The sequence below is a fragment of the Novosphingobium sp. BL-S-32 genome, from assembly GCF_056857055.1.
Genome location: NZ_CM166477.1, coordinates 460172 through 547500, shown reverse-complemented (window position 1 = coordinate 547500; position 87329 = coordinate 460172). Strand labels below are relative to the sequence as shown.

Genomic DNA, 87329 nt, shown 5'->3' with positions numbered 1-87329 from the left:
CGACGCGCAAGCTCGACCCGCCGCAGCGCTACGATATCCACGCCGTCAGTCTGGAGGCCCGCCCCCCTTCGCGACTGGCGCTCGATTTCCTCGATCATCTGCGGACGGTGCTCCAGAGCCATAAGTAAGGGTTATGGATCGGGCCCGGCTCGATATGCGCGGGTGGCGGCCCGCCGTGCTAGTCGCTGGCTCGTCCACTACGGAGCGAGTTTCATGATCCCCGGCCCCTTCCTTCTCTATATCGGCGACAAGCGTAATCCCCTCGACGTGAAGACCTCGCGCGGGCTCGCGACGTTCCGCCGCGCGGACTGCATTGGCGAACTGCGCGATGCCGACTCCCCGGTCTCGCTCGGCCTGCCGCGCATGGATGTGCGCGAGGCGGCGGCGAAAGGCGCGCGATCGCTGGTGCTCGGCATCGCCACCAGCGGCGGGCGAATGGAGGAGGCGATGATCCCGCAGATACTCGCCGCGCTCGATGCCGGGCTCGACGTGGTTTCGGGCCTTCACCAGCATCTCGCCAGCGAGCCGCGCATTCGCGAGCGGGCCGAGACGCTGGGCCGCCAGCTGATCGATGTGCGCGCCGCCCCCGCGAACCTCAAGGTCGGCACCGGCGCGCCGCGCGCCGGGCGCAGGATTCTGACCGTCGGCACTGATTGCGCTGTCGGCAAGATGTACACATCCATCCACCTCGCCGATGCCCTCAATGCACGGGGCGTGTCCGCGCGGTTCCGCGCCACCGGGCAGACCGGCGTGCTGATCGCGGGCGAAGGCGTGGTGATCGACAGCGTGATTGCCGACTTCATCTCGGGGGCCGCCGAAGCGCTCTCTCCTGCGCGGGAAGACGATGTCTGGGACGTGATCGAGGGGCAGGGATCTCTGTTCAACCCCTCCTTCGCGGGTGTCTCGCTTGGCCTGCTGCACGGCGCGCAGCCGCAGGCGCTGGTCATGTGCCACGACCCGGCCCGCCCGCATATGCGCGGATTGCTGCACATGCGGGTGCCGGACATCGCCGCCTGTATCGAGGAAAACCTGCGCTGCGCCCGGCTGACCAGCCCCCATGCGGAGTTCGTGGGCGTATCGATCAACGGTTCCGGCCTTGAGCCTGCCGCAGCCCGCGACCTGATCGCGCGGATCGAGAGCGAACTCGGCCTGCCCTGCGTCGATCCGGTGGCGACCGGCATGGATGCGGTGGTCGACCGCCTGCTCGCGCGCTTCCCTGCGGCATGAGCCGCCGCCTCTCCGTCGGGATCGCGCATCACCGCCTCGCGCGGCCTTTCGCCATCGCGCGGGGCACGCGCGAGGCGATAGATCTGGCGCGCGTGACGGTGGAGCAGGACGGATGGATCGGCCAGGGCGAAGGCGCGCCCAATGCCCGCTACGGCGAGTTCGCGCCCGCCGTGGCCGCACAGATCGAGGCGATGGCCCCGCTCATCGCCGATGGCATCGGCCGCGAGGAACTGCTGACGGCAATGCCTCCCGGCGCCGCCCGCAATGCCATCGACTGCGCGCTCTGGGATCTTGAGGCGAAGCTCTCCGGCGTTCCCGTGGCCGCGCATTTCGGGCCGCAGCCCGAGGCGCTCGTCACGGCCGTCACAGTCGGCATCGCCTCGCCGCGCGCCATGGCAGAGCGGGCGCGGGACATCGCCCTCGCCCACGGCGTGCAAGATCCGCCGCTGCTGCTCAAGCTCAAGCTGGACGCGCATGACGTGGCCACGCGTGTTGCCGCTGTACGCGAAGCGGCACCGGGCGCGACGCTGATCGCCGATGCCAACGAGAGCTGGGACATGGCCCTGCTCGAACGCGTCCTGCCCGCACTGGCCGCCGCGCGCATCGCTTTGCTCGAACAACCTCTCCCCGCCGGTGCCGATGCCGCGCTGGAGGGCCTGCGCTCGCCCGTGCCGATATCGGCCGACGAATCCGTGCATGTCGCCGCCGACATCGCGGAGATCGCCGCGCGCTATTCCCATGTGACCATCAAGCTCGACAAGGCGGGCGGCCTGACCGGCGCGCTGGCATTGGCCGCGGCAGCGCGGGAGGCGGGCATGGAGGTGATGACCGGCTGCATGCTCTGCTCCTCGCTCTCGGTCGCCGCCGCATGGCCGCTCGCGGCGCAGAGCCGCTTCGTCGATCTCGACGGGCCGCTCTGGCTGGCGGAGGACATTCCGGGCGGCTGCCGGGCGGAGAACGGCCTGCTGCGCGCGCCGCACGGCTTGAAATGGGGCATCCGCTAATCCCCAATTCCCGCAAAAAACCATCGAACTGACCCGCGCGCAAAGGTATAAACGCGCTCGGGCGGCAAAGCGAATCGCGGGCGCGCCTCCCTGAAAACGATACGATCAGTATTGATGGCAGGACAGCGGGCAAACGGGGCTTCCATGACACGCCTTCATGAGCATGTCATGCGGTGGTCATCTTGCCGCGAACCTGCCTTCGGGTCCGATTTTCGGGCCGAGAGGGGGACAATATGGCCACCAATCAGGACATGCCCGCGGCCCGGCCGCTCAAGATCTTCGCGCTGGACCCGCAATTCACCACCTTTCCCGGCAACCGGACCTCGATAGAGGTCGATTTCGAACCGCTCGGCCCCGGTCCGGAAGGCGACCGGGTAGTCGTGGTGGACTACGACGGCGGCAACGACTGCACGTATCTGCCCTGCAATCTCGAAGAGCCCTCGGTGTTGATGCAGGGCGGGATCGCCCATTCCGAGTCCAATCCGCAGTTCCACCAGCAGATGGTCTATGCCGTGGCGATGCGGACGGTGCGCGCGTTCGACAAGGCGCTCGGCCGCCGTCTCAAGCTCTATCGCGACAAGTCCCACCCCAAGCTGCGGCTGATCCCCCATGCCTTCGTCGGCGCCAATGCCTTCTATGACCCCGCACTGCATGCCGTGCTCTTCGGCTATTTCCGCGCCGATCCTCAGGATCCCGGGGCGAACCTGCCCAATCAGGTGATCTTCACCTGTCTATCGCACGACATCATCGTCCATGAAGTGACGCACGCACTGATCAACCGCCTGCGCCCGCACTTTCTGGAAGCGACCAATCCCGACCTCCTCGCCTTTCACGAAGGCTTTGCCGACCTTGTGGCGCTGTTCCAGCACTTCACTTATCCGGTCACGCTGCGCGCGCTGGTGCGGCAGGCGCGGGGCGATGTCGGCACAGGGTCGATCCTCAACGAGATCGCCGTCCAGTTCGGGCAGGCCACGCGCACCGGCAATGCCCTGCGATCGGCCATGCGGTCGCCCGATATCAAGCTCTCGCCCGATATCGCCGAGCCCCATGCGCGCGGCGGCATCCTGCTGGCCGCCGTGTTCGATGCCTTCAAGGCCGCCTATATCGATGCGACCGGACCGCTGATCCGGCTGGCGACCGGCGGCTCCGGCATCCTGCCCGCGGGCGAGCTGCACCCCGAACTGATCGACGAACTGTCCAAGGCCGCCTCGCGCATTGCCGACGAGACGCTGACGATGATCGTACGCGCCTTCGACTACACGCCGCCGATGGACATGACCTTCGGGGACTTCCTCCGCGCAACGGTCACCTCGCACGCCGTCGTCGCCCCGGACGACCGGCTCGGCCTGCGCGCTGCCCTGATCGAGGCGTTCCGCGCCCGCGCAATCTACCCCGAAGGCGTGCTCTCGCTCTCCGAAGGCTCGGTAACATGGCCCGAGGCCGATCCTGCGATGACCCGGATCGACCTGACCGACGCGCTGGACTGGTTCCATTACGACGCGGTCTATTCCAGCCTCGATCCCATGCGCCGCAGGCGTTCGCTGAATCAGGAAGACGATTCCGAGCACGAGCGAGACACCCGCTATGACGAATTGCAGGCCAACGCGGCCAAGGCGATCCACCGATATGCAGACAGCGCCAAGGTGCGCGCCGAACTGGGCCTGCACCCCACGCTGACAGTCTCGGTGCGCAGCTTTCACCGCGTCGCGCGGGTCAGCCAGGACGGGCGGATTCTCAACGAGATCGTGTTCCGGCTCGAACAGCAGGACAACGACGCTGCCGGGGATCCCCGCTTCGGCGGCCTCCCGCTGCGCGGCGGCTGCACCGTGATAGCCAGCGCCGATGGCCGCATCCGCTACGTCATCGGCAAACAGCTGCCGATGCCGCTGCAGCCGGGAGCGGCGGGAACGCCGGTGGCGCCGGACAAGGGCGCGCTGCGCATCGAGGCGGTGGCCGCCTTCGTCCAGCAGTGCGACCTGGCCGATCCGATGAGCACCTATCGCGATCCGCGCGGGGTGGCCGATCGCATGATCGCCCGCGCCAGCCTGCGCGCGCTGCATGGGGGAGGATGCTGATGCCGGATATCACCATCTCGATGTTCAACGTCGGCTTCGGCGACTGCTTTCTGGTAGAGATCCCCTTCCCCGAGAAAATGTGCCGCATCCTCTTCGACTGCGGCCGCCACAAGGGCGGGGCGGACGAGAACCAGAAGCTTGCCGAACGGGTGATCGCGGCCGCCGGCGACAGCGACGGCAGCGCCCGGATCGACCTCGTCGTCGGCACGCACCGGCACAAGGACCATGTCAGCGGTTTTGCCGCCACCGGCTGGGACAAAGTGCAGGTCGCCGAAGTCTGGATGCCGTGGACCGAGAACCCGCAAGACCCCGCCGCGCGCGGCATGGTCGAGCGGCAAGTGCGCAGCGCCGCACTCGCCCAGATGGCGCTGGCGCCCGCGCTGGCCGCTGCGCCCGGCGGTTCCGCGCAGGCATTGGCCGGGGCGGACGCTATGCTGTCCCTCGCGCTCAGCAATGAGGCGGCGATGGACACGCTCTATTCCGGGTTCGCCGGAAAGCCGGTTCGCCGCTACCTGCCCGATGCCGACGCGCCGCAAGTGCCGCTCGGCCTCGCCGGTTTTCCGGGGCTGCGATTCCACATCATGGGCCCCTCGCGTGATGCGGCGGCGCTGGCAGTGATGGACCCGCCGCGGGCCGAGACGTTCCGGCACCTCGCGATGGCGCAGGATGCGGCCGGAAGCGGCCAACTCTCGCCCTTCCCCGCGCGCTGCCGGATCGATCCCGAAGCGCTGTCACCGCGCCAGCGCCAGATGCTCACCGCCCGCCTTTCCGCCGCCGACATGGCGACGATCCGGGGCATGTCCGACGGGGTGGATCTCGTTGGCCTCGCGGCCGAGATCGATGCGGCGATCAACAACACCAGCCTTGTCATCCTGATCGAAGTGGGCGCCGCGCGGCTGCTGTTCTGCGCCGATGCGCAGTGGGGTAACTGGAAATCGATCCTGGCCGATCCGCACTGGTGCGACCTGATCCGCGAGACGACTTTCCTGAAGGTGGGCCACCACGCCAGCCACAATGCCTCGCCGGTGACACTGATCGACACACTGCTGCCGAAGAGCATTCCGGCGATGGTTTCGGTGGATCCCAAGGCCTATTCGAACGTGCCCTATCAGGGACTGGTCGACGAGATGGAAGGCCCGCGCGCGATGAACGTGGTGCGCAGCGACCGGCCCGCGCAGGCCCAGGGCGTCGTCAGGGCGGACGCGGATGTGATCGTGATGAAAGTGCCGTTCTAGGCGGAGCCGATTGCTGCGCAACGGCGATGGACGACGCGCGAGGACCTTCGCGCGCTGCATCGCTGCGTTTCAGAGATTCAGTCCGGAAGCCACCTTTCCGGAACCACCGCCGAATACGCCATTACCCGTTTGCCATGGCGATCCCGACAGTTGCCATGTGTTTAGCTGTCCTGCCCCGGCTTCCAACCGCTCTCGGTCAGGACGGCCTTTGGATCTTTCAGGTCCAATAGCGTGCGGAGCGCTGCGCGCTTGTCCTTGGCTTTGGTGTAATACGCTTTGGCAATTCGATAGCCTTCCCAATATCCGAGATCGCCCGGATGGTCGGGAGTGCCAACACCATTATACAGCCAATCCGATATGTCGGCTTTATCGGCATCGGCCATAAATCTGGCGTCTATTTCCTTCACATGCCCCTGCGTCCATTTTTGCAGATGCACGTTGCCTACTTGACCGGAAATTAGCTCACCGACGAGTTCGGCAACGCCCTCGATAAGAGACTGCCTTAAGACTGTGGTCGGAGCGTTGTCATCGTCAAGCTCCGGGGCTTGCTGAACATGCCCGTATTCGTGCGAGATCAGATGGAAAAGGCGTTCCGACAGGTCAGGTTGCAACCAGGATGATCTGCACACGACCTCAAGGCCAATCAACACGCCCGCCTTTCCGGTAGTCCCTCCACTATTATTCCCTCCGACCAGGATCGTCACGGGCGGGAAAGTCGCCTGAGGATCGAGATCGGAAAGCTTCCGGAAGGCCACTTCCAACTTGCGGGTAACCGTTGGCAGAACATCCATGCACGTTCGCGCCTGATCGTAGATGGAGCGATTTTGTTGGATGGTCTGTGCGAGCGACGTGCCGGAGATGATCCGATGGGGCACGAACTGGCGAACACCATCGCTTCCCGCGTCGATGTAATCCTGCTGCAGTACGCTGCTGCTCGGCGTGCCATTGGCCGCATCATATAGCTTGTAGAACAGCGCTACGTCGCTGGTCCGTATCTGGCCCAAGTCGCTTGCGTCGGCCGGAAAGATAACGGCACCGATTGCCGCGATGCTCACCATCGCATAGGCCAACTTTTTCCGCAACTTACGCCCCCTTCGCTCCGCCTCCCGCAGTCTATGCGCTGCAAGCGCCGCTTGCCAGTGGTCTCGCATTAAAACCTGCTTATCGGAAAGCGCGCAAGACAGGTCGTAGACAGCAAGCCCGGCCCGCGCCTAATCCACATATAGAGGGATGGCAGTTCTGCCTGAATCGGGATGCTGCGCGCTTCATATATAGTCGCCGCCACCTTCCACTCTGCCCAATTGTCTTCCAACCCGCTCAGGCTGAGCTTGTCGAAGCCCCCGGAGGCGCAGCGCGAGGTTCACATCCTTCGACAGGCTCAGGATGAGCGGGGGTAGGAGGGGAACGGCGGCGATTAAACCGCCGCCTGACCATCGGCACGCATTACCCGCAGAAACGGGGCATTCGTTCACACCCTAAGGCGCGGGTTGCGAAAGCTTCACTGCCCCATCGGGCAACGCGTAACCGGGGATCTCCCAAGCCACATCATGCACCACCGGCGCAGGCGGCAGGCTGCGGCGGCGGAACAGGTTCATCCGCCATTCCCAGCGCTTGCGGTCGAAATTCCAGTGCTTTTTCGGCACGAACTCCGCCAGCGCCCAGAACCACGGGTGCATGCCGTAATGGACTTTGGCATTGGGACTTTCAGGCGCATAGAGACCGCCGTCCTTGCCAAGAACTTGCGCCAGCCGGTCCGGATCGAGCAGCAGACCCGCCTTCTCCGCTTCCTGCGCCATCCACTCCAGCGGGTACTTGGAAATCCCGCTCTCGGCCTCGGGCCAGCCGCCGCCGACATCACAGTGGGTGCCGGGAAACCAGACCTCGCGAATGTCGCGCCGGGGATCGGCGGCAAACCAGTTGACCCGAAAGAACCCCCTCCGCTCGTCGAGCGCCTTGGCATGGCGGACGATGGCAACATCGGGATTGGCGCGGGTGTAGGGAATGGTGAGCGGGCTGCCGATCCAGCCGACCGAATTGACGGTGTCCCACACCCCCAGAAAATGAACCGGGCAATCGCGCGCCGAAATCGTGCCCTTGAAATCGGAAGCGAGCTGTTCGCAGGCCTGATAGTCGGCACCCGGTTTCGCCCTGGCCATGGTCCAGAGCATCTTCACCGCATAGGGGACCAAGGGGTCGTTTCCGCGCATGGCAAGGCCATAGCAATGGAGCATCGCGGCCACGACGCGCGCGGTATAGGCGCCGCGGCTGAACCCGAAGATGTAGACTTGGTCTCCGGGCCGATAGGTGTCGGCAAGGTAGCGGTAGGTGTCGGCAATGTCGTCCTGCAAACCATAGCCGAAAGCGAGCCCGGCAAGCTCACCCAGCCAGCGTCCGGTGCGGGTTCCGATCCCGGTCGGCGCACGGGTGCCGATGCCGGGGTGGTAATAGACGGCCTGTCTTTCCTCGTCCTTCACCAGTGCGTGAAAGAGTTTGATGACGCTGGTACGGTCACGGGAGAACTGGTTCGAGGTACCGTCGCAGCAAACGACGATATTACGTCCGGAGAATTCTTGGCCCGTATCCTCCGGCATCTCGATCATCCCCCGGAACACCGAACTAGCGGCGGCGTAATGTCGGGCCGATCATGCCTCTATTCTTGCGCTAACGCCAGCACGTAGAACCGCGTGTCCACCGCCATTCTCGGGAAACTTTCAGGAAGTTCCTGCGGCTCCACGCGGTGAAAGCCATGCCGCTCGTAGAAGCGATGCGCGGCAAGGAACTTGTCGGTCGTGCCAAGAAAGACCTCGCGGATTCCGGCCGCTCGCGAGACCTCCAGCAACCGTGCCAGCAATGCGTTCGCGGTGCCGAATTCCCGGCCGCGATAGGCGGCGGAGACGAACATCTTGCGCAGCGCGCCCTGCCCTGCGCCAATGTCCTTCATGGCGATGGTGCCGACGATCCGCCCTTCGTGCTCGGCCACCAGAAATTCGCCCGCGCCGGTTTGATACCAGGCCGGAATCGCGCGCAAATCGGGCTGATCGTCGGCGGAAATGGCGATGCCGAATTCCTCCCGCTGGATGGGGAGGATCACATCGATAACGCCCTGTTCGTCCGAAGGAACGAAGGGGCGGATCAGAACAGGGCTCATGCGTACGGGATTAGAGAGCGGGCCGAGACGGGACAAGCCCCGCCCGCTCGCATCACGGCTCAAGGCGCGGGATCGGCCTTTGTGGCGGCGTCTTCAGCCGAGACCCAGCCGTCGTGGTTGGTGTCGTGGTGCAGGAACATGCCCCAGCCGGTCGCAGCGAATTCGGCCGACGTTATGCCGCCGCTGTGGTCGCTGTCGAGAACGCCGAAGCGCACATCGGCCTGCCGCAGCTGCCGCACACGCTCTTCCTCGCGCGAGGCTGCCGGTTCCGTCAGCAGCTCCTTTTCAAGGCGCTCGCGATAGTCGCCAACATATTCGTCGTGCGAGAGCACGCCGTCGTGATTGCGGTCCATTCGCTCGAATTCGGCGTCACGGCCGCGCTGGAACTCGTCCTTGCTGACTTTGCCGTCGCCGTCGAGATCCTGCTCGCGGATGAAAGTCGCAAGATCATGCGACGCCGCATGGGCGGTGCCGATGGCGGCCAGCGAGGCGGCGGCGGCAAGGGCAATTCGGATCGTCTTGATGGTCATGGTCGGTCTCATTCGCTTACGGAATAGGTCAGGGCGTACGTGTAGCTGCGGGCGGGCTCCCCGGCTGTCGCGGCGACGCGGTGGCGCGTCATTGCGTGGTAGAGACCCGGTCGCGGCGCGGTGACGTGGAAGATCCCCTGCGCGTCGCTGGTCATCAGCGGCAGGCGGACATTCTCGACTTCGCCGGGCCGCGCCTCCTCAACCTCGACATCGGCATTGGCGAGCGGCTTGCCGTCGAACAGGATCTGGAATTCGGCCGGTTTTCCGGCGTGGATGGCGTCGGGGTGCGTTACGGCGCGGTATTCTATGCCCTTGCCGGTGGGCGCGAGCGCAGTCTGGGTCGGCGTGCCCCGGCTGACATAGGCCTCGGCCTTGGTCACGCTCTGCATGTCGACCGGCATGACGCCGGGTGGGAGCGGACGGCGCGGATCGATGAATTCCCATTGGCCGTCGATCAAAGCCGCCTTGGAAACGCGGCCCTGCCGCTCGCCGCTGCTGATCCGGTACGTCCCGTCGGCAGGCGTCGGCACTTCGAGCACGGCAAGGTCGCGCAGCATCACCGGCTTGAGCGGGGAGGCCGTACCGTCGGGTGCGACGACCTGAAAGCCGTCCGATTGCATGGCGATGGCGGGTACGAAGACGTGCTCGCTGAACGCGGCCTCTACCGTCACGTGGTCCTGCCCGTCGATCGTGAAGCCATTGGGCAAAAGGTAAGGCGAATGCGCGAGCGCCGATGTCGCGGCGAGACTGGCGCAGAGACCGGCTGACAGCGTGATGGCCGGCCGGAATCGGGTCAAAAGAGTCATGAGATTCATCCCCTCGAAAGCGAGTGCGCGGCTCGTCTCACATTCTCTATTGCGAATCAATAGCATTAAGGTAGATGGGCGGTTAAGGGCACTTTGGGGGCGCCTGGGGAACACTCAAAACCACGAACGGCGGAGAACCTCCTCCCTTTGCTCGCCCTTCACTCTCTTATTGCTATTGCGTCGCATTTGTGAAAAGGAATGAACGGATGAACATGGGTCTGCTGACAGGAACGAGCAGGGCAAGCATCGCTGCCCAAATCGGCACCGGCATCGGCTGCAAGATCGGCTGGGCCGCAGCCCTCACGCTCGCACTTCCGGGCACCCCGGTCTGGGCTCAATCGGCCGACCAATCAGCCTCGACAGACAGCGCGGTTCCGCTCGGCAGCTTCCCGGTCAGGGCAAAGGCCGAGGATACCGACGCCGAAAGCAGCGCGGCCGGCAAGCCCCGCGTCCTTACCACCACCACAACCGCAGAAACCCTGCGCGACCGCATGGTCGATAGCCTCACGGACTTTTCGCGGCGGGTGGATGCCGGTGTAAACTTCAACCCCCGCAACATGTCGATCAACATCCGGGGCCTAGATTCCAACCGCGTGCTGACGACCATCGACGGCATCCGCACCCCGTGGCTCGATGACGGCGCGCGCGGCGTGCAAGGCGGCGTCGCCTCGTTCGACTTCAACTCGCTCAGCGCCATCGACGTGGTGCGAAGCGCGGATTCCAGCTTCTTCGGCACCGGCGCACTTTCCGGCACGCTGGCGCTGCGCACGCTGGATCCCGAGGACCTGCTGACCGACGGCAAGGCCATGGCCGGCCTTTCGAAAGTTACGTACGACAGCGCCAGCGACAGCGTGTTCCTCAATCAGGCCGCCGCCGTGCGCAGCGGCGATACGCTGATGCTGATCCAGGGCGGCTACCAGAACGGCAACGAGACGAAGAACCAGGGCGATACCGGCGGCACCGGCACCGCGCGCACCGAGCCCAATCCCGCCAGCTACGACCAGCTCAACCTGCTGGTGAAAGTCCACCAGTACCTGCTCGGCGGCCACCGCCTTGGCCTGACCGGCGAAATCTTCTCGCGCGATTACGACGAGAACACGCTGACCAGCGTCGGCTCGACCTATTCCAGCTTCCGGACCGACAATACGACCAAGCGCAAGCGCATTTCGGGCAATTACGACTATCAGGGCGATGGCGGCGCTATCCGCGAAGCGCACCTCACCGCATATTGGCAGCGCAGCAATCTCCAGACCTATACGGCGGGCGATCGCCTGACCGCACCCAAGGGCCTCTATACCCGCGACAGCGACCTGCAGGTGGAGATGTTCGGCCTGAACGGTTCGATCACCGGAGACTTCACGACCGGCCCGCTCTCCCACGCAATCACCGTGGCGGGCGAAGCCTATCGCACCAATACCAGCCAATACGCCGCCGGGCAGGACAACTGCACGCCCGCGATCTACTCCTGCTCGTTCCTTCACGTGAACCAGTCCGACATGCCCGACGTGCGCGGCACCGACATCGGCCTTGTCCTGCAGGACCGCATCGGCTTCGGCACGAACGCGTGGCTGCATGTCACTCCGGGCATTCGCTACGACAACTATCGCCGTTCGCCGCAGGACACGCCGTCTTATACCGAGAACGCCGCGTTCGAGGGGCTTCCCGCCAAGTCGTCCGACACGCATTGGTCGCCCAAGGTGCTGGTCGAGGCCGAAGTGCTGTCAAAACTCACGCTCTATGGCCAGTGGGCGCAGGCCTTCCGCGCGCCTTCGGCAACCGAGCTTTATCTGACTTATGGCGGCACCGGCAGCTACGTCAGCATCGGCAATCCCGATCTCAAGCCCGAGACCAGCAAGGGCTACGAATTCGGCATGCGCTTCGGCGACGACAAGCGCGGCTTGCGCGTGGCCTACTACCACAACGCCTACCGCAACTTCATCGACACGGTCACGACGACCGCCGCCGAGGCCGGCCTGTCCGGCAGCTATCCCTTCGGCGTGTTCAAGTACATGAACCTCGACCGCGTGCGGATCTACGGCATCGAGGCGAGCGGAAACTGGGAGTTTTCGAAAAACTGGCGGACCTGGGCCTCGCTCGCTTACGCCGACGGCAAGAACACTGCGGACGACTATCACCTGAACTCGATCCCGCCGCTGCGCGCCATTCTGGGCGTGGGCTATTCGCACGGCAACTTCGGCGCGGACCTCTCCGGCACGGCGGCAGCATCGCGGAACAAGGTCGAGAATCCCGCCTCCGATCTCAACAAGACGCCGAGCTACGGCATCATCGATGCCAGCGCATGGATCCGTCCATCCTTCGCAGAGGGCTTGCGTATTCAGGTCGGTGTCTACAACCTGCTCGACAAGACCTACTACAACGCGCTCGACCTGCCCGACAGCGGCAGCCTTTCGAAGCTGTTCTATTCGCAGCCCGGCCGCACCTTCAAGGCGACCGCCCTGATCTCGTTCTGAAAGGAACGCCGCAGACCATGAACACCACTACGGACAACTCGCTGGCGCCCAGCCTCGTACAATCGCTCCGGGCCGGGACGCGCGAGATGCATGAACGCCTGGACAAGGCAATCATGGCCGCCGACCCGTTCGCCAGCCTGCCGGGTTATGCCCGCTTCGCCGAGCTGCAGTACCTGTTCCACCGCGACATCGCGGCGCTCTATGCCCACGAGGCCTTGCAGTACATTCTGCCGGGCCTTGCCGAGCGGCAGCGCCTCGGCCTGATCGCGGCGGATCTGGCCGACCTTGGCAAGGCATTGCCCGCCGACGATACGCCGCCAGCCTTCACGGCGGGCGAGCCGGTCGATGTCCCGACCGCGCTCGGCTGGCTCTATGTCGCCGAAGGGTCGAACATGGGCGCGGCGCTGCTGCGCAAGGAGGCGGCCAAGCTTGGCCTCTCCGACGATCACGGCGCGCGCCATCTCGCGCCGGCGGCGGAAGGGCCTGCCGCGCACTGGCGGGCCTTCACGGCAGGGCTCGACGCCGCCCGGCTCGGCCCGAACGAGGAAGCCCGAGCGGTTGCGGGGGCGAAAGCGGCTTTCGATCGCGTGCGTTCGCTGGCCGATGCCCGCCTCGCCTGAGGACGGCAGCGGCACCGAGGACCTGCTCCGCCGGGGCCGGGCCGCGCGCATGAGCTGGCTGGTGCTGGGCCTCGTGCTGGTCGGCATCGGCGTGGTGGGGATCTTCGTCCCGCTGCTGCCGACCACGGACTTCATGATCCTGGCGCTGCCGTGCTTTGCCCGGTCGTCGCCGCGGCTGGAGGCTTGGCTGCTCAATCATCCCCGCTTCGGCCCCGGGCTGCGTGCCTGGCGGGCGGAGCGGGCGATCCCGCGTCATGCCAAGATCGCCTCGTGGATTGGCATGACGATTGGTTTTGTCTCATTCTGCCTGCTGGCGCGGCCGGGGCCATTCGTGGCGCTGCCGGTCGCCGCAGTCCTGCTCGCCTGCGCCATCTGGGTGGGGCGGCGGCGCGAGCCGAGCGGGGACAGCGCTTAAACCTCGGGCGACGTCGGCGATCTCGGATGCGCTCAATGTCGAGGGATGAGTTCCCGGTTTCAAACCTCGTCGCCCCCGCGCAGGCGGGGGCCCCGCTTCTTTACGACCTCTCGTCCTGCACAGCGAAAGCGGGATCCCCGCCTTCGCGGGGATGACGGGTTGAAGTTGGTGGACTTCGCTTTCCAATCAGGACGAGATCCGCTCCGCATGAAGCACATAGCGCCAAGGCCCATGCCGCACGGCGTCGAAGGGATAGCAGGTCACCAGATCCAGCCGCTCGCCCGCGCCTGCATCGGGCACGGCATAGCGATCCCACCGCACCACGTCGGCCCCGGTCACCCGGTAGCGACGCTCCAGTCCCTCGCGGGTCTGCACGGTGATGAGATCGCCCTTGTGAACATCGCGCAGGAAGCGAAAGTGCGTGTCGCGATGGGCAGCGACCACGGCGGTTCCCTCCTGCCCGAAGGCCGCGCCGCCCGGGAGCAGGGTGGGTCCGAAAGCCATGGCCTGCCCCGATCCGCTGTCGAGCACCACCCGCGCCGCGCCAAGGCGAGGTACTGAAAGCCGGGCGAGCGGGGTCATGTCCGCCCAGGCCCAGGGCCGCTGCGGCGCGTGCGTGGCAAGGCTGCGCTCGAAAGCCCGCTCCAGCAGGACTTGCGCGGCCATGGCCTTGGCGGGAACGTAAAGCCCCCGCCCAGTCTCCGCCACGCCTGCAAGGCACAGTCCGGCCAGCAGCAGGAAGAGGAGCCCGCGCCCGCGCGCAGCCTCCTTCATACGCGCGAGCTCGATCATGCCGCCCTCCGGCGCAGCAGGAGAGCAATCCCGGCAAGGCCTGCCAGCAGCAGCGCCAGCCCCTGGCCCACCATGCCGACGAAGCCGGTGGCGGTCTGCGGCAGGTCGAGCGCCTGGGCCTGCATGGCGGAAAGATCATCCGAACCCACCCGCGACTGCAAGGCATCGTGCCCGAACAGCGTGTCGAAATCCCAGCCTGCCGGCAGATTGATCGGCAATTCCTCACGCGTCAGCCGCGCACCGGCTGGCCGCGATGGCGTCTCATCCACGGCGACAAGGCTGGTGCGGCTGGTGACCAGCCCGCTTTCCATGCCGATCCGCTCGACTTCGGCATCGGCCTGCGCGTCTTCCATCTGGCCGAGCGCGCGATCCGCCTCGATGTCGGTGATGCGGCGGTGTGCCCAGAGCTTTTCGATCGCGGGACTGGGCAGCGCACTGGCGAGATCGACGCGCCGCTCCCAGCGCTTGCCGCCGATCGTGCCGCTCACTGTCAGCGCGCCGGCAAGATGCCCGGTCCGGCCGACAAGGACCAGCGGCCGCCCGGCATAGACATCGGGAAGGCGCGAAGGCGTGAGATCCAGCGTCCCTCCCTCGACCCGCACCGACAGGTCGCGCATGGCCGGATGGCTGAGCACGTCGATCAGCGGCATCATCTTCGCGGCCACCTCGGCCGGAGTGCCGACATGGGTGTAGACGCCGCCGCCGATGGTCGACATCCGCTCCATCAGATAGTCGTTCGGCGCCGAGCCGATACCGACCATGAAGACATGACTGCGCCCGCCGTCGGCACCGATTGCAGCCATCATCTCGCGTTCGTTGGAGATCTCGCCATCGGTGAGGAACACGATCTGGCGCAGCGCATCGGCCTCGCCGCCAGTTCCCGCATCCTCCAGCGCGGCCTTCAGCGCGGGCAGCATCTCGGTGCCGCCGCGTGCCTCCAGCGAGTCCGCGAAACGCTTGGCCAGCGCCACCTGATCGGGCGTGGCGGCCACGCTGTGGTCGAACAGGCGGGTCATGGTATCGTCGAAGCGGATCACGTTGAAGTGGTCCTGCGGGCGCAGCGTGCCGAGCGCGTGGATCAGGCTGGCCTTGGCCTCGTCCATCGAATCGCCGCCCATCGAGCCGCTGTTGTCGATCACGAAGACCATCTCGCGTGGGGGCGTGGGCAAGTTGGAAAGGTCGGCCGGCGGCGTGACCGAGGCCATCACGAAGTCGCCCTTGTCGGTGTGCTGGGCGAAAAGCCCCAGCGTCGGATCGGCCGAGGCCGAGCGCCATTCCAGCACGAAGTCGCGGTCAGCGGGAACGCTTTCGGCAAGACGGACGGTGCGGTCGTCCAGCGGGCCGGTGATATTCACCTTGTGATAGCGGCTGATGAGGTTGGCGACATCGAAGCCGGGAGCAAGGCGTACCGAGATCGACGTGGGATTGAGCCCCGAACCCACCTTCGGATCGAGCACCGGCGCAGCGGTCACGGCATTGGCATCCTCCACGGCGGGCGCCGAAGTCAGCGTGTGCGGCGGCGTGTAGCGCGGGCCGGCCACCAGCGGCAGGCGCAGCGAGAAGGTGCCGTTCGCCTGCGTGACCGGGGCCTGATATTCGATGGCGATCAGCACGGTCTCGCCGGGGCCGACATTGGCGACCATTGTAGTGAACATGTTGGGCCGCTGCTGCTCGACAAGACCGGCCTTGCGGCCGCTGGCCTTGGCCGCCTCGTACGTCTCACGCGCCTTCTCGCGCGGCTGGACATGGCCGACGATCACGCGCTGGCCGACAACCATCTTCAGCGAGTCCACCGCCCCGTCCTGCGGCAGCGGATAGAGGTAATGCGCCTCCATCCACTTGCCCGACGTGTTGCGGAAGGCCTGCGTCACGCGCACGCGGGCCACTTGGCCAGTCACCGTCACGTCCATGTCGGTGCCGAGGCGGACGGCTGGCAAGCTCTCGGCAATGCCCTGCCCGCGCAGCATCAGCGTGCCGGCAGCGGGCCCGTCGTCGGTCGCCGCGTCCTCGGCTTCGTCGGCGGCAAGGGCGGCGGTTGACTGGACCGCGACGGCAACCGGTGCGCCCAGCGCCAGCACGACGGCAGGGATCAGCGCGCCCCGAAAGGCGAGAGGGCGGAAAGCGGGTGATTGCGGCATGACAGGCTCCTTGGATGTTCGGGAGCCCTCCCTCTATGCGCATGGCGGTGCGCACAGCCACGAGCACTATTGGCCGGTTCCAGCCGCACGCGTGCGCAGATTGCCCCTGTTGATGCAGCCATTGACGGAATGTGCGCATTTGTGCGGAAATAGGTGGACATGACGATACCCCAGACCGACTTGCCGGATTCCGCCCCGATCGCTCCCGAAAGCGCAGAGGCCGCGCGCCTCGTCCGCGAGGAGATCGCGCGGCGGCGCATGTCGCGCCAGGCGCTGGCCGACATGGCGCGGATCAGCCTCTCGACGCTGGAAAAGGCACTGGCCGGCAAGCGCCCTTTCACGCTGGCGACGCTGCTGCGGATCGAGGAAGCGCTGGGCGTGAACTTGCGCCCCGGCGCTGTCGCGGGCACGCCTGCACCACTGCCTAGCGCCGGAGATGTCGCCCCCGAAGCATTGGGGGCCTATGCCCGCTCGGCCGTGGCCTGGCTGGAAGGCCGCTACCTCACCTTGCGCCCCAGCTTCGGCACGCCGGGCAGCCTGTTCGCCTATCTGACGACAATCCGGTGGGACAGCGCCAAGGCCTGCCTCGCTTTCGCCGAATCCGGCCGGTCAGACGCGCGTTTCGAGCAGGCGGGGCAAGTCTCGATGCCCAACCTTTCCGGCCATATCTACCTCGTGACCAACGAGCAGGGGCAATATCGCCTTGCCATCCTCTCGCGCCCGACCATCGATGGTGGGCTGTTCGGCATTCTCACCACGCTGGAAGTGGGCAAGGGCTCGCAGCTCGTTCCCGCCGCCGCGCCGCTCGCCCTGCGCAAGCTGGTCGAGGGTGAGGAGGTGGCGCTGGGGCTGGTAACGCCCGAGATGCCGCACTTCGCGCCTTATCGCGAGATGCTCGGCCGCGCGACTGACGACGACTACGCGCGGGTACACATGCCCGGCTGACTTAGCGTTTCGGCAGGTGGAGCAGCGCCACCGTCAGCCACGCACCCACTGTCAGATGCGCCCACCAGGCAACGAGGCCATAGCCGCCGCCAAACCCAGCCATGTCAACGGCAAGCGCCGCCGCCAGCAGGGTCCATCCGGCCCACCGGGCGGTAAAGGCGTGGCTCTTCGCGAGCGTTCGCCCGGAAAGGTCGCGCTGGTGGCGCGGCATGGACACTGCCAGCGCCCAGAAACCGGCCAGCGCGAGCAGGATGCCCAGAACGTGGGTCATGCCCGCACTGCCTTTTCCCTGCCCACCGCCCGGCCGGACGACGCCTTGCGTTGGCGTGCCGCAAGCCTCGTAGCCGCCAGCGCGAAGGCAGCCGCAAGCGACAGCATGACCATATCGAAAGCCACGAACAGCCAGTCCCCCCTCATCAGACTGACAGGCAGCCCCCGGCTGGTGGTGAAGGCGTTGACCAGCGGTACCGCCGAGAAAAGCAGCGCCGCCAGTCTGAGCGCCTCAAGCCATGCCCGCGCAGCCGGGCGCACCAGCGCCCAGATCAGCACGCCCAGCCAGACGAGGAACATCGTGTGGATCTCCCAGTCCGCGCGCGCCGCCATCCCCGTGGGCAACAGGCGGTTGGCGAGGAAGTAAGAGGGAATGGCGCAGCCCAGCCCGGCAATCGTCGCAATGTTGAGTTTTTCCACGAGGCGGAAGCCGAAATGCGGGCGCTCCGGATCGGGCAGGCGCTGGCGGCGCTTGACGGTCCAGAGCACAAGCCCGGTGCCGACCATCGCGGTTCCGGCAAGGCCGCTCAGGAAATAGAGCCAGCGCAGCGCAATCTGCGCGAAGCGTCCCGAATGGAGGCCGATCATCACGCTCTCGGTCTTGAGCGCGGCGCCCTGCGGCAGGCTGCCGCCGGTCTGGCGGCCGCTGGGGCCATCGAAGACCATGACTTCGCCGCGTGAACCCATCGCCTCGCCCGGCCCGCGCGTCAGCGCGATCGTCGCGGTCGCATCGCCCGGATTGTTGATCCGCACCACGCCAACCTCACGCCCGCCCCACTGCGCCGATGCCTTGCGCATCAGCGGCGCAAGGTCGGCAAGGGGCACGTTCCTGCCGCTGCGTTCGGCTGCGGGTGGGTCGCCGAAAACCGCGGACTGGAATGTGTCGGGCGAGGCGTAGTTCGCCAAAATGCCCCACGGCATGTACATCGCCGCCAGCGTCACCAGCCCGGTAAAGGTAATCATCAGGTGGAACGGCAACGCCAGCACGGCGGTCACGTTGTGCGCGTCCAGCCACGATCGCTGCCCCTTGCCGAAGCGCAGCATGAAGAAGTCGACGAAGATCTTCTTGTGCGTGATCACGCCCGAGAGGATCGCCACCAGCATGAACATCGCCGCGATGCCCACTAGATAGCGGGCCCAGAGGACCGGCAGGTAATGCAGGTCGAAATGGAAGCGATAGAGGAAGTAGCCGCCGTTGGTCTGGCGCACAGTCACTTCCCGGCCGCTTTCATCGAGTACGGCCTCGGTCTGGCCACTGGTGCCGGTGCCTGGGTACCAGAAGGCCTGCGTGGTGGCACTGCGCCCGTTGGGAAGCGTGAGAAACCAGAAGCTCGCGTCTGGCGCGGTGCGCTGGAGGAAGCGGACCGCGCCTTGCGCCGATGCCACTGGATCGGCCGTGCCGGTCACTTCGGGCTGCATCCAGCGGGTGATCTCGTCCTGGAAATAGGCCGAAGTACCCGTGGCGAACATCGCAAACAGCAGCCAGCCCAGCACCAGCCCCGTCCAGGTGTGCACGAGCGCCATCGATTGCCGCAGGCTCTCCTTCACAGGCGGCCCCCCGTTGTCAAAGAAAACCAGAGGTAACCGGCCATGACCGCGCCCGAAACGAGCATCCACAACCACAGCCGCGCCACCAAACGCATGCCGAACGCCGCCAGCGCCAGCACCGCGAAGATCGCGAACGACAGCAGCGTGGCCGCCATGCTCGCTTCGGGCGCGGAGACCGCAAGACCATGCGCCAACGCGCGGGCAACGCAGGCCGCCGCCAGCGAAGACAGCGCATAATTGGCCGGAACCGCCGCCAGCAGTCTTGCCGCGAGATTGCCTTTGCCGATGCCTTTACGGACCTTGCCCGCGCGCGTGTTCATGACGGCTCCGAAAGTGCGCCTTGGCCGCGTTATTGCGAACCATTCGCATTTCTGGAGCTGCTAACAGAGTCCCAACTTGCGAGTCAATCGCATTAGATGCAAAATCGAGGGGATCTGTACCGCGAGCCTGATGCGTTGCTCATCGTCATCGCGTTTTGGATCGGCCTGCGCGTGCGATCCCGGCGCTTGCCCGGGGCCCGACACTTGCGGGCGGACACGGCGACGGCTAGGAGCCTGTCTGTCCGCCGCAGCCCCCGACCGGGGCGACGGTGAACACTATTATCGCGCCGGTGCCCCGCAAGGGGCTTAAAATGGGAACACGGTACGAGTGGCCTGCCACTCCAATCCGGGGCTGTCCCTGCAACTGTAAGCGGCGAGCGCGATGCACATTCGCGGCGGGGCAAAGCCTCTGCCCGCAGCCACTGGGCCGGACGCTAAGTCATGCGAGGCCTGGGAAGGCGGTGCATCGTGCCGTGACCCGCAAGCCAGGAGACCTGCCGGGGTCGATGTCGCTCTTGCCCGGGTCCAGGGATTGGCCAAGGCACGGTAACTCTCCGTCTGAGCGACGTGATGCATGCGGCCGGGGCCGCAGCGGCATGCCACGTCGGGCGCTCGCGCGCCTGCCCGACGCCCGTGTGTCCGCGTCGTCCGCAAGAGACGGCCCGCCCCGCCGCTTCCGAGTTACCGGCGCGCGGGAGACGATACATGAGCAAAATTCCCACCACCGTCATCACCGGCTTTCTGGGCGCCGGCAAGACCACGCTGATCCGCCACCTGCTGCAGAACGCCAAGGGCCGCCGCCTTGCGCTGATCATCAACGAGTTCGGCGATGTCGGCGTGGACGGCGAACTGGTGAAGGGCTGCAATGACGAGGCCTGCCCGGAAGACGACATCGTCGAACTGGCCAATGGCTGCATCTGCTGCACCGTCGCCGACGATTTCCTGCCGACGATGCAGAAGCTGCTCGACCGCGAGAACAAGCCCGATCACATCATCATCGAGACCAGCGGCCTTGCCCTGCCCAAGCCGCTGGTAAAGGCCTTCCAGTGGCCCGACATCCGCACCCGCGCCACGGTTGACGGCGTGGTCGCGCTGATCGACGCCGATGCCGTCGCGGCCGGCCGCTTCGCCACCGACGAGGCGGCGCTGGCGGCAGCACGCGCGGCCGACCCGATGCTGGACCACGAAAGCCCGCTGGAAGAACTGTTCGAGGAACAGCTGGGCTGCGCCGACATGGTCGTGCTCAACAAGACCGACCTCGTCGACGCCGATGCCCTCGCCCATGTCGAGACGCTGGTGCTGGCCGAGACGCGCCCCGGCGTGAAGATCGTGCGTGCCGATCACGGCGCGGTCGACATCGCCGCGCTGCTGGGCATCACCGCCGCTGCCGAGGACGATCTCGATTCCCGTCCCTCGCACATCGATGGGCTGGACGAGGATCACGACCATGACGACTTCGACAGCTTCGTCGTTTCCGGCAGCGATGTGGTCGATCTCGACGCTCTTCTCGCCCGTCTGAAGGACCTGATCGCAGAGCACGACGTGCTGCGCGTGAAGGGCATGGTCGCGGTTTCGGGCAAGCCGAGCCGCCTTGTGGTGCAGGCCGTGGGCCCGCGCATCCAGCACTTCTACGACCGTGCGTGGCTGCCGCAGGACGTGCGCCGCACCCAGCTTGTCATCATCGGCCAGAAGGGGCTGGACCGCGCCGCCATCGAGGCTGGGCTTGCGCATGTTCTCGGCACGGTAGCGGCTTGAGGTTCTCCCTCATGCCCACCTTCGCCGCCCCCCCCTACCCTCGTCATTACGGACCCGCGAAGCGGGTGAAGCAATCCAGAGTCGCGCAGAGCCGCACTGGATTGCTTCGCTACGCTCGCAATGACGAGTCAGAGTTCTGTCGCAGTTGCGGGGGGAACGCCTGATGCACCTTCTGTCCGCCACGCCGGGGACGATCTCGGGCGGCGAGGAGGCGATCGACCTCGACCAGTCTCCCGGCGACATGGTGATCCTCACCGTGGCGGACAGCGAACTCGCCTGCTTCGCGGGCGCGGCGGCGCGAATGCTGGAGGGTTCTCCCAGCATTCGCCTTGCCAATCTGCTGCAACTGCGCCACCCCTATTCGATCGACCTCTATGTCGAAAAGGTGATCGCCAAGGCCAGGTTCGTCTGCGTGATCCTTCTCGGCGGAAAGAGCTACTGGGGCTACGGCATCGACGAGATCGCCCGCGTCGCGCGCGAGAACGGCATTGCCTTCGCCGCCATTGCCGATGGGCGCGAGGCAGACCCGGCGCTCGACCGCGCCTCCACCCTGCCCGCCGAATTGCGCGAGCGGATGCGCGATTATCTGCGGCAGGGCGGCATGGCCAATGCCCTCTCGTTCCTGCGCACCGCCGCCCGGACCATCGACCATGACGCGGGCGAGCCGGATGATCCGGTGCCGGTAGCCGACGCCGGGCTCTACCTTGCGGGCACCGAGCGCGCTGGGCTTGCCGACGTGCAGGCAGGCTGGGCCCAAGGCCGCCCGCTCGCGCTGCTGGTGTTCTACCGCGCGCTGATGATCGCGGGCACGCTCGATGCCGTGGACGCCATGATCGCGGCGCTGCGGGAGCGCGGCTTCAACGTCGCTGCCGTTCACGTTCGCGCCCTGCGAGAGCCTTTCGCGGTGGACTGGCTGAGCGGATTGCTAGGCGAGATCGCGCCCGATGTGATCGTCAATGCCACCAGCTTCGCCTCGTCCTCGGCAGGCGACGATCGCAAGCCGGGCATTCTCGAAAAGGCGGACTGCCCGATCCTGCAAGTCGCCTTCGCGGGCGTGGAGGAAAGCGAATGGCAGGGCTCCGCGCGCGGTCTGGGCCCGCGCGATCTCGCCATGAACGTCGCGCTGCCGGAGGTGGACGGGCGCGTTTTCACCCGCGCGGTCGCTTTCAAGGCAGCGGAGCGATTTGACGAAGTGACCCAATGCGGCATCGTCGTCCCGCGCGTGGCGCCGGACCGAGTGGCGTTCGTCGCCGATCTTGCCGCGAACTGGGCGGGCCTGCGCCGCACGGCGGCTGCCAAGCGCCGCGTCGCGCTGGTCCTGGCGAACTATCCCAACCGCGACGGGCGGATCGGCAACGGCGTCGGCCTCGATACCCCCGCCAGCACCGCTGCGATCATCGCCGCTCTGGCCGAGACGGGCTATGACACCGGCGACGCGCCCAAGAACGGCGCCGCGCTGATGCGCGTGATGACCGGCGGCGTGACCAACGACCTGACATCGCTGGACCGTCCCGGCGAAGTCTCGCTGCCGCTTTCGGCCTACGAAGCCGCTTTCGCAGCGGTGCCCGAAAGCGCGCGCAAGGCCATGTCCGAACGCTGGGGAGAGCCTTCGGCCGATCCCTTCGTGCGGGATGGCGCGTTCCGCCTGCCGGTGCACCGCTTCGGCAATCTCGCCGTCGCCGTGCAGCCCGCGCGCGGCTACAACATCGATCCCAAAGCCAGCTATCACGATCCGGCCCTGCCGCCGCCGCACGCCTACCTCGCCTTCCACGTTTGGCTGGCGCAGGAATTCGGCGCGCAGGCGGTGGTCCATGTCGGCAAGCACGGCAATCTGGAGTGGTTGCCCGGCAAGGCCATCTCGCTCTCGCGCGAGTGCTTCCCGGAAATATGCGCCGGGCCGCTGCCGCAACTCTATCCCTTCATCGTCAATGATCCCGGCGAAGGCACGCAAGCCAAGCGCCGCATCGGCGCAGTGGTCGTAGATCACCTCACCCCGCCGCTGACCCGCGCCGAGACTTACGGTCCGCTCAAGCAGCTTGAGGCGCTGGTGGACGAATATTACCTCGCCGCCGGAATGGACCCGCGCCGTCTCGACCGGCTGCGTCGGGACATTCTCGATCTCGCGCGCAGCCACGGCCTCGACCGCGATGCCGGGGCCAGCGGCGACGATGACGACGCGCTTTCGGCCATCGACAACTACTTGTGCGAACTGAAGGAATTGCAGATCCGCGATGGTCTGCATGTCTTCACCCAGTCGCCCGAGGGCCGCTTGCGGCGCGACCTTCTGGTGGCGCTGGCACGCACCCCGCGTGGGTATGACCATGCCGGACAAGCCTCACTCCTGCGGGCGATGGCGGAGGACTTCGGTCTGGACTTCGACCCGCTCGACTGCAGGATGGGAGACCATTGGAATGGCGCCCGGCCGGAAGCGCTCGGGACGGTATCCGAAGAGCCATGGCGCACGCATGGCGACACCGTCGAACGGCTCGAACTGCTGGCAGCGGAATGGGTCAGCGAAACTATCCAAGCTCCGCTCATCCTGAGCTTGTCGAAGGACCACATCGCAGCGCCAGCATCCTTCGACAAGCTCAGGATGAGCGGAGCGGGGGACAGGACGCTGGCCGTCCTCGATGCCATCCGCACCGACCTAGCCCCCCGCATCGATCTGTGCGGCCCACGTGAGGCCGAAGCCTTGCTGGCCGGCCTCGATGGCCGTTTCGTGCTGCCCGGCCCCTCCGGCGCGCCCACGCGCGGGCGGCCGGACGTGCTCCCCACTGGCCGCAACTTCTACTCGGTCGACACCCGCGCCGTGCCCACTGCCGTCGCCTGGGAACTCGGCCGCAAGTCCGCCGATCTGCTTGTAGAGGACTACCTCCAGCGCGAGGGCGAATACCCGCAGGCCATGGCCCTCTCCGCATGGGGCACCGCCAACATGCGCACGGGCGGCGACGATATCGCCCAGGCCCTCGCGCTGATGGGCGTACGCCCGCGCTGGGACTGGACTTCGGGCCGCGTGGTCGGCTTCGAGGTGATGACCGTGGCCGAACTCGGACGCCCGCGCGTGGACGTAACCTTGCGCGTCTCCGGCTTCTTCCGCGACGCCTTTCCCGAGCAGATCGACCTGATCGACAGCGCCGCGCGCGCCGTCATGGCGCTCGACGAACCGCTGGGCGACAACCCCGCCGCCGAACGCCACCGCGCCGAAACCGCCAAATTGGTCGAAGATGGCGAGGCCGAAACGCAGGCCACCCGCCGCACCGGTGCGCGCGTGTTCGGATCGAAACCGGGTGCCTACGGCGCCGGGCTTCAGGCGATGATCGACGAGAAGATCTGGCAAGAGCGTGGCGATCTCGCCGATGTCTATCTCGACTGGGGCAGCTACGCTTATGGCGGCGGGGTGGAAGGCGATGCCGAGCGCGGCCTTTTCGCCGCCCGCCTCGCCTCGGTCGATGCCGTGGTCCAGAACCAGGACAACCGCGAGCATGACCTGCTCGACAGCGACGATTACTACCAGTTCGAAGGCGGCATCGCCGCCGCTGTCGAGCATCTGAAAGGCCGCGCGCCGATCAGCTATCACAACGACCACAGCCGCCCGGAACGCCCGGTCGTCCGCACACTGGAGGACGAGATCGGCCGCATCGTACGCGGGCGCGTCACCAATCCCAAGTGGATCGCCGGCGTCATGCGCCACGGCTACAAGGGCGCGTTCGAAATCGCCGCCTCGGTCGATTACCTCTTCGCCTTCGCCGCCACCACCCACGCGGTGAAGGACCACCACTTCGACGCCGTCCACGCCGCCTTCATCGAGGACGAGGCGGTGCGTGATTTCATGGCCGAGGCCAACCCCGCCGCCTTGCGCGAAACCGCCGCCCGCCTTGCCGAAGCGCTGGAGCGCGGCCTCTGGAAACCCCGATCGAACAGCGCGGGCCTGACGCTCGCGGCCCTCTCAGGAGCATGACCATGGTGCAGCGTACCGACGAACAGCACGCCGAGAAAATGAAGAAGAAGCAGGCCGCGCATGACAAGATCATGGCCGGAAAGACGGTCGAAAAGGGCCTGCTGATCGTCCACACCGGCAAGGGCAAGGGCAAGACCACCGCCGCGCTCGGCATGGTGGTGCGCATGATCGGTCACGGCAAGAAAGTGGGCGTCGTCCAGTTCGTGAAAGGCGCGATGACCACCGGCGAAAAGGTCGTCTTCGATGCCTTCCCGGACAATGTCGAATTCAAGCCGATGGGCGAAGGCTTCACCTGGAACACGCAGGACCGCGCCCGCGACATCGAACTTTCGCGCGAGGCGTGGAACGAGGTGAAGCGCATGATCGCCGATCCCGCCTATGACATGGTGCTCGCCGACGAACTCAACATCGTGCTACGCTACGACTACCTGCCGCTCGACGAAGTGCTGGAAGTGCTGACATCGCGCGGGGAGATGAAGCACGTCGTCGTCACCGGCCGCAATGCGCCCGAGGCGCTGGTCGAGGCGGCGGACCTAGCGACGGAGATGACGCTGGTGAAGCATCCGTTCCGCTCCGGCGTGAAGGCGCAGGCCGGCATCGAATTCTGACGATGCCGTCTCCGCCCGCCCCTGACTTCAGCCCGGAATTCACAAGCGAACTGGCCGAACTGCTGGCGTGGCGGCGCGATGTGCGTCATTTCCGCAAGGAGCCGATTGGCGAGGAGCGCGTGGCCGAACTGCTAGCGGTGGCGCAGCTTGCGCCCTCGGTCGGCAATTCGCAGCCCTGGCGCTTTGTGCGGGTTCGCTCGGCCGCCTTGCGCGAGACGCTCGCGGGCCATGCCGATACCGAAAAGGCAGCGGCCGCTGCCGCCATGCCCGATGCTGAACGCCGGTCGAAATATGCCGCGCTGAAGCTTCACGGCATCCGCGAGGCACCCGAAGTGATTGCGGTATTCTGCGATGACGCGACGACGACGGGCTTCGGCCTTGGCGCCGCGACCATGCCGGAAACTCGTGCCTATTCGGTGGTTCTTGCGATCCACACGCTATGGCTTGCCGCCCGGGCACGTGGGCTAGGGCTGGGCTGGGTGTCGATCGTCGAGCCCGGCTTCGTTACCGACCTGCTCGACGTTCCGGCGAGTTGGCGCTTCATCGCGCTGCTCTGCTTGGGCCATCCTCTCGAACCGGATGTCATCCCCGAACTGGAACGACGCGGCTGGCAGGCTCGCCTCGACAGGAGCAGCCACGTCAGTGAGCGTTGAGCCGGGGCTTGTTCACTTGCGCTGCCAGCAAGCGCGCGGCCTTGACGTAGGCCGGGCCGCCGCAGACTGTCCAGGCCTGCGGAATGGCCACGCGCGGGATGTTCGCGAGAATGGGGTGGTGCATCATCTCGGTGCCCTTGTCGGTCACGGTCTGCGTGGCGCTGTCCACCACGATGAAGTCCGGCCGCGCCATGGCCATTTCCTCAAGGCTCACCTGCGAGAGCACCGGCTTGCCCAGCTTTCCAGCAAGATTGACCAGGCCGACGCGCGTCATCAGGTCATCGACCAGCGTGCCGGTTCCGGTGAGGTATCCGCTCCGCTGGTAATAGGCCGCGACCTTGTGGCCCGGCATGCGCGGCAGCCCGGCAAGATCGGCGTTCATCCGCGCGATCAGCGCCTCTCCGCGCTCGGGATGGCCGACCGCACGGGCGACATCGCGGATCGAGCCGAGGATTTCGTCGTAGTCACGCGCCGCCTTAAGGTCGAGCGCGGGATAGTGCCGTCCCTTCAGCACCGTGATCGAGGGATTGCGCCGCGCGGGCATGCCCACCACGAGATCTGGATCGGCCGCGATCACTTCCTCGGCCGAACCGCCGAACACCGGCAGTCCCTTCGCCTGACTGGCCACCGCCGACATCTGCGCATCGGTGGCATAGCGCGTCAGCCCGGCGATCTGGTCGCGATCGGCCAGCGCGACCAGCAACTGGTCCGCGCAAAGGTTGAGCGAGACGATCCGATGGGGCCGCACGGCGGTACGCTCGGCCCCCGCACTCACACCGGCTCCGGGCAAGGCCGCAATCATCATGCACGCGGCAAGCCGCAGGCGAAGGTGGATTTTTCCGAGAGCCATGCCATGGCTCCTTACCAACACGTACCCGGGACACAAGCGTGGCGGGGCGCCGATCCGATGCGAGGTATTCGTGCAATCTCTCAGTACATCATCACCCTCAATCCAGCGGGCGCGCCACCGTGCCCTGATCCCGCTGCTGGGCCTCGCCGTGGCGTTCGTCGCCCTCGGCTCGATGAGCCTTGGCCCGGTCTCGCTCGGCCTCGGGCGGATCGTGGGCGCGCTGGCCGGGCATGACGATCCGGTCGCCCGGGCGATCCTTCTCCAACTGCGCCTGCCGCGCACGCTGATCGGGCTCATGGTCGGCGCGATGCTGGGCCTGTCCGGCGCCGTGCTTCAAGGCTACCTGCGCAATCCGCTGGCCGAGCCATCGGTACTCGGCGCCTCCAATGCCTCGGCGCTGGGCGCGGTGATCGCGCTCTATTTCGGCCTTTCCGAATGGCACCCGGCACTATTGCCGCTGATGGCCATCCTGTCCGGACTGCTTGCCATTGCCCTGCTCTTCGCTCTCGCCGGACGCTCGGAAAGCCCGCTCAGCCTGATCCTTGCCGGCATTGCCGTCTCGACACTGGCGGGCGCGGGGATCAGCCTTGCGCTCAACCTCTCGCCCAATCCTTTCGCGGCGATGGAGATCATGTCCTGGCTGCTGGGTTCGATCGAGAACCGGGCGATGCAGCATGTCTGGATCGCACTGCCCTGCATCGTTGTCGGGGCCACGCTGCTGCTGATCGATCCGCGCGCGCTCGACGCGCTCTCGCTGGGTGAGGACGGCGCCCGGTCGCTCGGCGTCGACTTGCGCCGCACGCGCCGCCGGCTGATGCTGGGCGTGGCGATCGGCGTCGGCGGCGCGGTTGCCGTCTCGGGCGCCATCGGCTTCGTCGGGCTGATCGTGCCGCACCTGATCCGCCCGCTGACGGACCGCAGCCCGTCCGCACTGCTGGTCCCGTCGCTGCTGGGCGGCGCAGTGCTGCTGACCGGCGCGGACATCCTCGTCCGCCTGATCCCCACCGATGCCGAACTCAAGCTGGGCGTGGTGACCGCTTTCCTGGGCGTTCCCGTCTTCCTCTTCCACCTGCTCCGGGAGCGCCGCCTGTGGTGACGATTTCGACCGAGAACCTCTCCGTCCGGCTGGGCCGGCGGGATGTACTGCACGGGATCAGCGCCCGTTTCGAGCCCGGCACGCTGATCGGCGTGATCGGCCCCAATGGCGCGGGCAAGTCCACGCTGGTTCGCGCGCTGGTGGGCCTGATCGACCCGCATGAGGGCACGGTCACGCTGGACGGCCAGGATCTTGCACAATTGCCCGCCCGCGACCGTGCCCGCCGCGTGGCCTACCTGCCGCAGGGGCAGACGCTCCACTGGCCGCTGACGGTGGAGCGGCTGGTCGCGCTGGGCCGCCTGCCGCATCTGGGGCCGATCTCGCGCATCGCGCAGGAGGATCAGGCCGCCATCGAAGAGGCCATGGCCCGCGCGGACGTTACCCATCTGGCCGAACGGGTCGCCACCGAACTTTCGGGCGGCGAGCGGGCCCGGGCACTGCTCGCCCGCGCGCTGGCGGTAGGGGCCAAGGCGCTGGTGGTGGACGAGCCGCTGGCCTCGCTGGACCCCGGCCATCAGATCGACGTGATGGAAATGCTGGTGCGCGAAGCGCAGGGCGGGGCGATGGTGCTAGCCGTGCTGCACGACCTCAATCTCGCCGCGCGGCACTGCGACCGGCTCTTGGTAATCGATAACGGCCGGCTGGTCGCTGACGGGCCGCCTGCCGAAGTCCTGACCGAGGAAACCCTGCGGACCGTCTACGGTGTGACCGGTTACAGCCGCATGCTGGACGATGTACCGCTGGTCGTGCCGCTCACACGCTGGCGCGGATAGGTCAGGAGGCCCTGTGGCGGCGCAGGGCGCGATCCGCGATCAGCCCGATCGCTGCCATAGTGCCGCCGGTCAGTCCGGCGGTGCCGATCGCGACGATGACAGGCTGCGCCATGTTGGCGAAGGGCTGCGCGCGCTGGTTCAAGGTTTCGATCATCCGGGTCACGCCGCTGCTCCTGCAAGGATTGCCGGTCGCTTCGGAAAAGCCGCGGACCGGCGGTGTGAGAGCGTGAATGCGCCTTTTCCGATCTTCGGAAAACCACGATAATCCTGCGCCAAACGTTCGATATTTCCGAACAGTCAGGGCAGGCGCAAATCCGCTTCCAGAAAATCGAGGAAGGCCCGGATGCGCGAAGCCAGCCGTTGATGGCCGACATAGAGCGCATGGATATCCTCGTGATCGCCGGGGTTGTAGTCTTCAAGAACCTCCACCAGTCGCCCGGCGGCAAGATCGGCGGCGACATGGAAGCGGCCGAGCCGGGCGATGCCGCCGCCCGCCACCGCCATCAGCCGCACGACTTCGCCCGAGTTGCCGAGAAAAGCCCCCTCGACCGGACGCTGGACCAGCGCGCCGTCGATTCGGAACGGCCAGGTGTCCATCGCCCGGCGAAAGCTGAATTGCAGGCAGGTATGACGGGCGAGATCGCGCGGATGCGCGGGCGTGCCGCGCTCGGAAAGGTACGCCGGGCTCGCCACGAGCGCCATCCCGCTGCGCCCCAGCTTCTTGGCCTTGAGCCCGGTATCGCGCAGCGGACCAATGCGGATGGCGATGTCCGCGCGCGCTTCCACAAGGTCCACGAGTTCGTCGGCGAGGGCCAGATTCACGCGCACGGCGGGATGCCGCATGAGGAACCGGGGAAGGATCGGCAGCAGACACTGGGTGCCGAACGGCACCGAACTGTTCACCCGCAAGGGCCCGCGCGGCACGTCCGACTCACCGCCGAACCCCCGCTCCACCTCGTCCACTTCGGCAATGAGCCCGGCGACGCGGGCACGGTAGATCTCTCCCTCTGCCGTCAGCGACAGCGCGCGCGTGGTGCGGGCGATAAGCTGCACGCCGAGCCGCGCTTCCAGCCGGGCAAGCGCGCGGCTGACCGCAGAGGGCGTCAGCCGCAGCGCTCTGGCCGCTCCGGCAAGGCTGCCGCTCTGCGATACCGCAAGGAAGATCTGCATTTCCCCGAAGCGGTTGTCCATCGATCCGTGAATCCAATGCAATTCTGAGATGCCAAGTCTCTATCTAATCAATAAACGCCGGCCCGCCTATCTTCGAGTTTCCTAACCCCTCTCCCCCCAAAGGAAATTTCGCATGGATCTGAAACTCGCCGGAAAGAGCGCTCTCGTCACCGGTTCCACCGCCGGGATCGGCCTTGCCATTGCCGAGCGACTGGCCGCCGAAGGCGTCGATGTCGTCATCTCGGGCCGTAACCAGCAGAAGCTGGACGCCGCCGCCGCGCAAGTCGCCGCAAGCAGCGCGAATGGCGGCAAGGTCCGCTCGGTGCTGGCCGATCCGGCTACCGCAGAAGGTGCCGAAGCACTGATCGCCGCCGCGCCCGAGGTCGACATCCTCGTCAACAATCTCGGCATTTACGAGGCCAAGCCCTTCACCGAGATTACCGATGCCGACTGGCACCACTTCTTCGAAGTCAATGTCGTCAGCGGCGCACGCCTTGCCCGTCACTACTTCCCCAAGATGCTCGCCAAGAACTGGGGCCGGGTGATCTTCATCGCCAGCGAAAGCGCGCTCGTGATCCCGGGCGAGATGATCCACTACGGCATGACCAAGACCGCCCAGCTCGCCATCGCGCGCGGCCTCGCCGAGCAGACGCGCGGGACCGGCGTCACCGTCAACTCGGTCATGCCCGGACCCACGCGCTCGGAAGGGATCGTCGAGTTCATCCGCTCGGTGGTCGATAACAAGGACGCGCCCGAGGCCGAGCGCGAGGCCGAATTCTTCACCAAGATGCGCCCGCTCTCGCTGATCCGCCGCCTGATCGAAGCCGACGAGATCGCTGCGCAAGTGGCGCTGCTGGCCAGCCCGCTCGGCGCGATCACCAATGGCGCGGCCATTCGCGTCGAAGGTGGTATCGTCCCCACCATCGCCTGACCCGACGCCCGCCCGGCGCGCCCAGTCGCGCGCCGGGCACACGTTGCCGAAAGCGCAAACATCCATAACTTCAAGGCGTTTGTGTTTGGTCGCGGCGGCCGATATCCTCCTGCCCGTATGAAATGGCGCGACAGGGGATTGCCAATGACCGATCGTCTTGCCGCGCGCCGGATACTTGCCAGGTGCCTTCCCGGCGCGGTCCTGTTGATGCCGCTCTCGGCCCATGCCGAGGAGCCCGTGGAAACGCTGATCGGCAGCGTGTCGGAGGCCGAGGCCGACGGCACGGTGCCTGTCGAACTGCGCTTCCTCAATCCCGGCGCTGCTCCGGTCACCGTGGCACTTCCCGACCGGGTCGCCGCGAATATCGAAAGCGCCGGGCGGCAGAATACTGTCTGGCTGGAACGCGCACCCGGCACCCCGGCATCGCTGAGCCTTCCCCCCGGCGGCTTCGCGAAAGCGCGCTATCGGCTGGCGGCAGGCACCTTTGCCGATGGCGCCCTGCTATCGATCCCGCAGTGGCGGACGGCCGAAGTCGCCTTGCACAGCCCTGCCGACGTCAGAATGGCTGAGGCATCGCCGCCACCCTCCCCGCATACCGCCTCCCTTCCGCCTGCTCCGACACCCGCAGCGCCCGCCGATCGCAGTTACGGAAACGCCTTCATCGACAACCTTGGCCCTTACGAGCCGATCTACGCGGTTTTCGGCCCCGGCACCGATACCGAGGCGCGCCTTCAGATCAGTTTCGATTACCACCTGTTCGGCTCGCACGAGCGCAAGGACCTGCCCACCTCGTGGCGCGGCGGGCTTCACTTCACGTACACCCAGCGCATGTTCTGGGATTTGCGCGCGCAATCGATGCCGTTCCACAATATCGATTACCAGCCTGAACTCATCTACGTCTCCCCCGCCAAGGTGCTGGACAATGGCATGTCGCTGGCGTTGCAGGGCGGGCTTCGGCACGAATCCAACGGCCGCGACGGCGAGGATTCGCGCAGCGTGAATACCTTCTACGTGGCCCCCATGGCCGCCATCCCGCTGGGCGGCGACTGGCGGCTGCTGGTGGCACCGAAGCTCGCCTTCTATCTGGGCGACACGTCCGACAATCCCGACATCATCCGTTATCGCGGCCATACCGGGCTGTTCCTGCAAATCGGCGATCCGGACGGACTGCGGATCGCGACGAACACGCGCTTCAATTTCGGGTCCGGCAAGGGGGCGATCAATACCGAGGTCTCCTACCCTCTACCCCGGTTGCTGGGCGGCGGGCCGGACTTCTACCTCTTCGCACAGGCTTTCGCGGGCTATGGCGAGAACCTGCTCGATTACAACAAGTCGATCACGCGCCTGCGCGTAGGCTTCGCGTTGGTCCGATAGTGCCGGGGAGAGAGGCACTTGCCTGTTGCCGCTTCCGAAATATAGTATACGATACTAGCCGTAACATACCCCAAGGCCATCCCGCCAGCCTCCATTGATTCCCCTCGGCCGCCGCTCCCACGCGGGCGGCCGCGCGGCCTCGGCACGAACGGGATGGGCCCCGTAGAAGCCGAGGATCGCGCCCGATGAACTCCCCCGCCCGTCGCCCCCGTCTCGCGGCCCTGCTGCTGGCGTGCACCGCCACGCTGCTTCCGGCAATGGCCATGGCCGCACCGAGCGAGGCGGAAATCGCGCGCTCGGTCGCGCTGCGGGAAGACTGGCAATATCTGACGCGCGAGATCGCCTGGCCCGCGACATGGACGCCGGATGGCAGCGCCTTCTCCTATCGCAAGACCGTCGAAGGCGGTTTCGCATTCGAAACGTTCGACGTTCATACGCAGGCCAAGTCCGCCGCGTTCGACCAGCAGCGGCTCGCCAAGGCGCTCGGCGATGCGATGGGCAAGCCCGTCCAGCCGCTGCGCCTGCCGTTCGAGCAGTTCTCCTATGCGGGCAACCGCGAGACCATCGCGTTCGAAATCGACTACGCGGGCTGGCACTGCACGCTCACCGACTATCGCTGCGAGGCCGAGAAAGACCCGCGCCGCCCGCGCGGTTTCGGGGTGGTGCGCGATCTTTCGGTGCCCGCCGACAACCACCCGCGCCTCTCGCCCGATGGCAAGTGGGAAGCCGTAGTGGAGGACAACAACCTTGTCGTGCGTCCTGCTGGTTCGAAAGATCTGACCCGCCTCAGCAGCGACGGGACGGAGGGCAATTTCTACGATCCCGAGACTATCGAATGGTCCCCCGACAGCCGCCACGTGATGATCTACCGCGTGCGCCCCGGCTTCGCGCGCCACGTCCTGCGCGTGGAAGCCGCCCCCGATGGCCAGCTTCAGCCCGCGCTGCGCAGCCAGCTCTACCCCAAGCCGGGCGACGCGGTCGATCAGGAGCAGCCGGTGCTGTTCGACGTGGCAACGCGGCGGCAGACGGTGGTCGATCCCACCCTGTTCCCCAATCCCTACCAGCTTTCCGAGGCTCGCTGGCGCGCCGATAGCAAGAGCGTGGAATTCGACTACGACAAGCGCGGTTTCGGGCAGGCGCGGATTATCGCCGTCGATGCCGAGACCGGCGCTGCCCATGCCGCCGTTACCGAAGATGCCAAGACCTTCTTTTATGCCGACCGCCGCTTCGCGCATGACGTGAACGGGCTTGGGGGCGAAATCGTCTGGGCATCCGAACGCGACGGCTGGAACCACCTCTACCTGATGGACGGCAAGACCGGGAAGGTGAAGAACCGCATCACCACCGGCGCCTGGGTCGTGCGCGAGGTCGTCAAGGTGGACGACAAGAAGCGCCAGATCTGGTTCGCCGCCAGCGGCATCAACGCGGGCGAAGACCCCTATTTCCGCCACTACTACCGCATCGATTTCGACGGCCGTAACCTGACGCCGCTCACCCCCGAGCGCGCCGATCACACCGCCCGTTTCTCGCCCGACATGCAGTTCTATGTCGATACGTATTCGCGCGTGGACGTGCCCACCGTCAGCGAACTCCACCGCGCCAGCGACGGCACCGTGGTGGCAACGATCACCAAGGGCGATATCAGCCGGCTTACTGCTGCCGGTTTCCACGCCCCCGAAGTGTTCACGGCGAAGGCCCGCGACGGCAAGAGCGATATCTGGGGCCTTGTCGTGCGCCCGCACGACTACGATCCGGCCAAGAAGTACCCGGTGATCGAGAACATCTACGCCGGTCCGCATGACAGTTTCGTGCCCAAGACCTTCTGGCCCTTCGGCTATCACTCGGGCGGCGACAAGGTAATCGGCATGCAGGCGCTGGCCGACCTTGGCTTCATCGTCGTGCAGATCGACGGCATGGGCACGGCCAACCGTTCCAAGGCATTTCAGGACGTGGCCTGGAAGAACCTGCAGGATTCCGGCTTCCCGGATCGCATCCTGTGGCACAAGGCCATGGCCGCCAAGGATCCGTCCTACGACATCAGCCGCGTCGGCATCTACGGCGCCTCGGCGGGCGGGCAATCGACGCTCAATGCGCTGCTGTTCCACGGCGATTTCTACAAAGCCGGCGTCGCCATGGCGGGCTGCTACGACAATCGCATGGACAAGATCAGCTGGAACGAACAGTGGCTCGGCTGGCCGGTCGACAAGAGCTATGCCGATGCCTCGGGCGTGGACAACGCCGCAAAGCTTCAGGGCAAGCTGTTCCTGATCGTGGGCGAGCAGGACAGCAACGTCGATCCTGCCTCCACCATGCAGGTGGTGAACGCGCTGGTGAACGCGAACAAGGATTTCGACCTCCTTGTCGTGCCCGGCGGCGAGCACACCGTGGGCCGCTCGACCGGACCGATCGACTACGTGACGCGCCGCCTTTCCACGTTCTTCGTCCGCAGCCTTCAGGGTCAGTGATCATGCGATATCTTCTTCAGGGCTGCGCCATCGGCAGCCTCGCGCTTGGCCTTTCACTGGCTCCAGCCCACGCCGACACGGCACCGCCGGAATGGGAGCAGCCCGAAGTCATCCGCCAGGGCGCGGAGCCCATGCACACGACTTTCGATGGCTTCGAAACCCGCGCCGGCGCGCTTTCGCGTGACGTGAGCAAGTCGCGCTATCACCTCTCGCTCGATGGCGACTGGAAGTTTCACCTCTCGCCCAATCCCGAGGCGCGCCCCGCCGACTTCTACAAGCCCGGCTTCGATGTGAGCGGGTGGGAGACGATGAAGGTCCCCGGCATCCTTCAGGCCGAAGGGCATGGTCGCCCGGTCTTCGTCGGCAGCGGCTACCCGTTCCCGCGCAACCAGCCGTGGATCGAGCACGACCTCAACGAAGTCGGCTCCTATCGCCGTGAGTTCACGGTTCCGGCCAATTGGTCAGGGCGCAAGCTGCTGCTGACGGTCGGCGCGGCGGGCGCGGCCTATTACATCTGGGTCAACGGCCAGCGCGTCGGCTATTCGGAGGATTCCAAGCTTCCCGCCGAATTCGACGTGACGCGCTATGCTCACGCGGGCACGAACACCGTTGCCATCGAACTTTATCGCTTTGCCGATGGCAGCTATCTGGAAGATCAGGACTTCTGGCGCGTCAACGGCATCGAGCGCAGCGTCACGCTCTACGCGGCCCCTGCCACGCATATCCGCGACCTCAACGTCGATGCGGGGCTGGAGAACGAGTACCGCGACGGCAAGCTGGACCTGAAGGTCGACCTATCCGGTCAGCCCGCCGCCATGCGCTTGCGGGCGACCGTGCTGGACGGCAATCGCGAGGTTCTGACGCGTGAGGGCACTGCGGAAGGCGGCACGGTTTCGCTGAACGGCGCAATCCCCGCCGTGCGGACATGGTCGGCCGAAGATCCGCAGCTCTATACGCTGCTGGTCGAATTGCTGGACGCCAATGGCAAGCTTGTGGAGGCAACCAGCCGCCGCATCGGCTTCCGCACCGTGGAGATCGCCGGCGGCGAAGTGCGCGTGAACGGCAAGCGGATCATGATCCGCGGCGTCAACCGCCACGAGCATGATCCCAAGACCTTCCACGTCGTTTCCGAAGCGACGATGCGCCGCGACATCGAACTGATGAAGGCGGCCAACGTCAATGCCGTGCGCACATCGCACTATCCCAACGATCCGCGCTGGTACGATCTGGCCGACGAATACGGCCTCTACGTCATGGATGAGGCCAATATCGAGAGCCACGGCTATCTCAGCCTCTCGCAGGAACACGGCAACGATCCCAAGTACCTGCTGGCCAACGATCCCAAGTGGCAGGCCGCGCATCTCGACCGCGTGGAGCGCATGGTGCAGCGCGACCGCAACCATCCGTCGATCATCTTCTGGTCGCTCGGCAACGAGAGCGGCGTGGGCGCGAATTTCGAGGCCGCGGGCAAGTGGGTCCACGCAAACGATCCCACCCGCCTGATCAACTTCCTCGGCTGGAGCATGAGCAACTGGCGCCACCCGACCAACAGCTACGTCGATATCTTCGCGCCGATGTATGACGACGTGCCAAAGCTGATCGACTACGCCAAGGACCCGAACTTCACGCAGCCGCTGATCCTGTGCGAATATGCGCATTCTATGGGTAACAGCCTCGGCGATCTTCAGGGCTATTGGGATACCATGCGCGCCTATCCCAAGTTGCAGGGCGGCTTCATCTGGGACTGGGTGGACCAGACCATGGAGCTGAAGGACAAGCAGGGTCGCACCTACTGGGGACAGGGGCTCGACTACGATCCAGATCCCAAGGCGCCCGGTGTCCATGGCGACGACAGCCCGGTGGGCGACGGCGTGATCCAGTCCGACCGCACCCCCGATCCCGAATACTACGAACTGGCCAAAGTGCAGGCGCCGATTGCCTTTACGCATGACGCCAGCGGCTACCGCGTGGTCAACCGCCACGACCATATCGACCTCTCGCGCTTCACGCTCGACTGGACGGTGATGGAGAACGGCAAGGATGTCGCTAGTGGTACCTTAACGAGACCTAACGTGACACCGGGCGCCTCCGCCCCGCTGACCGTGCCGATCCCCGCCGCCAAGAACCCCTCCGCCGAACGCATCCTCGTCCTGCGCGCCCGCGCCAAGGCCGGAGTGGTGCCGACGCAGCCGGCTGGCCATGTCGTCGGCTGGGAGCAGTTCGAGCTTTCCGCCCCCGCCGTGCTGCCGGTTGCAGCCGGTGCCGTCGCGCCCAGCGAGACCGCCTCGACCCTTCGCCTCGCCTCGGGCGATGCGGTGCTGGAGATCGACAAGGCGACCGGCCTCGTGACCCGTTACGAGCGCGGCGGAAAGCTGCTGCTGACCGGCGGCGCGCCGAACTTCTGGCGCTCGCCCACCGATAACGACGTCGGCTCCGGCGTGCCCAAGAGCCATGCCATGTGGCAGTACTTTTCCGAGCATCGCCGCGTCGAGGGCATCGAGCGGGACGGCAATGCCATCGTCGTCCACCACGACATGGGCGTCGGCTCGGTGAAGACCGAGACGCGCTGGACGATGGCCGCCGATGGATCGGTGGGCGTTACTGTCCATTTCGAACCGCTGCGCGATACGCTGCCCGATCCGCTGCGCGTGGGGCTGGCTTTCGAGACGCCCGCCATGCTCGACCATGTCCGCTGGTTCGGACGCGGGCCGCAGGAGACTTATGCCGATCGCAAGACCGGCGGCCTGATCGCCCAGTGGCAGGGCACCGTGGCCGAGCAGTTCCACGATTACGCCCGCCCACAGGAATCGGGCAACAAGACCGATGTACGCTGGGTCGAACTGACCGGCGCGAAAGCGGGATTGCGCGTCACCGGCGCGCAGCCGCTTTCGGTCAATGCGCTGGCTTTCCCTTATGCCGATCTGGCGATGAAACCGCCATCGCAGGCGCATAGCTCGGACATTCGCCCGCACGGCAATGGCACGCTGCTGATCGATGCGGCGCAGGCGGGCGTGGGCGGCGATACCGGCTGGAATCTCGATGGCCGGGCGCACATGCCCTACCGCATCGCGCTAAAGCCCCTAACCTATTCGTTCACCATCGGCGCTTCGCAATGAACCGGCGCGGGGCGGCTGATCCCGCCGCCCCGCGAAAACCTCAGCCGAACCGGCGAATGTCGAACGGTTCGAGCGGCACCGCAGGCTTTTCGCCCGCCATCATCGCCGCGACAAGCTTGCCGGTGATGGGCGCCAGCGTCAGCCCCAGGTGCTGGTGCCCGAACGCATAGTAGAGATTGTCCGCCTTCGCAGAACGCCCGATGGCCGGAAGATAGTCCGGCAGCGTCGGGCGGCAGCCCATCCAGCGGCGGAACGGCCCGCTCACAGGCAGGCCCAGTTCGGCGACATGGCGCTCCAGCCGCTCCCATTTGCGCGGATCGGCGGGCGCGTCGACCGTGCCCAGTTCGACGAAACTCGCCGCCTGCAAGCAATCGCGATAGCGCGTGACGATCATCGAGCGCTCCTCGAACACCACCGGCGGCATGTCCTCCGGCCAACCGGCCGCATCGGCGCGGATGTGATAGCCGCGCTCGGCAATCATCGGTGCCTTGTGGCCCAGCGCTTCCATGGTCCCGCGCGAACGCACGCCCGCGCAGACCACCACCCGGTCCGCTTCGACTCCCTCGACCGCCACTTTGCCCCCGGCCTGCCGAACCACCGCGCGTCCATCGACGATTGTGCCGCCGCGCGCCGCAAAGGCCGCGCGCAAGGCATCGCGCAAGGCGTTGAGATCGGCGATCTGCCCGCTTCCCGAGAACCGCACCGCGCCCGCCACCGGAAATGCGCCAAGCTTGCCTAAGGCCTCGCGCTCAGCCGGAGAGGCAGCTTCCACGCGCGCCGGGCCAGTGTCGGCCGATTCCCATGCGGCCTTGCCCGCCTGCGCCCTATGCGGATCGCTCCAGAGCACGAAGTGCCCGTCCTGCCGCAGCAGGTCCGGCGCCCCGATCCGCTCAGCCAGCGCAACCCATGCGGGCATCGCTCCATCCATCAGCGGCCGCAGCGCCGCGCAGCCCTTCCGGAAGCGAGAGGGCGCCGACGCCGCCAGCAGTCGCAGCCCGAACGGCATCCATGCCGCCATCGCTGCGGGCGGAAAGGCCAGCGGCCCGCCGCGCAGGAACAGGCGGCCCGGCAAGGCCCGCACCATCTCCATCGAGGCGAGCGGTTCGACCTGTTCGACCGCGATATGCCCGGCATTGCCCCAGCTTGCCGCCTGCGCCGAATTGCCCGCCGCACCGTCATCGTCGATCAGCGTAACCGCCTCGCCCGCATCGAGTAATTCGATGCCTACCGACAGGCCGACCACGCCTCCACCGACGACTGCTGTGCGCACCACAAAAACTCCATTGCAAAGCTCGAATACAATCGTATACGATATAAGAGTATCGAGAGTTCCACGCAAGGCGGCGTATCACGAATGGGTTCGATTTTCCCCGGTTTGAGCAGGCGAACGGCCACGCCGTCGCCGCGATTCTTCCCAACGTCCGTGTTGGGAATATTGCGGGCTTCCGGGACATCATCTACCGTATACGTCCGCTCCGCGACGGCACCGCGCCGCCCGCGGGCGCCCCATATGGAGACCCTCAGGTGACAATCGTCGTCCGCACGCTTGCCGAACGTATTTTCGACGTGATCCGCGAAAGGATCGTCGAAGGAAAGTTGCCTGTCATGGAGCCGGTCCGGCAGGATGCGCTCGCCGCCGAACTCGGCGTCAGCAAGATCCCGCTGCGCGAGGCCCTTGCCCGGCTCGAACACGAAGGACTGCTGACCAGCCAGGCCAATCGCGGCTGGTTCGTCCGCCCGATGTCGACAGATCAGGCCGAAGAAATCTATCTGCTGCGCCTTGCAGTGGAACCGGCAGCCGCCGCCTATGCCTGCACCCGCGCGGAAGAGGCCGACAAGCAGGCCGCGATCGCGGCCTTCGAACGGCTCGACGCCGCTGCGAAGGACAATCTCAACGACGTGGCGGTGCGCAACCGCGAATTCCACGTCGCGCTGGTGCGTCCGGCCAAGCGGCTACTGACCACGCAGCTTGTCGAGCGCCTGGAAGTGCTCGCCGAACGCTACGTGCTCCGGCACCTCGAACCGGCCGGTCGCGGAGACCGCGCGCATACCGAACACCGTGACCTGCTCGGCGCCTGGCTTGCCGCGGATGCGGACCGGGTGAAGGAACTGCTCACCCAGCACATCGCCAGCACGCTGGACGATCTGCGCGCCCATTTCACTGCCGAATTGACCGGCTGAACACGATAAAACAGGGGATTCCATGCTCGGACCGCGTAAATCCATAGAAAAACTGTCGCAGCGCGATTCCGGACACTCCCTGGCCAAGACGCTGAGCTGGCCGCATCTGATCGCCCTGGGTGTCGGCGCCATCGTCGGCACCGGCATCTATACCCTGACCGGGGTCGGCGCCGAGCGCGCTGGGCCCGCCGTGATCCTGGCCTTTGCCGTGGCAGGCGCGGTCTGCGCCTGCGCAGCGCTCGCCTATGCCGAAATGGCCACGATGATCCCGGCCGCAGGCAGCGCCTATACCTTCTCCTATGCGGCGATGGGTGAAACCGTTGCCTGGGTGGTGGGCTGGAGCCTGATCCTCGAATACTCGCTGGCCTGTTCGACCGTGGCGGTCGGCTGGTCCGGCTATCTGGTCGGCTGGATCGAATCTGCGGGCGTTCACTTGCCGCACGCCCTGCTGGTCGGTCCCCATGGCGGCGGCATCGTCAACCTGCCCGCCGTGATGGTGGCACTGGCAGTGATGGGCATGCTGATCGCCGGCACGCGCGAAAGCGCGACGCTGAACATCGTGCTGGTCATCATCAAGCTGGTTGCGCTGTCGATCTTCGTCTTCATGGCAGCGCCCGCCTTCAATGCCGACAACATGCACCCCTTCATGCCCTATGGCTTTGCCAGCACCGAGGTGGGCGGCATGCAGCGCGGCGTGATGGCGGCGGCGGCCATCGTGTTCTTCGCCTTCTATGGCTTCGACGCAGTCGCCACTTCGGCAGAGGAAGCCAAGAACCCCGGCCGCGACCTCACCATCGGCATCGTCGGTTCGATGCTGGTCTGCACCGTGATCTACATGGCCGTTGCCATCACCGCGATCGGCGCGCTGCCCTTCCAGCAGCTTGCCAACTCGCCCGAGCCGCTCGCGCTCGTGCTGCGCCAGCTTGGCCAGCCGGTGGCCGCACACCTAATCGCGCTCGCCGCCGTGCTCGCGCTGCCCTCGGTCATCCTTGTCATGATGTACGGCCAGAGCCGCGTTTTCTTCGTGATGGCGCGTGACGGCCTGCTGCCGCGCAGCCTTGCCAAGATCAGCCCGCGCACCGGCGCGCCCACCCGCATCACCCTGATCACCGGCATTTCGATTGCGCTGGTTGCCGGTATCTTCCGCCTCGACGAGATTGCCGAGCTGGCCAATGCCGGCACGCTGATCGCCTTCATCTCGGTGGGCGCGTGCCTGATGATCCTGCGCCACCGCGCGCCGCAGCTCCAGCGCCTGTTCAAGTGCCCGCAGCCCTATCTCGTCGGGACGCTGACCATCCTGGGCTGCGCCTACCTGCTCTTCAGCCTGCCTTCGATGACCCTAATCCGCTTCGGCATCTGGAACGTCATCGGCCTCGTCGCCTACTGCCTCTACGGCCGTAGCCGCAGCGAAGTCTCCCGCGAAGCCAAGCTCGCGGCGTAAGCCCTATGGGGAATGCCCAGCCGGGCATTCCCCATCCCATTTCCGCTCCACTTTTCCGATTTGCGACACGGTCCAAGGAGATCGCGTTAACATCTTCCCTCGGCTGAAGCGGGGGGATTTTCGAGAGGTGAAACCCTCTGTCCAGTTCGCACTTCACCGGAGAGCTCATGCCCTTCCTCAATGCGCATAGACGCCGTGTTCCGACGCAGGATGTTGATCGCAGCATTGTGATCGGCATGCATGGCGTGGCCGCACGTTGTGCAGGCAAAGCGCGCTTGGCTCTCGCGATTTTGCCTGTCGATGCAACCGCAAGCCGAACATGTCTGCGAGGTGTAGGCGGGATTGATCTTCGCGAGCGTCCCGCCGCGCTCTTCGAGTTTGTAGGCAAGGATGGTCTCGAAGCCGAACCAGCCCTGATTGAGGATGACGCGGTTGAGCCCGGCCTTTTGCCGGACCTTGCTGCCCGGTTGCTCGATCGTGCCTCTCGCCGAGGCCGTCATGTTCGTAATGTGCAGGTCTTCGATCACAACCGTTGCGAAGCGCTGCGCGATATCGAGCGCCGCCTTGTGGTGCCAGTCGCGGCGGATGCGGGCACGCCGCGCCGACAGGGTGGCACAGCGGCGCCGCGCCTTGGCATGGCGCACAGAGCCGCGCTTGCGACGGGCGAGCACCCGCTGTGCAGCGCGATGGCGCCGCTCTATCGCTTCGAGAGAACCTGGTACCGACAGGCGCTCGCCCGTGGACAGCGCCAGCGTGTTGGCAACGCCGCGATCGATCCCCACAGGTGGAGAAATATTGGCGGGGGCGATGTGCTCGATCTCGCAGGCGAAGCTGATGTGCCAGCCCAGCGGATCGAGCGTCACCGTGGCATTCCTGACCGCGCCGCGCTGCGGGCGCGTGTTGCGGAACTTCACCCATCCGATCTTCGGCAGGCGGACCGCAGACCATTTGCTGTTGAGTGTCCTGACCTCGACCTCTCGGCCCTGGAACCGAACTGCGTCGTTGATGCCTTTTCGCCGAGGGCTCGGATAGCCCGCCCGACCGGCGAAGAAATTACCGAACGCTTTGTCGAGGTCGCGCAACGCCTGTTGCTGGCAGGTCTGCGATACCGCCGCGATCCAGTCGTACTGCGCTCGCAGCGCGGTAAGTTCCCGCGCCTGAGCGATGTAGTTCAACCGGCTGCCGGTATTGGCCTCATACTGGCGATACCACTCCCGGCGCTGCTCCAACGCGAGGTTGTAGACCATGCGACAGACACCCGCGAACTGCCGAAACAGGACCTCCTGTCCGGCGTCTGGCCTCAGCTTGTAGCGGAAACCGCGATGGATCATGCCGCAAAACTAGCAGTAGGTATAACAAGGTGCAATCTGGCCGAAGACACTGATATTCGTAGTGGGCGTCATGTCGTCTCTGCCCTTCATGCCCATTTGGTCTTTGTCACAAAATATCGCCGCGATGTCCTGTCAGAATTCGCCATCCGTGACCTGTCGCGCATCTTTGCCAAGGTCTATAAGGATTTCGAAGCCGAACTGATCGAATGCAACGGCCAGGACGATCATGTCCATCTGCTGATCGTCTATCCACCGAAGATAGCGCTGTCGAAACTGGACAACAGGCTGAAGGGTGTCTCCAGCCGCCTGCTGCGCGAATGTCGGCCTGAAGTGCGCGGGCGCTACAAGGCCGGTGTTCTCTGATCGCCGTCCTAATTCGTCGCTTCCTGTGGCGGTGCCCCGCTCATCGCCATCCCCGAATACGTCAAAGCCCAAAGAGAAGCGCCCCACGGCCGCTCTCGCTTACCTTCCCGCCCTGAAGGGCGGGGTTTCTCGCGAGGTGTTAGATGAAACACGCCATTATCAAAGCCGCCGCCATTGCCGGCGCCCTGCTTGCCGCGACTTCGCCCGTCCTTGCCAAGACGGCCTACGACGGCGTCTGGCTCTTCGACGATACCCCGCCCACGCCGGGCGTGACGATGATGGAAGTCACCTCGAAAGGCGGCAAGATCGCCGGCTCGGTCACCACCCAGTGGTACGGCCCGGTCGAGATGATCAACCCGCATCTCGAAGGCGGCGTGCTGAAGTTCGAGGCGCGCAACCTCAATGACCGCGATCACCTCACCCGCCAGTGGAGCGTCGCGATCGAGGGCGGCCAAGCGCACCTGAAGGGCCAGATCTGGGAATCGGAGATCGACAGCACCGGCCGCCCCGGCACGGCCAAGGACGCCAAGGCCCGTGCTTTCCAGTTCGCATCGCTGCCCGCGCTCGGTGCGCCGATCCCCAGCAAGCTTGCCGCCACGCCGCCGATGGGCTGGAGTAGCTGGAACAAGTTCGCCGACCATATCGACGACAAGACCGTGCGCGCCATGGCCGATGCCATGGTCTCCTCGGGCCTGCGCGATGCGGGCTATGTCTATATCAACATCGACGACGGCTGGCAGGGAACGCGTGATGCCAAGGGCGTGCTCCACCCCAATGCCAAGTTCCCCGACATGAAGGCGCTGACCGACTACGTCCATTCCAAGGGGCTGAAGATCGGCATCTACTCCTCGCAGGGCCCAAAGACTTGCGCGGGCTACATCGGCAGCTACGGCCATGTGAAGCAGGACGCCAAGAGCTTCGCGGACTGGGGCTTCGACTACCTGAAGTACGACCTCTGCTCGGGCGAGTGGTTCTACGCCGATGCCGACACCGTGAAGCGCAGCTACTACGAGATGGGCAAGGCGCTTCAGGACACCGGGCGCGATATCGTGTTCTCGCTCTGCGAATATGGGCGTTTCGACGTGGGCGGCTGGGGCCGCGATGTCGGCGGGGTGCTGTGGCGCACGACCGGCGACATTACCGACGACTATCCGACCATGGCCAAGATCGGCTTCGACAAGAACGGCAGCGCCGCATTCGCGGGTCCGCACGGCTGGAACGATCCCGACATGCTGGAAATCGGCAATGGCGGCATGAGCGCGGACGAATACCGCACTCACATGTCGCTCTGGGCAATGTCCGCCGCGCCGCTGATGATGGGTCATGACCTCAGCAATATGAGCCCGGAAACGCTCGCCATGCTCACCAACCGCCGCGTCATCGCGGTCGATCAGGATGCGCTGGGGGTTCAGGGCAAGGCCCTGCGCAAGGCGGGCGCGCTGGAAGTCTGGAGCAAGCCGCTGGCCGACGGGCGCGTGGCGCTGGCGCTGTTCAACCGGGGCGACAGCACCGCCTCGCTTGCCTTGACCGCCGCCGATGCCGGGCTGCGCGCAATCGACGGCGTCGAGGATCTCTGGAGCGGCGCGCGTTCGGGCGCCCTGCCCGCCGCTTACACCGTGCCTGCGCACGGCGTGGTTCTGGTCGCGGTGCACGGCCCCAAGGCGGACTAGCGCCGGGGGCGGCGGACCGGCTTGCCCCTGACGGCAAGTCCGGCCCTCCGCCCTTTCCTCCCCCACCGGGCGGTTCCATCGCGGAACGATGGAGACCGCCCGGACCTTCTGCCGCAATTGCAGCGCCGCCTGCTCGATGGAGATCGAGATCGAGCAAGGCCGCCTGATCCGCGCGCGGCCCGATGGTGCAGTCTCGCCCTATGGCGCCTATCTCTGCCCTAAGGGCCTCGCTTCGGTCGAGTTTCACAACGGGGCGGAGAACCGCCTGCTGCATTGCCTCGCGCGCGGGGCGGGCGGCGCATTCGAGCCGATCGCGGCGGAAGCGGCACTCGATGCCATCGGCGCAAAGCTGGCCGCGCTGGTGGCAGAACACGGGCCGCGCTCGGTCGCGGTCTATCACGGCACCGGCGCCTATCGGAGCACCTTGGGCGCGCTGATGGAGCGGGCGTGGGTCGCCGCGCTCGGCACGCCCAACTTCTTCTCGACAATGACCATCGACCAGTCCGCCAAGTGGGTGACGATGGCGCGGATGGGCACGTTCGCGAGCGGCCGTAATTCGTTGCGCGACCTCGACGTGGCGCTGCTGGCGGGCGGCAATCCGCTGGTCACCCATCAGGGCGCGCCGTTCGCGCTGGTCGAAAGCGGTGCGCCCGGCCGGGCGCTGGAGGCGGCGCGGGCGCGCGGCATGAAGCTGATTCTCGTCGATCCGCGCAGGACCGAGACCGCCCGCTATGCCGACCTGCTGATTCAGCCGCTGCCGGGCCACGATGCCGCCATCTTCGCGGCCATCGCCCATGTCCTTTTGCGCGACGGCGGGTACGATGCCGCGTTCGTGGAGCGCTGGTGCGCCGGGCTTGGCGAGGTCCGCGCAATAGTGGCGGCCGCGACGCCCGAGTGGGCCGCCGCCCGCGCCGATGTTCCGGCCGAGCAGATCGAACAGGCCGCGCGCTGGCTGGGCGAGGCACGGAACGTGGGTGTCGGCAGCGGCACCGGTCCCTCGTTCTCCGCCCATTCCAACCTTGCCGATCACATGATCGAACTGGTGAATGTGCTGTGCGGCGGCTATCGCCGCGCGGGCGACCGGGTGCGCAATCCTGGCACGCTTCGTCCGCGCGCCTTCTACGAAATGGCCGTCCCGCCTACGCGCGGTTTCGAGCAGGCGCCGCAGTGCGTCAGCGCGCCGACCGGACAGCTTCTGGGCGAATTTCCCAGCGCCCTGCTTCCGGGCGAGATCACGGCGGATTCGCCCGACCGGATCCGCGCTCTGATCGTCTTCGGCGGCGATCCGCTGAAGGCGGTGGGCGATCCGGCGGTCGCCAGCGCCGCTTTCGCGCAGCTCGACCTGCTGGTCTCGCTCGATTCCCGGATGAACGAGACCGGCAAGCGCGCGCACTATGTCGTGGCCGCCAGCCAGCCTTTCGAGCGGCACGACCTGACTATCGCCGCCGATGCGCTGTACCCCGAGCCTTTCGCGCAATATGCGCCGCCCATCGCCGCAAAACCCGAGGGCTGCGTGCACGACTGGGAGTTCTTCTGGGCCCTTTCCGCCCGGATGAACCTGCCGCTCACCTTCAAGTACTGGAGCTACGGCCAGCGTTTCGAGGATATCGCGCGCGGCCTGCCACTGAGCGTGACCGAAAAGCCCGATCCCGAAGCCCTCTGCCGCTTCCTGTGCGGAGAGAGCACGGTGGAATTCGACCAGCTTGTGGCCCATCCCGAGGGGCTGCGGCCAAATACCCCGGCCTCCTTCGTGCAGCCCGCCCCGAACGCTGGCGGCAAACTCCAACTCATGCCCGATGACGTCGCCGCCGAATTCCGCGCCTATGCAGACGAGCGTGCCGACGAGAGCTATCCGCTCCAGCTCGTCTGCCGCCGCACGCTGCACACGCTCAATGGCGCGTTCCGGGAATCGCGAGGGGCGCGCAAGCGCTATCCGGTCAATCCGGCATGGATGAACCCGCTCGACATGGCCGCGCTGGGCCTTGCAGAGGACACGCTTGTCGAGATCGCCTCGCCCTACGGCACGATCCGCTCGCTCGCGCGCGGCGAGGACCGGCTGCGGCGCGGGGTCGTCTCGATGTCGCACATGTTCGGCCCGCTGGTCGGTACCGGCGACCCACTGGCGGATGGCGGCGCCAATACCGGCGAGCTGACCTCGCTTGTCGATGGGCTCGCCTCGGTGAACTACATGCCGCGCTTTTCGGGCATTCCGGTCCGCGTCACGCCCGTCTGAAGGAAGCCCCTTCCGCCCCGGCGATTCGCCCCCGTCGCCTCCCGGCGAGCGGAGCGGCGTGCCATCTTGCCCGAAACCCGTCCGCCGCCCGTACCGCAAACAAGGCGTCATTGCGGCATTTTTACGACAGATAACTTATTTCGTATACTATATTTGACATGCGCCGAAATGTGTCGCAACCTCCCGACATTGAACAAGGGAGTGAAACCCATGAGGGGTCGTAACAGAACACTTTATTGCGCGGCCGCCATGTCCGCGATCATTGCAGGCACGGCCTTCGGCCAGGCCGCGTTCGCTCAGGACGGCGCTTCGGACGCCACGCCGGCCGCCGACATCGTCGTCACCGGCACGCGCATCAAGCGCGCGGATCTCGCCAGCAACAGCCCGCAGACGGTCGTCGGTTCCGACGAATTCAAGTTCCAGGGCGCGACCACCGTGGATCAGGTGCTGAACCGCCTGCCGCAGTTCACCGCCGACGCCAACGAAAACGTGTCGAACGGTTCTGACGGCACCGCCAAGATCAACTTGCGCAACCTCGGCTCGAACCGCGTGCTGGTGCTGATCGACGGCCAGCGCCTGATGCCCTCGCAGGCGATCAACACCAATTTCATTCCCAGCAGCCTGATCGAGCGCGTGGACGTGATGTCCGGCGGCGCCTCGGCGGTCTACGGTTCGGACGCGCTTTCGGGCGTCGTCAACTTCGTGATGAAGAAGGATCTGGACGGTGTCCGCATCGACGCCCAGACCGGCTTCGCGCAGCACACTAACGACGACAGCTCGATCCGCAGCCTCGTCCGCTCGCAGGGCTACGACACCGCGCCCCGGTCGGTGGCCGACGGCGGCAAGCAGGACATCACGATCTCGGCGGGCAAGAACTTTGCCGACGGTCGCGGCAATATCACGGTCTTCGCCGGCTATCGCCATGTCGATCCGGTCAAGCAGTCCAGCCGCGACTATTCGTCCTGCGCGCTGAACGATGACGGCGCCGGTCTCTATTGCGGTGGTTCGAGCAACACGCCCTACGGCTCGTTCGTGCCGCTGGACGATGCCAGCCCCTATCAGGGCCAGACGCTGATCAACAATCGCAACGGCACGCAGACCCTGGTGCCGTACGACAACAGCTACGCCTACAACTACGCGCCCGACAGCTACATCCAGCGTTCGGACGAGCGCATCAACGCGGGCGGCTTCGCGCACTTCGACATCAGCCCGGCGGCGCAAGTCTACGGCAGCTTCATGTTCATGCGCGATCACACCTTCTCGCAGGTGGCGCCTTCCGCGATCTTCCTGGGGCAGGCTTTCGCGATCTCGTGCGACAACCCGCTGGCAAGTGCCAGCCAGCTTCAGGCGATCTGCGGCGCCAAGGCCGGAACCGCGACGACGGCGGACTCGCTGGTCGGCTACCGCATGTCGATCGCACCGCGACGCGACGATCTGAACTACAACGACTACCGCTACAGCGCCGGCGTCAAGGGCGACCTTGGCAGCGGTTTCAGCTATGACGTGAACTACAATTACTCGCTGGTCCGCTACAAGGAGACCTACCTCAACAACGTTGACGCCGTGAAGGCCGCCCGCGCGCTCAACGTCGTGGACGTGAACGGCGTGCCGACCTGCCAGTCGGTCATCGACGGAAGCGATCCGAGCTGCATCCCGGCCAATGTGTTCCAGGCCGGCGGCGTCACCGCCGAACAGGGCGCATACCTGTTCACGCCGAGCCACACCTCCTCGCGCAATTCGCTGCGGGTGTTCTCGGGCAACATCAGCGGCGACCTTGGCGAAATGGGCGTGACCCTGCCTTGGGCCAGCCACGGCGTCGGCGTCGCGTTCGGTGCCGAGCAGCGCCGCGAATCGCTGAACTACTTCGCGGACGAGATCGCCCAGCAGGGCGGCGCCACCAATTCGGACGGCGTGATCAGCGTTGTCGAAGGCTACGGCGAAGTCGAAGTGCCGCTGATCGAGGACAAGCCGTTTTTCCGCTCGCTGACCGTCAACGGCGGCTTGCGCTATTCGTCCTACGACAACAAGCAGGACTCGACCGGCATCAAGTCGGGCTACAACGTCTGGACCTACAAGGGCGAGCTGAGCTGGCAGCCGATCGACGATATCCGCATTCGCGCCAGCTACAACCACGCCATCCGCGCGCCTAACGTGGGCGAACTGTTCGCCTCGCAGTCGGTGGGCAACGTGGCGGCACAGGATCCTTGCTCGGGCGCCAGCCCCTCCGCGTCGCTGGAAGCCTGCGAGCTCACCGGCGTAACCGCCGCGCAGTACGGCAAGATCCCCACCTGCCCGGCCGACACCTGCTCCGCACTTGGCGGCGGCAATATCGACCTGAAGCCGGAGACGGCCGACACCTACACGCTGGGCTTCGTGCTGACGCCCAAGGCGCTGCGCCGCTTCTCGCTCTCGGTCGATTACTACACGATCAAGGTGAAGGACTACATCTCCTCGATCGCGCCTTCGCTGAGCATCAGCCAGTGCGCGACCACGGGCGATCCGTACTTCTGCGGCCTGTTCCACCGCGATCCGCGCTCGGGCGCGCTGTTCGGCACGAACGCGGGCTATGTCGTCTCGACCATGCTGAACACCGGCTACCTGAAGACCTCGGGCATCGACGTGAACGCGGACTACACGTTCAACATCGGCAATGCCGGTCAGGTGAATGTCAACATGCTGGGCACCTGGCTGGCCTCGCAGAAGTCCGAGCCGATCTCGGGCCTCGGTTCCTATGACTGCAAGGGCCTGTTCGGCTATACTTGCGGCCAGCCCAACCCGGAATGGCGCCATGTTGCGCGCATGACCTGGATGGCGCCGAGCGATACCACCGTCTCGCTGTCGTGGCGCTATATCGGCGGCACCAAGCTTTCGAGCCTGTCGGACAATCCGTTCCTGGCCGGCACGCCCAGCGTGGTGAACCGCAAGATCGATGCCTACAACTACTTCGATCTCTCGGTCTCGCAGGCCATCGACAAGCAGTTCACCCTGCGCGCAGGCGTGAACAACATGTTCGACAAGAATCCGCCGGCTATCGCTGCGGGCATCCTGTCGGCCTTCGGCAACGGCAATACCTATCCGGGCGTCTACGACGCGCTGGGCCGCACGATCTTCGTGGGCTTCACCGCCAACTTCTGATCCCGCACAGCGGCTCCCCGTCCCCACTCGGAGCCGCTGTGAAATCCAAGGCCCGTCCGGTCGCAAGACCGGGCGGGCCTTTTGCGTTTGGGTCAGGCTGCGGGAATGTGCTCGCCAGCGACTTCAGCCGTAATCTCGCGCAAATCGCGGCTCAGTTCCTCGACGCGGGCGAGATCGGTGTCCCACGCGAACATGAAACGGGCGCTGCCCCCGATGAAAGTATAGAACCGCCATCCGCGCCCGCGCAGACGCTCCAGCACTTCGGCCGGAGCCTCCAGGAACACCGAATTGGCCTGCACCGGGAACTTGAAGGAAAGCCCGGGCAAATCGCCGACCAGTTCGGCAAGCCGCCGCGCGCAGGCATTGCCGTGCTCGGCATTGCGCAGCCAGGCGCCGGTCTCGATCAAACCGATCCACGGCGCTGAGAGGAAGCGCATTTTCGACGCGAGCTGGCCGGATTGCTTGCAGCGATATTCGAAGTCCGCCGCCAGAGCGCGATCGAAGTAGATGATCGCCTCGCCCACGGCCATGCCGTTCTTGGTGCCGCCGAAGCAGAGCACGTCCACGCCCGCCTCCCACGTGATCGCGGCAGGGGTGCAGCCGAGCGCCGCGCAGGCATGGGCGAAGCGCGCGCCGTCCATGTGCAGCTTGAGGCCAAGCTCACGGCAGACCGCCGAGATCGCCTTGATCTCGTCGATGGAATAGACCTGCCCGGTCTCGGTCGGCTGGGTGATCGTCACCACGCGTGGCTTGGGGAAATGGATGTCGGAGCGGCTTGCCGCCAGCGCGCGGATCGCGGCCGGGGTCAGCTTGCCGTCGGCCGAGGGCGCGACCAGCAGTTTCGAACCGTTGGAGAAGAATTCCGGCGCGCCGCACTCGTCCGTCTCGACGTGGGCGGAGGAAGAGCAGATCACGCTGTGGTAGGACTGGCAGAGCGAGGCCAGCGCCAGCGAGTTCGCCGCCGTCCCGTTGAAGACAAAGAACACCTCGCCGTCGGCCTCGAACAGGCTGCGGAACGTGTTGGCGGCGCGCAAGGTCCACTCGTCGTCGCCATAGGCAACGGCCGACCCCTCGTTCGCGGCCAGCATCGCGGCAAGCGCCTCAGGACAGATGCCGGCGTAATTGTCGCTCGCGAACTGCTGAGGTTGGTCTGTCATTGATCGATTCCTTCATGCTTCGATAGACAAGCATCGGATCGACGTAACTGCGGCTGAAGGTCCCGTTTATTGCCGGTCCGGCCACATCCCTCCTTTCTGGAGGCACCACCTTGCTCGGGAGCAGGTTGGTGTCGAACGTCGGTCCGACTCTTGATGCTGTGGCGGCCAATAAACCCCGCAATACCGCAACGCAAGAGTGTTACGGCTCTGCGCACAAACATTACCGATTTCTGTTACATGCCATTGACGCGAAGTCCCTGACTTACCCGGCCTTTTCGCATGCTCCGAAGTGCCGAAGGCAGCTATTGCGGCCGCACAAAAAAGCCCCCGCCGGATTACGGCGAGGGCCAAAGAGAGATCGGCGGCGAGGGAATGCAGACCCGCCGATCGGGTGGGTACTCTAATCAGGTTACCTGGAAACCGGCCCAGAACGAGTCTTCGCGGTCGATCCAAATGGTGTTGAAACCGGTGGCGATGGCCGAACCTTCGATCGAGGGAATGATCGCCGGCTTGTCGCCCAGCGTGACTTCCTGTTCGACGCGGCCGATGAACCGGCTGCAGATGTAGCTCTCGTGCACAAAGCGCTCGCCCACCTTCAGGCGGCCGGTCGCGTGCAGGTGCGCGATGCGTGCCGAGGTGCCGGTGCCGCAAGGGCTACGGTCGATCGCCTTGTCGCCATAGAACACGGCGTTGCGGCCATCGGCGCCCTCGTGCTTGGGCTTGTCGGCCCAGAGGATGTGGCTGACGCCGCGGATCGTGGAATCGAGCGGGTGGACCGGCTCGTACTTCGCGCGCACGGCTTCGCGGATCCGGCCCGAAAGCTCGATGATGCGCGAGGCACCCAGATCGTCGAGGCCGGTGTAGTTCCCCTGCGGCTCGACGATGGCGTAGTAGTTGCCGCCATAGGACACGTCGATCGAGAGCGGACCGATGCCTTCCACGTCCACCTCGATGCCGCGCTCGGCGACATAGGCGGGGACATTGGTGATGCGTACCGAAGTGACCTTGGAGCCATTGGTCTCGTAGGCGATCTCGATCACGCCCGCCGGAACCTCAACACGCAGCTTGCCCGGCGTCGCCGGCTGGATCAGCCCGTGCTCAAGCCCGAACGTGACCATGCCGATGGTGCCGTGGCCGCACATGGGCAGGCAGCCGCTGGTCTCGATGAACAGGATGCCGATGTCGTTCGCCGGATCGCAAGGCGGATAGAGGAAGCCGCCTGACATCATGTCATGCCCGCGCGGCTCGAAGCAGAGCCCCGTGCGGATCCAGTCGAACCGCGACAGGAAGTCCTGCCGGCGCTCGGACATCGAGGCGCCCTTCAACAGCGGAGCCCCGCCCGCCACAAGGCGAACGGGGTTACCGGCTGTGTGGCCGTCGATGCAGAAGAAAGTGTGCCGCATCGACGCTCCCTTATGCTGCTGCCGCGACCGTCAGGTCGGGACGGGTGGCGGCGGCCTTCTCGACCATCGCGATCACTTCCGCGCGGCGCTCGCCCTCAAGGACGTAGCGCGGAGGCAGAACGCGCTCCGAACCGCGACCCATGACCTGCTCAGCCAGCTTGATCGACTGGACAAGGTCATGCTCGGCATCGAGGTGGAGGAGCGGCATGAACCAGCGGTAGATTTCCATCGCCTTGGCATGGTCGCCGCGCTCGAACGCCTTGACCAGCTCGACCGATTCCTTCGGGAACGCGTTGGTGAGGCCCGAAACCCAGCCCTGCGCGCCGAGGTAGAGACCTTCCAGAGCCACATCGTCGAGGCCCGCGAACAGCGTGTAGCGATCGCCGAACGTGTTGCGGAAATCGGTGAAGCGGCGGGTATCCGGCGCGGATTCCTTGACGGCGACGATATTCTTCACATCGGTCAGCGCGGTCAGCACGTCCTTGTCGATCACCGTGCGGTAGGCCGGCGGGTTGTTGTAGAGCATGATCGGCAGACCGGTCTGGTCGGCCACGCCCTTGAAGTGCGCGACGAGTTCCTTGGCCTTGGGCACATAGACCATCGGCGGCAGCAGCATGAGGCCATCGGCGCCGGCCTTTTCAGCGGCCTGTGCATAGCGCACCGCGCGGCGGGTATCGAATTCCGAAACGCCGGTGACAACCGGAACGCGGCCCTTCACGGCTTCGACGATCGCGGTGAGAACCTGGACCTTCTCGTCGTATTCGAGCGAGTTGTTCTCGCCCACGGTGCCAAGCGCGATCACGCCGGTCACGCCGTCGTTGATCAGATCGTCGACGACGCGCTGCGTGTCAGCGAGATCAAGCGACAGATCCTCGCGGATCTGCGTGGTGACGGCCGGGAACACACCCTTCCAAGCAATTGCCATAACTATCTCGTTCCTGCGCTTCTTGTTAATGCAGATATCGTATACGATATTACAAATGAGTGTGCAATTGCATTCTTTGCACCACTGCATGCACCGCAAGTCAAACAAATCCCGGCGAAAATGGGCAATTGCACGCTCCGAAAACTGCCTCTGCCCAAAAAAAGGGGGCGCGGACATCAATGCCCACGCCCCCTTCCAACCGTTCCGGAACGCCGGTTCAGAAGCGGAAGCGCACGCCCGCCTGAATGGTGCGCGCCTGCAGGCGCACGCCATAGGGAAGCAGGCGATCCTTGCCCCACCACATCTGGGCATTGTTCTTCAGCAGGTTCGTCGCCTCTACGCTGAACGTGATATGCTCCCACGGCGTGAAGTTGAGCGCGGCGTCCAGACGCGACGTCGCGTCCATGTAGGGCGAGTAGTCGGGGAAGTCCGACATCACCGACGTGCGATAGCGCGAGCGATAGTTCCAGGCGACACGGCCGCTGAACTCCGGCGTGTCGTAGTAGAGCGCCGCATTGTAGGTCAACTTCGACATGCCGATGGCATTGTTGTCCGAACCGTCGGGGTAATTGATGTTGCCCTTGCGCAGCCAGGTCAGGTTGCCCTGAACACCGAAGTTCTTCCAGAAGCCGGGCAGGAAGTCGAAGAATGTCTGGCCGGCGATCTCGAAGCCTTGGAACGTGCCGCCGCCTGCATTGCGGTTCGTCCAGACCTGGCCGATCCCGCCGAATTCCGGAACGTACTCGTCCGCGACAGAATAGTAGATATAGCCCTTTGGCTTCTTGAGGTATGACGCGAACGACACCGACCCTGCGCGTCCGAAGTAATATTCGAGCGAAGCGTCGAAGCTGTTTTCGCTATACGCCTTGAGATCCGGATTGCCGGACGTGACCGTATTGTTCTGGAAGTTCACGATCCGGAACGGGCTGAGCGCATCGAAACCAACCCGCTGGACATTCTTCGTCCAGGCCAGGCGCAATTGCAGCTTCGAGGTGAAGTGGGCAATCGCATTGAAGCTTGGCAGGACATCGAGGAAATTGCCCTTGCCGGCAGCGTCGGTGATGACCTGGTTATTCTGCTTGTCGATATTGTAGGAGGCGCTGTCCGATGTTCCCCACGTGTTGACCACGCGGGCGCCGAACACGCCCTCCACCGGCACGCCTGCGTCGAAGGCATAATTGAACTGCCCGTAGACCGCGAAAGTCTTCTCGCGCGAGGCATAGCCGCTGCCGAGGTTGAGGCTCGGATTCTCAGTTGACCAGTCCTGACCGGTCGTGCTCACGCCCTGCAACCACTGACGGACGCTATCCATGTTGTTCATGAGATACTTGCCGTCGAGATGATACCAGGTCGGCGCGTCGAAGCCCGAAACATCGGTCGTCGATGTCTCATAGGGATAGCCGACGTCGTCGAGCGCAATGGTCGCTCCGTTATTGCGCGGGAAGCTGTCGCGATAACCGTAACGGAAGCTGATCTTCCGATCGGTGAAGCGCGCGCCCATCTGGAACGAGCGCAGCAGGCCGGTATCGGAAAGATCCTGCGTCAAATCGACTTGCGATGCGAAATTGCGGCTGCGCTCGACGCCGCGTTCGTCATGCAGATTGTCGAGATAATACTCGCCGGGGTTGGACATATCGACGCCGTTGAACGAGACGAAGGGACCACGGCCGGCGCCGACATCTTCATTGAAGTTCACCGTCGCGCTGTCGATCGTCGAGAAGCGGTAGGTGCTCAGGACACCATAGTAGACGCGCTTCGACTCATTGTACTGGGCGCTGAAATTGATCTTGGTGTGATCGTTGTGCCAGTGGGTCTCGAAGTTGCCGCCGTAGTTGTTCGAGGTCTGGCGCTCGTAATAGGATTCCGGCCCACCGGCGATGATGCCGGAGGCGGGCGCCACCGTCACGCCGTCGATGGTCTGGAAATCGGTATTGCCGTTATCCGCATACGAGATGTTCGACAGGTTGTAGTTGCCATTGCGCAGCACGAGATGCAGGCGATCGCGTGAACGCAGCTCACGGCTGCCGAAGTAATTGCCCTCAACCACGAAATCGAGCTGGTCGCTGGCCTGCCATTGCCACACGGCGTTGAGCGCAGGGCGCGAGATCCGGCCGTTTTCCGTGCCGTAATTCACCGCATAGGGCGTGATCGTCGTCTGCTGCTGATCGGCGGGAAGCGAGTTCAGATCGGTGCCGAAGAAAGTGCCCGGCGTCTCGCTTTCAAGGAACGTCTCGTTGTAGTTGTTGCGCGTGTAGGACGCGTTGATCAGGAAGCCCATCTCGCCGATCCCGGTGTCGAACCTGTCGCCGACCAGGAGGCTGCCATAGGGGCTTTTGGTGTTGCCGATGCTGGAGAACACCTCGCGGAAGCTGCCCGCCAGAGTCAGGCCCTTGTTGAGGTCGAGCGGGCGGCGCAGCTCGACGTTCACGGTGCCGGCGATGCCGCCTTCCACCTGATCGGGCGTGCGGGTCTTGTAGACGTCGACGGCCTTGAGCAGTTCGGCCGGAACGTCCGACAGGCTCATCGAGCGACCGACGCCGCTGGTAGCCTCGAAGCCGTTGATGGTCGTCGAGATGTCGGTCATGCCGCGGATCGAGATCGACGAGCCCTCGCCATGGACGCGGTCGATCTGGACGCCGGTGACGCGGGCAATCGCTTCGGGGACGTTATTGTCCGGCAATTTGCCGACGTCCTCGGCCACCACAGAGTCGACGATCTGCTTCGCCTTGCGCTTCTTCTGGGCGGCCTTTTCGACGCTGCCCCTGACGCCGGTGACCATGATCGTCGCGCCCGGCTGGGCGGTGTCGCCAGCGGCGTTTTCCTCGGCGCGGGCGGCGCCCGGCGCGGCTGTCAGCGCCATGACCATAACCGCCGTCATGGCCGACGAAAGCGCCAAACCTCGCCGCGAAACTCTACGTGACATCATGCGAACTTCCCCTTGTTTGTTCGGCCCTCGGCCCCGGATCGCACCCGAATATATCGTATACCTCCTACTTTATTTGTCGGAGTCAACGGAGTTGTCACGGACCGGCAACAAAACGGGCGTTCCGTGACAAAAATGCATCGAATCTTGCATTTATAACGAGAAAGGGGAGTGCAGACGGACCGCACTCCCCTTTCAATTAGTCGGAGAATTAAATTCGATTCGGCTCCCTACCCGCAGGGGGGCGGGGGAGCCTTGTCCGAATCGCGCACCCTCGGGGCTGCTGATTGGCGCGCCAGCACTTCCCATTCCTGCACGGCAAGCGCGGCATGCGTCTTGCCGTCCGTGGATGCCTCCATCACCGCGCGCAGGCAGCGGGTGGTGATCGGGCGGAATGAGACGTTCTGGAAAGCGTCGGTTGCGGTGCCGTAGGCGCTGGGACGCGGGACGGGTTTCCAGCCCTTTTCCCAGTATTCGAGATGCCACTTGGCCGGAGGCGCGACGCCGACGCCCGAACCGGCGGGCTGGTCGTTCCAGAAGCGGATGCGCGATCCGTTTACGGTGACCGGCACATCCCAGCGGTATTCGATCCACTGACTGGGCGGGTTGTTCGGTGACCAGCTGCCCCACATGTCGGGCGGCAGCGGGGCTTCCTTGACGATCCCGTCGTTCAGCGACTTGATCCAGAACTGCACCGGCACCGGCTTGTTGGAAGCGGTCGCCCACGCCGAACGGGCGATGTTGCGCGTGGCGGCCAGCGGAGGCTGCGGGCGCAGGGTCGGGGTGACCGGCAGGATCCGCGCGGGCGAGACGCTGTCGTCCCACTCCATCTTGTCGAGCGCGACGCTGCGGCGGAAGTGGCCGCCGCCCTTGGCGTCCGCCGTGTGGTAGGCGAGGTACCACTGCCCCTTGAACTCCACCGCGCCGGAGTGCGAGGTGGTGGAGGATACCGGCTTCAGCACCACGCCGCGATAAGTCCACGGCCCCATCGGCGAGGGCGCGGTGCCGTAGGCGATGCAGGCGTGGTAGACGGCGGGCGTGCAGTCTGACGTCGGGCCGGCCTTGTTGCCGGCGTAGAGCATGTAATACGTGCCCTTGCGCTTCATGATCCACGGCGCCTCGAAGAAGCCAGTGAGGCCCTTCATCTCCAGCTCAGACCCCTTCGGCGTGATCATGTCGCGATCCAGCTCCATGCCGCGAAGCTGGCCGAATGTGCCCCAGTAGATGAAGACCCGGCCATCGTCGTCGATCATCATGGTCGGATCGATATTCTGGATATCGTTGGCGACCGGCACCTTCTGCGAGATGATCGGGCCTGTGGGATGCGCATCGCGCCATGGGCCGAGCGGGCTGTCCGCCACGGCCACGCCGATGGCGAAGCGGTCCTTGGCCTCGCTGTTCTTCTCCAGCACCGGGGCGTAAAGGTAGTAGCGCTTGACCCCATTCGGATCCTCGGGGCCCTGAATGATCTGCCCGGCATAGGCACGCGCGGGTTCGGCCCATGCGAAGACGTTTTCCGGCTTCAGGATCGCCGGATAATGCGTCCACTTGTGAGAGGCCGGATCGGCGGTCTTCAGCAATTGCCATTCGGGCATAATGAAGTCGTTGACGTCGCTCGCCGCCTCGTCACGCCCGGTGAGGATCCAGAGCTGGCCGTCCGCCACGAACGGCGCGGGATCGGTGGAGTAGTAATCCCCGTCGGCGAGGATCGGATTGCCCGGAATGGTCAGTTCGCGGGCGACTGGCGTCTGCTGCGCGAAAACGGGTGTCGGGGCGGCGGGCGCAAACGCGCACGCCGCCAGCATCAGTGCGAGGCTATTCCTCATCGGGATAGGGGCCCTTGCCACCGTCCTTGATCAGCTGGTCGACGCGCTGGTCGATCACCGGCAGCGGCACGCCGCCAAGCTGAAGAACCGCATCGTGGAAAGCCCGGATGTTGAACTTCGGCCCCAGTGCGGTTTCCGCCTTCTTGCGCGCGTCCATGAAGGCCAGCTGGCCCATGTAGTAGGACAGCGCCTGACCCGGCCAGGAGATGTAGCGGTCCACCTCGGTCTCGATCTCGTGATCGGAAAGCGCGGTGTTGTCGCGCAGGTACTGCTGCGCCTGTTCGCGGGTCCAGCCCTTGGCATGGATGCCCGTATCGACGACAAGGCGCGAGGCGCGCCAGGCCTGATAGCTGAGCATGCCGAAGCGGTCATAGGGCGTTTCGTACATGCCCATGTCCTCGCCCAGCGCCTCGCAATAGAGCGCCCAGCCCTCGCCATAGGCGGAGAGATAGGTGTCACGGCGGAAGGCCGGCAGGTCCTTGTTCTCCATTGCCAGCGGCATCTGCATCGCGTGGCCCGGCGCGCTTTCGTGCAGGGTCAGCGCGATCTGCGAGTAGAACGGGCGGCTCGGCAGGTCGTAGGTGTTGACGAGGTAGATGCCCGGGCCGCCGCGACCGCCGGTGTAGAACGGCGCGATGTCATCCGGCACCGGCTTGATGGCGAAGCGGCTGCGCGGCAGGTGGCCGAAGAACTGCGAGGCCTTGCCGTCGAAGGTCTTGGCGATCCACGCGGCGCGATAAAGCAGCTCGTTCGGCGTCTTGGGATAGAACTGCGGATCGGTGCGCAGAAAGTGCAGGAACGCCTTCAGGTCGCCCTTGAAGCCGACCTGCTGCATCACCTCGTTCATCTGCGAGCGAATGCGCGCCATTTCGCTGAGGCCGATCTGGTGGATCTCCTCCGGCGACTTGTCGAGCGTGACGAACTCGGAAATCTTCGACTGGTAGTAGGCCTTGCCGTCGGGCAGCGCATAGGCGGCGAGCGACTTGCGGGCCTGCTTTTCGTACTCGCTGCGCATGAACGTCAGCAGCTTGGCATGCGCGGGCACGACGCTGCCGGTGATCGCTGCGCGCGCTGCCGCGCGCAGCTTTTCCTGTTCGGCGGCCGGGATCGTCGAGGGCAGCTTCTTGAACGGCTCGTAAAACGGCGAGTCCTCAGGCGTCTTGGCCTCGACGACCAGTTCGATGCTCTTGTCGCGCCCGATCAGGGTGACTTGCGGAGCCGAGAAACCGCGCTTCAGGCCCGCGCGCATATTGTCGATCTGCTGATCGTAGAAATGCGGGATCTCGCGCAGCATTTCGAGGTAGTTCTCGGCGCCCTTCTGGTCGCGCAGCGGCTCCCGTGCCCAGCCAGCCAGATCGCCCCAGAAGCTGGTATCGGCGTTGAACGGCTTTTCGTAATCGCGGTAACGCTGCTCGGCAACGAGCGCGTCGATCTGGCCCTTGTAGACTGCGAAGTTGATGCGGTTTTCCGGCGAAAGCTTAGCCTGATCGATGGCGGCGAGCTGCTTTTCTACCTGGGTCCAGCGGGCCAGACGCTCGGCCTGCGCCTTGGCGCCGACATCGGGCAGCATCAGGGTCTGGCTCTTCGGGCCATCCTCGCTGGGGCCCGACTGTGCCACGCGCCATGCATATTCGGACGTGTAGATCGCCTCAAACGCCTCGTCGGCGGTCTGGACTTTGGCAGTCTGAGCGGCGGGGGCGGCCACTGCGGCGTGGGCGATGCCCACGGCAAGCGCCGCGCCTGCCAGCAGCAGCGCACGGCCAAGTGCATTCTTCACGTCAATTTCCCCTTTCGAGAATTTCGAGAATGTCGGCGTGGAGCTGCGCGGGGATGCGCACGCCTTCCACTTGCGAACGTGCGCGGGCGAGCAGGCGGCGCGCGCCGGGAAGGCGAGCACCCTGCCCTTCGATGGTTTCGAACATCGTCTCGGCGCGCTTCAGGTATTCGTCCACGCTGTCGCCCAGGAAGCCCGCCGGATCGATGACGACGATCAGTTCGCCGCCGATGGGCGAGCCGCCGCGTCCTTCGTCTGCCGCCAGCGATTCCGCGCTGGTCATGTCGCCGATCAGCGGCCCGGCCAGCAGTTCGACCATGGCCGCCAGCGCCGATCCCTTGTGCGCGCCGAACGTGCGCATCGCGCCGTCGAGCACGGCCTTGGCATCGGTGGAGGGACGGCCATCGGCGTCATAGCCCCAGTCCGGCGGGATCGCCTTGCCCGCGCGGCGATGCAGTTCGATCTCTCCGCGTGCGACCGCGCTGGTGGCGAAGTCGAACACGAAAGGTGCACGGTCCGGACGCGGCCAGCCGAAGGCGATCGGGTTGGTGCCGAACACCGGCTTGGTGCCACCCTCCGGCGCAACCCAGGCGTGGCTGGGCGTGAAAGCGAGTGCAACGAGGCCCTGCTCGGCCAGCGCCTCCACCTCAGGCCAGAGCGCGGCAAAGTGGACCACGTTGTTCAGCGCCATGGCGGCAATGCCGTAAGCCTTGGCCTTCTCCACCAGCAGCGGCATCCCGCGCTCGAAGGGAAGCTGGGCGAAGCCGCCCTTGCCGTCGACCTTGACCAGCGCCTTGGCAGGCTCGGTCACTTCCGGCACGGCATCGGGCACCACCACGCCGCGCGCCACCGAATTGGCGGCGACGAGCAGGCGGTAAAGCCCGTGCGAGGTGCAGCCGTCACGCTCGCCCGAGACCATGGTCTGGGCCACCGCGGCGGCATGGTCGGGCGCCAGCCCGCAGGCCACCAGAACCTTGCGCGCCAGTGCATCGGCTTCGTCGAGCGTGAACGCGACTTCGTTTAGACCAGTCATTTTCCGTGAACTCACTTCGTCGCCGGCTTCGCCGTGAACAGGCGCATGCCGAAGATCGGACCGGCCGAGCTGCGGTCATGCGGCACGATGCGCACCTTGACCGCGCTCTTGCCCTTGGTCAGCGCTTCCGGCAGCAGATAGTCGACATCCATGAACTTGCCCGGTGTATCGTTGTCTAGCGTCTGGGTGACGACCTTCGTACCGTCGACGAAGATATCGAACACGCGCGAACGCTCGCTGCCCCAATAGGTCGCCTGAAGCAGCAGCGGGCCCGGCTTTACCTTCATCGTGAACTCGATGTAGCCGCCCGAGCGGGCATCGCGCCCGTTCCGACCACGATACGAGACCGGGTAGGAGATTTCCGAGGTCAGGTTGTGGTCGCGCTCGGGCTGCATTTCGCCCAGGTGCATGACGTCGATCGAGCGGGCGGCAATGTCCTTCTGGCGCGCCTGTTCGGCCAGGAACGAGGCTTCCTCGCTCTTCCAGCCGGCTTCGGTGAAGCGCTTGAAGTAGACGGCGCTGCGGCGATCATACTGGCTGTAGAACGGCACGAACGTCAGGTCCGCCGGGCGCATCACGCCGGTGGTCTGGAAGCGCGGACGGTCCGACACGATCGGCGCGAAGGCCGACAGCGGGTTGTCGCCCACCATCGCCGGTTCGACGCCGGTGAACTCCATTTCGGCCGGGCCAAGGTCCGCCGCCATGACCAGCGGGCCGCGCAGCACGGCCACCACGTCCTGCGAACCGGCTGCCGCCTCGAACCGCAGATCGAGCGGCAGGGTGAGCGAGATCGTGTCGCCCTTCTTCCAGCGGCGGTCGATCACGGCATAGCCGTTGACCGCATTGGCCGGAACCGGGGCACCGTTGACGGCCACCAGCGCGCGGCCATTGGCCCAGCCCGGAATGCGCAGCGCGATGGTGAACTTGCCGTTCTTCACCGCATCCAGCGTCACGCCCACTTCGGGCTTGAAGGGATATTCGGTGGCCAGCGTCAGCGCCACGCCCTTGGCCTTCCACTCCGCCTTCGACGGGATGAAGAGGTTCACGAACAGGGTGTCATCACCCTGCCAGTAGATGGAATCGCCGTGCTTCGAATGGCTTTCCATGCCGGAGCCGACGCAGCACCAGAAGGCTTCCTCGCCCGGCTGCGAATAGCCGCGCGGGGCGCCGCTCATCATCGGCGTCATGTAGGTAAAGCCGCCGGTGTGCGGGTTGTGGGCCGACATCACGTGGTTCAGGTGCGCGCGCTCGTAATAGTCGAACAGCGCGCCATCCGGCTGCCACGAGTAGAGCAGACGGGTCAGCTTCAGCATGTTGTAGGTGTTGCAGTGCTCACATGTCGATTCCGTGAGGTGCAGCGCGATATTGTCGGGCTCGAAGAAGTATTCGCGGTCGGCATTACCGCCAATCACGTAGCTGTGATGCTGGGTCACGCGCTCCCAGAAGAAGCGGGCGGCGCGGCCCGGCTCGTCCTTGCCGGTCAGCTCGTGAATGCGCGCCAGGCCGATCAGCTTGGGGACCTGCGTATTGGCGTGGAAGTTGGAGAGCTTGTCCTCCTGCGCCACCAGCGGATCAAGCACCTTCTTGTCGTAGATGCGCTCGGCCACCTTCAGCCAGCGCAAATCGCCGGTCTGGGCGTAGAGTTCGGCATAGCTTTCATTGAGGCCGCCATATTCGCAGCCCAGCAGTTCCTGCATCTGCTTGTCGTCGAGCGCGGCGAAGACCTTCTCGAAGTATCCGCCAAGGCCGATGACCACTTCCAGCGCCTTGGCATTGCCCCAGGCCGCATGGATATCGAGCAGACCCGCGAAGTACTTGTGCACGGTGTAGAGCGGCGACCACGATCCGTTGAGGTCAAACCCGCCCGACTTGATCTCTCCGCGCATGACTTCGGGGAAGATTTCCTGCCCGTCGACGACCTTGCCGTCCTTGGTCTTGCGGCCAAGCGCGCCAATATAGCCATCGCTGCGCTGCGCCTGACAGAGCGCCAGTTCGTCGACGATGTAGTCCGCGCGGCGGCGGCATTCGGGGTTGCCGGTCTGCTGCCACGCGAGCACCAGCGCGGTCATGTAGTGGCCGATGGTATGTCCGGCGATGGTGTCCGATTCCCAGCCGCCATAGATCGGCGCCTTGGGCTCAAGCCCCGCATACTTGCGGAAATTGTGCAGGAAACGGTCGGGGCTGAGCGACATCAGGTAATCGATGTTGACGTCCACTGCCGTCGCATAGTCCGACGGCGCCAGCCGCACATCGCTGAGCGGCAGGGGCTTCGCCTTGATCGGAAGCTTGGGGGCGATGACAGCCGCGAAGCCCTTGAGAGGGACAGAGCTGACAGCCAGCGCCGCCACACCCGCCATCCATTCGCGCCGATTGGCCTTCATCACCAGAAACTCCTATCGAATATCGTATACGGTTATTGATAAGGTTCGGAGGGCGCGAGTCAACCCTGTTGAACCGTGTGCCGTCAGCGCCGAAGCGCGACGCGGGTATCCGCATGGGCCAGATCGATCAGTGCAATCATCGCCTTGCGCGCCTGCTTGGCATTGCCTTCAGCGATGCAGCGATAGAGCGTGCGGTGCTCGGGCATCGGATCGCGCGGGCAATCCTGCACACGGCTCTTGATCGCGGTGGTGGAGGCGATTGCCGTGGAGATCGAGGTGGAGAGCGCCTGCATCAGTTCGTTGCGCGTCGCTTCCAGCACCAGTTCGTGGAAGCGGATATCGGCGGCGCGGCCCTTGTCGCTGGTGAGCGTGCAGCGCTCCATCGTTTCCAACGCATTGGCCATATCGGTCAATTGCCGCTCATCGCGGCGCTGCGCGGCCATCTCGGCGGCCTGCGGCTCGACCACCATGCGCAGTTCGAACAGGTCGCGCAGGAATTCATCGCTCGCCCCGCACTGGATCTGCCAGGCCAGCACGTCAGGATCGAGCAGGTTCCAGTTCTTGCGCTCGTTCACGCGCGTACCCGCTTTCGGGCGGCTGCTGACCATGCCTTTGGCCGTCAATATCCGGAACGCCTCGCGCAGGACCGAGCGCGAAACGCCGAGCCGGTCGGCATGTTCGACTTCGGCGGGAAAGACGTGCCCCGGTGGCAGCTCGCCACTGACAATCGCGGTCGCCAACCGGCGCGCCACCGCGTGATGAAGGCGGCCGCTGACAAGTGGAAGCGCGGTTTCGGCGGGCAGTCGTGCGGTCATCTTTCTCATCCCCAGCCCAATGGAAGCGAAGTCCATTCCCAATGCTCAGATCATATATCGTATAATTTTCTTGACCCTTTCCGGGATGGGCGTCAAGAACCCATGCATCTTCCGGCGCCAGCCAATGGGTACATGACATGAGCAGCCCTTTGATTTCCCGTCCTTTCGTTCGTGTCCTGAAAAAACCTGCGGTCGGGCTGCTGACGCTTGCCATCGCCGTGGCACTGCAACCCGGCGCCGCACTGGCGCGTCAGACCGAAACTGCCGCCGCCCATACGCCGCCGCCCAGCATCGCAGAGCGATATGCTACCGCCGACACGTTCCTGGGCAGCGGCATCGCCGACCTCATCGACAATGCCAATATCGCGCCCAGCTTCGTCGGCGAAGGCAAGGATGCGGGCCTGTTCTACCGCACCGGCAACCGCAGCCATCAGCGCTACCTGTACCTCGACCTCGCCACCCGGCAGGTGCGCGAAGTGGCGACGACAGCCAGCCTGCTGGCGGCGCTGACGCAGGCAAGCGGCAAGACGGTAACGCTGGACGACGCGCGGCTTGCCGATGTCGATTACGATCCCGCCAAAGGCACGCTGGTATTCGAGGCGCTGGATGGGCACTGGCGGATCGGCGCCGACGGCAAGGCGGAAAAGCTCCCGCCAGAGACGCCGCGGCTCGATCTGACCTCACCCGACGGCAAGACGAAGATCGTCGCGCGCGGATACAACCTCTATGCGGTCGATGTAGCCTCGGGCCGCGAAGTGGCGCTGACCACCGATGGCACGCGCGAGCAGCCTTATGGCCGTTCGATCCCCGAACTCTCGCAGATCCTGCGCGAAGGCACCGAGGAACCGGCGATGCCCGTCTCCGGCGCATGGTCGCCAGATGGTCGCTATCTGCTGACATGGCGGCTCGACACACGCGAGGTGAAGAAGCTTTCGATCACCCAGCAGAACCCGCCGGGCAGCTTCTATCCGCGCAGCTTCTCCTACGTTTACCCGCTCGCGGGCGCGGAGAAGCTACCGCAGGCGACGCGCTTCGTGGTCGATGTGCAGGCAGCGCTGAAGAGCGGCAAGGCCAGGGTCGTGCCGATCCAGATGCCGTCGGAATCGATCCTCTACCCCTCCCCGCCCGACATGAACTGGGTGGACGGCAAACCGCGCATGCAGTGGACCGAGCGCGGCTATCGCCAGCAGGCCGTCTATGTCGCCGATCCGGCGACGGGGGCTGCCAAGATCGTGGCGCATGAGGCGGTGAAGCCCGTCATCACCGTCACCTCTTCGATGATCTTCCCCGCGCCCGAACTCGGCGGCGAACTGTCGATTTCGGAGCGCAGCGGCTGGGCGCAGCTTTACCTCGTCACCCCGGACAATCCCGATGGCGGCAAGGCGCTGACCACGGGCGACTGGGAAGTTCTCTCGGTGGACCATGTGGCCGGGGACAAGGCCTCGCTGATCGTGACCGGCGTCGGGCGCGAAGCTGCGCGCAATCCCTACTGGCGGGCGCTATACCGGGTCTCGCTGAACGGCGCCGAGGACAATGGCGCTCTGACCGAACTGACGCCCGAACCGCTCGACCATGAGGCCGAAGTCTCGCCCGACGGCAAATGGATCGTCGATCAGATGTCGAGCCCGACCTCGCCGACCCGCGCGGTGCTGCGCGACGGCGCGACCGGCAAGATCGTGATGGAACTGGCCAAGGCGGATAACAGCCGCCTGCTGGCTGCCGGCTACACTCCGCCAGAGCCCTTCAACGGCGTGGCGGCAGACGGCAAGACGCCGATCTACGGCATGATCTATCGCCCGGTGCACTTCGATCCGAAGCGCAGCTATCCGGTGATCGACAATGTCTACACCGGCCCCACCACCACCGACGTGCCCTCCACCTGGGGCATGACGCTGCGGGTGCCGGGCAATAGCATCGCGCAGATCGGCGCGGTTGTCGTCATGATCGACGGCACCGGCACGTCGCGGCGCGGTCAGGCCTTCCGTCTGCCCGCCTTCCAGAACCTTGGCGAGGTGGGGCTGGACGATCACATCGCGCTGATCCGCCAGATGGCCGCCAAGTACCCCTACATGGACATGAACCGCGTCGGCGTGTTCGGCGGATCGGCGGGCGGCTACGACACCGCGCGCTTCGTGCTGCGCCGTCCCGACTTCTTCAAGGTGGGCGTTTCCGCCTCGGGCAACCACGATCTGCGTCTCGACAAGACCTGGTGGCCGGAAGTCTCGATGGGCGATGCGGACGCGGCGACGTGGGAGCGCAATTCGAACATGGCGGTGGCCAGCCAGCTCAAGGGCCACCTGCTGCTCGTCCACGGCGATATCGACGATAACGTGCCGATCACCGAAAGCTTCCGCCTGGCCAAGGCACTGATCGATGCCGGGCGCGATGTGGACATGGTGGTCGTGCCCAACGCCACGCACAACGTCTACCAGCCCTTCTTCTGGAAGAAGCTGCGCGACTACTTCACCCTTTACCTGCTCGGCGAAACACCGCCGCCGCTCGGCCCCGTGAAGCCTGCCGCTCCGGCAGTCGCGCTGGCCCACTGAACTCCCCCGCGAGGATTTGTCATGAAGCGCCTTCTGAAGCCCCTTCCCCTGATTGCGCTGGTACTCGCGCCGGTTCCAGCGATGCTGCCGATGGCGGCAGCGCAGGCACAGGAAGCGGAGAAACCGAAGCCGGTCTATCCGCCGATCCAGAAGACCGAGATGCAGACCCCTGCCTTCGATCTGGCGCTGCGGGCGGATACGCAGACGCTTGCTCACCTTTCGCCCAAGGGCAATGCCGCGTTCGACTTCGTGCCCGCCGGGCGTGAGGCCGAGCGTGCAGCGGACGGCTACGTCCACATCGGCGACATCCATATCCGCCTGAAGACCGCAGGGTCGGACTGGCAGGACTTCTCCTCCGCCCACGCCCGCAAGCAGATCGCCGCGCTGGCGGGCGGCAAGGGCGTGCTCGCCGCCGCCGACATCACCGCATCGATGGGAGCCGGCATCCCGCTGCGCGTCGAGCGCCGCTGGGTGAACGAGGACGGCGTGCTCGCCCTGCGCTTCACGCTGGTCAACACCAGCAGCGCTGCCGTGGAGATCGGCGGCCTCGGCATGCCGATGGTGTTCGACAACATCATCCTCGACCGCGATCTCGATTCCGCGCACGCGCAGGCGAGCTTCGTCGATCCCTATATCGGCCGCGATGCGGGCTATCTGCAGGTCACGCGCCTCAACGGCGAAGGCCCGGCGCTGCTGGTGCTGCCCGAGAAGGGCACCCCGCTCGAAGCCTATCGCCCGATTGCCGAGGCACGCGCCGGTCGCCATGGCGACATCTTCACCGACAAGAGCCCGCGAACGCAGGTTTCCGAAGGCTTCTACGACTGGACCGTCGCCAGCAAGGGCTTTGCCGAGAAGGAATGGGCAAAGGCCGGCCAGCAGTGGAACGAGCCGACCAGCATCATCCTTGCCCCCGGCGAAAGCCGCACGATCGGCCTGCGCTTCGTGACCGCGCCCAGCGTCCGCGCGATCGAGGATACGCTGGTCGCCCAGAAGCGCCCGGTGGCGGTCGGCATTCCCGGCTATGTCGTGCCCACCGACCAGACCGCCAGCCTGTTCCTGAAGACGCCAAGCAAGGTCGCGAAGATCGAATCCTTCCCCGAAGGTTCGCTCACCGCCACTTCGGAAAAGAGCGGAAGCGGCTGGGCCCGCTACCAGATCAAGGCCAGTGGCTGGGGTCAGGCGCGCCTGACGGTGACTTATGCGGACGGCCAGAAGCAGACCGTCAGCTACTACATCACCAAGCCGCTCGATCAGGTGATGGCCGACATTGGCCACTTCACCACCACCGACCAGTGGTTCGAAGGCAAGGACGATCCCTTCCACCGTTCGCCCGCAATCCTCTCCTACGACCGTGAGGACAACAAGATCCTGACGCAGGACGGCCGCGTCTGGGTTTCGGGCATGAGCGACGAAGGCGGCGCCGGTTCGTGGGTGGCCGCGATGATGAAGCAGCTCGACAATCCGAATCCGGAAGAAGTCGCCAAGCTGGAGCGCCTCGTCAACGAGACCGTGCTCGGCACGCTACAGGTCAAGGATGGCCCGCAGGCCGGTGCCGTCAAGAAGAGCATCTTCTATTACGATCCGGTCGCTTTCCCGAACTACTACGACCCCAAGATCAACTGGAAGAACTGGACCGCGTGGTCGAAGAAGGATGCCGGCGATCTCGGCCGGTCCTACAACTATCCGCACGTCGCCATCGGCCACTGGGTGCTCTACCGCCTGGCGCGCGACAATGCCGGGTTGGTCAAGCAGCACGACTGGAAGTTCTACCTGGATTGGGCCTACCGCACGACCGTCGCGATGATGCGCGATGCGCCCTATTATGCCGAGTTCGGCCAGATGGAGGGCGACGTCTTCGTCGACATCCTGAAGGACCTGAAGCGCGAGGGCATGACGGCAGAGGCCACCGAAATGGAAGGCCTGATGAAGCAGCGCGCCGATCACTGGCGTTCGATGAAGTATCCGTTCGGCAGCGAGATGGCGTGGGATTCCACCGGCCAGCCCGAAGTCTATGCCTGGATGCGTTACTTCGGCTTCCAGCCGCAGGCGGACGAGACCCGCGAAGTGATCCTGGGTTACGACCCCACGATCCCCAGCTGGGGCTATAACGGCAATGCGCGCCGTTATTGGGACTTCCTCTATGGCGGCAAGGTTTCGCGCATCGAGCGGCAAATCCATCACTACGGGTCGGCGCTCAACGCAGTGCCGCTGTTCGACGCCTATCGCCAGAACCCCGCCGACCTGCACCTGCTGCGCGTCGCTTACGGCGGCATGATGGGCGGCATCACCAATATCGATCAGAAGGGCTTCGGCTCGGCCGCGTTCCACTCCTGGCCGGACATGATGAAGTGGGATGCGATCACCGGCGACTACGGCATGGGCTTCTACGGCCATGCGATCACGGCGGCGAGCTACATGGTCAATGACCCGCAGTTCGGCTGGATCGGCTTCGGCGGCGACCTGACCACCAAGGGCAGCACCGTCCACCTCGCTCCGAAGGACGGCGCCCGCCGCCGCCTGTTCGTGGCGCCCGCCGGCCTGTGGATCACGCTGGAAGCCGGCCGTATCCAGAGCGCCGACTATGACAGCAAGACCGGCAAAGTTGCACTGACGCTCGATCCCGCCAGTGCCACGGATCCCGCCGCGCGCCTGCTGTTCCAGACCACCACGGCTGACGGCCGCACTTACGGCACCGACACCGGCACGGCGGACCGCGACGGCTACGCCATTACGCTGGGCGGCACTCCGACCGTGGTAACGCTGACGCCGCGCTGAAGTTCGGCCTTTCGGCAGAAAACCCCGTCGTCCCCGCCCCGGCGGGGACCCCGCTTTTCGTGGCGAGCGTAGCGAAAAGGCAGCGGGGCCCCGCCTCCGCGGGGGCGACGGAGAGTAGGCTGACAGCTTTAGCGGCTCAGGGAAACTCGGCCTTGAGCCGCGCCGAGAGCCACGCACCGAACGCGGCCACGGCATCGAGGCGCGGCTTGGGCGTGTGCGGGTCCCAGACGAAGTGATAGGCCCCTTCGAACGGTATCTCGATCTCTGAGAGACGCACCAGCCGCCCGGCCTGAAGCGCGTCATGCGCGATCACCCGGCGCGCAAGAGCGATGCCGTGACCGGCGATCGTCGCCTCCAGCATGAGCGCGGCATCGTCGTAAGGCTGGGAATCCGCAGGCTCGGGCAAGGACAGCCCGGCCCGCTGGAACCACGGCGTCCAGGTCTGCCAACTGTTGCGCAGGAACCGGCAGCGCGCGAAGTCATCCAACGTCCCGATCTTCATCCGCGCGCGGTATTCGGGCGAGCAGGCGGGAAAGAGCATGTCGGTCAGCAGGCGCTCGGTCGCCAGACCCGGCCAGTTTCCGCTGCCATAGCGCACGGCCGCGTCCACCCCGTCTGCGCCGACCCGGCTGACATCGATCCGGGCATCGAGCGCGATGAAGATGCCGGGATGCGCCTCATGAAACTCCGCCAGACGCGGCACCAGCCACTGCGCCGCGAACGAGGGCAGCACTGCGATCCTGAGCACTTGCCGGGCGGCTTCCGGCGGCGCGGGGAAAATGCTGGAGATCAGTTCCAGCGACTGGCGCACCGTCGGCAGGATCTGCCGCAGGGCCATGCTGGGCTCCATCGAATTGCCCTGCCGCTCGAACATCGCCGCGCCGAGCCGCTGCTCCACCTCGCGCACACGGTGGCTGATCGCGCCATGGGTGACGCCCAGTTCCTCCGCAGCACGGCTGAAACTGCGAAGACGTGCGGCCGCCTCAAGCGCGCGCAGAGTGTTGAGCGAGGGCGGCCGGTACATGCGGGCGTTGTTACATGGGCGCCCGCGCGAACTCAATCCGGCCAAGCACTCCGGGATTTGCTCACATCCCCTGCCAAATTTTCTCATTCGGAACAGCGGGCGGAGGCGACTAGAAACGGTGCCCGTATCGATCAGGGGATTTCGCGCCAGATGCCGTCCACTTCCAACCGTTTCCATCCCGCCTGGGTCGTGGTGGCCGTGACGTTCCTTGCCCTGCTGGTTTCGGCCGGGCTGCGCTCGGCACCGGGCGTCATGATGGTCCCGCTGGAACTGCACTTCGGCTGGGACCGCGCGACCATTTCCGCAGGCGCGGCCATCGGCATCCTGCTCTACGGCCTTGTCGGCCCCTTCGCCGCCACGCTGATGATGAGCGTGGGGATCAAGCGCACCATGCTCGGCGGGCTGGCGCTCATGGCCGTGGCCACATTCGCCAGCCGGTGGATGAGCGCGCCCTGGCAATATGTGCTGAGCTGGGGCGTGGTCTCCGGCATCGGTTCGGGCGCGGTCGCCTCGGTGCTGGGCGCGGCAGTGGTCAACCGCTGGTTCGCGACCCGGCAGGGGCTGGTAATGGGCCTGCTGAGTGCCAGCACGGCGACCGGATCGCTGATCTTCCTGCCGTTCCTTGCCTGGCTGTCGCAGGGCGGGGCATGGCGTCCGGTGGCGCTTGCGGTGAGCCTCGCATCCGCGGCGCTGATCCCGGTGGTGGCGCTGCTGGTGCCCGAGCGCCCGCAGCATCGCGGCGTGCGCCGTTATGGCGAGCACGAGGATACCCCCCCTCCGCCGCCGATGAAGCAGGCGGCAACGCCGTGGCTCGCCATCGAAGCCCTCGTGCGTGCATCGCGCCAGCCAATGTTCTGGCTGCTGGCGGGCAGCTTCCTCGTCTGCGGCCTCACCACCAATGGCCTTGTCGGCACGCACATGATCGCCTTTTGCGGCGATCACGGCATCGCGCCGGTCGCCGCCGCAGGCGTGCTCTCGATGATGGGCTTCTTCGACCTGTTCGGCACCACCGCGTCGGGCTGGCTGAGCGACCGCTACGATCCGCGCCGTCTGCTGGCGGTCTATTACGGGTTTCGCGGCCTATCGCTGGTGGCCTTGCCGTTCATCGACTTCGGGCCGTTCAGCCTGACCGTTTTCGCAGTGTTCTATGGCCTCGACTGGATCGCCACGGTGCCGCCCACGGTGAAGCTGGCCAACAGCACCTTCGGCGAGCGTGACGGGCCGATCGTGTTCGGCTGGGTTTTCGTGGCGCACCAGATCGGCGCCTCGATAGCGGCCTTCGGCGCCGGGGTGATCCGCGAGACCACCGGTACCTACACGCCGGCCTTCCTGATCGCCGGAGCCTTCGGTGTTCTTGCCGCTTTCGTCTTCATGGCCGGGTTCGGTCGGAACCGTACGGAGCCCCTCCCCAGCATGGGCTGAGGAAGGGGCCGTATTACTGCCACGCGAGGCCCAGCGACTTCTGGATCAGCACATAGTCCGAAGTCAGCGAAGCGCGCGCGGTGACGAGGTTCTGGTCGGCAGTGTTGAGATCGCCCCGGGCATTGAGCAGCGCAATGCGCGTTGCCGTGCCCGCCGCGAAGCGCTGCGCCGTCAGTTGCTCGGCCATTGCCGCCTTGTCCCGCACGCGGGCGAGTTCGGCCAGCTGGACGCGGCCTTCCCGGAAGCGGGCCAGCGAGTCCTCTGCATCGCGCAGGGCCGTGAGCACAGTGCCGCGATAGCGCGCCTCCGCCTCGTCCCGCACGGCTTCGGCCTGATGGACCTTGGCCTTGTTCCGCCCGAAATCGAGGAAGTTCCAGCTCAGCTGCGGTGCGGCCAGCGCGGTAAAATCGTCCAGCTTGCCGAGATCGCTGATCTTGCTTCCGCCGATGCCGATCAGGCCCATGAACGAGAGGCTGGGGAAGCGGGCCGCCTCGGACTGTCCGATCTTGGCGGTATCGGCCGCGAGGATGCGTTCGGCGGAGCGGATGTCCGGACGGCGGGCGATAAGCTGGGCCGGATCGCCCACGGGGACCGCGGCAGGCGGCAGCGGAATGTCGCGCGTCTGCACCAGACCGGTATCGACCGCGCCCGGTTCCTGCCCGGTCAGCACGGCCAGCGAATTGAGGTAGGCGTCGCGGTCCGCCATCAGGGGCGAAAGCTGGGCGCGGGTGCCGGCAAGCTGGCCCTCGATCTGCGTCACTTCCATTGCCGTTGCCGTGCCGCGCTCAAGGCGCTGGCGGGTCAGGCCAAGGACCTCTTCCTGCAATGCGATCGCCTGCTGGCCCAGCGCGATGCGCTGCTGGCGGTCGCGCAAGTTGAGGTAAGTATTGGCCACTTCGGCAGAGAGGCTGACCTGCACGTCGGCAAGGCTGGCCTCGGCACCTTCGGCCGTGGCGCGCGCGGCCTCGACAGCGCGGCGCTGGCCGCCGAACAGGTCCACTTCCCAACTGGCGTTGAAGCCGAGGTTGTAGAGGTTGAGGTCGGAACCGCTGGAACCGCTGCTGCCACTGCCCGAACCGTCCGACGAGCTGTCGGTCGCGCCGAAAGCGACGCCGGGAACATGGGCATGGGCATAGAGCGCCGAACCGCTGACCTTGGGCGCGAAGTTGGCGCGTTCCTCACCCAGCGCCGCGCGCGACTGGCGCAGGCGCGCCTCGGCCACGGCGACATCGGTGTTGTTCGCAAGGGCGTGGGTGATCAGATCGTCGAGCGCGGGATCGTCCAGCGTCTTCCACCATTGAGCGACGGGCGGCGCGGACGTGACGGTCTGCGCATCGGCGCGCACGAAGCCATTGCCGGCGCCGGACACCGCCTTGGGCGGCCCCGCATAGTTCGGGCCGACAGTGCAGCCGGCGAGAATTCCGGTCAGGAGAGGCAGCAGAAGATAGGAACGCATGGTTTTCCTCAATGTCCGGTCGCCAGCGGCGCATTCTTCGGAAGCGGGCGCAGGAACATCACCAGCGGGATCACGAACATGATACCCACCGACATGATCTGGAACATGTCCGCATAAGTCATCGCAAGGGCCTGAACCTGGATCGTCGCTTCAAGCGAGCGCAGCGCCGCAGCGCCCTGCCCCGCGACATAGTCCTGCACCGCGATCGAGTTCGCGTTCAGGCTCTCCTCCAGCCGGCGGGCGTGAAGCCAGAGGCGCTGGTCCTGAATGATCGCGACCCCCGCCAGTGCGAACGAACCGCCGAGGTTACGCGCCGCATTGTAGAGGCCGGAGGCATCGCCCGCCTCCTCCTTCGGCACCGAGCGGATCGCCGCCTGATTCAGGAACATCATGCAGAACACCGTGCCCATGCCGCGCAGAAGCTGGGAATCGACGAAGTCCCTGCCGTCCGAAAGCGGCGTGATGTCGGTTTCCAGCCAGGCACTGAGCGCAAGGACGGACAGGCCGAAACAGACCGACAGGCGGATGTCGACATTGCGGATAAGCCAGGGGGTGATCGGCATCATCAGCATGACCGGAATACCCGAAAGCATCACGATCTGGCCCGATTGCAGCGAGTTGTATCCGGCGATCTGGGAGAGGAACTGCGGGATCACGTAAGACGTGCCGTAGATCACCATGCCCACCACCGTCACCATGGCGACGACGCTGCCGAATTGCCGGTCGAGCAAGAGCCGCAGCTTGATAACGGGCTTGCGGGCAAGGAATTGACCCAGCCCCAACAGCACCAGCCCGAAGGCCGAAATCGCCGTGAGCGTGATGATCAGCGAGGAGGAGAACCACTGCTCGCGCTCGCCTTCCTCCAGCACCACGGTCAGCCCGCCAAGCCCCAGCGCGAGGCCGAGAATGCCGAGCCAGTCCGCCTCGCGGATCAGATGCAGCTTGGCCGCCTGATGCGGAATGGCGACCAGCAGCAGCGTCACCAGGGCAACGCCGACCGGCAGATTGATGAAGAATGCGTAGTGCCAGCTGACGTTCTCGGTCAGCCAGCCGCCCAGCACCGGGCCGACGACCGGCCCCAGCAGCGCGGTCGCGCCGAACAGGGCATTGCCGATCGGCTGCTGCGCGCGCGGTAGGCGCGTCGCGACGATGGTCATGGCGGTCGGGATCAGCGCGCCGCCGGTCAGCCCCTGACCCACGCGGCCCGCGATCATCATCGGCAGCGTCGTCGAAAGCCCGCAGGCGACCGAGAACATCGTGAACAGTGTCGCCGCGATCAGCAGCAGGGTCCTGAGGCCCAGCAGGCGTTCGAGCCAGCCGGACAGCGGGATGACGATGATCTCGGCCACGAGATAGGCCGTCGCGATCCACGTGCCCTCGGTGCCGCTGGCGCCGATTTCACCCTGGATCGTGGGCAGCGAGCTGTTAACGATCGAGACGTCGAGCGTGGCCATGAGCGCGCCCAGCGTACCGGCCGCCACGGCTAGCCACGCTGCCGCGTCGGCCGGTTTCTCCGCCGCCAGCTGCGGCGGCAGGGCAGAGGCGTCTGCTGTGGAGGTTGCGCTCACCGGCCGTCGTTCCGGCGGGCCTTCTCCTGCTTGGCGATGGCCTGCTGCGAACCCTTGGCGGCGATCGTGTCGACCGTCACGGTCACCGAAAGGCCGGGCACCAGCACGCGGCGCGCCTCGTCACCGGCATCGATGGCGATGCGCACCGGCACGCGCTGGACGATCTTGGTGAAGTTGCCGGTCGCGTTCTGCGGCGGCAGCAGCGAGAACTGCGACCCCGTGCCCGGCGAGATGCTCTCGACATGGCCGCGGATCTTAGTGCCGTCGAGCGCGTCGATCTCGATCGTCGCCGGCTGGCCGGGACGCATCAGGCCGATCTGCGTTTCCTTGAAGTTGGCGGTCACATAGAGCTTGGAAAGCGGCACGACCGACATCAGGCGGGTGCCCGCCTGCACGAACTGGCCGGCGCGCACGGTGCGGTCACCGATGCGGCCATCGACACTGGCGCGCAGCACGGTCGAGCCGACATTGACATGCGCGGAAGCAAGCTGCGCATGGGCGGCTTCGCCCTGCGCCTCGGCCTGCTGGACCTGCGCGTTGAGCGAGGCGATCCGGCGCTGCGCCGAAACCAGCGCGGCGCGCTGCGCATCGGCAGCGGCGCGGGCCTTTGCGGCCTGATTGCGCAGCGTGGCGAGGTGTTCCTTGGTCTCGGCGCCGCTAGCGGCGAGCGGCGCGTAGCGGGCGGCCTCGCGCTCGGCATAGCTGGCATCCGCTTCGGCCGAGGCGAGTTGAGCCTGCGCCTGGGTGATCGCGGACTGCTGTTCGCCAATGGTGGCGCGGACGTTGTCGGCATTGGCCTTCGCAACGTCGATCTGCGCCTGATACTGGCGCGCCTGCGCATCATAGTCGCGCGGATCGATGCGTACGAGCGGCTGGCCTGCCTTCACGTCCTGGTTGTCACCCACCAGCACGGCATCGACATAGCCCGAAATGCGCGGCGAAACGGTGACCGCGTCGGCCTGGATGAAAGCGTCGTTGGTGTCTTCCAGATACTTGCCGCGCGTCGCGTAGTAGAGCAGCCAGGCGCCCACGGCGACGACCACCACGAGCACGCCGGCCATCAGCGCACGGCGCACGGTGGGCCGCTTGAGCGCCGAGGGGCTTGGTGCCGGCGCGTGTTCCGGGGTGCCGTGCGATTGTCCGTCCGAATCGATTCCGTCGCTTGCCATCAATCGCTTCTCACGTCCTGGTTGCTCGATCGTTTGCTGCATCGCAGCAGTGATGGGCTGGCCCCTTGCCCTGCCGGGAGGCCTATGGCAATGGCATTTTATATGGTCCCACAATATTTCTTGCCGTGAGTATTCATCAGCAAATGATGGAGCAGCTGCGCGACTTGCATTTGCGCATGTACCGGCTGTTCAACGAACGAATGCGCGCGCAGGGTGCATCGCTGGCGCAGATCAAGTTGCTTCTGCTGATTGAGCGGGGTGGGTCGGTGCGCTCCACCGACATTTGCGACGCGCTGGGACAGGCGCCGAGGACCGTCACCGAAGCCGTGGACGGGCTGGAACGGGAGGGTTTGGCGGTCCGCAACCCCGATCCGGACGATCGGAGAGCCAAGCGGATCAGTCTGACGGAAGCCGGGCGTGCATTGATCCGGGAAGTGGAACCGCACAAGGATGCCTTCACAGCACAGTTCTTCGAAGTCCTGACCGACGCGGATCAGGCCAGCTTTCTGAGAATCCTGGAAACCCTGAACGACCGGCTGGTCGACATGGGTGCTCCACGCGCGTTGGGGGGGCCAACGGCGTCTACCGAAGGATCAACGCAGCAATAATATCGTCACGAGTGCAAAGGTGCCCGAACAGGCCACCGCAGCGCACAACGTGCGGAATTCGCAAACGCAAAAAACCGATTCCAAGCCTTCCATTCCGGCTCTCCTCTCAAGTCCACTCTTTGGTGGTTTTCGCGAGGATACCATGGAATGCGGGGCACTGGTAGCGATCCGATGCATTTGGGCCATCGCCGGGGCGAAGTAATACTTGCACCGTTAAGACGTCGGATTTGTCTGGAGCGGAAGTTTTTCAGGTCCACTAGAGCCCCCGAATGGCCCGGCCTTTGGTCTCCGCACCACGATCCATGCCGGTGATGCGCCGTCAGTTACAAACCCCGTCGCCCCCGCGCAGGCGGGGGCTCCGCTTCTTAGCGACCTCTCGCCTCGCACAACAGAAGCGGGATCCCCGCCTTCGCGGGGATGACGGGACTGTGGGTTCGTTTTTGGCTGTGTGACCGTTTGGCCGTTCGGACGCCCCGCGAGTTAGAACCGACGCAAGGCGAGCTGCGTGTCGGCCAGCGCAAGGTCGATCAATCGCGCCATCGCCCGCCGTGCCCGGGCCGGATTGGCATCGGCGATATGACGGTGAAGTTCGCGGTGCTCGGGCATCGGGCAACGTGGCGGGTTCTCGGGCGCGGCACGGCTCTCCTGCTTGATCGCCGTCGTCGAGGCGATCGCGGTGAGGATCGAATCGGCCAGTGCCAGCAACATCTCGTTGTGCGTGGCTTCCAGAACCAGCTCGTGGAAACGCAGATCGGCGGCGCGGCCCTGCTTGCTGGCAAGACCGTGGTGCTCCATCGCCTCCAGCGCGTTCGCCATGTCGGCAAGCTGCCTGTCGTCGCGGCGGAGCGCGGCCAGTGCGGCGGCCTCCGGCTCCACCACCATGCGCAGTTCGAAGAGATTGCGCAGGAACGCCTCGTCCGCCCCGCATGCCACCTGCCAGGCCAGCACGTCGTGATCGAGCAGGTTCCAGTGCCTGCGGGCATTGACCCGCGTGCCTGACTTGGGACGGCTGCTGACCAGCCCCTTGGCGGTCAGCATGCGAAACGCCTCCCGCAGGACCGAGCGCGAGACGCCGAGCGCATCGGCATGCTGCACTTCGGCCACGAAGACATGGCCCACCGGATATTCGCCGGTAAGAATGCGCGCGGCCAGGCGCGAGGCCACGCTGTCGTGCAAGCGGCCTGAATCTCTGGCGGTATCGTTTGCGGCGGGTGGTGTTATCGCAAGCTGGGGTCTGGCCATGGGATCGGGTCCATCAGATAAAAGCCGCCCCCGCGTGTTGGATATGTGCGGCACGCCGTGCGAAGCGCCCTTCCCCCTGCCGGAAGGCACTCCGAAACGATCGCCACCGGCGGCCCGCGCGGAACCTTGGGGAGGATGCGCCCCAAAGGTCCGTCGCAGGCCGCGCGGCAAGGATCATTTGAACGTGAAGCGTGCGCCGATGGCGAAAGTCCGCGCCAGCAGCGTGGTGCCGAGGTTGTCGGTGGTCGCCCCACCGGCATCGCCGAACTTGTAGTAGCTCTGCTGTTTCGACTTGGTGAGGTTGGTGGCGTCGAAGGTCAGGCCGATGTCCTGCGTGAAGTTCCAGGTCAGCTGCATGTCCAGGCTGTCCTCGGACTTGTACCAGATGCCGATCGGGTTCGCGAACAGGCTGGCCTCGTTGTTATGCAGGAAGCCCTTGCGCCAGACGTAGGAGAGGCGCGCGTTGAACGGTCCGCGATCGTAGGCCAGCGTGGCGTTGTAGGACAGCTTCGAGACGTCGAAGAAGGCCGACTTGGTGTAGCCGGTGACGGTGCCCGTCGAGTCCGTGACCGGGATGGTCTGGCTGGAATCGAGCACTGTCAGGCTGCCCTGGAAGCCAAGGCCGTTGAGCAGGCCGGGCAGATAATGCGGGAAGTAGGTAAGGCCGACTTCCACGCCCTTCAGCACGCCGTCCGATGCGTTCACCGGCTTGGTGATGACGAAATTGTCCGTCGCACCGGCAACGATGCCGTTGTTCGGAATGTAGGTCATTGCCGGCAGGCTGACCACCAGCCCGTCGATCTCGCGGCGGAAGGCGGTGACGGTGATCGCGCTGTCGCGGTCGAAATACCATTCCAGCGCCACGTCGAAGTTCTTCGAATGGGTAGGCTTGAGGTTCGGGTTGCCCGCCGAGCCGCTGCCGTAGCCGACGTTGGTGAGATCTCCGGTGAGCGAATAAGTCGGATTGACGTCCGTGAAGTTCGGACGGCGCAGCGTCTCGCCGTAGTTGAAGCGCGCGCGCAGTTTGTCGGTAATGGCATAGCGCGCGGTGAAACTGGGCAGGAACTTCGCCGAGCCCGAATTCGCGCGGCTCAGCGCATAGTCGTTGTAGCGGTCGAAGAAGTCGTAATCGGTCGCGACATTGACGTAGCGCACGCCGCCTTCGATATCGAGCGGGCGCCCGAAGATCGTCGCCTGCCCATCGGCCATGACATAGGCGGTCATGGTGATCTCATCGATGTCGAAAGTCTTGTTGAGGCTCAGCGAGTCCGACGTGGGCAAGCCGTAGAGGCTGCGCACGTAATCGGCATTCTGGGAGACCCAGCGGCCGTCGGCCGCCACCCAGCTGCGCGGCACATCAGCCTCGCCGCTCATGAAGCCGGAATTGGTGAAGTACGCCGCCTCGGGCAGCGTGGTCATGTTCACGCCGAGGCTGTCGGCATCCGCGGTGCGCGAATAGCTCGACGCCTTGCGGTCGTCATAACGCAGGCCCGCCTTGATGCGGCGCAGGAAGCCTTCGTCCCAGCCGTAGTAGGCATCCAGCGTGCCCGTGATCGCACTGCCCTTGTCCCGTTCGGCGTTGTCGTAAAGCTGCGCGACGTTCCAGGTCGAGGGCTGAGTCAGCAGCGTATCGTCGCTGAAGTGGTACGACGGGATGCCGCCACCCGCGTTGAAGTCGGCGGTGATCTGGTCCGCCGTGCGGTCAGTGCGCATGGCGATGAACGAGGTGTTGTAGGTGCTGTCCTGATAGGCGAGATCGGCGGTGATCTTGCCCCGGCCGTCGCCTACGTCCCACTGGCCGTTCAGGGCGTAGACGTAGCTGTCGGTGCTGGACTTCGTGTAATCGCCGCTGTTGAAGCCGTAGACATCATCCACGGTGCGCGACTTAATGATGTTGGTGCCGTCATAGGTCTGGAACGCACCGGGATTGCCCCACCAGTCAACGTAGCTGAACATCATGTCGCTGTAGAGGCTGCTGCGATAGCCGGTGTAGAACATCTCGGCGGTGTAGACCGAGCTGCTGTTCGGGGCCCATTGCAGCGCGACGTTGAACGAGGGGCGTTTGCGTTCGCCGTACTGGTCGGTCGAGAAGACCGCGTCGCGCGAGAGGTAATAGGGTACATCGACGCCGTTGTAGTTGATCGTCGAGCCGGGCGTGGTGGGCAGGCCCGCGCTAAGGCCCGGCGTCCATCCCGAGAACATGCGCTCAAGCGGCGCAAGCCCGGAGCCCTCTGGCGGGTTCTCGGTCGCGAACGGCACCAATGCGCCCGCAGTCACGCTCTCGTTACGGTACTTGGTCTTGCTGTAGCTGCCGTTGACGAGGATGCCGATGTCGCCGATCCCGGTGTGCCAGCGGTCGGAAATCAGCAGCGCCATGTTCGGATTGAAGCTGTCCGACACCTCGTTGTAGGTCCCGCGCACAAGGCCGGAGACCGCGAAGCCGTCGAAATCGAACGGGCGGCGGGTCTTGACGTCGATCTGCCCGGCAAGGCCGGTTTCGAGCTGGTCGGCCGAACGGGTCTTGTAGACATCGACCTGCTTGACGAGGTTGGCCGAGATGTCCTGAAGCGAGAACGACTGGCCGGTCGAGGTAAAGATATTGCGACCATTCATCGTCGTTGCCGCGTCGGGAAGGCCGCGGATGGTAACGGTGCCGGCTTCGCCGCCAGCGCGGTCGGTGATCTGGATGCCGGTGACGCGCTGAAGCGCCTCGACCACGTTATTGTCCGGCAATTTACCGACGTCCTCGGCCACTACCGAGTCAACGATCTGCACCGAGTTCTTGCGCACATTGAGTGCGCCGACGATCGAGGCGCGCACACCGGTGACAACGATATCGTTGGCGTTGGCTGCGGAATCGGCGCTCGAATCTGCCGCAACAGTGCCGCTATCCTGCGGCGTAGCGTTCTGCGCATCCTGTGCCTGGGCAGCACCGGCTATGCCGAGCGCGAGTACGGAAGCCGTGCAGAATGCAAGTGGCTTGAATGCCATGGATCAACCCTCCCTCAGGGGGCTGGCCCGTACCATGCCCCATTTCGATTAACTGGACTTCGTATTTGTCCGAGTAATGCGATATGGCGCGCAGCGGCGGATTTGTGGGTAAAGAGTTCGCAAGGGAAACGTAAAGTTTTCGCAAGGATCACTGCAAACGGCTGACAATCGCGGCAGCCTGCGTCATCAGGAGCGCGTGGACGTGGATTCCAAACGCATTTTGCTGATCGACGACGATCTCGAACTGGGCGCCATGCTGGGCGAATATCTGGAGAGCGAGGGGTTCAGGGTCGAAGTCGCCACCGATGGCCATCAGGGCATCCGGCGCGCGCTGTCCGGCGAACACGACGCCGTGATCCTGGATATCATGCTCCCCCGATTGGGCGGCATCGAACTGCTGCGCCAGTTGCGGGCCGCCAACGACGTGCCGGTCATCATGCTCTCCGCGCGCGGGGACGAGGTGGACAAGGTGATCGGCCTTGAACTGGGTGCGGACGACTATATCGCCAAGCCCTGCTACCCCCGCGAACTGGTGGCACGGCTGCGCGCCAATATACGGCGTCACCAGCCGCGCGACGGGCGCCCGCCGCAAGCCGCACAGACGCTCTCGATCGGCGGGCTCGACGTCCAGATCGCCGCCCGCAAGGCCGCATGGCGCGGTGCACCCGTCGAACTGACCCCGTCCGAATTCAACATCCTGCTGGTACTCGTCCGCGCCGGAAACGCCGTCACCACCAAGGACGATCTGTCGCTGCGCGGTCTCGGCCGGGCGCGGCAAAGCTATGATCGCAGCGTCGACGTCCACGTCAGTAACTTGCGCATCAAGCTCGAAGGCGCCTCGCAAGGCGAGGCCGGAATCGAGACGGTGCGCGGCGTCGGCTACAGGATCCGCACCCAATGACACCGTCATTACAGGCCAGAAGCGGGCGCCGGCTGTTCTGGAAGATCCTGCTGTCGTTCCTGTTCACATTCGTGGTGATGACGCAGGCCGTCTGGCTGCTCTTCCAGTTGCGCACGGACCGCGAACCGCCGGCCCCGTTGATGACCCACCAGGTCGGGCCCGCCGTGCTCGAAGCGGGCGCGCAGGCGATCCAGGCGGGCGGCGCGGCACGTTACGTCGCGATGCTCGACAACTTGCCGGAAGACCAGCGCAAGCGGCTTGAACTCGTCGCTCCCGGGCAAGTCGTGGCGCTGCCGGGCGCGGGCGATGTCGAAAACGCGGTCATGGAGCGCAAGGTCCGCGATCCCGCCGGCACCGAGTACCAGTTGCGCTTCCGGTACCACCGCGACATGCGGAAGTGGCGGCTCGACATTCCGCCCGAGCTGGCGATCATGGGGGTCGTCGCCGGGCTGGCGTTCAGCGCGCTGCTCGCCTGGTACCTGATGCGGCCGATCAATCACTTGCGCGACGGTTTCGCGCGATTGGCGCGCGGCGAGTTGAAAGCCCGTGTTTCCCCCGCAATCGGCTCCCGGCGCGACGAAGTGGCCGACCTTGGGCACGATTTCGACGCGATGGCGCGGCGGCTGGAGCAACTTGTCGAGAGCCGTGACCGCCTGCTCCACGATGTCTCGCACGAATTGCGTTCCCCGCTCGCGCGGCTGCATCTGGCGATTGCTCTGGCCCGCCAGTCACCCGGCCGCTTCGACAGTTCGATGGACCGCATGGAGCACGAGGTCGACCGGCTCGATGGGCTCGTCAGCGAACTGCTCCTGCTTGCCCGGGCCGAGAACGAACCGGCGGGCAGCGATGAATACTTCGACCTTGTCGGCGTGGTCGCGGAGGTGGTCGCCGATACCCGTTACGAGGCCCAGCCGCAGAATGTGCGGATCGATTTCGCGGCCGTCGGCATCGACGAGGACCAGGCACCGCCGGTGCGCGGAAACGGCGAATTGCTGCGCCGCGCGATCGACAATGTGATGCGCAATGCCCTGCGCTTCTCGCCGCCGGATTCGCGGATCGAGGTGCGGGCCGAACTGCTCCTGCGCCCCCATCGCTACCGCGTGACCGTCAGCGACGAAGGGCCTGGCGTTCCCGCCGACATGGTGGACAGCATTTTCGAGCCTTTCGTCCGCACCCGGCCGGATATGCCCCGGCCCGATTACCGCAGTCTCGGGCTCGGGCTGGCCATCGCCTCGCGCGCGGTGGCCGCCTGCCATGGCCGGATTGGTGCTGCAAACTTGCCCGCTGGCGGCCTGCGCGTCGAAATCGAGATTCCCGCGCAGTTCACGCCAGATGCAGGGCGCGCAGCAGGCACAGACTGATCGCGCCCAGCCCGGCCAGCGAGAGCACGACGGCCGCCGTAACGCGCGCGCCCGCTCCGGCGACTGTCCGCACGTCGACGCCGAGCCCCAGCGCCGCCATCGACACCACGGTAAGCAGCGTCGCCGCCCGGTTGAGCGCGGGCAACGCCGCCTCGGGAATGAGCCCCAGCGAGCGGCACAGGACAAGCGCGATGAAGCCGAGGATGAACCATGGCACCAGATGGCCGATGCCGGGGCGGGCGCACGCAGATTGCCGCGTCAGGCGCGGCGCGATCAGCGAGAGGACAAGGCAGACCGGCCCCAGCATGAGCACGCGCACCAGCTTGACGAGCGTGCCCGTCTGCACCGCCACCGGGCCGAGCGGCGCAGCGGCGGCGATCACTTGCGGCACCGCATAGACCGTCAGCCCGGCAAAGGCGCCGAAAGGCTGCCCGCCGAGCCCCAGCGCCAGCCCCAGCAGCGGAAGCCCCAGCACCACCGCCACGCCCAGTACGGCCGTGAACGCAATAGAGGCAGCCACATCGTCGCTGTCGGCGCCGATCACCGGGGCGACGGCGGCAATCGCCGAATTGCCGCAGATCGCGTTGCCGCAGGCCACGAGCAAGGCCATGCGCGTCGGCAATCCGAGCATGCGCCCAATCGCGAAGCCAAGCAGCAAGGCGCACGCTACCACTCCGGCAATTCCGAGCAGCAGCGCAGGGCCTGTCGCAAGGAGCGTTGCCCCGCTCACCGAAGCGCCCAGCAAGACCACCGCAATTTCAAGCATATATTTGGAACTAAAGGATATTCCATCGTCCCAGTGTTTGCCCGGCGTCCACAGGCTGCGCAGCGCCGTGCCCATGACGATCGCCAGGACCAAAGCCTCCAGCCACGCCCTGCCGGTCAAGACGCGCTCGACGGCCTCAAGCCCATAGGCGCCCGCCGCAACTGCCGCGCTCAACACCATCCCCGGAGAGACCCGGCGCAAGCGCGCTCCAAGGTTTTCCCGGGGAAACCATGGAAAGCCGAAGTGCGGGGAAACGCTTGAGACCATAGCGAAAAATCCTTTCGCAGGTCCATTTACGCCTCCAAAACCAATCCTTCCAACGCATCGATATTGTCATTTCAATCGTATTATCAGATCGATTGTGGCAGGCTGGCGCCATGACTCTGGAACAGCTTCGCATCTTCGTGGCCGTCGCCGAACGTGAGCATATGACCGCTGCCGCGCGGGCGCTGAACGTCACCCAGTCGGCGGCCTCGGCCGCCATCGCCGCGTTGGAAGAGCGCCATGCGGTCAAGCTGTTCGACCGCGTCGGCCGGGGCATCGTGCTGACCGAAACCGGCCGCGAATTCCTGACCGAGGCACGCGGCGTGCTGGCCCGCGCCGCCGCCGCCGAAGTGGTGCTGGAGGAACTGAGCCAGCTTCGCCGCGGCCGCCTGCGCCTTGTCGCCAGCCAGACGATCGCCGCCTACTGGCTTCCGCCGATCCTGGCCGAATTCCACGCGCGCCACCCGGCGCTGCGGGTCGAGCTTGCCATTGCCAATACCGATCAGGCCGCCGCGCGCGTCCGCGATGGCGAGGCCGACCTCGGCATCGTCGAGGGCCGGATAGACGATCCCGTCCTGGCCCGCTGGCCGGTCGGCGCGGACCGGCTGGTGCTCGTCCGGTCCGTGCCGTTCGGAAGAGAGAAGATCGACGCCGCCTGGCTGCGAAACGCCCGCTGGATCCGGCGCGAGGCCGGTTCGGGCACGCGGTCGAGCCTAGACAGCCACTTGCGGCGCCTTGGCGTCGATCCCACCGCGCTCGATGTCGCCCTGGTCCTGCCCTCGAACGAGAGCGTACGCACGGCTGTGGAAGCCGGCGCAGGCGTTGCCGCGCTATCCTCTCTCGTCGTCGCGCCCGCCATTGCAGCGGGGACGCTTCACGCCGCGCCGGTGGAATTCGGACCGCGAACCTTCCACGGCCTGCGCCACAAGGAGCGCTATCGCAGCAAGGCGGCGGACGCTCTGCTGGAAGTCATCGCGGCACTGACATGAGCGGGGCCTTTCGCCCGGCCCATCGCGCCTCTACCGTCACGCAATGATCGAAACCGAACGACTGCTGCTGCGTCCGCCCCTTTCCGCCGACTTCGAGGAATCCGCCGCGATGTTCGGCGATCCGGACGTGACCGCGCATATCGGCGGCCAGCCGCTCGCGCGGGCGGAGGCATGGACCCGTTTCCTGCGCGACGTCGGCCACTGGAGCATCAAGAGGTTCGGGCTGTTCTCGATCATCGAGCAGGCCTCGGGCCGCTATGTCGGCAAGATCGGCCATGCCCACTTCGAGCGCGATCTTGGCACCCGCGCGGCGGCAGAGGCCGAAATGTCGTGGACGCTGGCATCGGGCTTTCACGGCCGGGGATATGCCACGGAGGCGGGCCTTGCCGCGCAAGCGTGGTTCGACAAGCACATCGGCCTGCGCACGGCCTGCAGCATCGCCTCCGCCAACCACGCTTCGCTGCGACTGGCGGTGCGTCTCGGCTACGCAGAGGTAGACCAGTACCCCCGCGAGAACGGCTCACTTATCATATTGGCCCGCGATCCCGTCCGGCCCTGAGCGGGGCCCCCGAAAGGGGTGAAAGCGGGCGCTTCAACGATTGCCGATTGCCGCAAGGGGCAGAAGCGCCCACAGATGCAGGCAGGACGGGAGCTCCGAGAGGGGAAATCCGACAAGCGCCGGCTCGTTTTTTGGCGAGGCGCCTCGTCCGCACCGACACTGGCGGCGATCTGGAACGGGGAATGCAATGGCAAGTCGAGACGAGAAAATCGAAACCAAAGCCATCCAGCGCATCCAGCAGAACCTGCTGGCCCGCTCCGAACGCAAGGTGCTCAACTGGCTCTGCGCGCGCATGCCGGACTGGGTCATGCCAGACCTGCTGACCGGGATCGGCATGGTCGGCGCGCTGATGGTCTTCAGCGGCTACGTGGCAAGCAATCTTGGCGACGGCTGGCTCTGGCTCTCGATCTCCGGCTATTTCGTGCAATGGTTCGGCGATTCCATGGACGGCAGCCTCGCCCGGTTCCGCCACATCGAGCGCCCTCGATACGGCTATTTCCTCGACCATAGCTGCGACGGTCTGGCGACGACGCTGGTCGTCGTCGGCATTGGCCTGAGCGGTTATGTCCTGCTGGAAGTCGCGCTTATCGCGCTGGCGGGATACCTGCTGCTGTCGATCCACGCCTTCCTGGCGGTGCGCGTACTGGGCGAAATGAAGCTTTCCTACGCCTATGCCGGGCCGACCGAGCTGCGCATCCTGCTGATCGGCCTGACCCTGGCGATGATCCTTGCCGGATCGCAGCCGGTGTTCTTCGGCCTGTTTACCTGGTTCGACCTGCTGGTCGGCTCGATCGGACTGCTGCT

General features: G+C 65.6%; 64 protein-coding genes, 1 pseudogene and 2 riboswitches (2 of these 67 running past the window's edge). Of the genes and pseudogenes, 34 read left to right on the top strand and 31 right to left on the bottom strand.

The genetic code is table 11. The annotated features are described in order from the left end of the window. From AC1VVK_RS19170 to AC1VVK_RS19150, 5 genes are all read left to right on the top strand, one after another. Nucleotides 1–128, top strand: partial view of a LysR family transcriptional regulator gene (locus tag AC1VVK_RS19170; protein WP_482906368.1) — the 3' portion only. The gene continues 760 nt to the left of window position 1, outside the view; only the last 128 of its 888 coding nucleotides appear in the window; its start codon lies beyond the left edge, outside the window; the stop codon is at nt 126–128. 85 nt (nt 129–213) lie between these two features. Continuing rightward, a complete protein-coding gene (locus AC1VVK_RS19165) occupies nt 214–1227 on the top strand; it encodes an N-acetyltransferase DgcN family protein (protein ID WP_482906367.1) in 1014 nt (337 codons plus the stop codon). Further along, nucleotides 1224–2231 (top strand): dipeptide epimerase, encoded by a 1008-nt coding sequence (locus AC1VVK_RS19160; RefSeq protein ID WP_482906366.1) that lies wholly within the window; start codon nt 1224–1226, stop codon nt 2229–2231. The genes AC1VVK_RS19165 and AC1VVK_RS19160 overlap by 4 nt, the downstream gene beginning before the upstream one ends. 233 nt (nt 2232–2464) lie before the next feature. Further along, complete coding sequence (locus AC1VVK_RS19155) at nt 2465–4306, top strand: hypothetical protein (RefSeq protein WP_482906365.1); 1842 nt, start codon at nt 2465–2467, stop codon at nt 4304–4306. Then, nucleotides 4306–5541 carry a ComEC/Rec2 family competence protein gene (locus AC1VVK_RS19150; protein WP_482906364.1) on the top strand — a complete coding sequence of 412 codons (1236 nt, stop codon included), beginning with the start codon at nt 4306–4308 and terminating at the stop codon, nt 5539–5541. Before AC1VVK_RS19155 ends, AC1VVK_RS19150 begins: the two co-directional genes overlap by 1 nt. Nucleotides 5542–5702: 161 nt before the next feature. Here AC1VVK_RS19150 and AC1VVK_RS19145 read toward each other — a convergent pair whose 3' ends face one another. The 5 genes from AC1VVK_RS19145 to AC1VVK_RS19125 form a co-directional block, all read right to left on the bottom strand. After that, complete coding sequence (locus AC1VVK_RS19145; protein WP_482906363.1) at nt 5703–6623, bottom strand: gliding motility protein GldB-related protein; 921 nt, start codon at nt 6621–6623, stop codon at nt 5703–5705. 393 nt (nt 6624–7016) lie between these two features. Continuing rightward, a complete protein-coding gene (locus AC1VVK_RS19140) occupies nt 7017–8132 on the bottom strand; it encodes a DUF2235 domain-containing protein (protein ID WP_482906362.1) in 1116 nt (371 codons plus the stop codon). A 59-nt stretch (nt 8133–8191) separates the two neighbouring features. Further along, nucleotides 8192–8689, bottom strand: a complete 498-nt coding sequence (locus AC1VVK_RS19135; protein ID WP_482906361.1) for a GNAT family N-acetyltransferase — start codon at nt 8687–8689, stop codon at nt 8192–8194. A 59-nt stretch (nt 8690–8748) separates the two neighbouring features. Continuing rightward, nucleotides 8749–9219, bottom strand: coding sequence for an EF-hand domain-containing protein (locus AC1VVK_RS19130; protein WP_482906360.1), 471 nt, complete (start codon nt 9217–9219; stop codon nt 8749–8751). An 8-nt stretch (nt 9220–9227) separates the two neighbouring features. Next, nucleotides 9228–10025 carry a DUF4198 domain-containing protein gene (locus tag AC1VVK_RS19125; protein WP_482906359.1) on the bottom strand — a complete coding sequence of 266 codons (798 nt, stop codon included), beginning with the start codon at nt 10023–10025 and terminating at the stop codon, nt 9228–9230. A gap of 206 nt (nt 10026–10231) precedes the next feature. On the opposite strand from AC1VVK_RS19125, the gene AC1VVK_RS19120 reads away from it, so the two are divergent. From AC1VVK_RS19120 to AC1VVK_RS19110, 3 genes are read left to right on the top strand one after another with little or no spacing between them, the layout of a single operon-like run. Continuing rightward, entirely contained in the window at nt 10232–12496 is a 2265-nt protein-coding gene (locus AC1VVK_RS19120; RefSeq protein WP_482906358.1) for a TonB-dependent hemoglobin/transferrin/lactoferrin family receptor, read from the top strand. A 17-nt stretch (nt 12497–12513) separates the two neighbouring features. Continuing rightward, complete coding sequence (locus AC1VVK_RS19115; RefSeq protein WP_482906357.1) at nt 12514–13116, top strand: biliverdin-producing heme oxygenase; 603 nt, start codon at nt 12514–12516, stop codon at nt 13114–13116. A gap of 49 nt (nt 13117–13165) precedes the next feature. Beyond that, the gene (locus AC1VVK_RS19110; RefSeq protein ID WP_482906356.1) at nt 13166–13531 is read left to right on the top strand and encodes a YbaN family protein; all 366 of its coding nucleotides are present in this window, start codon (nt 13166–13168) and stop codon (nt 13529–13531) included. Nucleotides 13532–13717: 186 nt separating this feature from the next. Here AC1VVK_RS19110 and AC1VVK_RS19105 read toward each other — a convergent pair whose 3' ends face one another. Together AC1VVK_RS19105 and AC1VVK_RS19100 are read right to left on the bottom strand one after the other, a co-directional pair. Beyond that, on the bottom strand, nt 13718–14323 hold the full coding sequence (locus AC1VVK_RS19105; RefSeq protein WP_482906355.1) for a class GN sortase: 606 nt from the start codon (nt 14321–14323) through the stop codon (nt 13718–13720). Then, nucleotides 14320–16461, bottom strand: coding sequence for a marine proteobacterial sortase target protein (locus AC1VVK_RS19100; RefSeq protein ID WP_482906354.1), 2142 nt, complete (start codon nt 16459–16461; stop codon nt 14320–14322). The genes AC1VVK_RS19105 and AC1VVK_RS19100 overlap by 4 nt, the downstream gene beginning before the upstream one ends. Nucleotides 16462–16620: 159 nt before the next feature. Here AC1VVK_RS19100 and AC1VVK_RS19095 point away from each other — a divergent pair, with 159 nt between their 5' ends. Beyond that, the gene (locus AC1VVK_RS19095) at nt 16621–17406 is read left to right on the top strand and encodes a helix-turn-helix domain-containing protein (protein WP_482906353.1); all 786 of its coding nucleotides are present in this window, start codon (nt 16621–16623) and stop codon (nt 17404–17406) included. Nucleotide 17407: 1 nt separating this feature from the next. On the opposite strand, the gene AC1VVK_RS19090 is transcribed toward AC1VVK_RS19095, so the two are convergent. From AC1VVK_RS19090 to AC1VVK_RS19080, 3 genes are read right to left on the bottom strand one after another with little or no spacing between them, the layout of a single operon-like run. After that, on the bottom strand, nt 17408–17677 hold the full coding sequence (locus AC1VVK_RS19090; RefSeq protein ID WP_482906352.1) for a DUF3325 domain-containing protein: 270 nt from the start codon (nt 17675–17677) through the stop codon (nt 17408–17410). Continuing rightward, complete coding sequence (locus AC1VVK_RS19085; protein WP_482906351.1) at nt 17674–19224, bottom strand: PepSY-associated TM helix domain-containing protein; 1551 nt, start codon at nt 19222–19224, stop codon at nt 17674–17676. The genes AC1VVK_RS19090 and AC1VVK_RS19085 overlap by 4 nt, the downstream gene beginning before the upstream one ends. Further along, on the bottom strand, nt 19221–19544 hold the full coding sequence (locus tag AC1VVK_RS19080; RefSeq protein ID WP_482906350.1) for a hypothetical protein: 324 nt from the start codon (nt 19542–19544) through the stop codon (nt 19221–19223). Before AC1VVK_RS19080 ends, AC1VVK_RS19085 begins: the two co-directional genes overlap by 4 nt. Nucleotides 19545–19816: 272 nt before the next feature. Next, nucleotides 19817–20060, top strand: a riboswitch (cobalamin riboswitch). A gap of 189 nt (nt 20061–20249) precedes the next feature. Here AC1VVK_RS19080 and cobW point away from each other — a divergent pair. The 4 genes from cobW (at nt 20250) to bluB (ending at nt 26518) form a co-directional block, all read left to right on the top strand. Beyond that, nucleotides 20250–21299 (top strand): cobalamin biosynthesis protein CobW, encoded by a 1050-nt coding sequence (gene cobW / locus AC1VVK_RS19075; protein WP_482906349.1) that lies wholly within the window; start codon nt 20250–20252, stop codon nt 21297–21299. 163 nt (nt 21300–21462) lie between these two features. Further along, nucleotides 21463–25257: a cobaltochelatase subunit CobN gene (gene cobN / locus AC1VVK_RS19070; RefSeq protein WP_482906348.1), complete on the top strand. Its 3795-nt coding sequence runs from the start codon at nt 21463–21465 to the stop codon at nt 25255–25257. 2 nt (nt 25258–25259) lie between these two features. Continuing rightward, on the top strand, nt 25260–25865 hold the full coding sequence (gene cobO, locus AC1VVK_RS19065) for a cob(I)yrinic acid a,c-diamide adenosyltransferase (protein WP_132391334.1): 606 nt from the start codon (nt 25260–25262) through the stop codon (nt 25863–25865). 2 nt (nt 25866–25867) lie between these two features. Further along, nucleotides 25868–26518 (top strand): 5,6-dimethylbenzimidazole synthase, encoded by a 651-nt coding sequence (gene bluB, locus AC1VVK_RS19060; protein ID WP_482906347.1) that lies wholly within the window; start codon nt 25868–25870, stop codon nt 26516–26518. Here the strand turns inward: bluB and AC1VVK_RS19055 are convergent. Further along, entirely contained in the window at nt 26505–27368 is an 864-nt protein-coding gene (locus AC1VVK_RS19055; protein ID WP_482906346.1) for an ABC transporter substrate-binding protein, read from the bottom strand. The genes bluB and AC1VVK_RS19055 overlap by 14 nt on opposite strands. Nucleotides 27369–27540: 172 nt before the next feature. Here AC1VVK_RS19055 and AC1VVK_RS19050 point away from each other — a divergent pair, with 172 nt between their 5' ends. Further along, complete coding sequence (locus tag AC1VVK_RS19050) at nt 27541–28464, top strand: FecCD family ABC transporter permease (protein ID WP_482906741.1); 924 nt, start codon at nt 27541–27543, stop codon at nt 28462–28464. Beyond that, nucleotides 28458–29237, top strand: a complete 780-nt coding sequence (locus tag AC1VVK_RS19045; protein WP_482906345.1) for an ABC transporter ATP-binding protein — start codon at nt 28458–28460, stop codon at nt 29235–29237. Before AC1VVK_RS19050 ends, AC1VVK_RS19045 begins: the two co-directional genes overlap by 7 nt. A gap of 1 nt (nt 29238) precedes the next feature. On the opposite strand, the gene AC1VVK_RS19040 is transcribed toward AC1VVK_RS19045, so the two are convergent. Both AC1VVK_RS19040 and AC1VVK_RS19035 read right to left on the bottom strand, forming a co-directional pair. Further along, nucleotides 29239–29400: a hypothetical protein gene (locus AC1VVK_RS19040; RefSeq protein WP_165912309.1), complete on the bottom strand. Its 162-nt coding sequence runs from the start codon at nt 29398–29400 to the stop codon at nt 29239–29241. A 134-nt stretch (nt 29401–29534) separates the two neighbouring features. Next, a complete protein-coding gene (locus AC1VVK_RS19035; RefSeq protein WP_482906344.1) occupies nt 29535–30428 on the bottom strand; it encodes a LysR family transcriptional regulator in 894 nt (297 codons plus the stop codon). Nucleotides 30429–30540: 112 nt separating this feature from the next. Between AC1VVK_RS19035 and AC1VVK_RS19030 the strand changes: the two genes are divergently transcribed. The 4 genes from AC1VVK_RS19030 to AC1VVK_RS19015 all read left to right on the top strand — a co-directional run bounded on the left by AC1VVK_RS19030 (nt 30541) and on the right by AC1VVK_RS19015 (nt 38293). Next, nucleotides 30541–31338, top strand: a complete 798-nt coding sequence (locus AC1VVK_RS19030) for an SDR family NAD(P)-dependent oxidoreductase (protein ID WP_482906343.1) — start codon at nt 30541–30543, stop codon at nt 31336–31338. Between the two features lie 144 nt (nt 31339–31482). Further along, nucleotides 31483–32712 carry a phospholipase A gene (locus tag AC1VVK_RS19025; protein ID WP_482906342.1) on the top strand — a complete coding sequence of 410 codons (1230 nt, stop codon included), beginning with the start codon at nt 31483–31485 and terminating at the stop codon, nt 32710–32712. A 185-nt stretch (nt 32713–32897) separates the two neighbouring features. Continuing rightward, nucleotides 32898–35177: a S9 family peptidase gene (locus AC1VVK_RS19020; RefSeq protein ID WP_482906341.1), complete on the top strand. Its 2280-nt coding sequence runs from the start codon at nt 32898–32900 to the stop codon at nt 35175–35177. A 2-nt stretch (nt 35178–35179) separates the two neighbouring features. Further along, the gene (locus AC1VVK_RS19015; protein WP_482906340.1) at nt 35180–38293 is read left to right on the top strand and encodes a glycoside hydrolase family 2 TIM barrel-domain containing protein; all 3114 of its coding nucleotides are present in this window, start codon (nt 35180–35182) and stop codon (nt 38291–38293) included. Nucleotides 38294–38333: 40 nt separating this feature from the next. Here the strand turns inward: AC1VVK_RS19015 and AC1VVK_RS19010 are convergent, their stop codons facing one another. Next, nucleotides 38334–39563 carry an NAD(P)/FAD-dependent oxidoreductase gene (locus AC1VVK_RS19010; RefSeq protein ID WP_482906339.1) on the bottom strand — a complete coding sequence of 410 codons (1230 nt, stop codon included), beginning with the start codon at nt 39561–39563 and terminating at the stop codon, nt 38334–38336. Between the two features lie 254 nt (nt 39564–39817). Here AC1VVK_RS19010 and AC1VVK_RS19005 point away from each other — a divergent pair, with 254 nt between their 5' ends. After that, nucleotides 39818–40474 carry a GntR family transcriptional regulator gene (locus AC1VVK_RS19005; RefSeq protein ID WP_482906338.1) on the top strand — a complete coding sequence of 219 codons (657 nt, stop codon included), beginning with the start codon at nt 39818–39820 and terminating at the stop codon, nt 40472–40474. A gap of 22 nt (nt 40475–40496) precedes the next feature. Then, entirely contained in the window at nt 40497–41915 is a 1419-nt protein-coding gene (locus tag AC1VVK_RS19000) for an amino acid permease (RefSeq protein WP_482906337.1), read from the top strand. Nucleotides 41916–42001: 86 nt separating this feature from the next. On the opposite strand, the gene AC1VVK_RS18995 is transcribed toward AC1VVK_RS19000, so the two are convergent. Beyond that, a complete protein-coding gene (locus AC1VVK_RS18995) occupies nt 42002–43246 on the bottom strand; it encodes an RNA-guided endonuclease InsQ/TnpB family protein (RefSeq protein WP_482906336.1) in 1245 nt (414 codons plus the stop codon). A gap of 36 nt (nt 43247–43282) precedes the next feature. On the opposite strand from AC1VVK_RS18995, the pseudogene tnpA reads away from it, so the two are divergent. The 4 genes and pseudogenes from tnpA to AC1VVK_RS18975 all read left to right on the top strand — a co-directional run. Continuing rightward, nucleotides 43283–43696, top strand: a pseudogene (gene tnpA / locus AC1VVK_RS18990) (IS200/IS605 family transposase); the annotation flags it as partial. Nucleotides 43697–43752: 56 nt separating this feature from the next. Then, nucleotides 43753–45279: a glycoside hydrolase family 27 protein gene (locus AC1VVK_RS18985; RefSeq protein ID WP_482906335.1), complete on the top strand. Its 1527-nt coding sequence runs from the start codon at nt 43753–43755 to the stop codon at nt 45277–45279. 88 nt (nt 45280–45367) lie between these two features. Next, nucleotides 45368–47512 (top strand): molybdopterin-containing oxidoreductase family protein, encoded by a 2145-nt coding sequence (locus AC1VVK_RS18980; RefSeq protein ID WP_482906334.1) that lies wholly within the window; start codon nt 45368–45370, stop codon nt 47510–47512. Between the two features lie 249 nt (nt 47513–47761). Then, nucleotides 47762–50647: a TonB-dependent receptor domain-containing protein gene (locus AC1VVK_RS18975; protein WP_482906333.1), complete on the top strand. Its 2886-nt coding sequence runs from the start codon at nt 47762–47764 to the stop codon at nt 50645–50647. A gap of 92 nt (nt 50648–50739) precedes the next feature. Here AC1VVK_RS18975 and AC1VVK_RS18970 read toward each other — a convergent pair whose 3' ends face one another. The 9 genes from AC1VVK_RS18970 to AC1VVK_RS18930 form a co-directional block, all read right to left on the bottom strand. Further along, nucleotides 50740–51804 (bottom strand): threonine aldolase family protein, encoded by a 1065-nt coding sequence (locus tag AC1VVK_RS18970; RefSeq protein ID WP_482906332.1) that lies wholly within the window; start codon nt 51802–51804, stop codon nt 50740–50742. Between the two features lie 55 nt (nt 51805–51859). Further along, a riboswitch (SAM-I-IV-variant riboswitch) is annotated at nt 51860–51966 on the bottom strand. Nucleotides 51967–52208: 242 nt separating this feature from the next. Continuing rightward, entirely contained in the window at nt 52209–53207 is a 999-nt protein-coding gene (locus tag AC1VVK_RS18965; protein ID WP_482906331.1) for a 4-hydroxyproline epimerase, read from the bottom strand. A 10-nt stretch (nt 53208–53217) separates the two neighbouring features. Beyond that, complete coding sequence (locus tag AC1VVK_RS18960; RefSeq protein ID WP_482906330.1) at nt 53218–54132, bottom strand: dihydrodipicolinate synthase family protein; 915 nt, start codon at nt 54130–54132, stop codon at nt 53218–53220. Nucleotides 54133–54349: 217 nt separating this feature from the next. Continuing rightward, nucleotides 54350–57058, bottom strand: a complete 2709-nt coding sequence (locus AC1VVK_RS18955; protein ID WP_482906329.1) for a TonB-dependent receptor — start codon at nt 57056–57058, stop codon at nt 54350–54352. 227 nt (nt 57059–57285) lie between these two features. Further along, nucleotides 57286–58881 carry a family 43 glycosylhydrolase gene (locus AC1VVK_RS18950; protein ID WP_482906328.1) on the bottom strand — a complete coding sequence of 532 codons (1596 nt, stop codon included), beginning with the start codon at nt 58879–58881 and terminating at the stop codon, nt 57286–57288. After that, nucleotides 58871–60658, bottom strand: coding sequence for a DUF885 domain-containing protein (locus AC1VVK_RS18945; protein ID WP_482906327.1), 1788 nt, complete (start codon nt 60656–60658; stop codon nt 58871–58873). The genes AC1VVK_RS18950 and AC1VVK_RS18945 overlap by 11 nt, the downstream gene beginning before the upstream one ends. Nucleotide 60659: 1 nt before the next feature. Next, nucleotides 60660–61688: an Ldh family oxidoreductase gene (locus AC1VVK_RS18940; protein WP_482906326.1), complete on the bottom strand. Its 1029-nt coding sequence runs from the start codon at nt 61686–61688 to the stop codon at nt 60660–60662. 11 nt (nt 61689–61699) lie between these two features. Then, complete coding sequence (locus AC1VVK_RS18935) at nt 61700–64069, bottom strand: beta-L-arabinofuranosidase domain-containing protein (RefSeq protein ID WP_482906325.1); 2370 nt, start codon at nt 64067–64069, stop codon at nt 61700–61702. Between the two features lie 83 nt (nt 64070–64152). Further along, nucleotides 64153–64884, bottom strand: a complete 732-nt coding sequence (locus AC1VVK_RS18930) for a FadR/GntR family transcriptional regulator (RefSeq protein WP_482906324.1) — start codon at nt 64882–64884, stop codon at nt 64153–64155. Nucleotides 64885–65021: 137 nt separating this feature from the next. Between AC1VVK_RS18930 and AC1VVK_RS18925 the strand changes: the two genes are divergently transcribed. After that, entirely contained in the window at nt 65022–67430 is a 2409-nt protein-coding gene (locus tag AC1VVK_RS18925) for a S9 family peptidase (RefSeq protein WP_482906323.1), read from the top strand. Nucleotides 67431–67451: 21 nt separating this feature from the next. Beyond that, on the top strand, nt 67452–70205 hold the full coding sequence (locus tag AC1VVK_RS18920; protein WP_482906322.1) for a DUF5695 domain-containing protein: 2754 nt from the start codon (nt 67452–67454) through the stop codon (nt 70203–70205). Nucleotides 70206–70341: 136 nt separating this feature from the next. On the opposite strand, the gene AC1VVK_RS18915 is transcribed toward AC1VVK_RS18920, so the two are convergent. After that, nucleotides 70342–71229, bottom strand: coding sequence for a LysR substrate-binding domain-containing protein (locus tag AC1VVK_RS18915; protein ID WP_482906321.1), 888 nt, complete (start codon nt 71227–71229; stop codon nt 70342–70344). A 150-nt stretch (nt 71230–71379) separates the two neighbouring features. Between AC1VVK_RS18915 and AC1VVK_RS18910 the strand changes: the two genes are divergently transcribed. Next, on the top strand, nt 71380–72651 hold the full coding sequence (locus AC1VVK_RS18910; RefSeq protein ID WP_482906320.1) for an MFS transporter: 1272 nt from the start codon (nt 71380–71382) through the stop codon (nt 72649–72651). Nucleotides 72652–72664: 13 nt separating this feature from the next. Here AC1VVK_RS18910 and AC1VVK_RS18905 read toward each other — a convergent pair whose 3' ends face one another. From AC1VVK_RS18905 to AC1VVK_RS18895, 3 genes are read right to left on the bottom strand one after another with little or no spacing between them, the layout of a single operon-like run. Next, nucleotides 72665–74107, bottom strand: a complete 1443-nt coding sequence (locus AC1VVK_RS18905) for an efflux transporter outer membrane subunit (RefSeq protein ID WP_482906319.1) — start codon at nt 74105–74107, stop codon at nt 72665–72667. Between the two features lie 8 nt (nt 74108–74115). Then, nucleotides 74116–75675, bottom strand: coding sequence for an MDR family MFS transporter (locus AC1VVK_RS18900; protein WP_482906318.1), 1560 nt, complete (start codon nt 75673–75675; stop codon nt 74116–74118). Then, a complete protein-coding gene (locus AC1VVK_RS18895) occupies nt 75672–76844 on the bottom strand; it encodes an HlyD family secretion protein (protein ID WP_482906317.1) in 1173 nt (390 codons plus the stop codon). The genes AC1VVK_RS18900 and AC1VVK_RS18895 overlap by 4 nt, the downstream gene beginning before the upstream one ends. 143 nt (nt 76845–76987) lie before the next feature. Here AC1VVK_RS18895 and AC1VVK_RS18890 point away from each other — a divergent pair, with 143 nt between their 5' ends. Further along, entirely contained in the window at nt 76988–77452 is a 465-nt protein-coding gene (locus AC1VVK_RS18890; protein WP_132391392.1) for a MarR family winged helix-turn-helix transcriptional regulator, read from the top strand. Nucleotides 77453–77932: 480 nt separating this feature from the next. Here the strand turns inward: AC1VVK_RS18890 and AC1VVK_RS18885 are convergent, their stop codons facing one another. After that, nucleotides 77933–78628: a FadR/GntR family transcriptional regulator gene (locus AC1VVK_RS18885; protein WP_482906316.1), complete on the bottom strand. Its 696-nt coding sequence runs from the start codon at nt 78626–78628 to the stop codon at nt 77933–77935. A 240-nt stretch (nt 78629–78868) separates the two neighbouring features. After that, nucleotides 78869–81685 carry a TonB-dependent receptor gene (locus AC1VVK_RS18880; RefSeq protein WP_482906315.1) on the bottom strand — a complete coding sequence of 939 codons (2817 nt, stop codon included), beginning with the start codon at nt 81683–81685 and terminating at the stop codon, nt 78869–78871. A gap of 202 nt (nt 81686–81887) precedes the next feature. Here AC1VVK_RS18880 and AC1VVK_RS18875 point away from each other — a divergent pair, with 202 nt between their 5' ends. Next, the gene (locus AC1VVK_RS18875; RefSeq protein ID WP_482906314.1) at nt 81888–82586 is read left to right on the top strand and encodes a response regulator transcription factor; all 699 of its coding nucleotides are present in this window, start codon (nt 81888–81890) and stop codon (nt 82584–82586) included. Then, the gene (locus tag AC1VVK_RS18870; RefSeq protein ID WP_482906313.1) at nt 82583–83947 is read left to right on the top strand and encodes a HAMP domain-containing sensor histidine kinase; all 1365 of its coding nucleotides are present in this window, start codon (nt 82583–82585) and stop codon (nt 83945–83947) included. Before AC1VVK_RS18875 ends, AC1VVK_RS18870 begins: the two co-directional genes overlap by 4 nt. On the opposite strand, the gene AC1VVK_RS18865 is transcribed toward AC1VVK_RS18870, so the two are convergent. Then, complete coding sequence (locus AC1VVK_RS18865) at nt 83910–84893, bottom strand: YeiH family protein (RefSeq protein ID WP_482906740.1); 984 nt, start codon at nt 84891–84893, stop codon at nt 83910–83912. The two genes, AC1VVK_RS18870 and AC1VVK_RS18865, sit on opposite strands and share 38 nt — an antisense overlap. A gap of 197 nt (nt 84894–85090) precedes the next feature. Between AC1VVK_RS18865 and AC1VVK_RS18860 the strand changes: the two genes are divergently transcribed. The 3 genes from AC1VVK_RS18860 to AC1VVK_RS18850 form a co-directional block, all read left to right on the top strand. Next, the gene (locus AC1VVK_RS18860; protein ID WP_482906312.1) at nt 85091–85966 is read left to right on the top strand and encodes a LysR substrate-binding domain-containing protein; all 876 of its coding nucleotides are present in this window, start codon (nt 85091–85093) and stop codon (nt 85964–85966) included. 43 nt (nt 85967–86009) lie between these two features. Continuing rightward, on the top strand, nt 86010–86525 hold the full coding sequence (locus tag AC1VVK_RS18855; RefSeq protein WP_482906311.1) for a GNAT family N-acetyltransferase: 516 nt from the start codon (nt 86010–86012) through the stop codon (nt 86523–86525). 187 nt (nt 86526–86712) lie between these two features. After that, a protein-coding gene (locus tag AC1VVK_RS18850) for a CDP-alcohol phosphatidyltransferase family protein (RefSeq protein ID WP_482906310.1) crosses the window boundary here: on the top strand, nt 86713–87329 show its 5' portion. It continues 82 nt past the right edge of the window; the window shows 617 of its 699 coding nt (coding positions 1–617); its start codon is at nt 86713–86715; the stop codon falls past the right edge of the window.

What these genes read in the sequence shown, in the direction of transcription:
- AC1VVK_RS19165 (WP_482906367.1), top strand. Translation starts at nt 214, where the DNA reads ATGATCCCCGGCCCCTTCCTTCTCTATATCGGCGACAAGCGTAATCCC.
- AC1VVK_RS19160 (WP_482906366.1), top strand. Translation starts at nt 1,224, where the DNA reads ATGAGCCGCCGCCTCTCCGTCGGGATCGCGCATCACCGCCTCGCGCGG.
- AC1VVK_RS19155 (WP_482906365.1), top strand. Translation starts at nt 2,465, where the DNA reads ATGGCCACCAATCAGGACATGCCCGCGGCCCGGCCGCTCAAGATCTTC.
- AC1VVK_RS19150 (WP_482906364.1), top strand. Translation starts at nt 4,306, where the DNA reads ATGCCGGATATCACCATCTCGATGTTCAACGTCGGCTTCGGCGACTGC.
- AC1VVK_RS19140 (WP_482906362.1), bottom strand. Translation starts at nt 8,132, where the DNA reads ATGCCGGAGGATACGGGCCAAGAATTCTCCGGACGTAATATCGTCGTT.
- AC1VVK_RS19135 (WP_482906361.1), bottom strand. Translation starts at nt 8,689, where the DNA reads ATGAGCCCTGTTCTGATCCGCCCCTTCGTTCCTTCGGACGAACAGGGC.
- AC1VVK_RS19130 (WP_482906360.1), bottom strand. Translation starts at nt 9,219, where the DNA reads ATGACCATCAAGACGATCCGAATTGCCCTTGCCGCCGCCGCCTCGCTG.
- AC1VVK_RS19125 (WP_482906359.1), bottom strand. Translation starts at nt 10,025, where the DNA reads ATGACTCTTTTGACCCGATTCCGGCCGGCCATCACGCTGTCAGCCGGT.
- AC1VVK_RS19120 (WP_482906358.1), top strand. Translation starts at nt 10,232, where the DNA reads ATGAACATGGGTCTGCTGACAGGAACGAGCAGGGCAAGCATCGCTGCC.
- AC1VVK_RS19115 (WP_482906357.1), top strand. Translation starts at nt 12,514, where the DNA reads ATGAACACCACTACGGACAACTCGCTGGCGCCCAGCCTCGTACAATCG.
- AC1VVK_RS19110 (WP_482906356.1), top strand. Translation starts at nt 13,166, where the DNA reads ATGAGCTGGCTGGTGCTGGGCCTCGTGCTGGTCGGCATCGGCGTGGTG.
- AC1VVK_RS19105 (WP_482906355.1), bottom strand. Translation starts at nt 14,323, where the DNA reads ATGATCGAGCTCGCGCGTATGAAGGAGGCTGCGCGCGGGCGCGGGCTC.
- AC1VVK_RS19100 (WP_482906354.1), bottom strand. Translation starts at nt 16,461, where the DNA reads ATGCCGCAATCACCCGCTTTCCGCCCTCTCGCCTTTCGGGGCGCGCTG.
- AC1VVK_RS19095 (WP_482906353.1), top strand. Translation starts at nt 16,621, where the DNA reads ATGACGATACCCCAGACCGACTTGCCGGATTCCGCCCCGATCGCTCCC.
- AC1VVK_RS19090 (WP_482906352.1), bottom strand. Translation starts at nt 17,677, where the DNA reads ATGACCCACGTTCTGGGCATCCTGCTCGCGCTGGCCGGTTTCTGGGCG.
- AC1VVK_RS19080 (WP_482906350.1), bottom strand. Translation starts at nt 19,544, where the DNA reads ATGAACACGCGCGCGGGCAAGGTCCGTAAAGGCATCGGCAAAGGCAAT.
- cobW (WP_482906349.1), top strand. Translation starts at nt 20,250, where the DNA reads ATGAGCAAAATTCCCACCACCGTCATCACCGGCTTTCTGGGCGCCGGC.
- cobN (WP_482906348.1), top strand. Translation starts at nt 21,463, where the DNA reads ATGCACCTTCTGTCCGCCACGCCGGGGACGATCTCGGGCGGCGAGGAG.
- cobO (WP_132391334.1), top strand. Translation starts at nt 25,260, where the DNA reads ATGGTGCAGCGTACCGACGAACAGCACGCCGAGAAAATGAAGAAGAAG.
- bluB (WP_482906347.1), top strand. Translation starts at nt 25,868, where the DNA reads ATGCCGTCTCCGCCCGCCCCTGACTTCAGCCCGGAATTCACAAGCGAA.
- AC1VVK_RS19055 (WP_482906346.1), bottom strand. Translation starts at nt 27,368, where the DNA reads ATGGCTCTCGGAAAAATCCACCTTCGCCTGCGGCTTGCCGCGTGCATG.
- AC1VVK_RS19050 (WP_482906741.1), top strand. Translation starts at nt 27,541, where the DNA reads ATGAGCCTTGGCCCGGTCTCGCTCGGCCTCGGGCGGATCGTGGGCGCG.
- AC1VVK_RS19035 (WP_482906344.1), bottom strand. Translation starts at nt 30,428, where the DNA reads ATGGACAACCGCTTCGGGGAAATGCAGATCTTCCTTGCGGTATCGCAG.
- AC1VVK_RS19030 (WP_482906343.1), top strand. Translation starts at nt 30,541, where the DNA reads ATGGATCTGAAACTCGCCGGAAAGAGCGCTCTCGTCACCGGTTCCACC.
- AC1VVK_RS19025 (WP_482906342.1), top strand. Translation starts at nt 31,483, where the DNA reads ATGACCGATCGTCTTGCCGCGCGCCGGATACTTGCCAGGTGCCTTCCC.
- AC1VVK_RS19020 (WP_482906341.1), top strand. Translation starts at nt 32,898, where the DNA reads ATGAACTCCCCCGCCCGTCGCCCCCGTCTCGCGGCCCTGCTGCTGGCG.
- AC1VVK_RS19015 (WP_482906340.1), top strand. Translation starts at nt 35,180, where the DNA reads ATGCGATATCTTCTTCAGGGCTGCGCCATCGGCAGCCTCGCGCTTGGC.
- AC1VVK_RS19000 (WP_482906337.1), top strand. Translation starts at nt 40,497, where the DNA reads ATGCTCGGACCGCGTAAATCCATAGAAAAACTGTCGCAGCGCGATTCC.
- AC1VVK_RS18995 (WP_482906336.1), bottom strand. Translation starts at nt 43,246, where the DNA reads ATGATCCATCGCGGTTTCCGCTACAAGCTGAGGCCAGACGCCGGACAG.
- AC1VVK_RS18985 (WP_482906335.1), top strand. Translation starts at nt 43,753, where the DNA reads ATGAAACACGCCATTATCAAAGCCGCCGCCATTGCCGGCGCCCTGCTT.
- AC1VVK_RS18980 (WP_482906334.1), top strand. Translation starts at nt 45,368, where the DNA reads ATGGAGACCGCCCGGACCTTCTGCCGCAATTGCAGCGCCGCCTGCTCG.
- AC1VVK_RS18975 (WP_482906333.1), top strand. Translation starts at nt 47,762, where the DNA reads ATGTCCGCGATCATTGCAGGCACGGCCTTCGGCCAGGCCGCGTTCGCT.
- AC1VVK_RS18970 (WP_482906332.1), bottom strand. Translation starts at nt 51,804, where the DNA reads ATGACAGACCAACCTCAGCAGTTCGCGAGCGACAATTACGCCGGCATC.
- AC1VVK_RS18965 (WP_482906331.1), bottom strand. Translation starts at nt 53,207, where the DNA reads ATGCGGCACACTTTCTTCTGCATCGACGGCCACACAGCCGGTAACCCC.
- AC1VVK_RS18960 (WP_482906330.1), bottom strand. Translation starts at nt 54,132, where the DNA reads ATGGCAATTGCTTGGAAGGGTGTGTTCCCGGCCGTCACCACGCAGATC.
- AC1VVK_RS18955 (WP_482906329.1), bottom strand. Translation starts at nt 57,058, where the DNA reads ATGATGTCACGTAGAGTTTCGCGGCGAGGTTTGGCGCTTTCGTCGGCC.
- AC1VVK_RS18950 (WP_482906328.1), bottom strand. Translation starts at nt 58,881, where the DNA reads ATGAGGAATAGCCTCGCACTGATGCTGGCGGCGTGCGCGTTTGCGCCC.
- AC1VVK_RS18940 (WP_482906326.1), bottom strand. Translation starts at nt 61,688, where the DNA reads ATGACTGGTCTAAACGAAGTCGCGTTCACGCTCGACGAAGCCGATGCA.
- AC1VVK_RS18935 (WP_482906325.1), bottom strand. Translation starts at nt 64,069, where the DNA reads ATGAAGGCCAATCGGCGCGAATGGATGGCGGGTGTGGCGGCGCTGGCT.
- AC1VVK_RS18930 (WP_482906324.1), bottom strand. Translation starts at nt 64,884, where the DNA reads ATGACCGCACGACTGCCCGCCGAAACCGCGCTTCCACTTGTCAGCGGC.
- AC1VVK_RS18925 (WP_482906323.1), top strand. Translation starts at nt 65,022, where the DNA reads ATGAGCAGCCCTTTGATTTCCCGTCCTTTCGTTCGTGTCCTGAAAAAA.
- AC1VVK_RS18920 (WP_482906322.1), top strand. Translation starts at nt 67,452, where the DNA reads ATGAAGCGCCTTCTGAAGCCCCTTCCCCTGATTGCGCTGGTACTCGCG.
- AC1VVK_RS18915 (WP_482906321.1), bottom strand. Translation starts at nt 71,229, where the DNA reads ATGTACCGGCCGCCCTCGCTCAACACTCTGCGCGCGCTTGAGGCGGCC.
- AC1VVK_RS18910 (WP_482906320.1), top strand. Translation starts at nt 71,380, where the DNA reads ATGCCGTCCACTTCCAACCGTTTCCATCCCGCCTGGGTCGTGGTGGCC.
- AC1VVK_RS18905 (WP_482906319.1), bottom strand. Translation starts at nt 74,107, where the DNA reads ATGCGTTCCTATCTTCTGCTGCCTCTCCTGACCGGAATTCTCGCCGGC.
- AC1VVK_RS18895 (WP_482906317.1), bottom strand. Translation starts at nt 76,844, where the DNA reads ATGGCAAGCGACGGAATCGATTCGGACGGACAATCGCACGGCACCCCG.
- AC1VVK_RS18890 (WP_132391392.1), top strand. Translation starts at nt 76,988, where the DNA reads ATGATGGAGCAGCTGCGCGACTTGCATTTGCGCATGTACCGGCTGTTC.
- AC1VVK_RS18880 (WP_482906315.1), bottom strand. Translation starts at nt 81,685, where the DNA reads ATGGCATTCAAGCCACTTGCATTCTGCACGGCTTCCGTACTCGCGCTC.
- AC1VVK_RS18870 (WP_482906313.1), top strand. Translation starts at nt 82,583, where the DNA reads ATGACACCGTCATTACAGGCCAGAAGCGGGCGCCGGCTGTTCTGGAAG.
- AC1VVK_RS18865 (WP_482906740.1), bottom strand. Translation starts at nt 84,893, where the DNA reads ATGGTGTTGAGCGCGGCAGTTGCGGCGGGCGCCTATGGGCTTGAGGCC.
- AC1VVK_RS18860 (WP_482906312.1), top strand. Translation starts at nt 85,091, where the DNA reads ATGACTCTGGAACAGCTTCGCATCTTCGTGGCCGTCGCCGAACGTGAG.
- AC1VVK_RS18855 (WP_482906311.1), top strand. Translation starts at nt 86,010, where the DNA reads ATGATCGAAACCGAACGACTGCTGCTGCGTCCGCCCCTTTCCGCCGAC.